Origin of the sequence: Pseudovibrio sp. Tun.PSC04-5.I4, from assembly GCF_900104145.1 — a bacterium.
Classification (GTDB): domain Bacteria; phylum Pseudomonadota; class Alphaproteobacteria; order Rhizobiales; family Stappiaceae; genus Pseudovibrio.
On record NZ_FNLB01000006.1, the window covers coordinates 3,126,576 to 3,238,469 of the forward strand.

Sequence of the window (111,894 nt, forward strand, 5' to 3'; positions counted from 1 at the left end):
ACGAGCGATAACCGCCTGGGTAGGCAGCATAGAATTTGTTGTTGAGCGCTTCCTGTGCCACTTCGACGGCCTTGTCACCAAATGCAAAAGCCTTGGCTGAGCCGCGAAAGATGTTGCGTGGGAACTGGTCCAGCAGCAACAACAATGCCAGCGCACCGTGTGGGGTTGCCGTCCATTTATCGTACTGGCCCCGGCCCGCAGCTTCAACGTCATCTTCAAACTTTTCGCGGATTTCGTTGTCGAACTCTGCGCCGCCGTTGAACCATTTGGCGCCGCCAGCATTCCACCAAAATTCCAGAATTTCCAGAGCTCTGTTTGTGTTGACTGTTTTGTCCAGTTCCATAAGCGCCAATGTCCTATCCCCCAATAATAGCTTTACTGTTGTGTCAAAATTCGGTAGCTCAGCATCAAAACACTCTGCCACATATTCTGCTTTGGGTGAAACACTTGGCCGAAGACACTATTTTTCTTGACCTGAGAGGTCTCAATTGCCCTTTACCAGTGATGAAGACGCGCAAGCATCTGAAACGCATGGAAAAGGGAGACCAGTTGCTCGTAGAGGCGACTGATCCTATGTCTGCGATCGATATTCCACATATGTGCCAAGAAGACGGGCATGTGTTGATCGACGTTAAGATGGTGGGTGACGTGCGTCAGTTCAAGATTGAATGCTGAGCTGATTTACCTGATTTGTGCAGCTGGCGGGATTTATGTCTCGTAGAGCCTGTCGAACTTCCGCGCTAGCTTAAAATCCATCTCTGTCACATCGCCTACATCGTGGGTGGTTAGTAACACCTCCACCTTGTTGTAGGTGTTGGTCCAGGTAGGATGGTGATCCAACTTATCTGCCTGTATGGCCGCACTGGTCATGAAACCGAATGCTCTCGCAAAAGATCTGAATGTGAAGGTGCGTTGGAGCGTCTTGCCATCTTCGGACAAGGTCCAATGCGGTAATTCTACAAGGTATTGATCTTTTGCAGTTGGGCCGAGTGGTTCTGGCATGGGGTCACCCTTCGTTTAATTGCGGGAGAGGTGTCAGATCTTCTAGGTTTTTCCTATTGTATTTCCTTAGCTCATAAAACCCATGGAAATTTGAGTGGAACTGGAAGAAAATCTGGAGCAATTATTTTGCTTGGGGTAGGTAATGATCGAACAATTGGGGAGAAAGCAGTGGTTTTGTTGCAGCGTCGCGTTCTGTTTGTTTGTCTTGGCAATATCTGTCGGTCGCCTTTGGCGGAAGGCGCATTTCGTCATCAGGTGAAGCAGGCTGGTCTAGAAGAGCAGATCTATGTGGACTCAGCTGGCACCGCAAACTGGCATCGCGGCAAAAACCCGGATATTCGCAGTATTCAGACAGCGAAGAAGCACGGTATCGACATTTCTCATCAGGAAGCGCGGCAGCTGGGTGAGGATGATTTTGAGAAGTTCCATTACATCATCGCGATGGATGCGACGAATTTTTCTAGTATTCAGGCCAAAGCGCCTTATCTGCACACGGCAACAGTGCGTTTGTTGCTTGAGGATGTGCAGAAGGATGTGCCTGATCCGTATTACGGTGGGAATGAAGGATTTGATGAGGTTTATGATTTGGTTCGCGATGGAACTTATAATCTGCTTCAGGAAATTCGTGAGGAAATGGAGCCTACCGAGATCTAGGTGTCTCCATATCTGCTTATAATGGGAAGCTCCGCAATGATGTGCGGAGCTTTTTTGTTTGTGTCACTAGTGGAATTTACGCAGGAAGCTCTTGGTGCTTTTTGCAGCCAGACATGCGGTGCTGCCAATTTTTGAATGCAGCCAGATTCCAGCCTTGGTGAAGGATGTATCCAAATTATCTGGCTGTGCCCAAACTGGCGTGCGTTTGTACAGGTACCAATGCACGCTTAGGATAACGAGCATGGTGATGCCCCAGGAGAGCAGGGTATCTGAGGTGAAGTGCCCCCCAAAAGCGACACGGTTGGTTGAAAAAATAGTACAGAGCACGGCAATGACTGAGGCGACTGGAATGCGCCAGTTTTTTGGTACGATAAACACCAGTGTAAACAGCCAGAATGCGGCAGACCCTTCTCCAGAAACAAATGAGCAGTTGGTATCGCAATAGTTTGTTGGTTCCCAGACGCCGACAAATGGCAGGTCCCCACCGAATATCTCCGTGCTGCGCGGGCGAGGGCGACCCCAGTTGTTTTTTAGGATCGCGTTGGTGACGATACCCGGCCCGATGATCAGCGTTGAGAGCATAAAGATAGGTGCGCGCAGATCCATGAGGGCTTTGAGTTTTGGGAATGCCAGCTTGAACAGCATCACGAACAGAGCCAGACCCGCGGCCCATTGAATGAGATGAACGCCCAGATATCGGACTTTATTCCATAACGGACTGCGTGCGGCTGGAAAGACATGATCCCCCGCGTAGAACAGGCGCGTGATCCAGATGTCTAACGCTGGAACTGTCAGGAACACGAATGTAACGGTGAGGATAAATATCAGCGTTGCAGAAAACGGGCGATTGGCGCAGAACTCTGAAATTGTTTTGATGAATGATGATTTCGAGCGGGTTTGGACCACGGTAATTCCTGAATTCTTTGTGAGGGCTGCTGGAGTCTGCCGCGTTCTCATGCGTTCGCTTTTGGCGGTATACTCGGTTTTACCGGTTGCGCCAATGTGGTGTATTGAGTTCCTATTAGTACCCAGCAGTATGTACCGATAATTAAATTGGTGATTTGCATAGGCTTATGCAAGCTGTGAGTTATTGAGTTTTGAAATGCCCGGTTTTTTTGCGGCTGATTGGATCAGAAAGAGATAAAATGCCCCGGCTTGCGTTTTACTATGAATTTGCCAGTCCATATTCCTATCTGACCGCCGCCCGCATTGAGCAGCTGGCGAAAGACAGGGGCGTTGATGTTGATTGGCGTCCGTTTTTGCTCGGGCCAATTTTTAAGCGTCAGGGGTTGGAGAGCTCTCCCTTTGTAGAGAACCGCAAAAAAGGGGCCTACATGTGGCGAGACGTTGCGCGATCCGCTGCAAACCTCGGGTTGCCTTGGGAAAAGCCAAGTATCTTTCCGCAGAACAGCCTTCTTGCTTCGCGCATTGCGTTCGCGGGACGTAAAGAGCCGTGGATCGGGGCCTTCTCGCGTGCAGTGTTTCACATGGCTTTTGCGTTGGATGAGGATATCTCCAAGCAGGAGCTTATGATTGCGCTGCTTCGAGAGCTGGATCTGGATGTGGACCACATTATGCGCCAAACTGAATCGACGGAAGTGAAGATTGGCTTGCGGGCCGCTGTTGCAGAAGCTGAAGCTATGGGTGTGTTTGGAGCGCCGAGTATGATCACCGAAAAAGGTGAGTTGTATTGGGGCAATGATCGCCTTGATGAAGCGCTGGACGCTTCGTTTTTGCGGATTGGCTAGGGTCTCAAAGCGCTTTCCAAGATGCTATACAGCGCTGGCGGATTGACGGGTTTCTCCAAAATCTGGGTGAAGCCATCCTGCAGTAACTGCGGGCGTTGTTCAGGCGGTACGCTTGCGGTGATTGCGAAATAGGCTTTGGGTTTCTTGTCGCCATTCTGCATCATTTGCTTGAGGGTTTCAGATCCATTCATCTCCGGCATGTTGAGATCCAGAAAAATCAGATCTGCCGGGGTTTCTTTCTGAATCCGTAGAGCTTCCATGCCATTGGCCGCTTCTTTCACATCCAGACCAAAAGACGAGAAAACAGCTTCCAGCAGGTGTCGGTTGGCTTTGTTGTCGTCCACCACAAGAACTGATCCTTTGAGGGGTGTTCTCAGGTTTCGGTTTTGGTCTGCCTGCGAAGCGCTCGTGCTTTGGCTCTTTGTGGTTTCATGGAGTGGCAGGAGAATCTCAAAACAAGCTCCATACTCCGAGTTTTTGATGAGACGCATATCGCCGCCAAGCTCGCGGGCGAGGCAGCGTGTGCTCCATAGGCCTATGCCATTGCCATTTTCACTGCTGGAGGGAGAAGGGGCATTCAATAGACCTGCCTGTTCTGTGGTGAGGCCGGAACCCGAATCCTTCAGATCCACCACAACATGTGGTTGGTGATCGGTGTATTTGATATGTGCGCTGAGGGTGATCGTTCCAGCATTTGTGTGTTGAATTGCATTATCGATCAAGACACCGAGAATGCGTTGCAACGCGTTGGCATTGGTTGCATAGGCGGACATGGCGTCTGTGGACCAACGATGGACGAAGTTCAATCCAGCGTGCTTTGCCTGAGGTGCGTACAGATCCACTATATGTCTCAGTTGCTCGTGAACAGACCTTGCTGGTCGCTCATGGCTGTGACTGATTGGTGCATCTTGCTCTGATGGTGTTGCCGTTTGCGCGTGCAGGATGATCGTTGCCAGCTCTTGGAGATTGCAGATCTCGTCTTTCAGCGTTGTGAGGTGATGTTGCTGAGTATGTGTCAAAGGATCGTTGCTGATCAGCTCCGCTGCGGTGTGCATAGCCGCCAATGGTGTTTTCAGATCGTGCACCAATCTCGCAATTTCTTGCTGAGGGATTAGTTTTGGCGCAGACATGAGATAACTCCTTGATGAACCCTTGGGAGTGAGCCTAAAACACTGCTGTTAAAAGTTCTCTCAGTTCTGGTCAAAATCCACCGAGATTTTGGTTTGCGACTTGCAGGCTCATGGTCTGTACAAGGGGGCGGGTCAATACTCCAACAGGTAAGCGATATTGGAATGCTGTTCAGTACTCTACAAGTGGTGTTTCCGATTTTTGCGACAGTGGGAGTTGGTTATGGGTTTGGCTTTGCCGGATTGCTGAATAAGCAGGTCGGCGACAACCTGAGCACCTTTTGTATAACTGTTCTCATTCCTGTTTTGATTTTCAGAACCTTGGCAACCTCTGATCTTGCTGGTCTCAGTCCGTGGTCATTGTGGGGAACTTACTACACCGCGCTTGCCATCTGTGCCGCTCTGGGTGGTTTCTTTGTTCGCAAAGTGTTTGGCAGAGAAGCCAGGGCAGCTTGTATTGGTGGATTCTCTGCAGCGTTCTCTAACATGTCCTTAGTGGGTATTCCGGTTATTACGTCCGCCTATGGGCCGGAGGCATTGGTCCCGATTTCACTGATTATCTCCATCCATGCGCCATCTGTGACATTGGTGTTTGTGCTGGCGATGGAGCGGGCTGTTGTGGTGGACGGTTATCAGGATGCGCGGCCTATGAATGAGGTGATGCGCTCGGTATTCAATACGCTGATCAAAAGCCCTTTGGTGATTGCTATTCTGCTGGGTGTGAGTTGGAACTTCTCTGGTTACGAGCTGCCTATGTTGGTGGATGGGGTGCTCAATCCATTGGCGAAAGCTGCAAGTCCTGTGGCCTTGTTTTCGGTTGGGATGAGCCTGCTGAACTATGGCGTGCGCGGGAATATTGCGATTGGCAGTGTGTTGAGCCTGTTGAAGGTTGTGCTGATGCCTGCATTGGTGTTGGGGTTGGGAGCCTCTATTTTTCAGCTTCCTCCGTATTGGGTTGCAGTCGCTACACTGGCAGCAGCATGCCCAACCGGGGTGGTGGCGTACCTATATGCTAGTCAGTTTGGAACCGGCCATGCTATGAGTGCGAACTCCATTAGCCTGACGACGATTTTCTCAATAATCACAATGAGTTTCTGGCTTTGGGTTTTGAACTATCTGGGGTACTAAAGAGATCACACCCTATCATTTGAGATCCCCATGATTGTTCAGGTTTTTTTCGTTGTCTTCCCCATTTTTGCGCTCGTTGGCATTGGTTATACCGTCGCTGCAATTGGCTATCTTGATAAAAGCCTCGGCGATATTCTGAGCAAGTTTTGTGTGAGCCTGCTTATTCCCATCCTTCTGTTCCGCAGTCTTGGTTCTGCGAACCTGAGCGGCATTTCTCCATGGGGTTACTGGTTAACCTATTACAGTTCCATGGCTGTTATGGCGTTTTTGGGTGGGTTGTTCGTACGCGTTGTCTTTAAGCGCGAAGCGCGGGCCGCTGTGATTGGCGGGCTGACTGCTTCCTTCTCCAATACCGTTTTGGTTGGCATTCCGCTGATTGACGCGGTTTATGGATCTGAAGGAACGGTTCTGATTTCGCTGCTGATTGTGTTCCATGCACCGTTGACGGCGTTGACTGCCTCCGTGCTGATGGAGCGGGCTGTGGTGATTGATGGACACAAAGCACCGCGCTCTAAACGTGAGCTTCTGAAATCAGTCGGCAGAGGGCTGGTGACCAATCCTATCCTCTATGGGGTGGTGAGTGGGTTGCTTTGGAACGTCTCCGGCTTTGAACTGCCGGGCGTTGTGGAGCAGGTGACAACACCGCTGGCCAAAGCAGCGTCTCCCGTTGCGCTGGTGGCTGTGGGCATGAGTATGGTGAGCTACGGTATTCGTGGAAACCTTGCCATTGGTGGAGTGCTGGCGGCCTTTAAATCCTTGGTGATGCCACTGGTCGTGTTTGTTATGGCTGCGTATGTTGTTGGTCTTCCACCCATGTGGGTTGGTGTTGCAACATTGATTGCAGCGTGCCCGACCGGTGTGTTTTCCTTCATCATGGCAAACCAGTTTGGAACAGGGCACGCCATGTCCACCAACGGGATTGCGATCACCACAGCGATCTCTGTGTTTTCAATCAGCTTCTGGCTGTGGTTTGTTCAGATGCAGGGTTACTGAGCATTTCTCTGATTTGAGCAGGCGTTACGCCGCTTGCACGTAGTTCGCGCAGGGAGGTGTCCTTGGCGGATTTGGCAAGCTTGCGGCCATCTGCTCCCATTATCAGGTGATGGTGCTCGTAGAGTGGTTCTGGCAGGTTCAGCAGTGTTTGCAGCAGGCGGTGTACGCTGGTTGCATGGTAGAGGTCTGTTCCGCGCAGTATATGCGTAATGCCTTGTAATGCATCATCCACCACGACCGAGAGGTGATAGCTGGTTGGCGTATCTTTGCGGGCCAGAACCACATCTCCCCAAGCGGCCGGGTCGGCTTGAATTTTGCCAGTGCGGGCTTCCTGCCAGCGGAGCGGCTGACCAACTGCTGCGATGGCTTTTTCCATATTCAGGCGTAGAGCATAAGGCGCATCAGAGTTCTGGCGCTCCTGCTGGTCCTGTGCGCTGAGAACTTTGTCATCACCGGGGTAAAGCGGTGCGCCATCTGGATCTCTTGGCCATGGGGTGCCTGTTGCATCTTGCTGAGCTACGAAACGTTTGATTTGGGCGCGGGTGAGATAGGCTTTGTAAACGAGGCTTCTCTCTTCCAGCTTGTGAAGAGTGCATTGATAGTCCTCGAAATGTTCTGACTGTTTGCGAACAGGTTCTTCCCACTGAATACCAAGCCAGTGCAGGTCTTCCAGCATGTCTGCCTGAAGCTGAGGCGTGCAGCGGATTGTGTCGATATCCTCGACGCGCAACAGGAGTTTACCGCCGTATTTTTGAGCGGCCCGCTGATTGAGGATAGCCGAATAGGCGTGGCCAAGGTGCAGGTGGCCATTGGGAGAGGGGGCAAAGCGATAGACAGGCAAGTTCATTTGCGAAATGGTTCTACTTGGAATAATGACTCACACGTTATTAGAGCATCTTTGTCAGCTTGAGGAGGGGGCGTTGAAACCTATCGATACGCTTGAGGATATTGAGCGGGAACTTTCTGCGCTCGTTTTGTTGGATGAGCGGCTGGTTCATGTCCGCGAGATTGCCGGTGATGTGCCCTTGCGGCGGCGGACTGCTGATTTTGCTGGCCTATGCAATATCGTTGTGGCGCAGTTGATCTCTGTGGCAGCGGCGGCAAGCATCTGGGCGCGGTTGGATGCCTTGGTGGTGCCGTTTGAGCCGGATGTGCTGCTTTCCAAGAGTGATGAAGATTTGCTGGGTGTGGGTCTTTCCAACGCCAAGCTGCGGACGCTGAAGGCGATTGCGGGAGAGCTGAAAGCTGGGTTGGTACTTGATGAAGCAGTGAACTGGCCGGGAACGGTGGCGCATAAACGGCTTTGCGAGATCAAAGGCATTGGCCCGTGGTCTGCGGATATCTTTCTCCTGTTTTGCGCCGGGCACCCGGATGTGTTTCCCATTGGGGATGTGGCGCTTCAGGCTGCTGTGCAACATGCCTACGGGTTGGAAGACCGCCCGAAAGGTAAGGTGCTGGAAAAGATTGCAAAAGCGTGGTCTCCTCACCGCGGAACAGCTGCCCGGTTGTTCTGGGCATATTATCGCGTGATGAAACAAGGCAGAGAGACACTGCCGGTTTAAGTTATTGCTAGTCAGATTATTTGAAGAGGAGCTTTTCCGATGGAAACCAAAGGTTTTGTGCAGGCCGTAGAGACTCAGATTGCCCTGCTTCGAGATGGGAAACCGCTGGAGGCGTTTGATACATTCTTTGGCTCCTCTGTGCAGATGTTTGCCAATGACGTTTTGTTTGCGAGTGGGGCTGTTGAAGGCCGCGCCAAGCAAGAGCCGTTCATTTCTGCGGCGCAATCCATCATGGGAAAGATCGAAGATGTGGTGATGGATGAGAAACGTGGATTGTGTGCGTTCCGTAATCTCAGCAGTTTTGTAGATGGCGCTGGTGTTGCTCGCCAGATTGATGGTTTGAGCTGGCAGCGCTGGGATACTGGTAAGATTGTTGAAGAGCGTTACTATGACGGTGAGGCCATGCAAGGCCTGTTGGATGGTGGCTTGCTCAACGACCTTGCCGGACACATGGCGATGAAAGAGGCGGAATGAGTGTGAGTGAACTGGACTGCATCCGTTTAGAGCCGGGCCATGCGCCTGTACGAAAGCTGCTGGTTCTGCTGCATGGTTATGGTGGTGATGCGGGGGACATGGAACCGACAGGCCGTGTTTTGCGGGATGGGTTGCCGGGAACGGCTGTCGTCTGCCTCAACGGGCCTGAACCCTGTGCGCATTGGGTGGAAGGGCGGCAGTGGTTTGCTGCTATGGACTTTGATGCACGTGAGGTTTGGGATGGTGTGCAGGTTGCTGCGCCGTTGATCAACCGTGCGCTGGATGCGGAACTAAAGCATTACGGCCTCAATAATCGTGACATGGTGATTGGTGGTTTCTCTCAAGGCGCAATGGTGGCGTTGCATGTGGGGCCGCGGCGGTATGTGGAACCTGCTGGTCTTCTCAGCTTCTCCGGTGTTCTCGGTGGTCCCTCTAACCTAATTGAGCAGATGCTGGTGCGTCCACCCGTAATGCTGTTGCAGGGCGCGGATGATGATGTTGTTGCTCCGATGTATATGGAAGCTGCGGAAGGTGTATTGAAATCCGCTGGGTTTGACGTGGAAGCGCATATGATTGAAGAGCTGGAGCATTCGATAGATGAGGAAGCTGAAGCATTTGCGCTCAAATTTCTTCGTCAGCGATTTGAAATGGATAAAAGCGCGGCCTAATTGAATATGGACGGGCTGCCGAGGAGGGGTTTTATGTTGCAGAGTAAGCGGGCCAAACAGTTTCAAAGCCTATTGGATGAGCGTGGCTTGGGACTGAAAGTGGTGGAACTGCCAGAATCCAGTCGGTCAGCCGAGGAAGCAGCGCACGCGCTGGGCTGTAATCAGGCGCAGATTGTGAAGTCTCTGGTGTTCAAAAATATGGAGACGGATGCGCCTCTTCTGGTTTTGGCCAGTGGCACCAATCGTGTGAACGAAGAGGCGATCTCGGGTTTTTTGGGCGCACCAATTGAACGGCCAGATGCAAAATATGTGCGCGCTGTGACGGGTTTTTCCATTGGAGGCATTCCGCCGCTGGGCCATAAGCAGGAAATTGAGATCTATGTGGATGAAGATCTGCTTGGGTTTGACGAAATCTGGGCCGCTGCTGGCACGCCGAGTGCGGTGTTTATGATGCCGGGAAACTTGCCGGATATCCTTGGGACTCACCGCATCATCAGCGTCAAGTGATGGGTTATAACCTGTCTTCCACTGGCCAGTGAGTGTAAGCGAGGACCCATAAAAAGATCAGATTGACGAGAGGGATAAAGGCTAGAATTGTCCAGAGCCGCGAAAAGCCCAAGCGGTTCAGAATACGAGCAACTGGAATAGCAAAAGCGAATATCCAAACAATCATGATGACGATCTGCCAAAGTGCAAACCCTTCCATCATCATATAATGATCCATGGGTGACCTCCCGTTCATCTTCGTCAGGATCGAATATCCTTAGGAAAACGGCGAAGGTCAAAGAGAATATTTATTGATCACAAATGCTTATATTGAAATCATGGACACAGATTTCAGGGTACTGCAGTTGCTTTTAAGCTGGCAGGAAATGCTTAGCTTTCGCGGTCTGCGATGTAACGCGCCAATGTCTTCATGGTGTTGGCCTTCTCGCCGTAGGGTTCGAGAAGTTCATCTGCTTCGTTGATCAGGCGAGACAGTTCCTGACGGGTTTGGTTTTCACCCAGCAAGCTGACGAGAGTTGCCTTGCCAGCTTCCGCATCTTTGCCTGTCGCTTTGCCAACAATCTCTGCATCGCCCGTTAAATCCAGAAGATCATCTGCCATCTGGAAGGCGAGGCCGATGATTTCACCAAAGCGGGTGAGGCGGGCAATATCATCTTCTGAAGCATTTGCCAGAATTGCACCTGCACGACACGCATAGCGAATGAGGGCGCCAGTCTTCATGGCTTGAAGTTGGCGGATCTCTGCTTCGGTGCGGTCACGGTGTTCGGAGGCAAGGTCCAGCATCTGGCCGCCTGCCATTCCGCCAATACCAGAAGCGCGTGCAAGTTCCTGCGATAAACGCAGGCGGATTGCGGCATCTGGATGAACACTTTCATCAGCGATGAAATCGAATGCGATTGTTAAAAGCGCGTCACCTGCAAGAATGGCTGTGGCTTCGTCAAAGGCTTTGTGTGTGGTTGGGCGACCTCTGCGCACGTCATCATCATCCATTGCGGGAAGATCATCATGAGCGAGAGAATAGCAGTGGATGCATTCCAGAGCAGAAGCTGCCACCAGCGTTCCATTGTCTGCATGTCCAAACATGCGAGCTGTTTCTACCAGCAGAACCGGGCGAAGACGTTTTCCGCCAGATAGAGCCGCATAGTTCATAGCTTCCAGCAAGCGTTCTGGACGAGCTACTTCTTCCTGAAGGACTGTTTTGCCTAGAAGAGCAGTGAGTGTTTCTTCAAGAGACTGAGCGGTTTCGGTGATAACCAAATTCAGAGCAACTGACACAGGATCACATCCTAAAAAGAAGAAGCTAAAGTACAGCAGAACAATAAAAGTGCATTCTAATGAAGCACTGAGCCTAGTGTTCGTGTGTCCTGAATTCTCGCGGAGGTCAAGCAAATTACTAAGGATCTGTGAGGGCCCTACGTATTTTCTACCTAGTGAAATGCAAGTGAGATTTCCCGTGGAGTTGCATTGTGACAGGTTTTTTCATTAGGTTAAATCGAAAGTTACCTAAGGTTATGTAATGATGACCTTGCAATAAGGCACCCTAGATAAGTCAGCTATAAGAGATGATGGGGGAATGGAATGCGTGCACTCTCCAAGATTTTGAGCAAGTTTGTCCGAATAGGCCAGCTAACAATTTTCGATGCCAAAGGGCGTGAACATGTCCATGGCGGCAAGGTAGATGGCCCCAATGCTGCCCTGCGTTTTCATAATAACAAACTTCCCTATACGCTTCTGTTAGACCCGGAGCTGAAAGCTGCTGAAGGCTACATGGATGGCGAGATCACCATGGAAGCGGGCTTTACGTTGAACGATCTGGTGGCTGTGTTTATGGCCAATGAAGGTGTGCTGACAGAACACCCGTTGCAACGCATTTTGACCTCCATGAAGGAAGGACATTCGCGACGCGGCCTTGGCTTAAACTTGAAAAAGAACAAGGCGAAGGTTCGCCATCACTACGATCTCTCCACCGATCTCTATCGACTGTTTTTGGATGAAGGGTTGAACTATAGCTGTGCCTATTATCGGAGCCCTGACGATACTCTTGAAGAGGCTCAACAGGCCAAGCTGGACCATATTGTTGCAAAGCTTGATTTGAAACAGGGAATGTCCGTGCTGGAAATCGGCGGCGGTTGGGGGTCTTTGGCGCTCCGCATGGCGCAGGCTGGTGCGCAGGTGACATCCCTCAATGTTTCGACTGAGCAGATTAAAATTGCGGAAGAGCGTGTAAAAGCGGCTGGCCTTGAAGATCGGGTTGAATTCGTTTGTCTGGATTACAACGAGTTCGAGGGCGAGTTTGATCGTGTTGTCTCGATTGGGATGATGGAACATGTGGGGCATGGCAATTTTGGTGCTTATTTCAACAAGATCCGTGATTGCCTGAAGCCAAATGGTTACGCCATGATCCACTCTATAGGGCGTAGTAGTCCTCCTGGTGTGACCGGTCCGTTCTTGAGCAAGTACATCTTTCCCGGTGGTTATTGCCCCTCCTTATCTGAGACCTTTGCGGATATTGAAAAGACGGGCTTATGGGTGTGTGATAACGAAATTCTGCGATTGCACTACTATTACACCATCCGGGACTGGCGTCTGAAATTTGAGGCCAACCGGGATAAGATCAAAGAGCTGTATGATGAGCGCTTCTGCAGAATGTGGGAGTTCTATCTGTCTGGATGTGAGATGAATTTTTTGCATGGGCGTCTCATGGTGTTTCAGCTTGTCCTTTCCAAAGAGCGGGATGCAGTGCCAATTATTCGTGACTTCATTGGAGACAATGAACAGGCGATGATGGCCCACCGTGATGACCGGCGGAAAACGGCTTAATCTGTTTGGTCCAATTATATTTACAAAGGCATGCTCGACGTCTGAAAGAATAGATTTTGAGTATGTCTCGGTTTGCCTTGTTTCGGAAGTGGCTGCTGTTTAACCAATTTGGTTGACTGGGGAAATTCTATTTTGTGCGACTGGTGTTCTTGACCAATGTATGCCGTCACCCTAACTTTTGCTGGTTTTCGGGCTAGTGAAAAGATCTGGTGATTGATGTTTGATGATATTCCGCTTCCAAGTCGGAAAATGCGAGATGGCGTATTTAATTTAACAGCGCCTGGCAAATCTACTGCCTACGCTATTTTATTCGCGCTCCTGTTTGGTGGGATTGCCGGACATCGGTTTTATCTGCGGAAATTGGGCACGGCAGTTGCTATAAACCTTCTTAACATTGTTGGTGTGCTGATCCTTATTCCTCTGTTTTTGGATGGAGGGGAGGAGGAGCTGCTAACAGCGCTGACAACGGGTCAGATGATCGGGTTGTTTCTTGCAATCGCAATGATGGCGATTGCTGGTTTCTGGGTGTTTGTTGATCTTATTGTGCTGTTTGTTGTGCTTATCCGTGAGAGTTTTTGAGGCGATCCCATCAGGATATTCACTATCTATAGAGCATAAAAAAAAGCCGAAGCTGGGGGGCTTCGGCTTTGCGCTCAAAAGAGCAAGTGGCGGCGCGCATACTTTGGGGGCGGTTACAGAACGAGGGAGAGTTATTCTGTACCGAAGCAGGGCCTGATGGGACGTGCGTGTTTTTATTCAGCTGCTTCGAGCTCCAGTTCCGAAGCTTCAAGGGCGATTGCTGCGGACTGGATTATTGATGCAAAACGAACAGCTGTTTGAACCATTTCTGCAGTGACACCGGCTTTGCGCAGGATAGCCTCATGGCTATCAATACACATGCCGCAGCCGTTGATTGCAGAAACCGCGAGCGACCATAATTCGAAATCAACCTTGTCTACACCTGGCCTTCCGATCACGTTCATACGTAATTTAGCTGGCATGGTGCCGTATTGCTCATTGGAGGAGAGGTGAACAAAACGGTAGTAGATGTTGTTCATGCCCATGATTGTTGCAGCAGCTTTGGCAGCGCTCATCGCCTCGGGAGACAGGTGAGGAGCAGCTTCTGCTACAAGTGCTTTCTTGACGTCTGCATTGCGAGTGGTGATCGCGCAGGCAACAATGAGGCCATATTTTTGCTGGGCAGTGAGAGATTCATCAGTGGCCATTGAGCCAAGGTTCAGGCGAACGTCTTTCGCGAATTCACCGAAACGGGATTTCAGAGAGTCAATGGACATGATGTTACTCCTAATGATGATTAGCGAGAGGCCGCGTGCAAAGTGTTTTTTATTTATTTAGCGAGGCCGGAGCACTGCGATTTTTCGCTTTAGATGCTCCGACCCTGAAAGGTGCCGAGATTAAGCTGCGATTACTTCGCCGCCAACTTCACGGTTACATGGGCAGAGTTCGTCGGTCTGCAAAGCATCGAGAACGCGGAGTGTATCCTTAGGGTTACGGCCAACGTTGAGGTTGGTTGCGTAAACGTGCTGGATGGTGTTTTCCTGATCCACAACGAAGGTGTAGCGGTATGCAACGCCGTCTGGTGAGCGAACGCCGAGGCCGTCTACGAGAGAGCCGTTGGTGTCAGCGAATGACCACATTGGCAGCTTGTCGAGATCAGCGTGATCACGGCGCCATGCGAGCTTACAGAATTCGTTGTCGGTGGAACCGCCGAGAACAACAGCATCACGGTCTTCAAACTCACCAGCGAGGCGAGCGAATTCAGCGATTTCAGTTGGGCAAACGAAGGTGAAATCTTTTGGGTAGAAGAAGATTACTTTCCACTTACCTTCAAAGCTTTTTTCGGTGATTGCTTCAAACGCGCTTTCGCCGTTTTCTTCATGGTTGTTGAAACCAGGCTTTACGCCAACTACTTCAAATTTTGGAAGCTTTTCGCCGATACCGAGCATGGAACTCTCCTAAATATGTGCGGCGCCAGAGCACCACTAATTAGTGATTTTAATGAAGATTTGAAAATTCGCGTCTTCGTTGGGGGCCTTATGCAGCCATTGGTGCCATCGGTCAAAACGATAATAACGAAGATATCTATCGATTAAATCGAATGATCTGCTAGATTATCTCAGGAATGGCCGAATTCAGCCAAACTTAGATAAATTCTAATCTGCGGACTTTGATCTGTGTCATCCGGGCGTAAAATGTTACCCACATTAAAACAGCTTCAGTACTTTAAGACCCTTGCCAAGCACCTCTCGTTTTCGAAAGCTGCAGAGGCCAGTTTCATCACCCAGTCTACGCTTTCCGCCGCAATTAAACAGCTGGAGGGCATTTTGGGATGTGAGCTACTGGACCGGTCCGGGCGCACGTTGGTGCTGACGGATGCCGGGGAGACGGTGCTTGAGAAGGCATCTTTGTTGCTGCGTGATGCTGAAGACCTTGTTCAGGGTGTGCGTGCGCAGAATAAGCCGCTCTGTGGGCGGTTCCGGCTTGGTGTGATCCCTTCCATTGCTCCTTTTTTGCTACCGCGGTTTTTGCCACGCTTGCGCAAGTTGTACCCGGAGCTGCAATTGTTTCTGAGGGAGGACCTTTCGCGCAATTTGATGGCTGCTTTGAAGGAGGGGCGTATTGATGCTGCTCTTATGGCGCTGCCCTATGACACTACGGGGTTTGAATCAAAAGTGATTGGGAGTGATGCTTTCTATCTGGCAGTGCCTTGCGGACACCCGCTTTGCGGTGCTGCGCAGGTGAAGATGGAAGATCTGGCAGATGAGGTGTTGTTGCTGTTGGAAGATGGGCACTGTTTACGCAATCACGTGCTCGCAGCAACGGGAGGACGTATGTTGACGGCTAATGAGGATATACAAGCCACATCTTTATCAACACTTGTACAAATGGTGGATAACGGAATTGGCGTCACTCTGGTGCCACGTATTGCTGTTGATGCGGACATCGATCGCGGGACCTCGTTGAAGCTCATAAAAATTGCCGACGAGAGTGCGCGCCGTGAGATTGGAATGGTCTGGAGACGGAAGTCTTCTTTTGAAGGAAATACGAAATTGCTTTGCGAGGCTCTGGAACGATTCATGATTGAAACTCACAGAGATGTCTCAGCACTTCAGAATGTATCGGAGAAAGGTGCTTGAAAAAAGCGCGTGTAAAGAGGACGCCGCAGCCGCTGAAACGCAGAATCAAGCGTTGGGCCCTTCGGGTGTTAGGTGCTCTGCTGGCTTTGCCTGTGGTGCTGACATTGCTGTATACGGTGGTTCCTCCTTATTCCAGTTTGATGCTTTATCGCACTGTTACGGGCCAACCCGTTTGGCGTAAATGGGTGCCTTTGAACGAAATATCCGTTAATTTACAACGCTCCGTTGTTGTTTCGGAGGATGCTACGTTCTGCCTGCACGGCGGGGTCGACTGGCCTGCTGTTCGAGGTCAGGTTGGAAAGTTGTTTGATGGCAAGCGGCCACGCGGGGCCAGCACCATTACAATGCAGCTCGCTAAGAACCTGTTTTTGTGGAACGGGCGGGATTATGTGCGCAAGGCGCTGGAAGTGCCTTTGGCTTTGTTACTGGATGGAGTTCTTTCCAAGCGACGGCTTTTGGAAATCTATCTGAACGTTGCTGAATGGGGTCCCGGCATCTATGGAGCCGAGGCTGCTTCGGAAACTTTTTTTGGGAAAACCGCTGCAAAACTATCGGCGAATCAAGCCTCGTTGTTGGCTACAGCGCTTCCTAATCCTATTGCGAGAAACCCCGCGAAACCTGCCTCTGGACATCGCAGGCTTGCCGGTATAAACCGTAGCCGAGCTCAAGTGGCCGGCGAAGTCCTTAACTGTATTTCGGCGTTGGAGAGGTAGTGCGAAATTAATTTCGTATAATGACTGGCAATACCTTTGGTTTGCCTGTATAACCCCCGCCATTCTGAGAGATTGTGTATTTCGCACGTTGACGCCGCGCTTGTAGTGGCGCGTGCGTTTGTGACGAGAGAGAGAGCTACAATGGCTGTTCCTAAGAAAAAAGTATCGCGTATGAAACGCGGCTTTCGCCGTTCTACCGACGCTCTGGCTCAACCAACTTATGTGGAAGACAAGGATTCCGGCGAACTGCGTCGCCCGCACCATGTTGACCTGAAGTCTGGTATGTACCGGGGTCGTCAGATTCTTCAGCCTAAAGACGACGTCTAAGACTGAAGCGATCACTGCGATTAATATTGAAATGGCCGTCCCTTGGGGCGGCTTTTTCTTTTTGTGGATTCGGTTTGGAATGAAAAAGGCCGCATCACGTAAAGAAGCGACCTTTTTTTGATTGCTGTTAGCGCTGGCTCTCAAACGCCAATCGTGCAGCTAATCCGGCAAACATCGTTCCCAGAATGTAGTTTGCCAGGTTTTTTAGTTTGCCACTGCCACTCAGATATCTTGTGAGATGGCTTGCTGCGATAATGACGGTTCCATTGATGAAAAATCCAACAGTGTTCAATACTGTTGCGAGAACCATAATTTGAGTTGCTATATTCCCAGCCTCTGGATTTACAAATTGCGGGAACAGCGCCAGCACAAAAATCGCCATTTTCGGATTGAGAAGATTTGTTAGGAAACCTTGCCGGAACATTTGATATGTTGAGTGTTTCCCAGCTTCCTTCGGTGTGCTGGAGTTCTCTGGCGTTGATGTGAAGGCCTTCCAAGCAAGAAACATCAGATACGCCGTACCAGCAAAGTGGACCGCATCATAGGCGATTGGAACCGCAAGGAAGAGTTGGGACAAGCCAAAAGCTGCTGCTAAGGCATGGAAGTAAGTTCCAACAGCTATGCCTGCAAATATTGCAAGTCCAGCACGCCGACCCTGAGCAGCGCTACGAGTGGCGATGAGCAACATATCTGGTCCGGGGGTGACTGTTAGAGCGAGGGAGGCAGCAGCGAATAAGAGAAGCGTTGAATAATCTGGCATTGCGATTCCACTCATGTTCCGTTTGCAAAACGGGTGCTTTTATAGGAAGCGCACATGCGCTGCAATTGCGTTTGAGTAAAATTGTAAAGCCAAACAAAATAAAACCGCCCCGGATGAGGCGGCTTCGTTTCTTATTGTTCTGTCGCTTGCGGGCGGCAGAGTAGGTGATTTACGCCTCTGACTCAGCCGTTGGCGACGTACTGTGCGCCGTTGATGGTCATGACTGAGCCTGTCACGAATGCTGCTGCCGTTGATGTGAGGTAGCAGACCATGCCAGCGATCTCTTCTGCCTTGCCGAGGCGTCCGACTGGGATCTGACCAATAATGCTCTCCAGCACCTTCTCAGGCACTGCAGCAACCATGTCTGTATCAATGTAACCCGGGCAGATGCAGTTCACCGTAATGCCTTTGCGCGCAGTTTCCTGAGCCAATGCTTTGGTGAAACCAATCACGCCAGCTTTTGCAGCTGAGTAGTTGGTTTGGCCGATCTGCCCCTTTTGTCCATTGATGGAAGAGATGTTGATGATACGGCCCAGGCCACGCTCGCGCATGCCATCCAAAACAGGACGGCTCATGGTGAACATGGAATCCAGGTTGGTTTTCATCACAGCGGTCCACTGTTCATAGTCCATCTTGTGGAACCAGCCATCACGGGTGATGCCAGCGTTGTTTACGAGAACTTCGATGTCGCCTAAATCGGAAGTGACTTGAGCAATCCCAACTTCGCAAGCCTTTGGGTCAGATACATCCCACTTGTAGGCTTTGATGCCAGTTTCAGCGCTGAATTTGTCAGCAGCTTCCGTGTTACCTGCATATGTTGCCGCAACTGTGTATCCCGCATCATTAAGACCCTTGGAAATTGCCGCGCCGATGCCGCGCGTTCCACCAGTTACAATTGCTACCCTGCTCATCGAAATACCCCCCGCCTTAGGAATGAAATATTAGAAACCACTTTTACAGGTAATAATAATGACGGAGCAAAGACAACTCCGTCATTAGTTAGGGAATTGACTTAAACCTTACGCAGGGAACATAAAGTTCAATTATTCCAAATACGTGACAGTAGTGCCAATGTTGAGGTTATTTTCTCTCAACACACAGTGCGATACCCATGCCGCCGCCAACACAAAGCGTAGCGAGACCTTTTTTCTTATCTTCGCGCTTCATCTCATGCAGGAGTGTTACAAGTACGCGTGCGCCAGATGCACCGATTGGATGACCCAGAGCGATTGCGCCACCGTTCACATTCAGCTTATCCGCGTCGAGGCCGAGTTCCTGACCAACAGCAAGAGCCTGCGCAGCAAATGCTTCATTGGCTTCTACAAGGTCAAGATCTTCAACGGACCAACCTGCCTTCTGAAGGGCTTTCTTGGAAGCTGGGATTGGACCAAGACCCATGTAAGCGGGGTCAACACCCGCCGTTGCCCATGACTTGATGGTTGCCAGTGGTGTCAGACCACGTTTTTCAGCGGCTTCTGCACTCATCAGGACGAGGGCTGCTGCGCCATCATTGATGCCAGATGCATTTGCTGCTGTGACTGTACCTTCTTTTTTGAAAGCTGGGCGCAGTTTTTGCATCGCGGAGATTTCTGCACCCATGCGGATGAATTCATCATCTTCCACCACGCGCTCGGATTTGCGCTCCTTGACGGTGATCGGTGTAATCTCGTCTTTGAACTTGCCAGCCTTCTGAGCTGCTTCTGCTTTGTTTTGAGAGGAAACCGCGAACTCGTCCTGTGCATCACGAGAGATCTGGTACTTTTCCGCGATGTTTTCTGCAGTGATACCCATATGATAGCCTTGGAACGCGTCAATGAGACCGTCCTTCAGCATGGTGTCAATCATCTTGTAATCGCCCATCTTCACACCAGCACGCAATGTCTGACAGTGAGGAGACAGGGTCATATTTTCCTGACCACCTGCAACGATAATATCAGCATCACCGGACTGAATCTGCTGCATGCCCATAGCAACGGCACGCAACCCTGAGCCACACACCTGATTGATGACGACAGCCGTCGAATCATCAGACATGCCAGCTGCGAGAGCGGCTTGGCGTGCTGTGTTCTGGCCCTGACCCGCGGAAAGAACGTGACCGAAGATGATTTCGTTCACATCACCGGCCGCGACTTTTGCTTGATCAAGAGCAGACTTGATAACTGCTGTTCCCAACTCACAAGCGGGTACACTTGCAAAAGCGCCGTTGAAAGAACCGATCGGGGTGCGCGTTGCGCTTACAATTACAACTTCATTAGGCGAGGTCATATGTAATTCTCCAATGTATCTGCCAAGCCGGGCTTGAAATTTAAAGGCGTTTGTAAGTTACGGAGCCGCCGCAAAATTACTCTTCGGCCTCAAAAGCCCTTTGAACTCGTAGAAAACCTAATGGGAACACTATTCAATTTGGTGGGGCCATGGCCAGCTGAATTCGATAATTCCTATTAAGACCATAGTTGACCTATGAAAGCGCTAGCGTGAAAGGTGACATTTAGCTTACTCTGCGGCTACTAGTTAATCCCATACCTAAAGAATGTGGGATAGGGGGAAGCTGGCCGGTACAGTTTTGGATAGTGTTCCAGACCTGCCGTTATAGTGCATTGAGGTACTCAAATCTGATGGCTAAGACAAACGAAGCCACTATCATCAAGAAGTACGCCAACAGGCGCCTTTATAATACTGGAACCAGCACATATGTGACCCTTGAGGACCTAGCAGTGATGGTGAAAGCTGAGGACGATTTTGTTGTCATTGACGCAAAATCCGGTTCAGACATTACCCGGTCCGTGTTGACTCAGATTATTTTTGAGCAAGAAAACAAGGGGCAAAACTTGCTCCCGGTTACATTTTTGCGCCAATTGATCCGTTTTTATGGCGATAGCATGCAAAGTATTGTGCCGAGCTATCTGGAATTCTCTATGTCCTCTCTTACGCGTGAGCAGGATAAGCTGCGCAGTCAAATGAACCAGTCTGTGGGAACTTCTCCATTTGAAGTGCTGGAAGATCAGGTGAAGCGCAATACAGACATGTTCAGTCGTGCGATGAAAATGTTCTTGCCGTTTGATGATACCGGTATGCCTCAGCAACCGGGTGAGACTCCTGCGACTGAAACAGAGGCACAAGTGAACCCTGCTGAAAAGCAGGCAAGCAGCGGCGACATTTCTGACCTGAAAGAGCAGCTTGCAGAAATGCAGAAGCAGATTGCAGCATTGGCTGAAGCGAAGAAAGAGGCTTAAAGCCTCCAGACAGCGCTAAGATTGAAAGCCGGAGGGATTGCCTTCGGCTTTTTTGTTTTGCTAGAGCATGTTGCGTTAATCGGGTTCCCATGCTGCTGCCTTGAAGACGTTGTAGCATTCCTCCTCGGTAACGAGATCACAGACATGGCCAGCCGCCTACCACAGCTCATCTTATGTGCGCGGCAGCTCTGCAGATCAGTGCCTTTAGTTTTCCAGTGTCCGAAGGGGCGGACTCAATCAGACGTGTCTCTTTGGGAGACGAGCCGGTGGTTTTGGCCATGTTGGTCTTCAACGCAATCGCATCGATAAATCCTATGCATGGCAACAGGTTACGCATAAAAATCGAGGATGCGTGATCCAAATATGACGAGTCTACCAGACGTCAGGTCGCTTCTGTTCTGCGGCTTGGGCGTCTTTTTTGACCAGCATAACTTAATACCAATAGCAGCATCTTTGCAGGGACTAAGCTGCCAATTAATTCATCCAAACACAAACATCACCACGAGGCATAACCTGTGGTGTTGAAGTTGGGAAACCCGGGAACGGGTGTGGCAAGGCGTGCAGGCGGTGCCTGCGCATTTGGTAGGTAGTGAGTCTTCGGCATCAGCTGACACGCCTTACCCAGACACTTTTTGTGAAGCACCAACTCTCCCTCTGAAGACGTCAATGACAGTTGACCACCAAGGCAGTCATACCTGCCACCGCTGAACGCCAGTTCGAGGCCGGTCCCATGTATCCCGAGCAACGCGGTCTTGCTCGAAGTGTACTTCACCGAACCACCGAGAAGATACGTTACCTCCACTCAACAGCCCCATCCGGCCCACGACTCCCTGACGGACGGCCCGTCAAAGGCCCGTGTTCGTGGGCACATCCACAAGAGTAAGGTAGCTTTTGAGGGCGGGGATAAGATTATGCGGCCTATTTGTTCCCGTGGCCTTGGGTAGATAGGGAGAGGCCTAAGCTCTTGGCTCTAGGTCCCAGCTCGAAGGCCGGGATGACAGCAGCGGTGTTGAGCAATGCAACTTGACCCGCTCAGATGTCATCCCGGGCGAAACAACGCGGAGACCCAGGAACCAGAGCCGCTCACTCCAACATCTCAACCAGCATACCGCATAGCAAACCAACGCAATTCCTCCGGCAACTGTCAAAATACAAAAGCCGACCTGTTTCCAGATCGGCTTCTCTTCACTCCAATGCAGACGAAGGCTTAATAGCCCAATGCGCAGCCATCTTTGCGGGGATCAGAACCGCCAACAAGACCACCATTTGTACGATCAAACAAGATCGCCTGAGATCCGCCAATTGGCTCGCTGGGTTGCTCAACCTCATGCCCCAGTGCTTTAAGGCCTTCAATCGTGCTTGCAGGAACAGATGTTTCTGCCTGAAGGGCCAAAGACTTCTCATCCATAAACACACGCGGACAATCAATCATCTGCTGCACATCCATACCGAAATCCAGATGGTTGGAGAGCACATGTGCATGGCCGCAAGGTTGGTATCCGCCGCCCATCACGCCAAAGGTCATGTACGGCTTGTTGTCCTTCATCGCCATAGCCGGAATAATCGTGTGCATAGGCCGCTTTCCGCCAGCAATTTGGTTTGGATGCCCAGCTTCCAGCGTAAAGCACGCCCCCCGGTTTTGCAGCAAAACGCCAGATTTTGGCGTGGCTATTCCGGACCCGAAACCATGATAGATTGAGTTGATGAGAGACACCGCCATGCCGCGATCATCGACCACCGTCAGATATGTGGTGTCAGACTTAGGTGACAAAATTCCCTCGGCTTGGCGAGGCAGCACAGCCTTAGGGCTGATCAATGCAGCCAACCGGTCGATATGATCACCAGCAAGCAGGTCAGTAGGAGAAAATTGCATGTGGTCAGGGTCAGCAAGGAAACGGTCACGACCAGAATAAGCCAGTTTCGCAATTTCCATCTCAAGGTGGAAACGCTCAGCACCAACCGGGTCCATACCTTTGAAATCAAATCGCTTCATCAGCTCAAGCATCACCAAGGCAACAATGCCCTGCCCATTCGGCGGCAATTCGGCAACAGTAACACCCTGATAGTCTGTGGTGATTGGGGCAAGATCGATAGCCTCATGAGCGGCCAGATCATCCGCTGAGAGATATCCGCCCTTTGCCTGCACAACAGCGGCGATTTCTTCCGCTATAGCGCCCTCGTAAAATGCTTTTGCGCCACCAGAAGCAACGGCTTCCAATGTCTCCGCCAAAGCAGGCAAGCGCATCACTTCACCTTGCAAAGGCGCGCGACCATTCTTGAGGTAGTACTGGCTAGCGCCTTCATCTCGCTTCAAAAAATCAACATGCCTCTGCCAATCAAACGCTGTACGCGGGGTAACGGCAAACCCATTCCGCGCATACCCAATGGCACGCTTCAACACATCTGCGAACGACATCCGCCCATGGTCACGCAGCAGCTTTTCCCAACCTCGGATCGCACCCGGAACGGTTACAGCATGAATGGAATCCGGCGTTACATCCTGCAAACCGTCTTCAATCAACTTTTCAGCACTGACCACTTTCGCAGCTCGGCCTGATGAGTTCATGCCGGAAAGCGACCCATCCGGCTGTGCAACAATGGTGAAGCAATCACCGCCAATGCCGGTCATATGCGGTTCAACAACACTATGCACGGCAATTGCAGCCACAGCAGCATCCGCAGCGGTTCCGCCATCGCGCAAAATTTCTAATGCAGCGTGCGTTGCTAATGGATGGGACGTAGCAGCCATAGCTGACGGTGCAAATACAGGCGAACGCCCTGGGCTTTGAAAATCTCTAAACACGGAAAATCCCTCTTTATTATTTGGCAAAGCATTCACGGTCCCCAAACGAAGAATACTCCTCATCATCAACCTCTGATAAGACAAGGCGATTCAGCAAAACTATCAGGAAATACTTATGACGCAATTCAATCTTGACCACGCCCGCAAGATCATTTCATCAGCCCAGACGAAAGGCGTAGAGCTGGGACTCAAGCCTTTAACCGTCGCTGTTCTGGATGCAGGTGGACATCTCGTTGCTCTCGAACGTCAAGATGGCTCTTCCATTCTCCGCCCACAAATTGCAATGGGCAAAGCTTTTGGCGCGGTCGCTGTTGGGGCAGGGTCCCGCTGGCTCAATGAAAATGCACAGACTCGCCCACACTTCATCCAAGCGCTGAATGGTGTTGCAGGTGGTGGCATCGTTCCGGTTCCAGGCGGAGTTCTGGTCCGCAATGCAACCGGGGATATTCTGGGTGCAGTTGGTATCACAGGCGACAGCTCCGAGAATGATGAAGCCGCAGCAATTGCTGGTATTGAAGCTGCTGGTTTCAAGCCAGACGCAGGATAATCGAAAAAACTACGGTAACTGCTGGAGTGAAGCTATTTCAGCAGTTATCGTGGAGGCCTTACTTCATTTCTGTATTTTAGGCCGCGCTCAATGATTATTCGTTTTGTTATTTTTGATATGGACAATGTCCTTTACGATTACGACCACCCCAAACGCCTCACTGCTCTTGCCAAAATGACAGGCCGGCCGGCAGGTGACATCGACAGGATTGTGTTCGCTGGTCCCGAAGAAGATGCTGCCGAAAAGGGTACACCCAACACTCCCGAAGAATATCTGGCCCAATACCAGCGTTTGTTGGAGCATCCTATTTCACGTGAAACGTGGGTCGATATCCGCCGGGATATGATGACTGAATGGCCAGACATGCTGGCACACGTGGAAGCAATCAAACAGGACCATGAGGTCGCGCTGCTCACTAACAACGGCATGATGTTGAAGGATGCTCTGTACGAGGTCGCTCCAGCGCTAGAGCCAATATTCGGGGATCGTGGTCATGCATCTGCTGAATTCGGCACACGCAAGCCAGATCCAAACATCTACCTCATTCTCTGTAAAAGATATGGTTTCAAGCCAGAAGAGACCCTCTTTATCGATGACCGACTTGATAATGTGGAGGGCGCACGCGAAGCGGGTTTAACGGCTTATCAATTCACATCCGAACCTGCTTTTGCCAGCTATGTCCGCACATTAGGGCTATTAAATTAAGCGACTGCAATAAATTGTAGGCGCAGCGCTAACAGACCATTCAGCAACTTGTTAGAGAGCTCAACACCTAAGCTCTTTATCTCCTTAATCTCTTCATCTCACCAAAGAAAAGATGGAGTGTCAGCTGTATCTGCGCCTTATCATCAGTTCAGCAATCCTCACAGCTTTCATGGCGTTAGCTGTCATTCCTCCTGTTGCCATAGCAGGGCATTCAGTGGATTGGCCACGCGGATGGTTTGCGATAACGCTTGTTTATATTGCACAAATCGGCATTGGGCTTTGGCTGGCCCGCGTAAACCCAAGATTGCTAAAAGAACGAACCACCTTCCCCAAAAAAGTTGATGAGCAAGACATTTGGGCAACCGTATTTTTGGTTATCTGCGTCTTTCTCTATTTTGCTGGGACGGCGCTGGATGCAAAAGCATGGCACATGACACCACATACAGGAGCATTCACGTCCGTACTCCGCGGTTTGTTTCTCTTCTTATGCGGTGTTGCTCTTGTTGTCTGGACCATCAGCGTAAACCCTTTTGCCACACCAACCGTTCAGGTGCAGGAAGACCAACATCAATACGTTGTCGATACCGGGCCATATGCCTTCATCAGGCATCCCATGTATCTTGGCTTGATGATGTGCTTCGCAGGGCTGTCGCTCATCCTCGGCTCCAACCTCTTCGCAATTCTGGCAATCCCATTGGTGCTCTTAGGGTTTTGGCCGCGCATGGTAGAGGAAGAGCAAACCCTCTCCACCAAGTTACCCGGTTACAAAGGCTACCGGAAACAGGTCCGCCACCGCATCTTTCCCTGGATCTACTAGAGCATGTTGCGTTAATCGGGTTCCCATGCTGCTGCCTTGAAGAAGTTGTAGCATCCTCCTCGTTAAAGAGATCGCAGACGTGGCCTACCGCCTGCCGCAGCTCACTGAGTGTGCGTCAGCTCTACGGATCAATTCATTAGTTTTGCAAGGGCCATCTCAATGGGATTCAAATCCAGGCTATGAGGTGGGAGGGGAAAACACGGCCCGGTAGCCTTCATTGTCACCGCTGGGGTAGGGCTCTTGTGTGATGACAGGTTATCGAAAAATGGGATCTGAAACAAAAGCACGAAGATTTTCTAGGTGACTTGAGGACGTCGCCATTTGGGGACGATTGGGAACCTATTGCGCGTACGTGAAGCTCGTATGACGTGGTTTCAAACATGATACTGGATGATGCGGCCTTCGCCGATTTGGCGGGGGGCGCGGGCGGTTGCGATGTAGCTGTTGATGCCGTCTTCTGGTTCTACCCGGCGATGGGTTCTCAGGTGGGCAGCGTTTTCTTTGACGGCAATGAGGTGCGCGACGAAGGCTGAGTTGCTGCGGAAGATGACGATTTTGCGCTGCGGATCCAGGTGCAGGTTTGCAGAGCTAGGTTGTGTAGTTGTCTGAATGTCATCTTGAGTAGCGAGTTGTTTGCCGGGCGCGCCATAGTTGTCTTTGTTTGAGACAGGGGCTTCTCTGTGATCGCGATTGTTGGCCCGGCGCGGATCAACACTATCGCGGTTGCGATTGTTGGCGCCTACATTGGTGTTTATCGTTTTTCCAGTGCGGGTGACACGCATAACTTTACTCCCCCGACTGTCTCAAAATGAGACGATTGCCAGTTTCCTGACATTCAAGTCGCAAGGCGCGTGCCAAACATTAAGTATTTATTAGGATTTTAAATATTTCGATATAGATATGAAATATTTAGTGATGGGAATGCTAGTTATTTCAATAGGTTACAGTTTGTCGATCTGATCTTCCGGGCCAGTGACAAGGAGGGTGACGCCATCCTCTGTGAAGGTGCGTTCTATGACTTCCAGCTGTAGCAGAATGATCTGGCGTTCCAGTTCGGCACTGCTGGAGAAGCTAGCCGAGACACTGCGGGTTTTTAGGCGTAGCCATGGCACAAGGTCTGCTTCTCGAATTACGAGATTAGCAGCGCCTGAATAAGCACGAGCTAGGCCGCCAGTACCGAGTTTTGTTCCGCCAAAGTAACGCACGATGATAACGCCGACATCCACTAGATTGGCGCCAATGAGTGTTTTGAGCGTTGGCATACCGGATGTGCCAGACGGTTCGCCATCATCTTTGCCGCCTTCATCTATGCGCCCCTCGGGAAGCATACGTCTGAAAGCGGTGACGTGGTGGTTTGCCTTTTTGTGTTCATCGCGAAGGTCTGCCAGTGTCGACGCGAAATCAACATGGGGCACCAGAAAGGCTAGAAAGCGGGATTTCTTTTCCTCTAGTGAGGCGAAGTATTCGCGTTCGACGGTGAACAAGGGCATGGGGTCATGCTCCCATTGGCTCAGTGGATTTGAAATGTTTGGACAGCTTGAGCGTCTGGCCCTGATAGTTGGAGCCGATCCCTTCGCCATAGAGCGTATCTGGAACTTCTTCCATGTGCTCATAAACAAGACGACCAACGGTCTGGCCGTGTTCAACGATGAACGGCACGTTGTGAGAGCGCACTTCCAGTACTGCTCGAGAGCCTGCTCCGCCTACGCTGGAATGACCAAAACCGGGATCAAAGAAGCCTGCGTAGTGCACGCGGAACTCACCAACCAAAGGGTCAAACGGAACCATTTCTGCTGCATATTGCGGAGGAACGTGAATAGCTTCCTGAGAGACAAGGATATAGAACTCGTTTGGATCTAAAATGAGCGTTGCATCACCGCGATTGTGGAGTGGTTCCCAGAAATCAGCAGGGTCGTGTGCGTCTTTGCGGTCAACGTCAATCATACCTGTGTGGCGCTTGGCGCGGTAACCGATGAGGCTGCCTTTCAGATCGATAGAAACCTGAACGCCGTTGTTGATGGCGTCTTCATCCATGCCGCCGGAGACCAGCGTGTGCTCCTCATGTATGGCTTTGAGGTCTTTGTCATTGATGATGACTTCACCATCGCGGAACCGGATTTGCGAAAGGCGAGAGCCTTCGCGCACCAACACTGGGAAGGTTTTTGGGGAGATTTCGGCATAAAGTGGCCCAGTATACCCAGCTTCTACACGGTCAAAGGCGCGGCCTTGATCGGTGATGACGCGGGTGAACACGTCAATCCGGCCCGTGGAGCTTTTTGGGTTTGCTGTTGCGGATAATTCGGCAGGAAGAGCTAGGGATTCCTGAAGGCGGACGATATAAACGCAGTTGGTTTCCAGCACAGCGCTCTTAGAAAGATCGATCTCGTGCAGGATAATTTTTTCCAGCTTATCTTCCAGCTTGGAATTTGGGCCGGGTAGGAAAGAAGCGCGTACACGCCATGCTTTTGCGCCTAAACGCAGGTCAAGGCTGGCAGGCTGGATCTGATCTTCATCAGGCGCATTGTCAGCGCGAATTACGCCTTGCGCAAACATGGCTTTAATCGCTTTTGCCGGAAGAATGCCCGTCATTGTTGGTCTTGTCCCACTCATACTCAGTTCGTCTTGCTACTGATTAACGTAAGTTTGATCGAACGCCAAGCCTGCAACCTATGCTGATTGATTGACCCTACTGTATTTTCGAGATAAAAATGCTGCATATTCCGTGGTGTTTTGGTCGACCGGCTTGCAGCCACGTAAAACAACTAGCTAAAGGGTCGGGTTCTTGTATAGACCTCGGCTCGCGCCGGGGTATTTTATTGAAGGGGCACACTGTAAGCCTCTTCTGGCAGGAATGAGCGATGACAGACGCAAAGAACTGGAAGCCTGCAACACGGCTTGTTCATGGGGGCACTACACGCTCCAGCTTTGGTGAAACATCCGAAGCTCTTTTCCTTACGCAAGGGTATGTTTACGACAGCTCAGAGGCTGCGGAAGCGCGCTTTTTGGGCGATAATCCGGGGTACATCTATTCCCGGTATGCAAACCCGACTGTAGGGATGTTTGAAGAGCGAATGTGCCTTCTTGAAGGGGCGGAAGCTGCACGCGGTACTGCTTCTGGTATGGCGGCTGTTAATTCTGCGATCATGGCCTGCGTCAAGGCTGGCGACCATGTGATTGCGCCGAAAGCGCTGTTCGGTTCCTGTCGATACATCATCGAAAAATTGCTGCCACGCTATGGTGTGGAATCCACGCTGATTGACGGTACTGATATTGAACAATGGAAAGCAGCTATTCGTCCAAACACGAGAGCGGCCTTCGTTGAAAGCCCGACCAACCCGACGCTTGAAGTGATCGATATTGCTGCTGTGGCAGATATTATTCACGAAGCTGGTGGACGCCTTATAGTAGACAACGTGTTTGCGACGCCAATCTGGCAGAGCCCACTGGCTTTGGGTGCGGATGTGGTGATCTATTCTGCGACTAAGCACATTGATGGGCAGGGACGTTGTCTGGGTGGTGTCGTGCTTTCTGACGAAAAGTGGATTGTGGAAGAGTTCCATGACCCGTTCAAGCACACAGGCCCGGCTATGAGCCCGTTTAATGCATGGGTTCTGCTCAAGGGTTTGGAAACGCTTTCTCTGCGTGTTGAACGTCAAACTTCAACAGCTGGCAAACTTGCAAATTTCCTTGCAGATCATTCTGCAGTGTCCCGTTTGGTTTATCCGGGCCGTGATGATCATCCGCAGGCTGATATTGTGAAGAAGCAGATGCAGGGTGGGTCTACTATGCTGGCGTTTGATCTTGCGGGCGGCAAAGAGGCTGCGTTCAAGTTCTCCAATGCGCTGGATATTGTTAGCCTTTCCAACAACCTTGGAGATGCGAAGAGTCTGATTACGCATCCGGCAACCACCACGCACCAGAGCGTGGCCGAAGATGCTCGCGTTGAGCTTGGCATCACAGACAAGACACTGCGTCTGTCTATCGGCCTGGAAGATCCTGAAGATCTGCTGGAAGACGTTTCACGAGCGCTGGATAGCTTAAAAGCTTAAAGCTGCCTGCTTGCATAATATGTGTTTAGGAAGGGCGCCTTGTATGGTGCCCTTTTTGTTGGGTGGCTTATTAGCCTGCGCCAACAGCCAGATCGCGGCGTGCGCCTGAGATGGTTACGATAAACCCGGCGATAACATCCAAAAACGTGATGGTCAGCAGAAGGAAGAAGAGCGGCGTCGCAGCTTCCTGCACCGATAGAAATTCGATGATGTAAGCAACAAGGATGATGAGGGATAAACTGTGATCGACCAGAGAGATTGCAGAGGTTCGTGTCGCTTTGATGATCTCAACAAATAGCAGCACCAATGATGCGCCAAGCAGGATTGTTGCTACATCCAGTGGAACGACCAGGCCGGATGGAAGAGGGATGCTGTAGATGACAGCAGCCCAAGGGGTGACATTGTATCCTTGATCCAAAACAGGTTCCAGCCCATCAAACCAGCGAAAGGCTACAGCATTGTAAACCAGAAGCGGAAAGAGCGTGAGCGGAATGGCCATCATTTTAGATTTGCCTCAGTTGCTAAGAAAATAAGGTTAAAAGATCAATGACGCTAAGTTAACATAGGTCAACCAGTAATTGCGATGCTTAGTTTTCTAGGCCTGAGGAGTGCAGTATTTGCAAATTTTCACATCCCGCAAGGAGGGTTGCACGCTCAAGTTCTGATGTGATGCGTTTAATGCGGCCTTTGCCCAACTGAATGCCCGGTTCTGGCCAAAAGCCTTTCACGACTAGTGCGTTGCTTGCTTTTTCGCGTTTCATATCAATACGCCCGATTAATTTGTCCCCTTCCATAACTGGGAAGACGTAATAGCCATATTGTCGCTTGGCTTCAGGCACGAAAATCTCGATGCGATAATTGAAATCAAACAGAAATTCAGCGCGTTTACGGTCGCGCAGGGCAGGATCAAACGGACTGAGCACGCGAACCCGCTGGATTGGATCGTCTAAAGCGGAGAGCTCATCTTCGATATGAGGGCGAGCAAAACAGAGTTTTGGTTTGGTGCCCTTGGCTGCTTCAATCTCAACCTTGATGATCTCATCACGCTTAAATGCCTGCTCACACCAACTCCGCGCATCTGCAAGGCTGATTTTATCCCAATAGGCTGCAATTTCATTAGGTGTTGCGAAGCCCAAGCGATCCAGTGCTGAATTGCAAGCCCAATCGATGGTTTCTTCTGGTGCTAGTTTCGTATCGCGATGCGGGTTGGGAATAACGCGCTCCGTGAGATCATAGAGTTTTTGGAAGTTCTGCCGATGTGAGACTGAGATTTTACCCGTCCGCCAGAGGTATTCCAGAGCGGTTTTTGATGGATTCCACTCCCACCATCCACCTTTACTGCGCTTTTCATCCTTACCTACGTCTGAGGTGCCTGCAGGGCCATTCTCTTCAATGTGCTTCAGAATATTGTTTAGCTTGGCTTGATAGTCAGGGCTGTGCCAAACTTTCCATCTGGTATGCAAGCTTTCCGAACTTTGTTTGAAGCGGTAATGCCAATGAGGGAAAAATTCCGTTGGGATTATGGACGCGTCGTGCGTCCAATGTTCAAACAAACTGCGATCATTCTCCAGCAGTTGAGCAAGATGTTTGGGGCGATAACTTTGACGGCGAGACCACAGGATCATGTGGTGCGCCCGTTCCACTGTGTTGATGCTATCCACCTGCACAAAGCCAATGCGCTTGATCAGGTTGAGGAGATCCTCGCCTTTTGAGGAACCCGTTGGTGCCTCCAAAAGGGCGTGCTTATGCAAGAATAAGCGGCGCGCAGAGCTGTTATCGAGTTTCAGGAATGTCTGCGCGTCCATAGATGCTAAACCTCAGGTGGATGTTCAAATTATGCCTAGAGGCTAGGAGAGGGGACGTCACTCCGCAAGCAATTATACCAAGAAAAGTGTGGGTTTGTTCTTTTTATGTTCTGTGCTCTAAGGTCGTGAGGGGAGAAGCTGCTTTACTTATGAACTTTGCCTCTGACGGGAATCTCCCTCGTCTGACTGCACAGGCGACCTGATGTAATTGCTATTTAGGAGAGGAGGTTTTCTGGAGTTCTTTTGGGAGAGAATTTAGCAGGTGGCACGATCTGAAGTATTTGATTTCTAAATGGTGCATTTTGTATGACTGACACAAGGGTTCAAAAAGAAGTCGCAAATTGGTTCACGGCTGAGTTTCTTCCTGTTGAATTGGGCGAGGCGTTTTTTGAAGCAAAGGGATGTTTATGCTGGGGCGGAGAATGAAAATTTTATGCACTAAATGTTTCTAGGGAAAGTAGAACCGTTGCTTCAAAAGAAGTAACGGCGGCTTAGGCAATCAAAACCCGCAGTGTTTCTACCGCGGGCTTGTTGAGAATGTCGGATAGTTCAGCTCCAACCGATGGCCATACTTGCTGTGTAAGTTGCTGATGGCTTGAGCGTAATTGCAGTATCCATTGCATCTACACGTTCAACGCAGACAAAATTAGCCTCTGCCCCTGCACCAATGTCAGCGACCTTTGCCGCGGCTTCTCCGGGATTCCAGACCATGCAGGATTTCTGGTCACCTGAGATTGAGATCTGTCCCATTGGGCTGTTGAGGAAGAGGTGCTCTGGAATGCCAGAAAAGAAACGAGTTGTGGCCCCTTCCAACTCAAGGGGGCCTTCTACATTTATCAAGCTGTCGTCGTTCATGCGGTCGATACCGTGGCAACCCTCTAAACCTTCAATGCTGACTTTGTTGGTATCGCCAATATTGAAGTAAGTATGGAATGCAAACTCTAGGCGCTGGGTGTTATTACTTTTATTCTGGAATGACAGTTTCATCGTCAGCTGTGTGCCAGCCGTGATTTCCAGTTGGCTCGCAAAGGCTACCGGCCAAACCTCGTGACTTTTTGGGCTATCGGCTAAGACCAGCACTATTTTTGTTGCGCCATCTTCGGTCTGCTTTACGCTTGCAACAGCCCAATCTACGACGCGCGCAAAACCATGCATCGGCTGGTTTTCAGCTATGCCGGGGCCAAACCATGGCAAACAAAGTGGTATACCGCCGCGGATAGGGGTACCTGCAGTAAGCTCGCTTTTGGGTGACATCCATAGCAAGTCTGGCTTGCCTTTTGGAATGAATGACATGACATGAGCACCGTTTAGAGCAATCATCGTCTTGGAGTGCGCGTTTTCGATGAGGATAGCTTCTCGAGTCTCTCCTGACTTGAGCTGGACAAAGGAGACGCCGTTAACGCTGGTGGTTTGTATGGTGGATGTGCTTGACATTATGCTGCCTATCCGTGGCCTTGTAAGGAGGACGCCGTCAACTTAACGCCCAGCTGAAGGGGTGTGAAGGTTGGTGACACACTCCTTGGTATGGCAGCGGTGGTGTAGCGCAGCAAGTATAGATGCGGGTATTAAGTAGTCGGCATTATGCACCATAACAAAACCCGCAGTGTTTCCACCGCGGGTTTGTGATTGTTAGCAAAGCTAAGAACTCTCCGGCCTTTAGGCGTTTGTGAGTTCGTTTGCTTTGATCATTTTGTTGCGCTTTGCTAGCGTCCGCAAGCGCAGGGCATTGAGGCGGATGAAGCCAGCAGCGTCTTTCTGGTCGTAGGCGCCGTGGTCATCTTCAAAGGTCACTAGCTCTTCTGAGTAGAGAGAGTAAGGAGACGCACGACCAACAACGATCACGTTGCCTTTGTAGAGCTTGAGTTTAACGGTACCTGCCACAAGTTCCTGAGACTTATCGATCATTGCCTGCAGCATCTCACGTTCTGGAGAGAACCAGAAACCGTTGTAGATGAGTTTTGCATAGCGAGGCATCAACTCGTCTTTGAGGTGCGCGGCGTCGCGGTCCAGAGTGATGGATTCCATCGTGCGGTGTGCTGTCAGGAGGATAGTTCCGCCTGGGGTCTCGTAAATACCGCGGGATTTCATGCCAACGAAGCGGTTTTCAACCAGATCGAGGCGACCAATGCCATTGTCGCGACCATAGTCGTTCAGCTTGGCAAACAGAGTTGCCGGAGACATGTGCACGCCGTTGATGGAGCATGCATCGCCTTTTTCAAAGCCAATTTCGATCTCAGTTGCTTCGTCAGGTGCATCCATCGGGCTGACGGTCCGCTGGAAGACGTATTCCGGAGCTTCCTCATTCGGATCTTCCAGGACTTTACCTTCGGAAGACGAATGCAGCATGTTTGCATCTACGGAGAACGGTGCTTCGCCGCGCTTGTCCTTTGGTACCGGAATCTGGTGCTGTTCAGCAAACTCGATCAGGTCGGTACGGGATTTTAGCGTCCAGTCGCGCCAAGGTGCGATCACCTTGATGTCTGGGTTCAGGGCGTAGCATGCCAGCTCGAAACGAACCTGATCGTTGCCTTTGCCGGTAGCCCCATGCGCAACAGCATCAGCTCCAGTTTCCTCTGCAATCTCGATGAGACGCTTGGAAATGAGCGGGCGTGCGATGGATGTGCCGAGAAGGTAAACGCCTTCGTAAACTGCGTTAGCCCGGAACATTGGGAACACGTAGTCCCGAATGAATTCCTCTCGGAGATCATCAATGTGGATTTCTCGAATGCCAAGCAGTTCAGCTTTTCGTCGGGCTGGTTCCAACTCTTCACCCTGACCTAAGTCAGCGGTAAAAGTTACAACTTCGCAGCCGTATTCGGTCTGCAACCACTTGAGAATAATCGAGGTGTCGAGCCCGCCAGAATAGGCTAGCACAACCTTTTTGATGTCGCCTTGGGCCATAGATTAATATCCAAATAGTGTGTCCTGGCGCGTATAGCGCCTACGGGGCGCAATTTACCGAGCGCAGCCAGCAACGCAAGTAGCTATTGGTCATTGAATGCGAATATTTTAAGCGTCGAAGTACTCAGTCTTTATACGTTGGTCATATTAGTCGGAGCGGGAAAATTTACACGGTGGTTTGTATTTCAGATAAGCATTTGAAATTATTGAGATATCAGTGGTTGAGTGGGTCGCTTGATGGGTTGTTGTACGAGTAAAGGGGCCGTTGAGCCTCAACAAAACTGTATGATCTCTCAATAATTTAAACGAGAGAACATAGATGTTATTGACCGAAATTGGCCGGTTTTTCTCAGGGTCTCTGCACCATCCACTGTATATACGAAGGTTTCCCTCAGGTGAGTGCGTGTATTTTTAATGGTGTCCGGTGTTTTGATTTTTGATCAAGGTTCTGGACGTTAACTGAGTCGAATCCAGTTAGTTTGATTTATGGTTCCCAGTTTTCAGGAGCTAACTCAAATCCTTCAAACAGAAAACCAGGAGCGACCGTGCAACCCACAAGTGTCCATTCGCCAAGGCTCTGAGCAGACTGCCAAGCTTGACGTGGGACGATTCCTTGCGGGCGTTCGCCCTTCATAATGTCCATGCCCAGAGTGAGGTCTGTTCGGCCTTCTGCTTCTGAACTGATGGAGAGGAGGAGAGGTGCGCCACCGTAATAGTGCCACGTCTCGATGGCATCAATTTTGTGCCAATGAGATTTCTGGCCTTTCTTCAAAAGATAGTAGATTGCAGTTGAATACCCACGTCCAACAGGACCTTCGGTATCTCGAAAAGTCTCGGCGTAATAACCCCCTTCGGGGTGCTCTATCATTTTAAGCGCAGTGATAATGTCTTCAGCTGAAGTCGTGGCGGTCAGTTGATCTGACTTCATCAGAAAATATCCTTGCGACGTCGGATTTCAGCAAAGATATCCGCTGGATCGGCGTCGACCATATTCAGGGTTTTCTGTATTTCAGCATCTCTAACGCGCAAAAATGGGTTGGTAGATAGCTCAGCTGCCATTGAAGTTGGCAGGGTTGGTCGTCCTACTTCTCTCAGAGCTTCAATGCGTTTTGTACGCTCCTGAAGAGCCTGATTGTTTGGATCGATAGTGAGTGCAAATTTGGCGTTAGCCAATGTGTACTCATGGCCGCAATAGATGGTGGTTTCTGGTGGCAAGGTGTTTGCCAGGTGGCTGAGGGATGCCCACATCATTTCGGCATCACCTTCAAACACTCGGCCACAGCCCAACGCGAAAAGCGTATCTCCGGTATGAGCTATACCTGCTTCCTGGAACCACCACGAGATATGATCCAATGTGTGACCGGGAGTGCCGATTGCCTTTACAGCGATTGGACCAACGAGGATGTCATCACCGTCTTCGACAAATTTGTTGAGGCCGGTAAGGTGCTGGCGGGCTCTTTCCGGGCCTGTCACCTTTGCGCCGGTTTTTTCGGAAAGCTCAGTAAGACCGCCGACGTGATCCCAATGATGATGGGTTATCAAAATGTCGGTGAGTTTCCAGCCAGTTTCCTTCAAGACTTCAAGGTAAGGCGCTGCTTCCGGTACATCTATTGCTACAGTGCTTCCGCTTTCAGGGTGGTGAATGAGAACGCCGAAATTATCTTTCAGACAACTAAACTGCCGTACTTCAACTTCAATCATCAGCGCGCTCCCAGACATGCAACAAAATCACAGGGGGATCATGGGTGGACACGCTGGTAAATTCAACAGCAAATTGACAAAACTCTGGGTGTGGTTGATTTATGATTGCAAATCATTTGGAAGAAGCGTTGCGTCGCAGCCTTAGGCACCCCATGATAATTAAAGGCAAGACGCGGAGAGCCAGTTGTATCTTGATGTTACTCATTTGAAAGAGTTCTACGATCTGCCGCTCGGGCGTATGCTCCGAGTGCTGGTTGGGAGCCGCGTAAAAATGCTCTGGCCGGAAATGCGTGGGCAGAGTTTGCTCGGCATTGGGTATGCTGCGCCGTATCTTCGGCCCTACTTAAAGAAGACCAATCGCGTATTTGCCGGTATGCCTGCTGCACAAGGGGTGGTGAAATGGCCTCGTGAGGTGGAAACCCCGAACAAAGCATTTCTCATGGAAGCCGGACAATTGCCGCTTCCAGATTCCTGCATTGACCGAATTTTGCTGGTGCATGCATTGGAAATGGCTGGTGAACCGGGTGCAATGTTGGAGGAAGTTTATCGGGTTTTGGCCCCCGGCGGGCGCGTTATGGTCATCGTACCGAACAGGCGCGGTGCATGGGCGCGGTCTGAGGTTTCGCCGTTTGGATACGGTCGGCCCTATTCACGACCGCAGCTGGATAACTTTCTGAACAATCACCATTTATCCGTGATCTCTCGCGAAGAGGCGCTGTTTGTCCCACCGACAAACTCAAAACTGGTGTTGAAGAATGCACGCAGTTTTGAGCGTCTTGGGGCTGTTGCCTGGTCTGCTTTTGCAGGGGTGCTTGTGACCGAAGCTGAGAAGCAGATTTACCGTGGCATTCCACAGCGTGCAAGCAAGGTGGCGCGTGTTTTACGTCCGGTTTTTTTGCCTGATGGAAAACCGGCTGGTGCTCAGGTGCGTACTAACCACGAATAATGCAGAGGGCTCTGCCCAAAAATGTACCTGAGGTTGCCCCAATAACTGACGCGAATGCAATCAGGAATACCGGATTCGTGTAAAGATCTGGGTTCACTGCATTTATCGCTTTACTCGCATAATTTATTACGAATTGGGTCATGAGAATGCAAAGAGTAAACCATTCGCCTGCAAGTGTGACCTGATCTCCATCTCGCGCCAACACCCAGCGTTTTTGCAAATGATAAGCTGCTCCAGCTAAGAGCGCGTATACCAAAAAGAATGCGGACCAGCTGAGAGACGGGTTTGGTAGGGTAATGATGCCGTTGATGGTTATGAGGCCTAAAAAGGGCAGGAAATAGGCGGTTTTAACTGAGGTTTGCCGTTGTTTTGAAGATTTTATGCCCAAAAAAATCAACAGGGCAAGCAAGGGCCATACCCACAAAGGGGCACCGGTAATGAGTTGTAGCATCTAAGGTTCCTAAAAATATATGTGTCGATAAATTAACTATTTGCGTTCCAGAAGGAATACGGCCTGATCGCCGATCAGGTTCCAAACCCACCATGGGGCTTTGAAACTGATACGTTGGCCTCTGGCGTCCAAAGCTTCTGCCTGAATGACTTTGGCGTCGACTTCTTTTGACAGTTCAACAAAGTCCCGAATGGTGCAGAAATGGATGTTTGGCGTGTCGTACCATTGGTAAGGTAGGTAATCTGTCACGGGCATTCTACCCTTGAACAGAAGCTGCATGCGGTTACGCCAGTGACCGAAGTTGGGGAAGGAAACCACAACTCGTTTGCCGATACGCAGCAACTGCTCCAGAACTTGCTTAGGGTCCATTGTGGCTTGCAGCGTATGGCTCAGGATGGCGTAGTCGAACGCATCATCCGGGTAAGCTTCAAGGTCTGTATCTGCATCACCTTGAACCACTGAGAGTCCGCGGGAAACGGCTTCGTTTACGCCCTGCTGAGCAGTGTCAAATCCACGCCCATCAACGCCTCGTGTTTCTATGAGGAGTTCCAGCAGTTTCCCAGTCCCGCAGCCAATATCAAGCACGCGAGCGCCCGGTGTTACAAAATCGCAGAGAATTCGATGATCGCCGCGTACATTTTTCAAATCAGACTTCGTCATAATAGGTCTACCTGTATTGAATGAACTTCATTGTTTCATGCGGGCGATGGTTATTCGCCATTGCCGGGGGCGGGGATGCCCCGTGCTTTTGCAGCTCCTGTTAGGAAGCCACGCATGGTTTTGAACAATTCAGGTTCATCAAGCAGGAATGCATCATGACCGCGTGAGCTTTCGATCTCAACAAATGAGACGTTTGCTGCTGCAGCGTTGAGTGCGCGGACAACATCTTTGCTTTCCGAAGTTGGGAAGAGCCAGTCGGTTGTAAAAGACATGACGCAGAAGCGCGTTGGAGTATGCAAAAAGGCATTGGCGAGCTTGCCGCCATGTGCTGCTGCAAGGTCGAAATAGTCCATCGCTCGGGTGACGTACAAATAAGAATTCGCATCAAAGCGATCTACGAATGTCATACCCTGATGGCGCAGGTAACTCTCGATCTGGAAGTCTGCATCAAAACCAAAGGTGATGGCTGAGCGATCTTGCAGATTACGTCCGAACTTGCTGTGCAGCGAAGCGTCCGACATATAAGTGATGTGTGCTGCCATCCGTGCAACAGAAAGGCCCTTGGTTGGGCGCTTGCCTTCCTTGGCATATTGGCCGTGGCACCAGTCAGGATCTGCCATGACTGCTTGCCGGCCAACTTCATGGAAAGCAATGTTCTGGCTGGAGTGCCTTGCTCCGGATGCGATTGGAACGGCGGCGAATACCTTTTCCGGATAGGCTGCGGCCCATTGCAGAACCTGCATGCCGCCCATGGACCCGCCAACCACTGCGAACAGTGTTTCAATGCCCAGAGCTTCAACCAGTTTGGCCTGCGAGCGAACCATGTCGCCGATTGTAACGACGGGTAGGTCAAGGCCGTAGGTCTCGCCAGTCTTTGGGTTGGCTGAGGCTGGGCCTGTTGTTCCAAGGCATCCGCCGAGGACGTTGGCACAGATGACAAAATATTTGTCAGTATCAACAGGTCTACCGGGACCAATCATCATAGACCACCAACCGGGCTTGCCAGTTACCGGGTTTTCTGAGGCCACATACTGATCGCCGGTTAGAGCGTGGCACGCCAAAATAGCGTTGGTTTTGTCTTCATTGAGCTCGCCGTAAGTCTCATAGGCAATCTGCCATGGGGCAAGTTCTGTACCTTCATCGAGGCGTAAAGGGTTTTCTGGTCCAAATCGCATGAGCTTGCTGGCAGGCGTATCCATCTGCTCCATTGCAACACTGGTTTGTGTTGAGGGCGAGGTAATCGGAGTCTTCTCCGGTGTAGCGCTGGCAGTCTCAGTCATGTTTTCTTCCGAGTGCTCGTTGAAGCGAATTGGGCGTTCCTCTAAGGGATTGCAAGTGCGTTTTTGCTATGTGCCTATTGGCAGTGTGTCAATGTTTTCTTTTGCTTTCATCCTCGGAGTTTTCTATGAATTCGCTAAGGGACTGTTCAATATTTTGAGTGAGTTAGTACAATGTCTGGGTCTGCATCTGCGGTGGGTGGAAAAAAGAGTTTGTCTCAAGTCCGAGATAAGCTGGATGAAGTTGATGATAAGTTGCACGCCTTGTTGATGGAACGAGCGGACTTGATTGAGCATATTGTTGCGGCAAAAGCTGAACAAGGTTCTATGCATGCTGTTTTTCGTCCCTCTCGTGAAGCAGAAATTATGCGGCGATTGGTTGAGAACCATAAGGGAGTTCTCCCTGTTCTGTCACTTGAGCACATCTGGCGGGAGGTAATATCTTCCCTCACGAATACCCAGACAACTTATCGTGTGCACCTTGACGGCAGCGCTGATCGAGTCGCGATGAGTGAGTTGGCACGGTTCTATTTTGGGTTTGCAATTGATTTTCTGCGTGAAATTGACCCCTCTGCCGTTCTTTCTGAAGTTGATAATTCACAGAGTGATCTTGGAATAGTCGCTTTAGAAGAGCGTGCTGACACGCCTTGGTGGCGTGGGCTGGGTGAAAGGGAAGATGGTTCCAAAGGGCCTTCTATTATTTCACGGCTTCCGTTTTTGGTAATGCAGGAGCGGCCTGCTGATTTGCCAGTGTTGGTTATTGCTGCGCAGACAGTGGAGACTGAAAAGCCGGATATTTGCATCTATGATGTGCGTTGGACGGGCACTATGCCGAACTCATTGATGCATAAAGGTATCGAAGTGTTGAGTTTTTATCGCAGCTTTGAAGGCGTAGATGCGCTATTGGCTGTACCCGGCGACATTTCTGAAAATGAGCTGACTGGAATTTTTGGTGAGGCTGAAGCCATGCCAGATAAACTTAGGTCAGTTGGTGGATACCCTGCACCGCTTGACCTAGATGATGAATTTGATAGTGAAGTAGACGCAAATATTTAAGCTATGCGGTTTTTGAATGAAGGAATGATTTGATGGAAGAGCAGGTAGTACGCCCTGTCCCTCGTGCTGGTGTGTTGGCAATTGACCCTTATGTGCCCGGTAAAACGAAGGCAAATGGCGGACATAAACTGCACAAACTCTCTTCTAACGAGTCTCCTATGGGGGCAAGCCCTAAAGCGTTGGATGCATATCGTTCACTGACCGAGCTTCAATTCTACCCGGATGGCAGCGCCTATGAGCTTCGCGAAGCGATTGGTGAGGTTTACGGACTGAACCCTGAGCGGGTTCTTTGTGGTTGTGGTTCTGATGAAGTTCTGAGCCTTCTCGCCTATGCTTATTTGAGTGAAGGCGATGAAGCGATTTACACAACGCATGGCTTCCTCGTTTACAAAATTGCTATCCTTGCTGCAGGTGCAAAACCTGTTATCGCGCCAGAAAAAGACCTGACAACGGACGTAGATGCGATTTTGGAGCGTGTGACCGAGAAGACCAAAATGGTTTTCATCGCGAACCCGAATAATCCAACTGGTACATATATTCCGTTTGATGAAGTGAAGCGTTTGCACGCTGGCCTGCCAAAGTCCTGTATTTTGGTATTGGACGCAGCCTATGCTGAATACGTGCGCCGCACTGACTATCAGGCGGGCATTGAGCAGGTTAATGATTTTGAGAATGTTGTGATGACACGCACCTTCTCAAAAGCTTATGGCTTGCCAGCCTTGCGTCTGGGTTGGGCATATGGCCCTGAGCATATTATTGATGCACTGAATCGTATTCGCGGCCCGTTCAATATGAATTCAGCAGCAATTGCTGCCGGGGCTGCAGCGGTTCGTGATCAGGCTTTCATTGAGCAGGCTATTAGCCACAATGATAAGTGGTTACCGTGGGTAGTTGGTGAACTTGTTAAACTTGGCCTTGACGTTACGCCAAGTGTAGGCAATTTCATACTGATCCATTTTCCTGAAGAGCAGGGAAAGCGCGCAGCTGATGCGGATGCTTATCTTCTTGAGAGAGGATGTGTCCTGCGGCAGGTGAAAGCTTATGGATTTGACAATGCATTGCGCATGTCAATCGGTAGTGAGGAAGCTAACAAAGATGTTGTTGCTGCTCTCACTGAATTTCTGAAGTAGTCCTAATAGAAGGTTTTCATGTCTGAACCCTTGTTTAGCCGGGTCGCACTGATTGGTATCGGTTTGATCGGCTCTTCTCTTTCGCATGTCATTCGCCGTGAAAAACTGGCGCATGAAATAGTTGTATCCACACGCTCAGAGGTAACTTTGAAGCGTGCGGAAGAGTTGAAACTTGGGGACCGATATTATCTGGACGCAGCAGAAGCGGTAAAAGGTGCAGACCTCGTAATTGTGTGTGTGCCTGTTGGGGCATGCGGCGCCGTTGCTAGGGCAATTGGCCCACACCTTGCCAAAGGTGCCATTGTTACCGACGTAGGCTCAGTGAAAGCAGCAGTCGTTGCTGCGATGAAGCCGCATATGCCGGGAGGTGTCCATTTCATCGCAGGGCACCCGATTGCTGGTACGGAGTATTCTGGGCCAGATGCCGGCTTTTCGTCTCTTTTTGAGAATCGTTGGTGCATTATTACACCAGATGACGAGACCGATCAGGTTGCCATTGATCGCCTGACAGCGTTTTGGGAAGGGTGTGGTTCTCACGTGGATACTATGGATGCTGAGCATCATGATTTGGTGTTGGCTGTTGTATCTCACCTTCCGCACATCATCGCTTACAACATTGTTGGCACCGCTGATGACCTAGAAACGGTGACCAAGTCGGAAGTCATCAAATACTCAGCTTCCGGTTTCCGCGATTTTACGCGTTTGGCTGCATCGGACCCGACCATGTGGCGGGATGTGTGCCTGAACAACAAAGAAGCCATTCTGGAGATGCTGTCACGGTTCTCTGAGGATCTTTCAGCCTTGCAGCGTGCGATACGCTGGGGGGATGGTGACGCGCTGTTCAAGATGTTTACCCGCACAAAGGATATTCGTCAGCAACTTGTCGCAGCTGGTCAGGAATCTGCAGCTCCGAACTTTGGTCGTGAGAACGAAAAGGGCGAACCTGCCGAATAGGCTGATTTTGGCAATACGCGAGATGAATTGGACCCGGGTGAGATGTGAAAATCTACTCGGGTTTTTTGCTGTGCCGATGTCCCGCAATCAATCCAGGGAGATTGCCTGTGTTTTGAAGTGGTGACTGAGACAACTCAATTTTTCGCAATGCTTATTGGCATTGGTTTACTGAGGTTTGAAGCGATGCTTTGTAGGTTGTCGTTGGCTGCATATCCTATGAGTGACTAACGGTCTCTCAGGAGTATCCCAGCAATGAAATTTAATGGATATGCTGCAGTAATTGCAGCAGGTTTTGCCGCTGCAAGTTTTGCCGCTTTAGCATCTAAAGAAGAGAAAGTTCCGGCAGGTCCTGCTGCCATGGCCATTATGAAAGATGTGAATGGCAAGCAAGTTGGCAAAGTTGTTCTGGTTGAGAGCCCAAGTCAGGTTCTGCATATTACTGCTGAGTTTGATGGCTTGCCTCCCGGCGTTCATGGGTTCCACGTCCATGAACAGGGGCTTTGCGAGCCTGATTTTGGCGCTGCAGGTGGTCATTTTGCACCTGATGGACATGAACATGGGATTGAAGTCCCTGATGGGCCGCATGCCGGAGATATGCCGAACCTGCATGTCCCTGAAAATGGCAAGCTTACGGTTGAGTATTTTACTGAGACTTTGGACCTTGCCCCTGATGACAGTGAGAGTGTGATTGGTGGACCGGGTCGTGCTTTCATCGTGCATGATAGCCCTGATGATTATCACAGCCAGCCTACCGGAGATGCTGGTGGGCGTATCGCTTGTGGCGTGATTGTGCCTCTGACCCAAAATGCTGATGGCTTCCTGAGTTATCCGGAAGGTGCGCAAACCCCTGTAAAGTGATTGTTTGGGATAGGATGTTTGGCACTTTCGTACCTGAGGTGAAAGAAGAACCACGGAAGTATGGAATTGGCAAAAACTGGGAGACCAACAGCTTGTTGGTCGTCGCGTTTCATGAATAGCTGGCGAAACTGATGGATGTCAGAGGTGCGCGGCCCTTGCAGGAGCTCATTGGATTTACGTAGTGAACTCCGGGCTGGTCTCCTGACGGATCACGGACGACAACCAAGAGGGCGAAGGCACACCGGAAACGACGGCAGGGGATGAAGTCTGCAGAGCCATAGGTCACTGAGAAAAAATGCGCGAGTGTGCTGCATAGCTGTAACCTATTGTAAAATATAGAAGCCGCTCTGTGACATTATGTGGAAGTCTTTTTGTTCACAGTGAGTTGAGGAGCCACAGCGTTGACCTTGCAGCAAATCCAAACATAAATAACGATAACGTTACTTATGTTTGGAGAAAACCATGGCTCTGGAATTGAGAGATTTGCCCCGTGTGGGTTCGGTTGGGTTTCTACGCGTTGCACTTCTCGGAAACGCTTTGTTTTCGGCGGGGTGTGGGATTTTGATGTTAGCGATGCCCAGTACAGTGTCTGAGGCAATTGGGTGGCAAGGCCCTCATCTTTGGTTCTTTATTGGGGCAGGGCTTTTAGTGTTTGCGGGTGCTTTGGTTTGGCAAGGAGTTCAATCCAACCCGCCAAAGGCTTGGAGCCTTCTTTTTAGCATAGGTGACTATCTCTGGGTTGTTGGCACTGCTCTCTCAGCCATGTTTGCTTGTTCTCTGATGGATAGTGGTGGGTGGATATTTACATGGGGCGTTGCAAGCACCGTAGCGCTGTTTGGTACGCTTCAACTCATGGGTATTGTGAGGCTTTATCGGCAGACAGCTGTAGATTATGCTTTGGTTATATCTGTCGACGTGAAAAGCAACGTGGAGCAGTTTTGGCCTGTCCTTTCTGATCTTGGTGGCATCAAGAAACATACGCAAAACCTAGCCTCTTCGGAGCTTGTTGGAGGGAGAGACCCGAGTTTAGGCGTGAGGCGTGAGTGTGCTTCTCTGGATGGTGCAAGATGGGCGGAGACAGTGACTGCGTGGGTGCCAAGAGATGGATTTGATGTGATTTTCAATGCAGATGAACCAGATTTCCCATTTCCATTCCAAAAAATGCTGGGTGGATGGCGGCTCGTAACACGGCAAAACCAGACCACTGTGAGTGTATACTGGATAGTCGAGCCGAAAGTGCAATTGAGTATTGTCTTTCTTATGCCTGTTATGGAGTTGCGTATGCGAAAGGACATGGCTTCTACTATTAAAAGCATGGACCGGGCTGCGTTGAAAAAGAAGAAGCAAATGGACGAAGTTGCTTAGAGGCTGACGATGGAAAAGATCAAACCAGTACGCACGACTAAGCGTGGCAATAGCCGAGCAGATATTCTGAAAGCGGCTATGCTTGAGTTTATTGAGCGTGGTGTTGATGGGGTGCGTATGGAGCATGTTGCAGATCGTGCTGGTTACAATAAAGCGCTGGTTTATAAACACTTCAAGTCTAAAGAGCTGCTGTTTGAGGCTGTATTGACGGCGCGATTTGAGGAGCGGGAAAAGACACGCTCAAGTGTTTCCGGGTCGCTCTCTGAAATGTTGCTTGTGTGGTCTCAGGCGAACCAAAAAGATGCTGATTTCTTCAAGCTGCTCATGAGAGAGGCTTTAGATTTTGAGGGTGAAAAACTCGTCCATGCTGACCAAAGGCAAGCTTATTACGCTCAGCAAATTGCGGTGTTGGAAAAATTGAAAGAGGACGGGAAATTACCTTCTTCTCTGGATACTCAATACCTATTTCTGGCACTGCTTGGGATGCTTTCGGTTCCTCATCTTTTGCCTCAAGTCACTGAACTGGTTACAGGCACAGCGCCGGGCACCGAGATTTTTGAGCAGGGACAGGCTGTCTTTTTGGACGAGTTGGGTGAGTTTCTTTCGCCCAAATAAAAAGGGAGAGCCGAGGCCCTCCCTTATACAACTCACCATAACTGATGAATTAAGTAGCTTTGTTTGATGCGCGACCAGCACGTTTACGGTCATGCGGGTCAAGCAGTGCTTTACGCAGACGAATGGAATCGGGAGTGACTTCCACGAGTTCATCTTCCGCGATGTAAGAAAGTGCGCCTTCAAGGCTCAGATTGATCGGAGTCGTCAGCTTGACTGCATCATCCTTACCGGAGGAACGCATGTTGGTGAGCTGCTTGCCCTTCAACACGTTAACTTCCAAGTCGTTTCCGCGTGTGTGTTCACCAATGATCATGCCCTGGTACACTTTAGTACCTGGAGAAATCATCATTGGACCACGATCTTCGAGGTTAAACAGTGCAAACGCAACTGCGTGACCATCGCCATTGGAGAGAAGAACGCCCGTGTTACGGCCTTGAATTGCGCCTTTGAACGGCGCGTATTCATAGAATACACGGTTGAAGATTGCGGAACCGCGCGTATCTGACATCAACTCAGCCTGGTAACCAATAAGGCCACGGGTCGGAGAGTGGAATACCAGACGCGTACGTCCGCCGCCGGATGGGCGCATTTCAAGCAATTCGGCTTTGCGTTCTGTAAGCTTTTGAACAACAGCACCGGTGTATTCTTCGTCGACGTCGATGATGACTTCTTCGATTGGCTCAAGGCGCTTGCCGTTTGCGTCTTCCTGATAAACAACGCGTGGGCGGCCGACACAAAGTTCGAAGCCTTCACGGCGCATGTTTTCAATAAGAATTGCCAGCAGCAATTCGCCACGACCTGATACGATGAAAGCATCTGCTTCTGCAGTTTCTGCGATCTTCAGGGCGACGTTACCTTCAGCTTCTTTCATCAGACGTTCGCGGATAACGCGGGACTGAACTTTAGAACCTTCGGTGCCTGCAAGAGGGCCATCGTTCACGCGGAACATCATGGACAGTGTTGGCGGATCGATTGGCTGTGCCAAAATTGGCACGGTGACCTGTGGCGCAACGATTGTATCTGCAACAGTGGTCTTTGTAAGACCAGCAATAGAGACGATGTCGCCTGCGACGCCTTCTTCAATTGCCTGACGCTCAAGACCACGGAATGCGAGGACCTTGGAGATACGACCAGTTTCGACAACTTCACCATCACGTGTCAGTGATTTAACCGACATGTTTGGTGTTGCAACACCGGAGGCGATGCGACCTGTGAGAATACGACCCAAGAACGGATCTGATTCAATGGTTGTTGCCAACAGGCGGAATTCGCCTTCTTCAGACTCTGGCTCTTTAACATGATCGAGGATCATGTCGAAAAGAGGTGCCATGGATTCCTGAGGACCAGTGGCTTCCAGAGCCATCCATTCCTGTTTTGCAGAACCGTAGACGACAGGGAAGTCGAGCTGCTCTTCGTTTGCGTCCAGCGCGCCGAAGAGATCGAACACTTCATCCAGAACTTCGTCAGCACGCTGTTCTGGCTTATCAATTTTGTTGATCGCAACGATTGGCTTCAGGCCAAGCTTAAGCGCTTTGCCGAGCACGAATTTCGTCTGAGGCATCGGACCTTCAGCAGCATCAACAAGAAGAACAACGCCATCCACCATGTGTAGAATACGTTCTACTTCACCACCGAAATCGGCATGACCTGGGGTGTCAACGATGTTGATACGTGTGTTGTTCCAAACCAGCGAGGTGTTCTTAGCAAGGATGGTGATGCCACGTTCACGCTCGATGTCGTTGGAGTCCATCATGCGGTCTTGGGTGCGTTGATTCTCGCGGAAGACGCCGGACTGTCTCAACAGGACGTCGATCAGGGTCGTTTTGCCGTGGTCAACGTGGGCGATGATCGCAATATTGCGAAGTTTCATGGTGGCTCCGTTTGGCCATGGGAAGTCGTGACGTGTGGGAGGATTATGGGAGGCCCAATCCACGCCATTCCTTCAATTTAGGTTTTCTATAGTGAAAGATGGGCTCTTCTATCCTATTTTTGTGTCAATTCAAACAGGCTTGCTAAATAACCGCTAAGTATTTAGTCGGGCATACCTTTTCAGAGGCTGCCTTGCTTGTCTCGGGGCTTCTTGCCCCAAAAATGACGCAATTTATTAGAAGAACATATCTATATCCTACTGCTTACACGATATGCGTATCAGCAGTTTTACAAGCGCATAGGCTTTGTAAATTTGAGTTTAGCTCGCTCGTGTTATCTCATTATTCTTCGCAGAGGAAGCTATAATCTTCGAAAGTCAAAAGGCCTGACTTACGCATTAATCTGGATTGGATACCAATTTCCGCAAGTTCATAGGCATGAATCCATTGGCATTCATCAGGACATCTACCAATGATGTCAAAGCGTTGGCCGGCTTGTATTAAAAACTCTTCAAAGGGTGCCAGATTAAAGAACTGATCCTTGATACCCAACGATATTCCTTCGGTCAACGCGACAAATATCTCCTCGGACTCGGCATAAAGATTCCGCCACATTCGTCCAGGCTTATCTATCTGGTGGTGAAACGCGTAACCACGCTCACGAAAACTCGCTTGCAACTCCTGCTTTTGTTCTTCAAGTTTAGATACCTCAGGAAATAGCAAGCAATGCTCCTTCAATTTAGACCTTTGGATAAAATAAATTGCTGGTATGCGCCGGTTCAAAGACAGCCGCTTGACTACAAAAAGGAATATGACAATCTAATACCATTCAATATCGCAATATTGGGTATTGCAATCCCTAATATTTACACCAACTTATCCGGGGTGGGTAATTATAAAATAATAGAATACCCCTGTGCACGTAATCCCAAAAGTTGTTGGAAAGCCAATGCAATTTGCAACCCAGCAGTGGTTAGAAGAGTGGTTTGCACCCCTTGCCCCAAGTGAGGGATTGAGTGCAACCGGACATGAATGCGTTGAAGTGATTCGCATGACAACTGGCACAAAGCCTCGTGCAGTTATGTATTCACCAAGCATTCGTATAGTTTTCCAAGGGCTGGTTAGAGGGCATCTGGGTAGCCAGAGTTTTCTCTATTCACAGCACAGCTATGTTGCGCTTGTTTCTCCAATCCCGTTAGAGATTGAGATTATAGAAGCGTCGCGTGAAAAGCCGCTTTACGCCGTCAATCTGGCTATAGATATCAATGTTCTAGCCGAGTTGATGTTGTTGATCGAACAGGAGCCGCTCGAGTTTGAATATGGCGAAGCGCTTGGTCGACCTGCCCATTTGTCTGATGAAGCGCTATTTTCTGTTTGCCGTTTGATACAGACGCTAAATAACGAAGAACAAACGAAAATTCTCGCCGACAACTATTATCGAGAGTTTTTGTACCACGTGCTGAAATCCGACTATGGAGCGAGCCTTCGGGTGCTTTTCCAGAATAGTGAGAAATCACAGGGAATGGCGAGAGTTCTTCAGGTTTTGCATGAGGATTTCTCAACAAATTTAAGCGTCGATCAGATGGCCAAGATGGCGTGCATGAGCATTTCAGCATTCCATGCCGGGTTCAAAGGCGCTACTGGGCTGTCTCCGCTGCAATATGTGAAGTCAATTCGCTTGCACAAAGCGCGTTCTATGATGTTGAGCCAAAACATGAGCGCCAGTCAGGCGGCTTATCGTGTTGGGTATGCGAGTCCATCCCAATTCAGCCGTGAGTTTAAACGGTTCTTTGGTAGCTCACCTACTCAGGAAGCCGCAAAGTTCAGAACTTTGCCTTAAACGAGGCGGTTTTGGCAGATACGAATATCAGCACGTACTCCGTAACAATCGGGGTACGTGTTTTTTATTGCATGACCTTTGTAATTTCCCTAGGGTTGCCGTCCAATAATATTATTTTTCATGAAAATTGGTGAAGTGCATATTGGTTAGCTGAATGCCTTGCCTTGGGAATATGAAATGACAAAGGCAAGTGTCACTCCGCCTGAGCCGGTGCTTTCTGCCGGAAAAACTGCGGTATTTGGTGCGCTATTGGTCACGATTGGCCCACTCTCCATGTCACTTTATACGCCAGCGTTACCGGAACTTGCTGCAGCATTTGGAACAAGTGCGGCTATCGCGAAATTGACGCTGACTGTTTATTTCGCCGGTTTCACCTTTGCTCAGCTAATTTGTGGACCTCTGTCAGATGCGTTTGGTCGCCGACCTGTTATTGTTGGATTCTTCAGCCTCTATTTAGTGGGTAGTTTGCTTGCCTGGCTTGCTCCCAATATTGACAGTTTGCTTGTTGGGCGTTTGATCCAGGGTATTGGCGCTTCGAGTGGCATTGCTGTGGCCCGTGCGATTGTTCGGGATCAGTTTTCCGGTGAGGCCGGGGCTCGAATTATGAATTTGCTGGCTGTAATGCTTGGGATTGGACCGGCGTTATCCCCTAGCATTGGAGCGCTCACCCTAGGTGTTTTTGGGTGGCAGGCCATTTTTATTCTAATGGTGCTCTACGCGATTTTCATTCTTGTGATGACTTTGACAGCACTGCCGGAAACCAATCTTCATCGGGACGTGAAGCGCATCCAACCTAAGCGAATGCTGGAGTCTTATAAGACCTTGCTGTGTTCCTTTGAGTTTATGCGCCCATCTTTGATGTTAGGGTTTTCAATCGGCGTTATCTACACGCTCTCGACAGTGCTGCCATTCGCACTTATTGAGCGACTCGGTTTGACACCTCTGCAGTTCGGGTTCGGCATGATTTTACAATCCGGTTCCTTTTTTGCTGGAGGATTGGTGACGCGGTTGCTGCTGAAGAGGTTTAGCTCTGAATCTCTTTTAGCCCCAGCCTTGCTGCTTAGTGCTAGTGGAGGACTCGGTTTATTTGCAATCACACAAATCGGATACCTTAGTTTCCTTAGTATTATGGTCCCGGTTGGCGTCTTTGCGTTCGGTGCATCGATGGCGCTTCCGGCTTTATCTATGCGGGGGATGGAGCCGTTTCCCGAAATCGCGGGTGCTGCATCTGCGCTCATGGGTTTTATGCAAATGGCGGGTGGTCTTTGCGGAAGCTTTGTAGCAGCGGTGCTTGTACCTGATCCGATCGAGGCGCTTGGTATTGTGGTGCCCGGAATGGCCCTTACGGCACTTGTTATCTATTTTCTCCCAGTGAAGAAGAGAGAGCATCTGGATGAGCACACAGCACACCTTTAGGAGCTTTCTTCCCCTTTTCGTTGGTACCGGGGTGTCCCGCGTTGGTTGAGTGATGACAGTTTTGTGTTGTGACTGCCGTTGGGCTGCTTGATTTTTGCTGGAAACACGGGCAGGGGGAGGCTATGAGGGGCCTGAGAGGGAGAGGTGAAGTCCTTATGGCAGAGTTCAATCATCAGATGCTGGATAATTCCAAGCGACCGCTTGTTATGGGCATTCTCAATGTAACGCCTGACAGCTTTTCTGACGGAGGGCAATTTGATGCTCCCGCAGCAGCACTGATACATGCAAAAGAGATGATTGCTGAAGGTGCTGACATCATTGATGTCGGTGGGGAAAGTACGCGCCCAGGAGCAACCTTTGTTGAGGAGCAGGCCGAATTGGATAGGGTCCTGCCGGTACTGGATCTTCTGAAAAACTTGCCCGTTTTGATCTCCATTGACACCTACAAAGCGCGTGTTGCAGCTGAGGCATGTAAAGCCGGTGCGCACATCATCAATGATGTTTGGGGCTTGCAAAAAGACCCGGATATGGCGCGTGTGGTTGCGGATGCTGGTGTCCCTGTCATCATGATGTATAATCGCGTTGAGGTGGACGATACCCTCGATGTCATGGCTGACATGGAGCAGTTTTTTGCCCACTCTTTGAAACTGGCCCGTGATGCCGGTATCCCAGCGGAACACCAGATCCTTGATCCCGGTTTTGGGTTTGGTAAATCACTCTCACAGAACTATGAGATTTTGAAACGCTTCTCCGAGCTAAAAAAATATGGATGTCCTGTGTTGGCCGGTGCATCTCGTAAACGAATGATCGGTTACATTCTGGAAAATGAAGCTTCAGATCGTATGTGTGGTTCGCTGGCGGTGCATACTTTGGCACTGGCTGGTGGCGCGCAAATCATCAGAGCTCATGATGTGAAAGCACATGCTGATGCGACACGCATCTATCAGGCGATGAAAGAATTAGGCAGCAGCCAAGAATGACAGAAGAAAAGATTGTTGCAGCTCTCGGTCTGGGCTCAAACCTAGGTGACACCAAAGCGAATATTGATGCTGCTATTGCGGCACTGGGCGCAGTTGACGGTATCAATGTTCTCAAGAAATCATCAGATTACCGTACCCCGCCCTGGGGTCCGGTTCTGCAAGATGATTATCGCAATTGCTGTATTACACTTGAGACGTCTCTTTCGCCTCGTGCACTTTTGGATGCGGGCCTTGCGGTTGAACTGCAGTTGGGGCGTGTTCGTGATGTTCGGTGGGGCCCTCGGACGATCGACATTGATCTCCTGATCTACGACCATGCAAGCGTGGAAGAAGAGGGACTACAGGTGCCGCATCCACGTATGGGTGAGCGTGCGTTTGTGTTGATCCCCCTTACCGAAATTTGGCCAGATGCCGAATTGCTGGATGGGCGTACAGCAGCTGATGCGTTGATGACTTGCGGCGATAAAGAAGGCATCTACATGCTCTAGATGCCTTCGCTCGTGTTGTTCTGTTAAATGGTTTTCATGCGGGCCATCAGATTATCCTTCATGATAAATTGATGGTACAGAGCGCCGGCAACATGCAACGCGAATGATGCCAAGAGAACTGGGGCTGCCAGACCGTGCAATTCGACTGGTAGTACGGTGATGTTGATTGGCCATGCCTGCCAGTCTCCAGCAATTGCGATGTTCATCAAACCTGCAAGCAGTGACATGCTCATTCCTGAGAGAACGAGGGCGAGAGGTGCTAGGTATAAAAGCAGGTGAACGAGCTTTGAAACTGCGCGCATTGCAATGTTCCACGATGGGTCTGGAGCAGGGCGTGCATGTTTGAACAGCAGGATGATCCGGTAAACCAGAAATAATCCTGTAAGCCCTCCCAATGCGGCATGGGTCATGAAGACATTTAGTTTCGTGGGCGAAATTTCTGTTCCGACCAAAACCTTGCCTAGGATGAAGACCGTGATAATTGTAACGGCAAACAGCCAATGCAAAATGATTGTAGGAGGACTGTATTTGTTTTGAGAGGCCATCTATTTTATCCTTGGCGAAGAACACAAAACAACTTTAGTTTACATGTAAATTAGATGTCAATAATATAATGCGTAAAAATCCTCAGGGATCAAATGACTGAAACTGTCTCCTATCTGCCTTCTATGGGGCGGTTGCTCTATTCTCTCTCCGATTCCGCGTGTGCTCTGGCTGAAGAATTCTTGCGTCCCCACGATATTTCTCTCGCACAATGGGTCGTGCTATCCGCCCTTTGGGGGCAAGACTGTCTGAGCGTATCTGCTCTTGCGGAGTATTCTGGTAAAAAGACTGCAGCTCTTTCCCGGTTATTGGACCGGATGGAGAGTCGAGGGCTGGTAACGCGCGTGTCTGTTGTTGGTGACAAGCGCTCTGTGAATATTCATCTTACCAAAGAGGGGCAGGAGCTTTCTCATCTCATTGGTATGTATAAGCATGTGAATGGAATTCTGCTCTCTGATTTTTCTGAGGAGGAGCAACAGCAGTTGTTTCCGATGCTGGAAAGAATGTTGAAAAATGCCAATGGGCTTGCCGCAAGCTCTTAATGTTTAGAGTTCGAATTTAGGGTGTCTTTCAAAACTTTTGGTATCTCTGACATATATATTCATAAAAATTATATTTTGCCCTTGAAGCTATAGCGACTAGAGGTCTTATCTTCTTTTGCAATGGCAATATTGCATGGAGCGAAACATGTCTAGCGCGGACGATAGAAACCAAGTTGATCCCGATGTGAGCTCCGGAGAGCTTGAATCAAAGTCCTGTTGTTCACATGACCATCAACAAGAGCAAAAGAACACCAACTCCAATTGTGGGGGCGAAAGCAAAGCTCCGGCTGAAGGTGGGTCTAACTGCTCTTCCTCCTCTGAAAAAAAAGGAGGCTGCTGTTCTGGTAAAGCGAATGACGACCACAACCACGATCATACCCACGCTCATGATCACGACCATAGTCATACACAAATGGAAACCCACGCTCATACTCATACCGGTTGCGGTTGTTCCAGTCACAGCGAAGCGGCTATTCCTGATGTGACCAACTGGAAGGGCTCACGTTCTTTCCGTATTGAGGGACTTTGTTGCGCAGAGGAAATGGGTATTCTTCGACGCGTTGTCGGGCCAGTGGTTGGTGATAGTGAATACCTTGCCTTTGATGTGCTCAATGGCAAAATGATTGTCTCACCTGTTGCTAAAGATGTGCGGGATGATTTGATCATCAAAGCCGTTAACGGCACTGGTATGAAGGCAGCATTGTTTGTCGAGGAAGAGGCTGCTGATGCGCGTGTAAAACAGCATCGCCGCCTTGGAACCCTTACGACTACGAGTGGTTTATTTTGGGCTGTGGCTTTAGTGCTGCAATCTGCCCTATACTTTGCGAGCACAACTTCGACGGATCTATTTAGCGTTTTTGGATCCGTTCCTTCCGGCCCTGTTGAGATAATGTACCTCCTCGCGATTGTTGCTGGTTTGAGATTGGTGGCACCTAAAGGCTGGTATGCTCTCAAAACGTTACGTCCGGATATGAACCTGCTTATGCTTGTGGCAGTCATTGGTGCTGTTGGTATTGGCGAATGGTTTGAAGGCGCAACAGTTGCATTCCTGTTTTCTCTTTCACTTTATCTGGAAAGTTGGAGTGTTGGCCGAGCTCGAAGAGCCGTTGCGGCCTTGATGGATATCGCACCAAGCACAGTTCTTTTACTCAACGCTGACGGCACGGAAAAAGAGGTATCAGCGACAATCGTTACGCCAGGGGCGATCTTTATTGTTCGTGGTGGTGACCGTATTCCGCTCGACGGTGTCGTCCGTAAGGGTATTGGTAGCGTTGATCAGGCGCCGATCACTGGCGAGAGTGTGCCGGTGTTGAAGGAAGTTGGCGATAATGTTTACGCCGGTACGATTAACGGTGAGGGTAGTTTTGAAGTAGAAGCCACCAAGCCCGCTGATGACACAATGCTTGCCCGCATTATTCGTATGGTGAGTGAAGCGCAAGCAAACCGTGCAGCCGCTGAACAGTGGGTAGAGAAATTTGCGCGCGTTTATACGCCTGCAGTGATGGTGCTTGCTGTTCTTATGGCAGTGGTCCCCCCACTGGTATTCGGCGCTGTATGGATGGATTGGTTCTACCGTGCGCTAGTTCTGCTGGTTATTGCCTGCCCTTGTGCTTTGGTTATCTCAACACCCGTTTCCATCGTTGCTGGCCTTACTTCCGCGGCGCGGAATGGCGTTTTGATCAAAGGTGGCGTGTTCCTTGAGTTGCCTGCGCGATTGAAAGCACTCGCTTTTGATAAGACTGGTACTATTACAAACGGCTTGCCTGTCGTAACTGATGTTTACCCTCTGTCAGGTCATAGCGTTGAAGAGCTGATTAGACGGGCTGCTTCTTTGGAAGCTCGCAGCACTCACCCTCTTGCGAATGCAATTCTGACGCGTGCGAAAGAAGACAGTGTTGAGTATAAAGCAGCTGAAAATGTTGAGCTGCTACCGGGTCGGGGTCTTTCTGGTCAACGGAATGGAAAGAGCTATTGGCTAGGATCCCGCCGCTTTCTGAATGAGAAGAACTTTGATATTGGCGATGCTGATGCCAAAGCACGTGAACTGGAAGCACAAGGTAAGACTGTTGTTGCTGTCGGTACCGATAGCCATGTCTGCGGTTTGATTGCCCTTGCTGATACTGTTCGCGATACTGCTGGTGAACTGGTTAAACAACTTCACGAGGCGGGTGTTGAGAAACTGGTTATGTTGACCGGCGATAATAAGGCAACCGCAGAGCGTGTTGCTGCGTCTGTTGGCATTGATGAAGTCCACGCTGAACTTCTGCCAGAAGACAAGGTCGCAGCAGTTGAGCGACTTGCGGAAGAATATGAAACCGTCGCGATGATTGGGGATGGCGTGAATGATGCCCCAGCGATGGCGCGTGCCAGTTTTGGTATCGCTATGGGTGCTATTGGCTCAGATGCCGCGATTGAGACAGCTGATATCGCACTGATGAAAGATGATCTTTCTCGGTTGCCTTGGCTGATACAGCATTCCAAGCGAACACTTCGGATTATTCATCAGAACATAGGGTTCGCGTTTGTTGTGAAGGGAGTTCTGGTGGTGCTGACTGCTATGGGCTTTGCAAGTCTTTGGGCCGCAATCCTAGGCGATGTCGGTGCAACGTTGATCGTTGTTTCCAACGCATTGAGGCTTCTGAAGGACAAATCTGAGTAGCTTCGTCCCTGAAAATCTGAACACAGAAAGCCGAGGTCTTTATGAGGTCTCGGCTTTTTGTTGCCTATTTTACATAGAGAGCAGCTTCGTTGGCGATCTCTATATTACGGTTGCGTGCTGCACCCATGATCAGGAACCAATCAATCAGCGTCCAAATGCCCAGAGCACCAAAGGTAATCAGTTTCAAAATACCAAGAACAATTTGACCAGTGTAGAAGCGGTCAATGCCAAAGCTACCTAGAAACAGCCCTAAGACAAGAGCGACAACAGGGTTTTTTCTCTACCAGCGAAGATCATATCAAAATCTTCTCGTTTGTCGGCAGGAATGCAATCGCGCAGCATTTTGAGCTGCATAAAGTAATTCATTTTGTTCATAATGTACCTTTTGACACGCCAGCGCGTGTCGAATTGCAAGCAGATTGGCTAGATATAAGAGTTATTCCGCCCTCTTAAAGATCGTTGGGATTCTTACGCTTGGCGATCCACCAGCTTCCGGATACCCGGCCTGCAACCAGCCAGTATATAAAACCTGCGATGAAGCCGGCTGATGCTGCAATTGAAGAGCCAGGGCGTAGACCTTCTGTCGGATCGAGTGATGTTGAGGAGCTGGAGTAGGCAATGACGCTGCCTGCCTCATTGGTCGCGTAAAACAGATCCGTAGGCAGAGCACCACCAATTCCCCACAGGACCAAAGCGATGATGCCGCCTGCTGCGACGTGGTAGATTACGCCTTTCCATTTCATGAGTTCGGCAAAGCCAATAGCAAATCCGCTTGGGATGAGGGAGAGCGCGCCTATAATGCTTGCAGAAACGGCGGTGCTCCACGTGATCGCTAACATCTGAATAATATCAGCTTCAGGGCCGCCTTGAATACTCAGGGTTTTAAAAAAGCCCCACGAGATGAAAAGACCTGCTGCAATGATTGCTAGTGAGAAACCAAGGGCGATACGGAGTAGCTGAATGAAAAGCTTGGTTCCATCGATCACTGCTCTTAATCCTTTATCGTTGTGGGGTTCGGCTTTTCCAGAAAACAACAGCTGCCACTATGCAAATGATGACTTCAAATGCAAATGTCCAGTGTAAGACAAAGCTCCAGATATAGTTTTCATAGACAGCCGGTATTGTGATGAGCTCAATTTTCATTTGAGAAAAGGGAGCCATCCATAAAACTGGCGCCGCTATACTGTCCAATACCATATGCAGCATACTGCCAAAGCCGAGACCAAGGAGTGCAATGCTTAACCTCCTATGAAAACGGATTAAGAGTAGAGAAGTGATAATTACGATGACCCAAGTCACAGGCCAATGGGTAATATAGGACCTATGATGGGTGCTCTGACTATCGATCAGATAGAAATAAAACATATCGATATCAGGTAGGACTCCACCAATCGAAGTCCACAACACGATTGCTGCTGCGTCAATTTTATTGAGCTTCGCGCCTGCTTTGCCAAGCAAATAGCTGGCCGGTAAATGAGCAATAAACACTTTAAAATCCATTGATATAACAATTGGATGGCAGCTTTAGCTAAAAGTGTGGCAAGAGTGAGTGGCTTTTGTGCAAAATAAAACCCGGGTACGTTTTCCCGCCCCGGGTTTCGTATTAGTAACATGAGATTTTGAAATTATTGGGCCTTGCCTTCAGCCTGTGCTTTTTCAAGTGCTTCACGTTCTGTTTTACGAAGGCGTTCAGATGTCGATTTCAGCTGACCACATGCTGCGAAAATGTCCCGACCACGCGGTGTGCGGATTGGAGAGGCATATCCAGCTGCATTGACGACATCTGCAAAGCGTTCAATTTGTTCCCAGTCGGAACACTCGTACGGAGAGCCCGGCCATGGGTTGAACGGCAGCAGGTTGATTTTTGCAGGAATCCCAGCCAGCAGCTTCACCAGCTTCTTTGCATCCTGAAGGCTGTCGTTGACGTCCTTCAGCATCACATACTCAAACGTGATGCGCTTTGCGTTGGATACGCCTGGGTAATTACGGCAGGCATCAAGAAGTGTTTCCAGATTGTACTTCTTGTTGATTGGTACAAGCGTATTGCGCAGCTCATCGGTCACTGCGTGCAATGAGATTGCCAGCATACAGCCGATTTCATCACCAGTTCGTGCAATCCCCGGTGTAACGCCAGAGGTCGACAAGGTAATACGGCGCTTGGAAAGGGAAAGCCCATCGCCATCAGATGCGATGAGGAGTGCCTTTTTGACGTTCTCGAAATTGTAGAGCGGCTCACCCATGCCCATCATCACGAGGTTCGTAATGCGGCGGCGGTTGGATGTGGACGCACCCAAACCACCTTCCGGTGCATCTGCATCCGGGAAGTCGTTGAGGAGATCTTTTGCCAGCATCAACTGAGCTAAGACTTCTTCTGCTGTGAGGTTGCGCACCAACATCTGAGTGCCGGTATGACAGAAGGTGCAGGTGAGGGTACAGCCAACCTGTGAAGAGATGCAGAGCGTGCCGCGATCCTCTTCAGGGATGTATACAGTTTCAACCTCAACTGGCTTGCCCGCACCGCGTGATGGGAACCGGAAGAGCCATTTACGCGTACCATCGACGGAGATCTGTTCTGTAACGATCTCAGGACGCCCAATGGTAAACGCAAACTCAAGCTTTGTCCGAAGGTCCTTCGAGACATTGCTCATTTTGCTGAAATCAGAAACGCCGCGCACGTAGAGCCAATGCCACATTTGGTTGACGCGCATACGGATTTGGCGTTCAGGCACACCAGCTGTGGCAAGAGCTTTGCCAAGCTCCTCACGATTGAGGCCGATAAGGGACGGCTTGTCCTCTACAATACGAGGTATTGCAGGAGTGGATTTTACTGCGCTGACTGCCGCGGGATCAGCGGAGTTGTGCGCGATGTCTAACGAAACCGCCATGGTCAATTCACCAGTTGTTCTTAGATAGCTTGGGCTTTAAGCAGTCTTTCTTACAGGCGTATGAGCACCTGTTGCACCGCTGCTTTAAAAATGCGAGAGGCGGTCGCCAGTAGCAACCGCCTACGTACTCGGCACGCTTATAGCCGAAATCGCGTAGTTTGAAAATCCCAGATCTGAAATTGCGCGGCGGCAAGCTGGCGCAGGCACAAAATCCTCTGAGATTTCAAACTTTTATGTAATCAACGCCCTATTTACAGGCGTTAGATGCGTCTCGAACAGCAGCAGTAATGCCGCTCAAAGAGAATTTGTAGGATGTTTGGGTGCCCCGTGTGGACTGTCCAAAAACAGACATGGCTCTGCCTGCTTTCATGGCGTCAACCAAACGCTTTTCTTCTGCAGCGTTTTGAACCCAAGCCCCATCACCTTTGGTGAACATGGTAAATTTCTGGCCGTCAATGTCGGCTGTTACCAAGGAGCCTGCTTTAAATGGGTAACCCACTATAAAGCTCGGTTCGCTGTTTACACCTTCACTTGGACGGGTAGAAACAAAGAAGAAGACCTCTCCATGATTTCTATCAGTCGGCAGTGATTGTGTTGGTGCAGAAATGGCGTAACACACCTTTCCACCCGCTTGGGTGTTAAAGGTGTAGGTTGCCCAATCCTTGTTTTCTTTCAATAGGGCAGGAGACTGCGCATTTGCAGTCGCGCCCGAAATACCAAGAGCCATAATGGCAGTCATCAGGATACGTGCTTGCATCTTCTCCAAACCGCGTTGCGTGCGACAAAATCTAAGATTCCGTGCAGAACCCATAAAACGTAATGTTAGGGTTACTTTAAAGATGGTTACAAAAGGGTTGATACCCCGTTTTAGCAGATGCAAAAAATATCTGCCAATGAACCTGTTAGCACATGCTGGCTACAGAAATCTGGCGGGAGTGTGGCACGATCCGCCATAATATCAAGCGTAGTGTTCCCAGGTGAACTTTGCTTTGTTCTGTAAACCTCAGTAGATATGTATGAACACTGAGAATTTGGCTTAAACTGCTAGTAACTAAGGTCTAATTGCAGTGAAAGGCATAGATTTTGGGTGTTTTCTCAAACTAAATACCGACAATTCACCCAGTAAAATATATGGGCATCTTTCCACATAGTGTGCACAGATTGAGAGAATATCTTATTTTTTATTCGCTCTTAGCGCATTTTTTTATGGGCGGAAAAATATTTACGAAAGAGCGAATAAAACTAAAAATTTAGCTAGGGTGGTTTCTATGAGGAGAAATAAAGGATGCCACCTTTGGCCTTAGTTATTGAGATGGCGCGCCCTTATTACGAATCACTCAGGATTTGCTTTCAAAGCCAGGGACTTTTCGCCCGGTTCTGAAAATTGGTGCACCATGAACATGTTCCAATAGTGGGTCTTTAGGAGCGCCCGCTGTGATGGAGCGTTCTGCATATTTACCGTGTGCTCTGTATCGATCGTACAAAACCAATGCTGCTGCGACACCTACATTCAAACAGAATTTAGTTGGGATCTTCACTATGAAGTCACAACGGCTTTGCATTTCCTGTGAAAGGGAGCCGCGTTCCGGGCCCAGCACATAAGCAGCCTGAAGGGGGTGGCCGAAGCTTGGCAAGTCTATAGCGTCATCGGTCAGCTCAACACCAACTAGTTTACAGCCGCGCGGAAATTGCATGTCGCTGATCGAATTCCAAGCGAAATACGGCAGGTGATCCGGGCTTTTGGAGGTGTCCGCCTTCATGGCCTTACCAAGGCCTTTGATCTGTGCGTCTACGGTGAAGAAGTAGCTCGCTCCAAATGCGTGACCTGTCCGCATTAGTGTGCCAACATTCATGGATTTGGATAGCCCCTCAGAGCCGATAGCAAAAAAACCGCGCATGCCTTGGAATTCTCATTGTTGATGTTTGAGGCTACATACTCTCAACAATGGGTTTTCTGCAAGCCCAGAGGCGTAGGGCTCCGTCTTAACGTTGTTAAACTGACACCAATGACGGTTTTGAGGTTTGTTTTTGGGGTGTGCTAGGTTTCGAAGAGGAAAAGGGAGCCATAGCTCATGAAAGCCGTTGTCTGCGAAAAACTTGGGTCGCCAAGTGATCTGGTTATTCGAGAATTGGAAGATCCTTCTGCGGGGCCGGGGAAAGTTCTCGTTCGCGTTGAAGCGGCGGCCTTGAATTATTTTGATACGCTCCTCATTCAAGGCAAATACCAGTTTAAACCGGAATTACCGTTTTCGCCTGCTGGTGAGATGGCTGGTGTGGTTGAAGGTGTTGGTGAGGGCGTTACATCGTTTAAGGTTGGTGATCGGGTTGCTTCTTATACGAAGTGGGGCGCTGCTAAGGAGCTGTATGTTGCTCCTGAACATGAGCTGGTCGCTGTGCCTGATGAAGTTTCCCTAGAACATGCAGCTGGTGTTTTGATCACTTATGGCACTGCAATTCATGGATTGCGTGGGCGTGCCAATTTGCAAAAAAGCGAGACTGTTGCCGTTCTTGGTGCGTCCGGTGGGGCAGGGCAGGCGGCTGTTGAGGTTGCGAAGCTGATGGGGGCGAGGGTCATTGCCTGCGCTTCATCACAGGATAAGCTCTTACATGCCAAAGCCTGTGGTGCTGATGAGTTGGTGAACTATTCTATAGGTGGGTTGAAGCAACGCCTAAAGGATCTCACCGGCGGTAAGGGGCTTGATGTTACCTATGACACCATTGGGGGTGATCATGCCGATGATGCATTGAGAGCTATGGGATGGCGTGGACGCTATCTCGTGGTTGGTTTTGCGGTCGGGTACAATTCAACAAATTCCGGCGAACCTAGCACTTCTTAAAGGCTGCGATATTCTCGGAGTGTTTTGGAGTGAGGCTGTTGTTCGGGAGCCGGAAGAGCATCGCAACGACTGCGCGCAACTGTTTGCATGGGTCGCGGAAGGCAAATTGAGGCCGCACATTTACGCAAAATACAGTTTGGAAGACATAGCCAAAGGATTGGAGGATATTTCCAGTCGCAGAGCTAAGGGCAAGGTTTTGTTGATACCATAAAGGACGTGGGAGATTGCTCTCCCACTATCGAAATTAGGCTTCCAGAATTGCAAGGACTGGTGCGTGGTCAGATGGTCTTTCCCAGCCGCGCGCGTCTCTTATAATCTGAACGTCTTTTGTGTGAGCAGCCGTTTCTGGTGTCATCCATACGTGATCCAGTCGACGACCTTTGTTAGAGGTTGACCAGTCTTTTGCGCGGTAGCTCCACCATGTGTAGATCTTCTGATCTAATGGCATGTGCTTGCGCATGGTATCAACGTAGTTGCCTGCTTCTCGAACATCTTCGAGACGTTGGCATTCTAACGGCGTGTGGGAAACAACTTTCATGAGCTGTTTGTGGGACCAGACGTCATTTTCATAAGGGGCGATGTTTAGATCGCCAACAACGACTGATTGGCCATCAAAGCTTTTAAAGTAGCTTTCCATTTCATCCAGAAACTGAAGTTTATGAGCGAACTTGTCGTTCTGTTCAGGGTCGGGAATGTCGCCACCAGCGGGCACATAGAAGTTATGGATGCGGACTTTGCCACCATTGAATGCAACATCCGCTGCGATGTGACGCGTATCGCCCATCTCACAGAACTCTTTACGTTCCACATTTTCGAGTGGCAGGCGTGAGAGAAACGCTACGCCGTGGTAGCCTTTCTGACCGTGCACTTCGACGTGACGATAACCCAGCTTGTTAATCGCAGCAGTTGGAAAGCTGCCATCTGGACATTTGGTTTCCTGCAGGCACAGAACGTCTGGTGCGTGGTCGAGTAACATTTTCTCTACAATAGGAAGGCGGAGGCGGACTGAGTTAATGTTCCACGTAACAATTTTGAGGCGGTTCGTCATTTGCGGATCTGTACCTGATTATGGGAATCACCCCTCGAACCTAAGGGTTAGGGGAGCTTCTGACCAGCAATAATCCGAGAGTTCCTCGGTTTTGTTCACGTTATATTCTTGAAGATGAGTGCTAAATTGCGACTAAAACCCAATGTTTCGTGCTGGTTGCTTGTTAGCGCGATGGTGGCACTCTTTTCCTAAATATGCTGGGTGCAATTGTTGGCTGGCATTACGGTTAGGAAGAGTGACGCATGAAACGCACTTTGATGATTGGGTGTTGTGTTGTAGCTGGCGTGTTGGCTCAAAGTGCAAGCAGCAACAGTCTCTCGACACGTTCTGGTTCAGTCGATTATCCCGGATTTCGTCATATACAGTTTAATGAACGTGGCGATATTATTCCGCCAATCAAGCCATTAGACCGACCTGTTGAACCGGGGGATAGCTTGAGGCCAGGACAGGCACAGCCTTATTTACCTACAACTCGGGATGCTGATCACCCGACCTTCAACCCGCCTCCTGGTGCTTATCCGCCGGGATCTGCACGGCCGGGGTCATTGCCTCCGCCGTTGCCAGGGCCTTCTGGTCCTCTTCGTTCTGCTCCTCCAATTGTTGGTTTGCCGGGACCTGCCGGACCAGCGTCAGGACCTTCCTATGGACGGTGATCGTTTGTACAGCGCCAGGAGAATAATGATGACGCGCTTGATGTGGGCACTTGTTGGCCTCGTTTTTCTAATGATGCTTATGTACGCGAATGATGCTTTTGCGCAGAGGGGGCATGCTGGGTATACGACGACCGGCGTGAATATGCGGACTGGTCCGGGAATAAGATACCCTGTGATCACGACAGTCCCTGCGGGCGGTGTTGTCTTCATCAGTTATTGCACTAAGAATGGAGCATGGTGCGATCTGACTTTTCGGGGTTCTCCAGGGTGGATTTCTGCGAAATACATTCGATATGGTGCTGAGGGGCCGTATTACTCGCGCGCGCTTCCTTATGTTGCGCCGTATATCGGTCTGCCCTTCGTGTATCGTCGTCATCAGGTTTATCCACGATACCCGCGCTGGAGACCTCAGCCCCGACGGCCTTACCCTCCACGGAGAATTCCGGCTTATCCGTTGCGGCCTGCTGATCCAATTGAAATACCCGCAATACCGCTGAGGCCTTCGCGGCCAGCCGCACCGCGGTCTATTCCGGCAACGCCACTGTCTCCTGCACGGTGAGAGAAAGCTCGCGGATGATCTCCGCGAGCCCGGATTGAGTTAGATTTTGTGCTGCCATGGGCTCTGGTGATAAGCGTAGGCATCTCCGATCCGGCGAACATGACCGAGACCCGGGAAAGCATGATGGATGCCGAGGACGGGTGTGCGATCTGATGAAACGCGATCCATTATCTTCCGGCGTGTTTGCCGTGCCATTTCCTGATCTGTATCGAAGGCAATTGTCCAATCAGGATTTCCAAACTGTAAGGCAGAAGAGTTGACTGTATCTCCCCAGATGAGGACCTCCTCATTGTTGGAATGAATGCGTATTCCCATATGGCCGGGTGTGTGACCGGGCAAATGCACAGCATCAAAACCTTTCAGGAATTCACCGTCCTTTTCTACCAGTGTTGTTCGGTTTTTGTATGGGGCACTGTATGTCCGCGCGAGATCGAAGAAACCCTGAAGAGATTTTGGAGATTGAGACCTATAGCCATCATCATGCCAAAAATCGTAGTCCAGTTTATGAGTGATAAATTCGGCATTCGGGAAAAGCTTTTCGCCTGATTTTGTTGCCAATCCGCCAATGTGGTCTACGTGTAGATGAGTTAATATGACGGTATCTACATCGGCAGCGTTGTAGCCTGCACGCTTCAAGTTTTGATGGAAGCGCCCAGCTGTGGGGCCAAGAAGGTCATCAGTTCCGGTATCTATTACAATCAGTTTGTCGCCTGTGTTTGCAATAAACCCATTGACGGATATGGTCATTTTCTCCGTATTTGGGTCCCGGAAATTATGCTCAAGAGTATCTGCTGCCGTTTGTTGGTCAAATCCGGTGACCAGTGCAGGGTCTAGCGCGAGATAGCCATCCAGAATAGCTGAGACTTCTATGTCTCCGACGTTGAAACGGTAGATGCCGGGCACTTGGCTACCAAGTTTTGGGGCCGCCGAATAAACGGAGGAAGAAAGAACCGGTGTTATTGCTGCTGCACCTGCAATTGCGGCGGTTCTGGAAAAAAATGAACGACGAGTAATTGGCATCTTGGGGTCCTTAATATTGGGTGATGAGTGCAATATTGTTGGTCTTGCACTGGAAGTGCAGAGGCCTGACCCTTATCTTGGACATAAGCAGTGCTTATGGGGTTGAGATGGACTTGTTGAATTTGCTGGATAGTTTTGTGCGCGTTGTTGATAGCGGCTCCTTGAGTGGAGGCGCTCGTCTTCGCAAAATTAGTCAGCCAGCAATGAGTCAGCAGTTGACGATGTTGGAGGCGCATTTTGAGCAAGAGCTTGTGTTTCGGACAAATAAAGGCACTCAGCCAACACCTGCAGGCAAGTTGATTTATGAGCATGCTCGCTTGCTGCTTTTGCAAACAACCAAAATGTATTCTGAGATTGAGGAGCTTTCTGGTGCGGAGCATGGCGCTCTTGTTTTGTCCGTCTCTCAGCCATTGGGGGCGGAGGTTGTTACGCCGTTGATGTTTGAGTTGCGCAAAACTTACCCGGATTTGGCGATTTCTCTGCGGATGGAAGACGGCCTTGTTGATGTTATTCGAGATGGTGTGGATCTGGCCATTCGAACAGGAGATATTGGTTTTACCTCCGGCATTTCGCGACGCATAGCGACGATTGATACTTGTTTGGTGGCCAGCCCTGAATACCTCGCGAAGGTGCAAATCCCTGAAGACCCATTTGACCTGACACCTCTCAACTACATCCAGTACCAAGATGGTAATCGTGTTGACTCCCTTGAGCTTCGCCGGGATGGGAAGGTTCATAGTGTTCCTGTGCAGGTGGGTTTTATTGCTGGGCACCCACAAGTGATGGTGCAAGCTCTTCTCAACGGAGTTGGATATACCCGAATGCCGGTCTTTATGGCGCAGAAGTTTCTAGACACTGGCGAGTTTGTGCAGCTGTTGACAGATTGCCTGTGCGAGGAAAAACCAGCCTATCTGGTCTATCCATCTCGGGACACATTGAGCCGGCGCACCGAAGTATTTATTGAAGCTTTGATCGAGCGAATGCGTGCCGTGAAAGGTATTCGGCTTGCTGGGCAACGCACATTGGCTGCTGCGCAACAAGCCTGATGATTGACTCTATACTGGTTAGATTAACTCGTCTGCACGTTCATCAACGATGCGGACAATATCTGACATGATATCGGTTAGGTGGAAATCTTTCGGGGTGTAGACCGCAGCAACTCCAGCTTTTTTGAGTGCTTGGGCGTCCTCAATCGGGATAATCCCTCCAAGGATTAATGGTATATCCTCAACGCCGCATTCTCTCATTTTCGCCAGTACATCGTGCACCAGCGCCAGATGAGAGCCGGATAGGATGGAAAGACCTATGACATGTACGCCTTCTTCCAGTGCAGCGTTGACGATCTGCGCTGGTGTTAGGCGGATGCCCTCGTAAACGACTTCCATACCGCAATCACGGGCACGAACTGCAATTTGCTCTGCACCGTTTGAATGTCCGTCTAGGCCTGGCTTGCCAACGAGGAACTTGAGGCGACGACCCAGTCGATTCGAGAGTTTGGTGACGCTTTCCTGAACTTCAGAAAGATTGCCGTTATCATCCTGAGTAGCTTTGCCAACACCGGTTGGCGCGCGATATTCGCCAAAAACTTCTCTGAGGGCTGTTCCCCATTCGCCTGTGGTTGCGCCTGCTTTTGCTGCAGTGATGGAAGCTTCCATAACGTTGGTGTTTGAAGATGCGGCGGCGCGAAGTTCTTGCAGTGCGGCTTGGACCGCGTTTTCGTCTCGCTGGGCGCGCCATGCCTGAATGCGTTGGATTGCTTCTTCTTCCACATGCTCGGGCACTGTGAGGATGCCGCCATCTTCATCAGATGCGAGTGGGGATGGTTCTGTTTCCGTCCATTTATTGACGCCAACAACGATTTGCTCGCCATCTTCAATAGCAGAGAGGCGCTTGGAATTGGATTCCACGAGTTTTTGCTTCATGTAGCTGGATTCAACGGCAGCAACTGCGCCGCCCATTTCTTCTACGCGAGCAAGTTCTTCTCGTGCTTGTGCTTTGAGGCTTTCGACCTTGGCTTCAATTTCCTTGGAGCCATCGAAGATATCGGCATATTCCAACAAGTCAGTTTCATAGGCCATGATTTGCTGCATACGGAGGGACCATTGCTGGTCAAATGGGCGCGGTAGGCCTAATGCTTCGTTCCATGCTGGCAACTGCACAGCGCGGGCGCGGGCATTTTTGGAAAGAACCACTGCCAGCATCTCTGTCAGAATCCGATAAACGTTATTTTCCGGCTGCTGTTCAGTCAACCCTAAAGAGTTGACCTGAACGCCATAGCGGAATCGCCGGAACCGTTCCTCTTCCACGCCGTATCGCTCGCGGCAAATTTCATCCCAAAGTTCTGTAAACGCGCGCATTTTGCACATCTCAGTGATGAAACGCATTCCAGCGTTCACAAAGAAAGAAATGCGGCCAACGAGGCGTGGGAAGTCGCTTTCGGAAATAACACCGGAGGCCTTTACGTTGTCCAAAATTGCAATCGCAGTTGCCAGAGCGAACGAGAGTTCCTGCACCGGTGTCGCCCCGGCCTCTTGTAAATGATAGGAGCACACGTTCATTGGATTCCACTTGGGCATGTTCGTGTAGGTCCACGCAATCACGTCTGTTGTTAGCCGCATAGATGGTGCTGGCGGGAAAACGTAGGTGCCTCGGGAGAGGTATTCTTTGATTAAGTCATTCTGGGTGGTTCCAGCAAGCAATGTGCGGTCTGCGCCTTGCTCGTCTGCTGCGGCAATATAAAGAGCCAGCAACCATGGAGCGGTCGCATTGATCGTCATGGAGGTGTTCATGCGCTCAAGCGGGATTTCCTCAAACAAGGCGCGCATGTCTCCCAAATGAGAAACCGGTACGCCTACTTTGCCGACCTCGCCGCGAGACAACTGATGATCTGGATCGTAGCCTGTTTGGGTGGGTAGATCGAAGGCAACGGAAAGGCCTGTCTGACCTTTTGCAAGGTTCGTACGGTAGAGCCGGTTGCTGTCAGTTGCGTTAGAGTGACCTGCATAGGTCCGGAACATCCAGGGACGATCCTTAATTGCTCCTTTAGGTGAGCCGGTACTCATAGTCTATTGCCTCCCTGATCCCGTCTGCATTTTATAAAAGATAGGATCATATTTCTTCCTACACCTTTGCATAGGTTTATTTAGGTGCTGCAATGCAACATTAAAAGTAACATCCTTCGCAAGTTAAGCAATAGTTGTATATATTTTACTTACTTCTTGTAATGATAATTCAGAAATAGTCGATATTGACGGGTTGTATTATATTGCGTTGCAGCAAATACTGAGTGTAGAGCGTTTATCGAAGAGATGCTTTTACTCTCTGAGGGAAGGGCGTAGTGCAAGCTTGGAGGAGAATGCCATGAGTTCTGTAGCACGGGTTGTCGAAGCTGGGTCAGAGGGAGAGCCAGAGTTGAAGGACCTTTACGAGATCGGAGAAATTCCGCCACTCGGTCATGTTCCAAAAAATATGTACGCATGGGCTATTCGGCAAGATCGCCATGGTTCTCCAGACACGGCTATGGTCAAAGAGGTTGTGCCGACTTGGAAACTCGACAGTCATGAAGTTCTTATTTTGGTGATGGCTGCTGGCGTGAACTATAACGGCGTTTGGGCCGCTCTTGGTGAGCCTATTTCTGTTATCGACGTTCACAAACACCCATTCCACATTGCTGGGTCTGATGCTGCGGGTATCGTTTGGGCTGTTGGCTCCAAAGTTACACGCTGGAAAGTTGGCGATGAAGTTGTCGTTCACTGTAATCAAGATGATGGCGACGATGAAGAATGTAATGGCGGCGATCCGATGTTCTCAAGTTCCCAGCGAATTTGGGGGTATGAGACGCCAGATGGATCTTTTGCTCAGTTTGCCCGTGTGCAATCGCAGCAGTTGATGCCACGCCCTAAACACCTGACATGGGAAGAGAGCGCTTGTTACACGCTTACACTGGCAACAGCTTATCGTATGCTGTTTGGTCATGCGCCGCATGATCTTAAGCCGGGTCAGAATGTTCTTGTCTGGGGCGCTTCTGGTGGTCTTGGTGTGTTTGGTGTTCAATTGATTGCCGCAGCTGGAGCAAATGCGATTGGCGTAATATCCGATGAAAGCAAACGAGAATACGTGATGTCGCTTGGTGCGAAGGCTGTCATCAATCGAAAGGAATTTGATTGCTGGGGGCAATTGCCGAAGGTGAACTCCCCTGAATACGACAAGTGGACCAAGGAAGCGCGAAAGTTCGGTAAAGCGATCTGGAACGTTACTGGCAAGGGGAACGACGTAGATATGGTGTTTGAGCATCCGGGTGAAGCAACGTTCCCTGTATCGACGTTGGTGGCGAAGCGTGGTGGCATGGTCGTGTTCTGTGCAGGTACGTCTGGCTTTAACCTGACTATGGATGCTCGTTATGTCTGGATGCGCCAGAAACGTATCCAGGGTTCGCACTTTGCGCATTTGAAGCAAGCGAGTGAAGCGAACAAGTTTGTGATCGACCGTCGGATTGATCCGTGCATGAGTGAGGTCTTTTCATGGGACCAGATCCCACAGGCACATGTGAAAATGTGGAAGAACCAACATGCACCCGGTAATATGGCCGTTCTTGTATGCTCTCCCAAGACTGGCTTACGGTCTTTAGATGATGTGATTGAAGCCGCGGAAAAATAAGCGGGCTAACATAAGGAAGTTGGTGCTCTGGTGCTACCAACTTCCTTATTATCTTAAGCTTTCCATATCTATTCCTACAGAGCATGACGTTTCGTTATTTAAAGTTGAGCGTAGATCATCTCTCTGCTTTTCCATTTGCATCATTTGAGTTTTATGGCCGTTATTGGCTATTGTTTTTCTATTTGAGGTTACTACAAAATTACATCATATTTCTATGGGGTTTTTCTGTAAAAGAAAGCTTAAAATAGTTGTTTTGCTTAGTTGAATTTTTTTTCTTTTATTTTATGTTTAAATTGATGAGAAGATGGAGTTGTAGAAGATTTATAACTTTATACTCAATGTATCTCTCAAGTATATCTTTTCATATTTATTGCTCTGAAATATATTGAGCTGATAGCTAAGTTGACAGAAACTCGAATATAACTATTTTTAACCGCAGCAGTTGATGCGCTCATCACGGTGTGTCCTGCATTGCTGAGTTTTTGACTTAGTATTTCGGCCAGAACGATAAGCTGTCTTTGGCGGCTTTTCTCTCTGACCGAACAAAATTTGTTTTGGTTGTTTGGAGGCATTACGTGCTGAATTTTAAATTTGCTCTTGCTGCATGCGCTATTGCTCTACCTTTTGCTGTTTCCGCAGCAGAAGCTGCGGATCCTGTTTGTGAAGTTGATCGTCCTATCGTGTTCGCTGGCTTGGACTGGGATTCCAACGCATTTCATACGTCAGTGGCTCAGTTCATCGCTGAAAAAGGCTATGGTTGTGAGACTGATGTAATTCCAGGCTCCACTATTCCGCTTATGAACGGCATGGGACGTGGTGATATTGATGTGACCATGGAAATCTGGCCAGACAACGTTACTGAAGCTCTTGCTGAAGGCTTGGCTAAGAAGCAGTATGTTGACCTTGGTGTGAACTTTCCAGATGCGACGCAAGCCTGGTTCATTCCAAAGTATTTGGTTGAAGGTGATGACGCACCTGCGAAAGGTTTGAAGTCTGTTTCTGACTTACCGAAGTACAAAGACGTGTTTTCTGATCCGGAAGAGCCAGAGAAGGGCCGCTTCTACAACTGTATCGCTGGTTGGGGCTGTGAAGTTGTCAATTCCAAAAAACTTCATGCTTACGGGCTGCTTGATACGTACGTGAACTTCCGTCCAGGTACTGGCTCTGCGCTTGCTGCTGTGATTGAATCCAATATTCGTCGTAAGAAGCCGATTGTATTTTACTACTGGGGCCCAACTTGGGTGATGGGTAAAATTGCGGATGATCTGATTCAGCTGGAAGAGCCTGCTTACAACAAAGAAATCTGGGACAAGATGGCGGCTGAAGATGATCCATCTAAGGTGACTGAAGCTGTTGCATATCCGCTTTCTGCAGCATATGTCTATGCCAGCACAGAGTTCTACAACGCAGCGCCGATGTTTGTTGAGTTCCTGAAGTCTTATGAGACCACCGCCAAGGACGTCTCCAATGCTCTTGCATTTATGCAGGACACTGACGGAACCACAGATGATGCAGCTGTTGAGTTTTTGAAAACAAACGAAGAAATCTGGACCAACTGGGTTCCTGCTGATGTTGCTGAACGTGTGAAAGCCGCTCTGTAATATCGAAGGCAGCAAGCTGTTTTTGTGAATTTAAAAATAAGAAAGTGATCACGGGACTGGTTTCCGTGATCCTTGCTAAGAAGAATAAGAGGATCACATGGCTTTCGACGTGTTTCCCGACTTTGGGAAACCTATCCGAACATCTACGAATGAGCTGGTTGATTTTCTCGTCGTGAACTACGGCGATGGATTTGAAGCCTTTTCCAATTCAATACTGTTTTTACTGGTGCGGCTAGAACGAGTTCTCCGAGGCGCTGACCCTATCGTTATTCTGATCTGCATTGGTCTGATTACCTATGCTGCAAGCCGCCGTTGGGGGCTTAGCTTGGTGATGATGGGCGCAATGTGGTTTATCGGCGCATTGGGTCTTTGGGAAAAATCGATGCAAACCGTGGCGATTTTGCTGGTTGCTGTGTTGATCTCAGTTGTTATTGGTGTACCGCTAGGGGTTGTTTCTGCGCGTTCTAATCGGGTTAGAGCTTTGCTCAATCCGGTATTGGATTTGATGCAGACCATTCCGAGCTTTGTTTACCTCATCCCTGCAGCGATGCTGTTTGGGTTGGGCAAGGTTCCGGCAATCCTGGCGACTGTTATTTACGCTGCACCACCTCTTATTCGTCTGACGGATCTTGGCATTCGGTATGTCGATGAAGAGGTTGTTGAAGCGAGCCGGGCATTTGGCGCGACGCGTTGGCAGATCCTGAAGAGTGTTCAGATTCCGCTTGCGCTCCCTTCCATCATGCAGGGCCTTAACCAGACTATGATGATGGCCTTGGCTATGGTCGTGATTGCGTCCATGATTGGTGCGCGCGGCGTGGGTGAAACTGTTTTGCTTGGATTGCAACGCAATGATGCAGGACAAGGTTTGCTCGGCGGATTGGCGATTGTTGCTCTTGCTGTGGTGTTTGACCGTATCACGCAGTCAGCTGGACAACGGATGCAAGCGCATCGCAAGGTAACAGGGTGAGGCGCTGATATGGCACTGATCGAAGTAAAAAACATAACCAAAATTTTTGGTCGCGCGCCCCATAAAGAGCTGGCTAAAGTCAAAAATGGTATGGGTAAAGATCAGCTGCTTGCTGAGACCAACCATACTCTTGGTCTACACGATGTTTCGCTTTCTATCGAGAAGGGCGAGATCTTCGTGATCATGGGGCTTTCCGGCTCTGGTAAGTCCACGCTCATTCGCCACTTTAACCGGCTTATTGACCCGACTGATGGGCAAATTCTGGTTGATGGCGAAGATGTTATAGGCCTTTCCGAAAAGGAACTGGAAACCTTCCGCCGTAACCGTATGTCTATGGTGTTCCAGCGCTTTGGCCTGATGCCGCATCGTACTGTTGTACAAAATGTAGCATATGGTCTTGAAGTTCAGGGCATTGTGAAAGCGGACCGTGAAAAGACGGCTCGTGAGTGGATTGATACTGTGGGACTTTCTGGTTTTGAAAACCAGTACCCTAGCCAGCTTTCCGGCGGTATGCAGCAACGTGTTGGTCTTGCTCGCGCGCTTGCAACAGATGCTGATATTCTGCTGATGGATGAAGCTTTCTCCGCGCTTGACCCGTTGATCCGGTCTCAGATGCAGGATCAGTTGGTTGAGCTGCAAGAGAAGCTGCACAAAACGATCGTGTTCATTACGCATGATTTGGATGAAGCTTTGCGCATTGGCGACAAAATCGCGATCCTCAAGGATGGTGTGCTGTCGCAGGTGGGTACGCCTTCTGAGATCCTGCTTGAACCAGCTGATGATTATGTGCGGGCGTTTGTACGCGATGTGAACCGTGCACGTGTTTTGACCGTTGATACTGTTATGCAACCACCTGCCTTGCGTATTACCCATGACAATATGGAGAAAGCGCTGGCCGATATGCGTCGCCATGATGAAGATTTTGGCTATGTGGTTGAGAATAAAGAGTACCGCGGTGTTGTTTCGCAGGAATCTCTTGCTGAGGAAGTTGCTAAACCTGGTGATAGTCCTTCGCTTTACGCATTCGCTGATGACAGCAGTGCTGTAGAGCTGGAATGCACACTGGAAGCAGCTCTGCCAACGACACTCGAGGCGGACTATCCTGTTGCTGTGGTAGATGAAGACGGGCATTTTAAAGGGATCTTGAACCCTGAAGAGATGGGTAGTGTTCTGACACCTCCAGAGGAAAACTTCGACATGGGTTCCAAGGAGACTGTTGAGGATGATGAAAAGGTTGAACGGCCTTTTTTGAAGGAAGCCTCTTAAGCGGTTTCGATGTTTAGTTTGGAAGGTCGGGTTAGCCCGGCCTTTTCTTTGTTCACTTGTGTGTGTGAGTTTCGCTTCGCACTTGGTTCTCCTCATTTTCTTCGTAAGTTAGATGCATTGATTCTTTCTTTGATGAAAAGTGATTGCGCATGAGTGTTTCAAGCCGGGTGCGAGCAACGCCCCTTGTTGTTCTTGGATTTGCCCTTTTCGGGTGTGTTTCCTCACCTGAAACTCCCAGCTACTATCAGAACTTAGAGAGTTCCTCTGCGCAGGTTAATGCTGGTGTGGCTGCTGCCATGATCTCCAGCTATCGTGCGCAAAAGGGCCTGTCAACTGTTCAGGTTGATCCTGCCTTGACGCGTATTGCACAGCTTCAGGCTGACGGAATGGCACAGGCTGAGGATGTTAATGCAGCTCGAAAGGGTGGCTTGAGGTTGTCCGTGTTGACGAAAGATGCAGGGCAGGGTGACATTCATGCCGTCAATAATGTAAGCGCGGGCTATCGCAGATGGGCGGAAGCCTTTTCTGGCTGGCGCGATTCCAAAAAGCATAATGTGGTGATGTTGGATCCGAAAGCGACCCGTATAGGGATTGCGACTGCGTATGCGCCGAAGTCAAAATATAAGGTTTTCTGGAGCCTTGTGGTGGCTGAGCCTAAATAAACGCATAGCCAATGTTGTAAAATGCAGACGAATGGCCAGTTTTTCATTGTGCATTGCAACGGTACACTCTCCTAAGCGTAAAGGTTAGGCTTAGGAGAAATGGGCGTGCTGCCATCACTGAATTCATATGAGGAATTGCGAACAGCATTCCGCTGGAATCTCCCTGAGACCTACAATATTGCATTAGACGCTTGCGATAATTGGGCGATGATTGAGCCTGAGCGCACAGCGTTGCTTCATGTCCTTCCGAGCGGCACGGTGGAAGAATGGAGTTATAGTCAGCTGAAGAGTGGGTCAAACCGTTTGGCGAATGCCTTGCGTGCTCTTGGAATTGCTGTGCGAAATCGAGTGGCTCTGCTGCTTCCTCAAGCTCCAGAGACTGCAATTTCTCACTTGGCCGTTTATAAACTGGGCGCGATTGCTGTTCCTTTGGCAGCTTTGTTCGGGCCAGAAGCGCTGCGATATCGTTTGACAAATGCCGGCGCAAAGGTGGTGATCACCAATCAGGCTGGATTGGAAAAGCTTTGCTGTATTCGTGACGACCTGCCGTTTCTGGAGCACATCATTTGTGTGGATGGGGAAGGGGCAGATGCGCTCAGCTATCAAAAGCTGCTGCAACAAGGTTCAGATCAGTTTGAGCCTGTTCGCACGTCTCCTGATGATCCTGCCTTGATGATTTACACCTCTGGAACCACGGGACAACCCAAAGGGGCTTTGTTGGGGCACCGTGTTCTGCTTGGGCATTTGCCTGGGATTCAGATGGCGCATGAATTTTTGCCTCAAGCGGGGGACTTATTCTGGACGCCTGCTGATTGGGCGTGGGCGGGGGGCTTGCTGAATGCTTTGTTGCCGTCGCTCAAGTTCGGTGTTCCCGTTGTGACGGCTCGCATTGATAAGTTTGACCCTGAAGGCGCTTTTGAGCTGATGGCGCGGCATGGGGTGCGGAACGCGTTTATTCCGCCGACAGCCTTAAAGATGATGCGCAGTGTTGATCATCGACCATATTTGGAGAAGCTTAAGCTGCGCTCGATCTGTTCTGCTGGGGAAGCACTGGGACGAGAGGCATTTGCGTGGTGTTCTGAAGCGCTTGGTGTTGTTCCCAATGAGATGTACGGCCAGACAGAATGCAATCTGGTGCTTGGCTCAGGTAAGGGGATTGGCGTTTCCAGAGCGGGTGCCATTGGTAAGCCTGTGCCGGGGCACGATGTTGCGGTGATCCGCCCCGATGGTTCTATTTGTGAGCGGGAAGAGCAGGGGGAGATTGCTGTTCGCCGTGGGACGCCGGTTATGTTCCTTGGTTATTGGGAACGGCCAGATGCGGATACGGGCAAGTTCCTTGGTGACTGGATGTTGACGGGGGATCAGGGTGTTGTTGATGCTGACGGCTATTTTCACTTCGGCGGTCGCAATGATGATGTGATCACCTCCGCAGGATATCGTATCGGCCCTACTGAAATTGAGGATTGCCTGATTACCCATGAGGCGGTTGGCCTTGCTGCTGTTGTGGGCAAACCAGACCTTATTCGCACCGAGATTGTGAAGGCCTATGTGGTTTTGAACGATGGGTATGAGCCGAGTGAGGAGCTGGTGAACGATATCCGCCAGTATGTGCGCACGAGCTTGTCTGCGCACGAATATCCGAAGGAGATTGAGTTTATCTCCGAGATGCCTCTAACAACCAGCGGGAAAGTTATTCGACGAATTTTGCGTAGCAAAGCGCAGGAAGAAGTCGCGTTGGTTGAAGGTTGATAGGTTATTTGCGGCCCAATAGCTTTTTGACTTTGCTCTTCAAACCCAGCTTCGCGTGAGAGACGGTTTCTGCTTCCCATATTGCGAGGCGTGCCATTGGCCCTTTACCGATGAGCAGGGTGGTATATGGGAACCGCGACGTCCAGGTTCTATTTGCCATCTGGTTGTCTGGTGTTGAAAGCGAATCTGCGCCTGTGAATTCAGGATCTTCAAGTAGCTCTTGGGTGGTGTAGTAGATCAAAAGCTGGCCGGGAGAAAACTTAGCGAGGCTTTCGTCAAATGTTGTTTTCCAGCCAAAGATGCGACCTTGTTCACGGAGAAGCACATTGGTTGCGATGAGTTTACTATCCAGCTTTAGCTGACCAATGCGAATGTTGCCCGCTTGTCCCTGTTTTAGAACCAATTCCCGGGTGAAGGCTGCATCCGGCTCTCTGGAAAGAAGTGCCGAGCTCTGTTTGCCTTTCCAGCCTGCCGCTTCCAATTGCAAAAATGCTTCCAGTCCTTTTGCGATATCCGCGGGATCTTCCAGCATCGAAAAGGTGAAGGCGCCTTGTTTTTCCAACCTGCGTTGGTTCTTAAAAGCGCCTTTCCACGAGGAGCGTTTTTTTAAAGTGTCAAACTCTGCTTGTCCCTCTGTGCCTGCCTGTTGGAACGCACGGTCTTCTGTGGATGCAATCTGCTGTATCCAGCTATGAGTTGTTAAGGCGTTTTGTAGGCGTTGATACACTGGGCCGTCTGTTCCGTGGAAAGGTAACAGCAGTGTTTTGGCAAAGCTCAGGTTACAAGCAGCTTCCAGCAAAGTGTTGAGCGTGGTCGGATTTGCGTCCTCTGACACCAACAACGTGCCAAGTGGACCGTAGTCTCCTGCCAGTGCACTTGGTAGTTTGAAGAGCAGGCCGCGGCGAACCATCATGATAGGTAAGGCGGCGAGGGCTTTGGTGCTGGATGGATCCAGAGCCAGAAGAACGCGCAGGGAGCCGCCTGCTTTGTGGGTGTTGAAGGCGGTTACGAAGCTGCGGGAAAAGAAGGGGTTGGGCTCAAGCGCTTGCTGAGATAGCTGCTGCCATAAATGGTCTCCAGTTTCGTCTTTGCCGGGCGTAAACAGCTTGATTGTGGTGCTATCCTGCTTCATTTCCTGCGATTTCTCGTCTCTTCTTAGGTAAAATAAATGTGTGCAGGCCAAGATGTTTATAGGCGCTGCGATAAAGAATAAATGCTTCGAAAAAGATAGCCAGTGTTGTTGCCAAAGCCGCGCCATAAAGGCCGAATGTCGGGATCAGCGCTGTGTTGAGCAGTAGATTGACGACAAATACGCTGGCGTAGATTTTGGCGCAGGAATTCTGGTGCCCTGAGAGCGTGAGCAATGCATCCACCGGGCCAACTGCTGCGCGGGCTAAAACACCCATGACGAGGATGTAAAGGATGGGTGTTCCTTCAGTGAAGCCTTCTCCAAACAATGCGAGAAGGAAAGGCCCAACCACCATAACAAACACCCCCATGAATAAGGTTGGCCAGAAGGTCATTTTAGCCGCACTGCCAACGAAATCTCTCAGGCCATCCATATCGCCCGCATGGTAGAGGCGGGCCATGCGAGGGGCGCTGGCTGCGCGCACTGCGTAATAGACGAAGTGCATCAGTGCAAGCGTGCGGGACGCTGCGAAATAGATGCCGACCTGATCAGGTGGAAGCCAAAGGCCGATGAGAATAACGTCGGAACTGGTGATGAGCTGAAAGAACCCGTCGACTGCCAGCATGGGAATGGAGACCAGCAGCCAGGATTTTATTTCCAGCTTACGCGGGGCAGGGTGGCGCACTTTATGCAGGGAAACTTCCGTCATAATGACTTGGAAGAAGGTGACAGTCCAAACGGCTGCAATGGTGACGATGCATGCTGTGACAGCTGTTGGTGGAAAACCTAGCAGCAATGCGATCAACATGAAGACAAGCACGAGCAGTGGGCGACCGATGAAATCTGGCGCCATGGCTTTAAGCTGCCAATCGTTTGCTCTGGCTATGCCTTCCAGCATGCCTGTGTAGGTGTGCATGGGCAGGCAAATGGCAATCAGGTAGATCGGCAGAATATAGATGTTTGATATGAAGTCGGAAAAAAGCCATGCAATACTGACGCCGAATGCCGCGATTGTTGTTGAGCTGATTAGAACGAGAAAACGAACGCTGAAAAGCAGGCCGTTTAACAGACCATACTGTTTCTTTTCGATGTACTCGGGAATAAAGCGCAATAGGGAGACTGAAAAACCGAGTCCTGAAAAGACGCTGAGGATGATGACCAGTGTCCAGACAACAATGAAGACACCGTATTCTGATGCTCCCATCCACCGCGCCAGAATAACCTGCATGATGTAAGCGAGAGCGGCACTGAGAATGCGCATTGTAAATACAATCAGAGCTGAGCGCTGCGCCCCTCCGGCTTCGCCTTTGCTGAGGATAGCACTGAGCACCTTGTCCAGAATCGGGAGTACCTTTTTGTGGGTACTCTGGGGCAAAAGTACTGCTGCCCATTTGTTCAGGAACTCGTGCACGGGGTCTGCCTCAATTACTTCAGGTTAATTATTACTAGTATTAAAATTAATATTTTCAGAACGTCTTATGTGTTTTGTCTAATTGGTGAGTGTCTGTGATTTAAGAATAGTAACTTATTTATTTTAGGCGGTTATCCCAAAATTTAGTAGTTATATTTTCATGGGTTTTTGCGGCTTGACTCTTGAGCTTTTTAGCGGAATTAATAAGAGAACATATCAGGAACAAAACGAGAGATAAATGAACGCGAAAACACCGCAAATTGCAGAGTTGCGCCAACGCCTAGCGGTACTCGAGGGTTGCCTCCCTTCGACGGTGCAGCTTGCGCCGATCCCTGTATCCGCCCAAACAGTACAGGGACCGGCTCCTCTTGGAGCGGAGCGGAATACCGGTGTTTTTCATAGTGCTACAGGCCCTCAGCGTTTCTTGTTTGGAGTGCCAAAACTGGACGATCTCTTTGAAAGAAAAGGGCTTTATTGCTCGTCTCTGCATGAGTTCTATGCGGAGGAGATGCGGCTTTCAGGGGCCTTATCTGGCTTTATCTGTGCGGTTTTGTGTGTGCTGGGAACGCAGCGCAAAGGTGCCATATTGTGGGTAACCGATCCGGCTGTGCAAAGAGAAATAGGTATACCTCACGCCCCAGGTCTTGTGCAGTTTGGGATGGACCCTGCCCAGATTGTGTTTGTCCGACCCCAAAAAACGGAGGAGGTTTTATGGGCGATGGAAGAGGGCGCACAATGTTCAACACTCTGTGCTGTTGTTGGTGAAGTCGCCGGGTCGTTCAAAAACTTTGATTTGACGGTGACGCGTAGACTGGCGCTGCGAGCAGGACAATCAGGTGTTCCGGTGTTTCTTGTGCGTCATGGGGCTGAAGCCGACCCAAGTGCTGCTTTAAGCCGCTGGCATATTGCGCCGCAACAGTCGCGTTTTTCAGGGGCAACTCGAGCGCGGAGGTTCATGCCTTCCCGTGCATTTGTCGGTAATCCAAGTTGGCGGGTGACTTTGGAGAAAAACAGAGATGGCCGTCCTGGCTTCTGTGACTTGGAGTGGAACCATGCAAACCGTAGTTTCAACGAAGCGCCAGCGCATTCTGTGCCTGTGGTTCGCCGAACTGGCAACCGACCGGATTTGCCGGCGGGATCTGGGCGGGTCGTGGCTTTGCGACCACACGGCTAAGCCGCTTGTTGTTTATAGTAAAATCCGGAATGCTTATCGTTTGAGTTGTGTGAATAAAGCGGCTGTTGAGGTGGGGCTCTCTTTTGGGGATGCCTTGAGTGACGCGCGTGCTCGCGTGCCAGAGGTGAAGGCGGAAGAGGGGATTCCTGAGGCAGATGAAGCCTTACTCGCTGCGTTGGCGGATTGGTGTGATCGCTATACGCCACTCGTTGCGACGTCTGGTGAGGATACCCTGCTGTTGGATGTTTCCGGCTGTGCCCATCTTTTCGGCGGCGAGGATGCTTTGCTAGAGGACTGCCTCTCTCGTTTGAAATTGCAAGGTTTTACAGCATCCGGCGCGGTTGCAGATAGTGTTGGTGCTGCGTGGGCCGTTGCGCGCAGTGATGGCGGAGTGGTTGCCCCTAAAGAGCAGCGCGAGACCCTTGAAAATCTAAGCATAAGCTTGCTGAGGGTTGAAGAAAAAGTGGTTGCTTCTCTATCGCGCGTTGGTCTGAAGGTGATTGGTGATCTGCTGGACCGGCCTCGGGCTCCCTTGGCAAATCGCTTTGGTGAAGCGCTTGTTCAGCGGCTGGACCAGGCGTTGGGCATGGAAGGAGAACCGATCTCTCCGCGGCTTTATACGCCTGCTCTGGTGGTTGAGCGGCGGTTTTTTGAGCCGATTGCTCGTGAAGATGATGTGCTTGCTGTTATTCAATCTCTTGCTGAGAACCTGCAAAAGGCTTTGGAGCGACGTCAGGAAGATGGGCGTGCTTTTGAGCTGGTGCTGTTCCGAGTTGATGGGGTGGTGAGCCGCCTTGCAGTTGGGACAAGCGGCCCGGTGCGCTCTCCTGCTTTGGTTCTTCGGTTGTTCAGGGAAAAACTGAAGACAGTTGGTGATGAGCTGGATGCTGGATTTGGCTATGATCTCATTCGCTTAGGTGCGCTTAAAACTCAAGATTGCACGGCTGCGCAGTTGGATCTTGGAGGTGGTAGTTGTCATGAAGATGATCTGGCGGAGCTTGTGGACCGGTTGGGCGCGCGATTGGGACTTGCTCAGGTCAGTCGGTTTTTACCTCAAAATGAGCACCTGCCGGAAGCGCAGAGTTTGTTGGTGCCTGCGGCCACTGTGCGAGAAACTGCGCTTTACTGGACCGGGGTGGAGGATGAGAGAGACAATGAGGCGCTGTTGGAGCACCCATTGCGATTGCTACCTCATGGTGAGCAGATTGAAACTGTGGCGATGGTGCCGGACGGGCGGCCTTTGCGGTTTCGTTGGCGTAAAGCTTCCTATGAGATCTCAGGCAGTGAAGGGCCGCAGAGGATCGCGCCACCGTGGTGGCAAAATGATGCTGGAACGCGTGATTACTACCGTGTTGAAGATCAGGAAGGTCGGCGGTTCTGGTTATATCGGGAGGGTATGTATGGCGAACAAAGCAAAACACCTCGCTGGTTCCTTCAAGGGCTATATGCCTGAGCCTGTTGTTTAAATGGAGTCATCATGAGATCGCCTTTAATGCGCGGCTCCGGGTATGCGGAGCTGTGCTGCGCAACCAATTTCTCATTTTTGAGAGGCGCTTCGCAACCGGAAGAGCTGGTTTTTACCTCTAAAAACATAGGCTTGAAAGGGCTTGGTGTATGTGACCGTAATTCACTTGCCGGTGTGGTGCGGGCGCATGTGACGGCTGAAACAGCTAAGCTGCGCATGGTGACTGGTGCGCGCCTTTGCTTCATTGATGGTTCGTCAGAGATTTTATGCTGGCCGGTTGATCGCAAAGCTTATGGACGGTTGACTCAACTGCTGACCATAGGCAATCGCCGTGCGCCTAAAGGGGAGTGCCATCTGCGGCTTGAGGATTTGCTGGAGCAAGGGGCTGGATTTATTATCGCTCCGGTTGTGAATAGGCTCGCGAATGAAACAAGCCTTTCAAAACTCAAGGAAACTCTGGAGGCGCTGAAGTCTGTTTTCGGTGCGCAAGTCCGATTGGCTGTAGCCCTGACCTATGGAGCTAATGACCGCCGGTTTTTGCTGCAGATGATGGAATTGGCGGATTTTTGCGGTTTACGAGTTCTGGCGGTGAATGATGTGCTTTATCACGAACCGGCGCGGCGCCCCTTACATGACATCATGAGCTGCATTCGACTTCATGAAACGTTGGAGAGTGCGGGCCGAAAACTGGAAGCAAATGCAGAGCGTTACCTCAAAACCTATGAGGAGATGGCGCATTTGTTTCAAGATTGTCCTGAGGCTTTGTCAGAGTCCCTGCGGATTCTGGATGAGATTGATTTCAAGTTATCTGAATTGAAATATGATTACCCGAAAGAGGAAATTGCTTCTGGCCTGTCTCCTCAAGAGGAGTTGGCGCGGTTGGCGGAGGAGGGGGCTCATAAGAGGTATCCTGCTGGGGTTCCGGAAAGCGTAAACAAATCAATTTGTTATGAGTTGAGTCTGATTGAAGAGTTAAAATATGCACCGTATTTTTTGACGGTCTATGACATTGTTCGGTTTGCGCGCTCTAAAGGCATTTTGTGTCAGGGGCGCGGGTCTGCGGCCAACTCGGTGGTTTGTTTTTGTATCGGAATTACAGAGGTTGATCCTAAGCGGGCGGGCCTGTTGTTTGAACGGTTTATTTCCGTCGAGCGTAAGGAACCCCCTGATATTGATGTGGATTTTGAGCATGAACGGCGTGAAGAGGTCATTCAGTATATCTACCAGAAGTACGGGAGAGAGCGGGCGGGGTTAGCTGCAACCGTTATCACGTATCGATCTCGTTCGGCCTTGCGGGAAGTGGCGAAAGTTTTTGGCCTTTCGGAGGATGCGGCGGGTGCATTGTCAGGTACGGTTTGGGGCCGTTCGTCTCGCGGTGGGAATGAGGATCAGATTCGTGAAGCGGGACTGGATCCGGAAGAAGTTGTTGTTTCTCAAGTGCTTAAATATGCGAGGGAATTGATCGGGTTTCCTCGGCATTTGTCTCAGCATGTAGGTGGTTTTGTCATCACGCAAGGGCGGTTGGACGAGGTTGTTCCGGTGATGAATGCGGCTATGGAAGGCCGGACAACCATTGAATGGGACAAGGATGACCTTGAGGCACTGGGACTTTTGAAGATTGATGTCCTCGCCCTTGGAATGCTTACAGCTATTCGTAAGGCATTAGATTTATTAAGAGATAACTATGACCAAGATCTAACGATTGGGAGTATTCCTCCTGAGGATGGCGATGTCTATGACATGATCTGCCGAGCGGATACGCTGGGTGTGTTCCAGATTGAGAGCAGGGCGCAGATGAGCATGTTGCCGCGTTTGAGGCCGCGTGAGTTTTATGATCTGGTGATTGAGGTTGCGATTGTGCGGCCTGGGCCTATTCAGGGCGATATGGTGCATCCGTATTTGCGGCGGCGGCAGAAGAAGGAAGCGGTGCATTATCCGAAGGAAGAGCTGCGGGATGTGCTGGGTAAAACCCTTGGGGTGCCGCTGTTTCAAGAGCAGGCGATGAAGATTGCTATCGTGGCGGCAGATTTTACTCCCGGTGAGGCGGACCGTTTGCGGCGGGCAATGGCGACGTTCCGCCGTGTGGGAACCATCCAGACGTTTCAGGATAAGATGGTCAACGGCATGGTGGCGCGTGGATACGAAAAAGACTTTGCAGAACGGTGCTTTAAGCAGATTGAGGGCTTTGGGGAATACGGCTTTCCCGAAAGCCACGCAGCCAGTTTTGCCTTGCTGGTTTATGCCTCCTGTTGGCTGAAGGCGCGATACCCTGATGTGTTTTGTGCTGCGATGCTTAATTCCCAACCGATGGGATTTTATGCCCCTGCACAGTTGGTACGAGATGCACGGGAACATGGCGTGGATGTGCGCGAGGTGGATATTAACCTTTCACGCTGGGATGCCACGCTGGAGCCGGATGGAGATGCATGGCGGCGGCTTCATCCGTGTCATAAAGAGATGCAAGGGACCATTAAGTCAGAGCATGCAGTACGATTAGGTCTTCGTAGTATCAAGGGCTTAGCGCAAGCCGATATCGAAAAACTGGTAGCTGCACGTGGGCGGGGCTATGATTCTGTGCGGGATCTCTGGCTGCGCACCGGTTTGTCGCGATCGGTTATTGCCAAGCTTGCAGAAGCGGATGCGTTTCGCTCTCTTGGGTTGGATCGGCGGGGTGCATTGTGGGCTGCGCAAGGGCTGGAAGCGGGCGGAGCGGCTGAAAGACTGCCATTATTTGACCGTGCGGACCTTCATGAACTGCGTCCTGAACCGGATGTGAACCTGCCTCCGATGCTTCCCGGAGAGCATATTATGGCTGATTATCAGAGTCTTACGTTGTCCTTGAAGGGGCACCCAGTCTCGTTTGTGCGGAACACGCTTGCACGCGCTCGCGTTGTTATGTGCGCGGATTTGCAAGGTTTCGGTTCTGGACGAAAGATTTCGGTGGCTGGGCTCGTTCTTGTGCGGCAAAGACCCGGTTCTGCTAAGGGTGTCATCTTCATGACGGTGGAAGATGAAGGCGGCATTGCGAATGTGATTGTCTGGCCCAAATGTTTCGAAAAATATCGCGCTTTGGTTTTGGGGACGCGGTTCATCAAAGTGACGGGGCGTTTGCAAAACGCGGAGGGCGTTATTCACGTGATTGCGGAGCATCTGGAAGATATGACGGATTTGCTTGGTCAGCTTTCGGTGGCGAAATTTGCAGGTGCGGCCCTTGCTCATGCTGATGAGGTGCGCCGACCTGTTATTGAGCTAGCTGCCAAGATCCAGCCGGGTCGTGGGTTGGCGAAACTGGTGCAGGAGGTACCCGAGGTGGCGAAGGACTTTGCCGACCTTGCGCAAAAGGCGCGTCAGGTGTTGCCGGGTGGTCGGAATTTTCATTAATCCAGTTTGTCTCCGTCAATGGTAAAGGGGCTTATACTTCTTCTTGTGGTTGCTAAAAGCTTGGATCGTTTTTTGGGAGAGCCTGCAAGGTGTTTGGAGCAAAGAGGAACAGATCATGGCTTATGATGAGGAGCTCAGCGATCAGCTGCGTGTGGGATTGGAAGGCATAATGGGCATTTCAGAAAAGCGGATGATGGGTGGTCTGTGCTTTTTTCTGGATGGCAACATGTTGGCTGGAGCGCACCGCATTAAAAGCAGTGAGGCTCGCTTCATGTTTCGGGTTGGCAAAGCCAATGAAGCTGAAGCTCTAACTCGGGATGGTGCCGAGATTGTTGAACTTGGTGGCCGGCGTATGGGCGGGCTGGTGTTTGTGCCCGGCGATGTGTGTGATGGAGCCGCGCTCAGAGAGTGGATTTCTCTGAGCATGAGTTTTGTAACGACCTTGCCGGCAAAAGAGCTGAAAGGGATGCGCTAGAGTACCCTGCCATTAACATGGTCGTTTACGGCGTTTGAGTATATGGCGAGAACTTTGAGAAAAGGCAAGCAAATGCAAGGAGCAATTACCTAACGCTGCATAGGTGCTGGTGAGTCGGAGTGCAAAATGCCCTTTCTACAAACTGAAATCCGATGAACGTTGCTTTTCGCGCCAAGCAGCTAAAAGAATTTGGACATTAGCATCTACATCATCTTCCGAGTTTAGGTCGATATCATAGCGTCTGCCTACATGAACCGTCTCGAAATCCTGTTTAGCGCTACCCTTTGGCCGATCTCCTCGGGCACTTTCACGTTGGATCAACAATGGAAGTGGGCAATGCACGGCGACGAAAAACACGTCATGTGGGGCGAAAAGGCGTTGCAATGCTTCCAACCAGCCTTCTGTGTCCAAGATGTGCTCTAATATTAGATTATTTCCAGCATTAGCATAGGCTGCGAGTGATGTGTGGAACCCCTCAAAAAAGGCAGCGCGTGCATCCGCCCAAACGAAGTCCCCTTTGCGGAAACGATCCATAGGAAGAACGCCAGCGTCACGCAGGTGGTCAATCGAAATGTTCCAAAACGGCTTCTCAATTTCTGCTTGCAAACCTCTGGCAATCGTAGATTTACCGCAACTTGATGCTCCATGAAGAAAAATTATTTGTGCCAATTTCAATACCCTCTACCCGAACCATTGGGTTTTATGAGGCGTTGTTGCAAACAGGAGGTGTTGTTGGCAAGCGTTCTTTTGGAGAGGCGTTCTGCGATGTATCGCAAATTCCGCAGCTTTGGTTCAAGCTTGAGTTGCGTGCAGCGAACGGCGGAAAATGGCCCAGTTTTCATGACCGTTTGTTGCTCTGTGACCCAGTGAAGGCTATGCGCAGGATGCGAGCTATATAAAATCAACGAAGCACCTACAGGGGCTTCCTCTTTTAACCACCTCGTCTGTGCCTCAATTTTCAAAGGTCTGGAAGCAAACATGTCTGTAACTGGAGCGTAGCTTCTCTTGCAAAGTCAGTTTGTAATTGAGACACAGGCTTGAGATTTTGAGGACGTTTTCACTGGGGCAGTTATGTCGGCACAAAAGAGAAAAGCACTTTCTGATCAAATTATGGAAGAATATCTTTATCTAGAGGGCTTCTTGCGTGACTCGCACACCGACTTAACTTCTGGTTCGTGGGATCTAGTCTCGTACAGCTTTCAAATCGGATTTGAAAAGATGTGGGACGTCGTGAAGGCCGATCAATCGGATTTCTTGATACGACCGTTGCTCAGTCTATGGCGGCAAAGCATTGAACTCACGGGCAAGTCTTCAATTCTCGAGATAAAAGGTGAATTCAAACGCAATCCCGGCCACAACCTCCTGGTTCTATTCGAGGAGCTCAAGGAAACGGCCACTGACAAAGGCCTAAATATGGACGACGAAATCACTAGGAAGGTGTCCGTCCTGTTTAAAGATGCTCAGTCGGTTGATCCTTGGTCTGATAGATTTCGATATCCAACCGACAGCAAGGGCAATAAGCATGTTGGCATCGTGGTCGATCTAGATGAGCTTGTTCCAAGCCCATTGGATGATGGTCACTTGGTGTGAAGGGGTGGTTGTAGAGCTGCGGGAAGAATTTGGAATCGGCTCCCCTTAAAAATTTTTCGAAGTGAGAGCGGTCGACAACTGTGCATAGTAAACCGATGCATAGCTTTGGCTACCTATGGGACCGTTTGTTGTGAGGTTAATAGGCCCGCTTCGGGCTGAAAGTTGTAGTTGGACGCCAGCAACTCTGACTGCTGGTATGGACTGGTTAGGTAGTTACCAAGCACCTATTAAAGCTACAGCAAAAGGCACTAGACCAAACTGGTTCAAACCTCTCCAGCATCCACAGTGTGCCCTATGTTGTGGTTTCTGTGAGAAGCCATGGGTTTTTAAGTGAAACACTCGTATTTCTAAAATCTGCGGTGTTCCGCGTTACAAGGGGCATTCCATGTACTAATGCTGTTGCAGCTATCAATGCGTCCCTCTCACTCTTTGGGTCCGGTACATGGAGTTGAGCACACCGCTGTGCAACCTGAGTATCCACTGCCAATACTCTATTTGAAAATTCGGGAAGGACCAATTGATCGAACCACAAGCGCAAGATCGTCCCTTGCGTTTTATCTTTACGTTCCAATCTCAAGATTCCCATCTCCAATTCCATAACTGTGATGGCAGAGATGTAAAGGTCGTCAGCATCGACAGTCTCACACCATGTTGCAAAGTTTCCCTGCTTGAACCTTGCGAAGCTCTGAGACAACATTTGTATCAAGTAGTAACATCAAATTAGGTCTACCGGCTTACTCGTTATGCTGGATTTTTGTAGGTCAAACTTGATGTCTGCTGCACTCGGCATTGCAAGCGCCTTCGCAATACTGCGCCGTTGACTGGTCAGGCGTTTGTACTCTTCAAAAGACAACAGAACTTGAGAAGGCTTACCCCGGTCAGTAATGATAACCGGTCCTTTGCTGCTGGCGCGTTTCGCTTTTCCGATGTCCTGGTTAAATTCTCGGCTTGATAGCGTTGTAACTGGCATAGCACCCTCTCCAATGAATGTAGTAACGATACTACATATTGCGCGAAACGCAAATACTGAAGTTGCTTCAACCCTTGGTGGCGCTGATGGAACCTCCGTCTTTTCGGGAGGGCGCACTGCTGCATGTCACAGTGTCCTTATCAGAAAACGGGGCTACAGGAGGCTGGGGGCCCCCTGTTGTTTGGTTTCCTAGGAACTTATTTCCTGCTTAGGAGTTATTTGAACTCTGCGACACGCAAAGTCAGTTCCTGTGTGTTGGCGGAGTGTTTGGCGAGCTTGGAAAGCAGGTCTGTGCAGGTTTGGCAATGCGCGTGCAGAGCATTGTCTTCCTCTGTCATCTCGTAGCCGTCGAGTTTCTCATTTGCCTTCAGCGAGGAAATCGCGTGGTCTGTGCGCGCAATGGCCTGGGCTAGGGCTTTGTCCAGCAATACCAGTGCGCGGCCTTCAAACTCATCCTGGCTTGTCAGGTTGGCAAGATGTGGGCACATGAACAGCACGTCCGCAGCAATTGCAGCTTTCATGGCAAAGGACACGCCCTTGAGTGCCTTGGACACCACTGGAGGCATGCGGCCAACCGAAATGTCATAGCCAGCCATCAGCAGTGAGTTGGGCAGGTTTTCTGAATACTGCATCAGTGCGAGATAGAAAAAGCCGGAACACTGGAACAGGTCAATCGCAGCGCCTTGCACCTCGTCGCTTTTCTCGCTTTCGTGATTGATCAGCACAGCCAGCTCAGAGAGTGCGTTGAAGCGCTCTTCGATGCGGTTTTGTGCGTCTTCCAACCCATTGGCAAATGCCTTTGGAGAGCCGCTTGCCGTCGTAAAGAGCGGTCCAGACGTTTCAAAAAGATCGGCCAGTTTTCTGGCGGCGGCTTCTATTTGTTCAGACAAGGTTCGTCCTTTGGTCGTTGGAACTGAGCATGGTGCTTCCTACCGACTCCGTAGCCCCTATGCAATGGCAGTGTGGCAAAGCGGACTTAGACCCACCTAAAAACAGACAGGCTTTTTGAGGAGGAGCTCTAGAGGCGCGCGCCTTCTTCTAGCGGTTCAACATAATACCAGCGGCCACCGCGTTTTTTGAACAGGCTGAGCTCGCGTTGTTCGCCGAACTTACCGTGGGCAAGGTATTTGGCGCAGAAGAGCACGCTGCCTTTTGCATCGCCTGCCTGACCTTTTTGCGTTGCCAGAATTTCCAGTCCAAGCCATTGGGTTTGCTCTGCATACTCGGCGATCTCAATGGGGCTAAATGATTTCTGGTAGCGCGGCCACAGGGTTTCCTTCAGGTATCCGATGGTCTTTGTTGCATAGGCGCTGTAGCGGGAGCGCATGAGCTGTTCTGCTGTTTCCGGCAGAGCTTTGCCCTCCAAAAATGGCTGGCAGCAGGCTTCAAAGTCTTTTCCTGATTGGCAAGGGCAGGGCGTGGGCATGAGATACCTTCGTGAGTGGGCTGGAAGGCGAAGCTAAACGACAAATCGCGTTCAAGGTCAAGCAGGGCGAACAAGACCCTGCAAGAGTGATTAAAGTTCGTGGGGCTGGTTCAACGCTCCTACAGCCTCTTTTGCATAAGTTGAGTTTAGCAGATCTGTGAACGGCAGGAAGGTAATGAAAAGAGGACGCATTCTGATCGTCGGAGCAGGACCAAGCGGGTTAGCTGCTGCCATTGAGCTGAAGCGGCGCGGGTTTACGCCGCGCATAATCGATAAGAATTCACGTCCTCCTGCCCAATCCCGTGCGCTTGCCATCAATCCCAGAACACTCCAAATCCTGAAACCGTCAGGCGTGACTGATAAGCTTTTGCAAAAAGGCTGGCGGATGAAGCACGTCCATTTTCGTGGGCCATCGGATGAGTTGTTGGAGATTGACCTAACAAAAATGGATGGGCCTTACAAATTCATCCTCTCCTTGCCGCAATATGAGACTGAATCTGTAATGGAGCGGCATCTGGCAGAGCAAGGGGTACGGGTTGAGCGAGAATGTGAGCTTGTTAAGCTGACCCAAGAAGGGGATATGCCGATAGCGACGCTTCAAACTGCTGTGGGTCGTGAGGAGGTCTTTGATCCTGCCATGGTGATTGGTGCGGATGGTGTGTATTCCGTTGTGCGGGCACAGATGGGCTTGACCTTTACTGGCAGTACGTATGTGCAGGATTGGGGACTGGCGGATATTGAACTGGAGCCGGCCTTTTCTATGGATGGACCAACTCTTTTTGATCGGTCGCCCAATCTGTTTGCAGTTATCCCTTTTTCCAGCACCCGGGCGCGGCTCGTTGCGGATCATTTGCTGCCGCTAGAACATTTGCCGCCTCTGTTGAAGGTCACAAAAGTCTATTGGAAATCGTCATTCCGCATTTCGCATCGATTGGTGAATCTCTTCCAGAAGGGTCGGGTCTTTCTGGTGGGCGATGCGGCGCATGTTCATTCTCCCTTTGGGGGGAGAGGCATGAATTTAGGTATTGAGGATGGGGCCTGGCTGGCCTGGCAGGTTTCTATTGGTGAGACGCATCGTTATATGCTGGATCGTCGACCTGTTGCGGAAGATGTGCTGAAGGCCGTTGATTCAGGGACGCGTTTTCTGGCTTCTAACAACAGTGCAATGATGCTGCTTCGTCAAAAATTTATGCCAGTGATTGGCCGGACTAGATATTTTACAAATCGGTTTTTAAACATCATGTCTGCGGATAACACACCCTTCCCACCTTGGCTTGAAGACGAATAAATCTCTGCTTTGGGAATTTAGACACAAAAAAACCGCCCGAAGGCGGTTCTTTTTGATTTTTTGGAGCGGGCGAAGAGATTCGAACTCTCGACCCTAACCTTGGCAAGGTTATGCTCTACCCCTGAGCTACGCCCGCATATCCAAAAAAATCCCACATCACGAAAACTCAGCTTCTTAGAGAAACTGGAGCGGGCGAAGAGATTCGAACTCTCGACCCTAACCTTGGCAAGGTTATGCTCTACCCCTGAGCTACGCCCGCATCTGTTTCGCTAGGACCGTTTGTGGCGGCCCCGTCGGTGAGGTGGGAGCTATATGGCAAAAGCTCGGGGTGAATGCAACAAGGAATTTGAAAATGATTGTGGGATATCCAGCAACTTGTGGGTTCTAATGAAACTCTTATGTTGAAAAAATACTATTAAAAACAATATGTTATGCCTATATTCGAAGAGATTTCGGCGCTGTGGATATAATTGTAGATGAGCGCATTTAGCGGATTGGATCTGAGATAATTCTGCTGAAGTTTTTGAAATTAAAGCGCAGCAAACTCATATATCTCAATAGGATCGGGAAAATAAATGTTGTGAGACATGTTTTGCAGAAAGTTTGGCGGCGCATATTTGATGGAAGACGTTCTGACTTTGATGAGTAAACCGATGAGCGGCGTGAGGGAGCTCAAAAAATCGAGAGACTAGCCTTAGCCATGACGGCTCATTAAAGCGGCTTGATCTGCTTGTCTTTTTTTGTGGCTGCCTTAAAACGGTTTGGCGTTTGTGTATCAAGCACTTGGTTTTTCTACCAAGTCTTTGGGGGAGGTCCATTTAATGCCAGTTAGCCGTTCACAGCTCATGTCGTTTTTCGACGAGTTGAATATTCCGGTCTCTACCATAGACCATGAGCCTGTCTTTACTGTTGCTGAGTCTGCTGGGTTGCACGAGCGTATTCCCGGTGGGCATACCAAGAACCTTTTTTTGAAGGACAAGAAGGGCAACCTCTTTCTTGTTGTGGCGCTGCATGACGCGACCATTGATCTGAAGAGGATTTCTCCTGTCATTGGTGCGTCTGGCCGCGTTTCCTTTGGCAAAGCAGACTTGCTTGAAGAGGTGCTGGGCGTTACGCCGGGGTCTGTGACGCCATTTTCAATACTCAATGATAAAGAGGCGCAGCGCGTGTCTGTTGTTTTTGATGCTAAGATGATGAAGCAGGATGTTTTGAACTTCCATCCGTTGCTCAATGACGCGTCTACAGCCATCTCTGCGGATGGTCTGATGGCTTTTGCAAAGGGCTGCGGACATGAAGCAAGAGTGCTTGCTGTTTCTGAAGAAGCGCAGAAAGTCACTGAAGATCTATAAAAACTGAGAATTCGCCGATTGTAATTGTTCGCCACTAAGACCATTTTAGGCAGCAGTTAGAGAATTTTATATGAGGAGCGCTGAAATAAGCAGCTCCCAAGCAGTTAAAGGGTCAAGATTATGAGTGGATCCGGTTATTCCGTAGGTGGTAGCTTTGGTGGCTCTCTGGGCGGTGGTTACGGTGGTGGATACCAGACGAACGCCCCTCAGCCAGCAGCGCCTGCGCCAACTCCTGCTCCAGCAGCAAAAGTTCCTGCAGCAGAGCTGATTAAAGACACCACTACTCAGACCTTCATGACGGATGTGATTGAAGGTTCCCGGGATCATGTGATTCTCGTGGATTTCTGGGCACCTTGGTGTGGTCCGTGTAAACAGTTGACCCCAACCCTTGAGAAAGTTGTCAAGGAAGCTGGTGGTACTATTCAGCTGGTTAAGATGAACATTGAAGAGTACCCGGAAGTTGCGGGTCAGATGGGTGTTCAGTCTATTCCTGCTGTGTTCGCGTTTAAAGGCGGTCAGCCTGTAGACGGGTTCATGGGTGCGCAGACTGAGGGCGAGATTAAGAAGTTCCTTGAGCGCATTGGCGTTCAGATTGGCCCGAGCGACCTTGACGTTATGCTGGAGAAGGCTGACGAGCTGCGTGATGCTGAGGGCTATCCTGAAGCTGCACAGCTTTACGGCGGTGCGTTGTCTCTGGATGCTGGCAATGTTCAGGCTCTGGGTGGTTTGGCCATGTGTTATCTGGCGCTTGGCGAGAAAGAACACGCACAGCAGATGCTGGGCATGGTGGCCGAAGATAAACAGACCTCCCAGCATTATATTGCTGCAAAAACAGCACTTGAGCTGGCTGAGCAGGCTGAGAATCTTGATGATCTTGGGGATCTGCGGGCACGTGTAGAAGCGAATGCTGATGATCATCAGGCTCGTTTTGATCTGGCGCTTGGTCTCAATAGTAACGGTGATAAAACCGGTGCTGTTGATGAATTGATCGAGCTTATTCGTCGCGATCGTGAGTGGAATGAGGATGGCGCCCGCACGCAGCTTCTGCAGTTCTTTGAGGCCTGGGGCTTTAAAGATGCGGGATCTGCTTATGGTCGTCGTAAACTCTCCTCAATTTTATTCTCGTAATATAGGCCAAAAGATAAAAGTGGAGAGCACTTAAGTGGCCTCGATGACTATTGGAAACGCAACCTACGCAGGTCTTGATGATCTGCCGCAGGTTGTGCCGTTGTTTGTGTTGCCGGGGGCTATCCTGCTCCCGCGCTCCCACATGCCTCTCAATGTATTTGAACCGCGCTATACCGCCATGATCGACAGTGCTTTACGTACTGATCGGATGATTGGCGTGATACAGCCGCAGTTTGGAACTGGTGAGGACGAGCTTGCAGGCCGCCCGAAGCTTTGCACGGTGGGTGGTATGGGGCGTATTACAGGCTTTCAGGAAAGCGGTGATGGACGTTACCTGATCACACTGTCTGGTGTGTCCCGGTTTGTGTTGCGCGGTGAGTTGGAAGAACGTGCTCCGTTCCGCCGTGGGCATGTTGATGCGAACCGCTTTGCCAGTGACCTGAAGTTGGGCGTTGGTGAAGATGAGGTCGATCGTGAGCAGCTTCTGTCCACTCTCAAAGAATACCTGAGTGTGAACGAGCTGGAAGCTGATTGGGAAAGCGTCAATTCTGCGACAACCGAGATTTTGGTCAATGCGCTGTGCATGATGAGCCCGTATGGACCGAAAGAAAAACAGGTACTTTTGGAAACTGAGAGCCTGAAGATTCGTGCAGATACACTGGTTGCATTGGCTGAGATTGAGCTTGCTCGCGGTACCGGTGCACCGGGCTCCAGCCTGCAATAGGCTCAAGCCGTTAGATACAAAAAGAAATGAATGGGGACTCTATGAGCGATTTTGATGCACCACAGCTGGACCGTCGGCTTTTGGAGCTGCTTGTTTGTCCGGTGAGCAAAACAACGCTTGAGTACAATCCAGAAACGCAGGAACTGGTTTCCCGCGCTGCGAAACTGGCTTACCCAATTCGCAATGGCATTCCGATTATGTTGGAAGAAGAAGCGCGTAAGCTCGAAGACTAGAGTTCCGCTTTAAGGCTTCGTGGCATCTAGGGTTAGGAGAGCAGCAGTTCTTCTAGCCTGCCTGCCAACTCCTGCGGTTCACCCAGAACACGCAGAGTTTTGATGCGGGCGGTGGAACCGGCAATAACTTCAGCAGATGATTTTGGAACGGTCAGTGCTTTGGCAAATAAAACGGCCACGGCTTTGTTTGCTGCGCCTTTTTCCGGCACAGCGCGCACCCGTGCCAATACCAGCGAGCGCCCGTCTGACTGTTCGCCGATCTTTTCTATCTGGTCCTTGGAGGATTTGGGGGTGAGGCGGACGGTGATAACAATACCGTCTGCCTGCAATTTCCAAGGGCGCTCTGTAATCGCCACTCAGTTAGAACACGTAGGGATAGATGTAACGTGCAATAACACTTTTCAAGAAGAACAAGCCAATCAACAGAATGATTGGGGACAGATCCAGTCCACCCATGCTTGGGAGGAAGCGTCGGATCGGGCGTAAGAGCGGTTCAGTGAGGTTGTGAAGTGTCTGACCAATGGTTGCGATGAACTGATTGCTCGTGTTCACAATGTTGAACGCATAAAGCCAAGAGAAGATCACATTACCAATGATGACCCACTGATAAAGATCCAGAATAATAAAAACGACATCAAGAACAGAACGCATGGACCGATTTAACTCCAAGTTTGCGGAGATGAAATTTAAAGGTTGCTTCCTGTTGATGTTGTTTCAGGAAGCAGAGTTGTTCCTCATGTAACTTTGAACTGAGGCACCTGCAAGGGACAGCGTGCCTCATTTTTCTATATTTTGAGCTAATTTCTCGAATCAAGCCGTGAAAACGGGTCAATCCCTTAGCCAAAATGGAATGCAGGCTTAAAGCTATCTGGTAAATAAACGTGTTTTTCCATCTCCGGGAACATCTCCTGCATCAAGCAAGCTGCAATGCGGTGGGAGATGGCATAGGAGATTTTGAAGCCGCCAGTTGCCACCCAGGTTTTGTTTTTTCCCGGAAGCAGGCCAACCAGCGGGTCGCGTTTTTTGCATTTTGGACGAATGCCAGCCCAACTGCCAATAACCGGAGCATCTTTGAGGGACGGGCAGAAAGCGATGGCCTTAGTTAGCATGGCCTGAATATCAGCTTCTACGGGCTCCTTGGTGGTCCACTCCTGCTCTGAGGTTGACCCAATAGCGACAGTGCCGTTTGCGTGGGCAACAACATAGATGCCTTCGTCATAGATGACTGGCAATGGTTTTTCGGTTGTATACTCCAGCAGAACAGACTGGCCTTTAACGCCGATGCCAATGGTTTTGCCGCCGATCTTGTTTATTTCCTCAAAGCCCTCATAGCCGGCTGAAAGAACGAGGCGGTCTGTACTCATCGTTTCGCCATTGCCAAGCGATACCTGACCAGAGGCCTCATCAAAGCCGAGGAACTCTGTGTGTTCCATGATGTCCACGCGGGTTTTAAGGAAAGTATGCAGTCCAGCTGAGACAAGGCGAGGATTAGCTCGGGCTGCCAGTGTATCCCAAATGAAGCCAAGTGGAGCTGCTTCTGGCGTTAGCCAGTCGCTAAAAGGTGTCTCTTTGAGAACGTTAAAGGTGAAGCCGGTTTCATCGCTTCTCCAGCGGAACAGGCTTTCACCCACGCGGGAAAGGGCATGTTCCAGCTTTGCTTCGGTATAAAGCGGGATGAGGCGACCTGTGCGGCTGTAGCCAACTGATAAGCCTGTTGCTTCCTCCAGCGCGTTAACTATCACGGAGAGTTCAATCAATGCTTCGAGCTGGAATTGCTTTTTTTCATTCCATTGGCTCGGAACATGTGGCATGAGAGCGCCGACCAAGCCTGCACTGGCACCGGAAGCAATGGTATTTTTTTCCAGCAGGGCAACTTTCAAGCCCAGGTCATGAGCAGCTTTTGCTACGCTCAGACCGAAGATTCCTCCGCCAACTACAACAATATCGTAGGCTGTCATTTTTTATATTCCCAGGTTGGGGTAAAAAGCCGTAAAGGGCCTGCCTCAAACCGTTTTACGTTAGAGATTTGGCTTAGACATATGACAGAGCGCCCTAAATTGGAATGGGATGATGAGAATGTGCCCTTTGCGCCGCAGTTCGAGGACACTTATTATTCCAAAGCGGGCGGATTAGGCGAAACGCGCTACGTGTTTTTGCAGGGTAATAAGCTCCCTGACCGGTGGAGTAGCGGGAAACCTTTTACGATTGCAGAGCTGGGATTTGGGACTGGGCTTAATTTTCTCACGACTGTGCAGCTTTTTCTGAGTCTTCCTGTACGTGAGCGGCCCAAGCTGACTTATGTCTCCTTTGAGCTTTACCCTATAGGGGCAGCTGATATTACCAAGGCACTTTCCCAATGGCCTGAGCTTACCCAGCTGAAGGATAAACTGCTGGATGCCTGGCAGCTCAAGAGCGGTTGGAATGAGATCGTCATTGGAGGTGTCACGCTGAAGCTTGGTATTGGCGATGCGCGCGAAATGCTGGGGGCTCTCTCAACGCAGATCGACGCCTGGTACCTTGATGGGTTTAATCCGGCTCGGAATCCTGAGTTGTGGGGCAAAGACCTGATGTACGCGGTGAGCGGTAAGACTGCTGCAGGCGGTACATTTGGGACCTATACAGCTGCGGGTTGGGTGCGAAGAAACCTGCAAGGAGCAGGTTTTGAAGTGTCTCGGATCAAGGGCTACGGAACCAAGCGTCAGATGATGGTGGGACAGAAGCCCACCATCTAAAGCAATTCATAATCAGCACTCTGGCAGGTTGACTGCCAGACCGCCCTTACTGGTTTCTTTGTACTTCTCGCTCATTTCAGCACCGGTTTGACGCATCGCTTCCACGCAATTGTCCAATGGCATGTAATGAGAGCCGTCACCACGCAAAGCCAATGAGGCTGCAGAAACAGCTTTAATCGCACCAAGGCCGTTGCGTTCAATACATGGCACCTGCACGAGGCCTCCAACTGGATCGCACGTCATTCCGAGATGATGTTCCAGTGCGATTTCAGCGGCGTTTTCAATCTGCTCGTTCGAGCCGCCAAGAGCTGCGCAGAAGCCTGCTGCGGCCATTGCTGCTGCTGAGCCAACTTCGCCCTGACACCCGACTTCCGCGCCAGAGATGGAAGCGTTGTGCTTGATGATGCCGCCGATGGCAGCTGCGGTCAGCAGGAAGGTTGTGATGCCTTCGTCATTACTGCCCGGGCAATGCTCGCGGTAATATTTGATGGTGGCGGGAATAACGCCTGCTGCACCATTGGTTGGTGCCGTGACGACCTTGCCGCCTGCTGCATTTTCCTCGTTCACGGCCATGGCGTACACGGAGAGCCAGTCATTGGCGACGTGCGGCATTTTCATGTTGTCGCCGCGCTCATCTTCCAACTGCTGTTTGATTGCAGCCGCACGGCGTTTGACGGTGAGGCCACCGGGTAGCTCGCCTTCTGTGTTGAGGCCGCGCTCCATGCAACTGTCCATGACACCCCAGATTTTCCAGATTTTTTTATCCAGCTCCTCTGCGCTCATGGCAACTTGCTCGTTGGCGCGCTTCATCTGGACAATGGTTTTTCCAGACTTCCGGCCCATTTCCAGCATCTCTTTTGCGGAAGAAAAAGGGAACGGTGCTCCAGAGGTGTCTGTTTGTTCTTGCGTACCAGAGGCTGCCGCGGTTTTAGCGCGTTCCAGCTCTTCTGCTGTCAGAATGAAGCCACCGCCGATTGAATAGAAGGTTTCCTGCATATGCAGGCGGTTCTCTGCATCATAGGTTTCAATGATCATGCCATTGGCATGTCCGGGCAGGTTCTTTTCAAAGTCGAAGATAACATCGGTATCTGGATCAAATTTGAGAGTTGGTAAGCCCGGAAGCTTTATTTGCTTCTCGGTGCGAACTTTCTTCTCCAGTTCTTCTGCTTCATCCGGGTCCAGTGTTTCTGGTGTGCAGCCAGCGAGACCAAGCACAACGGCTCTATCTGTTGCATGGCCTTTGCCAGTCCATGCCAGAGAGCCATGCAAAGAGCAGCGCACTCTGACTGGAGCACCTGCGCCGGGCCATATGCGACGTCCATCCCTCAATTCATCCAGAAAACGTGCGGCGGCTGTCATCGGGCCCATTGTATGGGAGGATGAGGGACCTATACCGATTTTGAAGATATCGAAGACGCTGAGGAACATTTTCTGGAACCTTTCAGAAGGCTGCGGTGTTGTTTTTGTTTAATTTGGGATAGAGAAATTACTCTCTATGCCCGAGTTTTAACTACCAATACTGCCCCAAGCTTCTGAAACCAAGTCTATTATTTTTCAATAAACCTTTGGATGACGCGGCGTTGAGCGGTTCACGTACCCGAGAGTTAACTGCAATTGGATTTGTTTGTAGAGTTTTAGCGGGTGCTTTGTCCGGATGGAACTGAACGGGAAGGCTTTTTCAGCCTCCTATATTTGCAGGATGTTGTTTCATTTTCATCTTACTGGGAACCGGTTTTGCTGAGGTAGTCGTGAAAGCACATTGGTTTCACCTAGTTTAGATGAATTACTTCGCTTGAGTTCTGTGAATTTCGATGAAAAATATGCGACTGTGACCAAAATTTGATGCGAATTGGCAACAGTGCTTTGGAAACCCGTGAAACCATAGGTCTTCAAATGAGAGCAAAGCGTATATCATAAGTGGTAATTATTTTTCATGTAGGGCTGCACCCATGACCGCCGCATTTCGTTTTCTTGCAGGCTTAGCGCTTGCTTCAGTTTCCAGCCATGCTTTGGCTGAGGACAGCTTTACTCCAGATGATTTGACTGAAGAGCAAGCCAGCAAGAGATACGTTGTTGATATTGGTGTCGCTGGTTTTGTGAATCCAAAATATGATGGCTCGGATGAGTACATCATTTATCCATTGCCTTTGATCGCTTTCAGTCGCTTTTATCTGCCAGGCTTTGGGCAAGTCAAAGAAGGTGAGGATCAAGGACTGTTTATCTACCCGTCTTTTGGGTTTGTGGGTGAGCGTAATCCTTCTGATTCTGCGGATCTTGCCGGGACAACACGCGTGCCATGGGCGGGTGAAATTGGTTTGGGCGGTGGATTCAGTAAGGATTGGTTCCGTGCGTTTATTGAAGTGCGTCATGGCTTCAATGGGCACCGCGGCTTTGTTGGCCGTGCAGGTATTGATGTCATCACTGAAGTGACTGACAAACTGACCTTTGTGTTTGGTCCTCGCATTGATGCAGCTGATGGCTCTTACATGGATACATATTTTAGCGTTGGAGCTGGAACACCGTCTGGTCCTTATCAGGCTGAAGGTGGGTTCAAGAGCTTTGGCGCAGTTGTTCGCGCCAGTTATGCACTGAACCCCAAAGTGGGCCTTCACCTGCAGGGCGGATATGATCGCCTGATTGGTGATGCTGCAAACAGCCCGATCACACAAAGCGACAACATGTGGTCTGTTGGTTTGGGGGCGACCTACCGATTTGCATGGGACATGTTCTAGGAGGCAATTGCTTCCTAAGAGATTGAATTTGTTTGTTTATGCCCGGAGCGCTGCATGTGCTTCGGGCTTTTTTGTGCACTCAAGATGTGATTGAAGATCGCTCTACATGTATTTATGTGAAGCTCAATGTTTGTTTAAAGTGGAGTTTATTATACCTGAAATAGGCGAATACTATGCATGTAGTATTGATATTGTTAAATGTATTAACTTAAATTTAACTTATAGAGTATTTTCAAATCGTTATTAATACCCTTAGAATAACTCACTGAAAGACTCTAGGTAAAACACATGGTACTTCACAGTGTGTATTGCGTTGAGTGAGGGGGCTTTAGTATGCGTAGTTTGATTACTATATCTGGATTACTATTTATTGCGTTGTTGTTGGTTTTGCCAGCCAAAGCAGCAGGGAAAAAAGTGCTGGCAAAGATCGATATCTCTGAGCAAACCATGCGAATTTTCGTAAATGGTAAGGTGCGCCATTCATGGCCAGTCTCTACAGCTCGTCGCGGCTATAGAACTCCAATTGGTACGTTCAAACCAACGCGGATGCATAAGCGGTATTTTTCTCGCAAATATAACGGTGCTCCAATGCCGTACTCTGTCTTTTTCTACAAAGGCTACGCCATTCACGGAACGAACGTGATCAAGCGTCTGGGCGTCCCTGCGTCTCATGGATGCGTGCGATTGCACCCGAGTAACGCGAAGCGGCTGTTTAGTTTGATAAAGGCCAGTGGAGCGGCAAATGCGAAGATTGTTATTGTGAAGTAGCGAACGTCTTGGTGGTCGCGGTTTCATTTTGCGGGCTGCGACTTCACTTCTTTGAGAACACGTCATACGTGCAAAATTTTAAATGATATGATATTTGTGAATATGGCCCTTTGCCTTTGCTGAAACGGAAGGGCTTCCTAAATCAGGGCTTTGAAATGTGCTGTTGAAGCTTATGAGCGGAAGAAGCATGTCGGGTCGCAAAACGCCTGCTCCTTCCGCTGTCGCGCTGAAGACGCATAACTCAACAATCAGCGTGTCTTTCCTAACGCCAAAATATTGCCAAAAGGTTGGCACGCTGATTTTTTTGAAAGAATTTGTTAGGGATAAAACGAATTTTTCTGCGTGCTCTCTGCAAGGAGTGCATTAACCAAAGAAAAAGAGGGCTTTGAATACACGCTCAAAAACCCTCTTTATATTCTCACAAGCTGATTACGCAGTACTCTGATATCAGCTGCCAATTTAATTGCAAAACCTGTGCCAGTTTGAAAAAGAAAATTTGGCACCACATCTAGGATTTTGCAGTGGTCTGCACCCAAATGCAGGTTAATTTAACAGCTTGATTACTTCTGTTGCATTGCAATTTGCAATGCAGGTCGCGAGCGTTAACCTTTCCGTTTAGGTCTAGTTAAACTCATGGCTAATGTTCAGCGTGCTGCGTTTGCCGATGCTGTCGTAATTTTCGTGTGCCCATTTTTTTGCAGCTTGGCGACCAATGTTGTGCAGAAGTTCTACAAACTCCCACTGCGCATTCACTTTGGATGAGGCTCCAAACGGGGCGAGGTCTTTTGTTGCTTCGATTCGGTGCATGTACACGCGGGTGTATTCGTTGGAATCCAGCCTGCCTTCGTCAATCAGCCGCGTCACAAAATCAATGGCTCGCAACTCGCGAAGCAGAGTGGAGTTGAAAGTGATCTCATTCATGCGTTCGGTAATTTCCTGCGCGGTGTGTGGAAGCTCAACCCTTTCTACCGGATTGACCTGAATGAGGAGTACATCTGTTGAGATACCGTGTTTGAACAAAGGAAACAGAGGAGGGTTGCCCATGAAGCCGCCATCCCAATACGCTTCATCGCCAATTTCCACGGCTTGATACATATGTGGCAGACAAGAGGAAGCCATTACGGAATCCAACGTCAGCTCGTCTTTTGAAAAGACCCTGATTTTGCCCGTACGCACGTTGGTGGCAGCAACAAAGACCTCCATCAGATTACAGCTGCGAACCCGTTCGAAATTGATTTGCTTGGCAACGAGATCCCGGAGTGGATTGTAGTTCATTGGGTTCATTTGGTAGGGAGACATGACGCGGGAGAGAAGGTCCCACGCCATAAACACAGGAGAGTTGTCCATGCTCCAGTTGCCGCAATAGACGTCCATCGGGCTACGTTGGAATGGGCTTGTTTCTGCAGCTGCGCTGACAGCTTTCCAGAAGCGAGCGAGGGCTTCTCTTGCCCCTTGTTGACCCCCTTCTACGAGCCCATCGGCCATGACGGCTGCATTCATAGCGCCGGCGCTGGTGCCGGATATGCCGGTGATTTCCCAATCCTCGTTTTCAAGAAGCCAATCCAGAACGCCCCATGTAAAGGCGCCGTGTGCGCCTCCACCCTGCAGGGCAAGATTGATCTTCTTTCGTTCTTTCGTCGCTGTCTTCCTAGTCGTTGCCATGTGGACCTCCATAGGTCGCTTGGAAAAGAAAACTCTGGGAAATTGTCAGGCTGTTATTGAGCTGTCCAGCCGCCATCCATTGGCAAAAGCGTTCCTGTAATGGAGGCTGCAGCATCGGAACATAGGAATATGGCCAAACCGGCAACCTGTTCTACAGTCACGAATTCTTTGGTTGGCTGCGCTGCAAGGAGAACCTCTTTTTTGACCTGCTCTTCGGTCATATTACGCGCCTTCATTGTATCTGGGATCTGCTTTTGAACGAGCGGAGTCCAGACATAGCCTGGGCAAATTGCATTGGCAGTGATGTTGTTTTCAGCAACTTCCAGCGCAACGGTTTTTGTGAGGCCTGCAATTCCGTGTTTTGCAGCGACGTAGGCTGATTTGAACGGAGAGGCCACAAGTGCGTGCGCGGAGGCTGTGTTGATGATGCGGCCCCAACCGGCCTGACGCATGTAAGGCACAGCGGTGCGAATGGTGTGGAAGGCGGAGGACAGGTTGATCGCGATGATCGCATCCCATTTGTCTACCGGGAAATGCTCAATTGCTTCCACGTGCTGAATGCCAGCATTGTTGACCAGAACATCCACTGAGCCGAATGTTTTTTCGGCTTCATGGATCATGGCATGGATTTCGTCAGGTTTGGTCATGTCTGCAGAGGAATAAACGCACTTCACGCCAAAATCAGTTTCAATGCCTGCGCGTTCTTTTTCAATTGCGTCCGCATCACCAAAGCCGTTTATCATGATGTTTGCGCCTTTTTCCGCCATGGCGCGGGCATAAGCGAGGCCGATGCCTGATGTGGACCCCGTGATAACGGCAGTTTTTTTCGAAAGCATTTCCAGTCTCCTGACCAAATATTATTGAAGTATGCGCTGGTGTGAGCTTGCGTTACTTTTTAAAATGGTTGCATTAGCAAAAAGCATAGTTGTCATGCGTGCAGTGCAAAAACAGTGGAAGCAAGCGGTAAACTGCATTTTGTCCTTAATCTAAGGTTAGAGTTTGGTGCATTGCATCAATTGTTGAAGGCCGTTGTCTGTCTTCATGCTGTTGAGGACCTAGCATCATTTCTAGTGCAGGTTTATTGTGAAATCTTGGGGTGTGTGAGTGTGTTCTCAGATGACATCAAACTGCGTTGTGCATGCGCTATAAAGTTGACAGAGAGTGCTGCATGCTGCACTTGCTTGCCTACAGTTTTATGCCAGTGGAATGATCATGACTGACAAGAGCCAAAGCTATTTTTCTACTCCGTTTCCGCGCCTTCGTTCTGTACCTGTTGATGTCGGTGGGGTTATTGTTGGCGGTGAAGCGCCTGTTGTTGTTCAGTCCATGACAAACACTGATACAGCGGATGCTGATTCCACTGTTGCGCAGGTGGCAGAGTTGGCTCGGGCCGGATCCGAACTGGTTCGCATTACCGTTGATCGGGATGAGGCCGCTGCAGCCGTTCCGTATATTAAAGAGCGCCTTCAACGCATTGGTGTTGATGTGCCGCTGGTGGGTGACTTCCACTATATCGGGCACAAGTTGCTGGCAGATCACCCTGCCTGTGCTGAGGCGCTGGACAAGTACCGCATCAATCCGGGCAATGTTGGCTTCAAATCCAAAAAAGATAAGCAGTTCTCTCAGATCATCGAAATGGCGATGAAGCACAATAAGCCTGTGCGTATTGGGGTGAACTGGGGGTCTTTGGATCAGGAACTTCTGACGCATCTGATGGATGAGAACCAAAACAACGGTTCTCCATTGACCGCGCAGCAAGTGATGCGTGAAGCGATTTGTCAGTCTGGTTTGCTTTCTGCACAACGCGCTGAGGAACTTGGACTTGGCCGGGATAAGATTATTCTTTCCGCGAAAGTCTCTCAGGTTCAGGATCTGATTGCTGTTTATACGGATCTGGCTCAGCGTTGTGATTACGCGTTGCATCTTGGTTTGACCGAGGCGGGCATGGGCACAAAAGGTGTTGTGGCTTCTTCTGCATCCATGGGCATTTTGCTTCAGCAGGGTATCGGCGATACAATCCGTATTTCTCTGACGCCTAAGCCGGGTGGAGATCGCACGCGGGAAGTGCAAGTTTCTCAAGAGCTTCTGCAAACGATGGGGTTCCGCAGTTTCACTCCTATCGTGGCGGCGTGTCCGGGGTGTGGACGTACGACCTCAACCGTGTTCCAGGAGTTGGCGCAGGATATTCAGAGCCATCTTCGCGAGAGTATGCCTGCATGGCGTGAGCAATATCCCGGCGTTGAAGAGCTGAACGTGGCTGTTATGGGCTGTATTGTGAACGGTCCGGGCGAATCCAAGCATGCCGATATTGGCATTTCCCTTCCCGGTACTGGGGAAACACCAGCTGCACCTGTTTTTGTCGACGGTGAAAAGACTGTTACGTTGCGTGGGCCGGACATCGCGGATCAGTTTAAGGCGATGGTTCTGAATTACATTGAAAAGCGCTACGGTACAGGCGCTGTTGTTGAACATGAGATTTCCTAGATGTCACTTGAGCGTTTTGTCAAAAAAGTAGAACATAAAATCAGAGAAAACGCTCCGAAGCCCAAACCCTCGGTTCTGGTGGTTTCTTCTCAGGTTGTAAGTGGTTGCGTGGGAACGCGCGGTGCTGTGTTTGCCTTGGAGCGCATGGGCTTCAACGTTTGGATGCTTCCGACAATTTTATTGCCGTGGCATCCGGGGCAGGGTGCTGGCGTCCGCATTTCACCGAGTGAAGTTGAGTTTCGAAGCCTCGTTGAGCAAATTTGCGCTAATGAAGACCTGAGTGACGTGAAGGCTGTCATCTCTGGTTATATGGCGAATCCCGCGCAGGTTTCCGAAGTTGCGAAGCTCGTGAAAGAAGTGAAGTCTCGCAACAGTGATGCCGTTTATCTCTGCGATCCGGTGATTGGCGACAAAGGCGATCTTTATGTTCGCGAGCCTATTGCCGAGGCGATCCGTGATGAGTTGTTGCCACTGGCAGATATTATTACACCTAACCGCTTTGAGCTGGCTTGGCTAAGTGGGTTTGGCACCGAGATGGAAAATGAAGCTGTTGCAGCAGCTCGTACATTGGGTGTTGAACGAACAATCGTGACGTCGTCTCCGGCGATGCGGCGCAATTCCATTTGCAACTTGCTGGTGGGGCCAAATGGCAGTCTGGCGATTGAGCATGCAGAAGTGCAGGGCGCTCCCAATGGTACGGGCGATTTGATAGCCGCGCTTTATCTGGCTCGCAGCCTGAGCGGGCAGAGTGATGAGGAAGCGCTGAAGAAGGCGACTGCTTCAACCTTTGAGCTAGTTGCGCGCTCTGTCAAAGTTGGATCGGACAACCTGCTATATTCTGAGCATCAGGATCCGTTGATACACCCAATGGCATTGGTGAACAGTCGCCACGTGGTTGAAGCGCCAGAACGTGCCTGATCCAGCGCCTTCTCTGCACTGCGTTGCTGGAGTAGATGGTTGTAAAGCCGGATGGATTGCCGTCTTCCGTTGGATTGGCTGTGATAAAGCGCCCGAGGTGCGTGTGTTCAGCAGTTTTGCTGAGCTGATTACCTGTGAGTTTGCTCCCCGAAAAATCGCCGTTGATATGCCTATCGGACTGCCTGACTATATTGGGCAAACGGGCCGCGGGCCTGAAAAAGCTGTGCGCCCCTTGCTGGGTATGCGTCAGTCTACGGTGTTTTCTATACCCGCACGCGCTGCGATTTATTGTGAGGACTACCGCGAGGCGTGCGCTGCTGCGCTGGCCCATTCTGCCCCACCTCGAAAAATTTCCAAGCAGGCGTTTTATCTATTCCCCAAGATCCGGCAGATTGATGCATTGATGACGCCTGAGTTGGAAGACAGGGTGTATGAAGTGCATCCAGAGGTCGCTTTTTGGCGATTGAATGGGCAGGACCCTATTGCGATCCCGAAGAAGGTCAATGGCTCCAGCTATGGACCGGGCCAAGACGCACGGCGTGACCTGCTTGTGCAGTTTGGGTATACTGCAAGTTTCCTGGATCAGAAGCCGCCCAAAGGCGCTGCACGCGATGATCTGACGGATGCAGCCGTAAACGCGGTGATTGCCGAACGGTTGCTGACAGGGCAGGCAGAGCCATTCCCCACTGATTACCGGCGAGGCGAACGCGGCCTGCGCATGGCGATCTGGGCTTAATGTAGCCTCAAGCCGAAGTTATTGAGGTTTGATGCGCGGGGCTGGAGCTCCTGGAAGTAGGGCATCCACTTCTGCGACAACCTTTTTCTCTTCAGATACACGACTGGTTGAGAACAGCGATGTGAAATAGCTGAAGGCCCGTTCGTTCTCTGATGCTTTCTTTGCAGCAGGAGGAGATTGTTCTGGAGTCAGGGCCAGCACTTTTGCCGCCTCAACATTTACAGGTGTTGCATTTGGCTCCTGTTGAGCAGCTGCATCTGTTGTTGAAGCGCCACCAAAGAATGTAGCAATCTTTTGTTTGCGACGCTTTGTGGTTTCCATCGCAATGAGGGTTGCTGCAGTTTCCCGGGCATCCTTGTTTTGTTTTTCGGCAACAGCTACGGCAATATTCTCAGGAACTGTATAGGCAGGGCATGCGCCTGTGGCGTCAAACTTATCGCCACGTCTGTCAGCTTTTGCATCAAAGACATATTGCTTGTTGCATACTTCAATTGCAGGTGGGCGTTTGGTGATTGAAAAATGATCAGAGCCACGCTTCAGCATTTTCCAGAATTCGTAATGTTCGGAGCCTGCGTTTTTCGCCATATTGACTGCTGTCATGCGAAATGGGAACGCCTGAACCTGAAATTTGCGCTGACCCCCTAGGAAGCTGTCGCGTCCCATGGCGTAGATGTCTGCAATCTGCTCGTCAGTCATGGCGTAACAGCCAGCGGAGGAACAGGCACCATGCACCATCAGGTTGGAGCCTGTGCGGTTGTGCGCGCGGTCAAACTTGTTTGGGAAGCCAAGGTTGAAGGAGAGGTAGTATGAGGAAAACGGATTCATGCGGCCGGGAGAGATATTATAAAATCCCTCTGGCGCTTGACGGTCACCCTCTTTGATTTTGGGGCCGAGTTTGCCGGACCATTTACAGATCTCGAACGTTTCCAAAAGGGCATACTGGCCAGATTTGGTTTGCTTCCAAACTTCCAGCTCTGATTCCTGCTTGAAAAGACGTACCATGATAGGAGATTTGAGCCCCATATCCTTGGAGTTCATCTTTTTAGAGAGACTTCGGCTAACGGGCTGCTGATGCTTTTCGGAGCCAAATTCTGATCCCTGACAAGCTGCTAGCGTTAAAGCCAGTGCAAGCGCAGCTGCGCGCTTTACGCTTTTGCCAGTTTTTCTCTGAAACACTGTCATCATGTGTTTGACCCACCATGCTGGGGCTATTCTGCCCGAACCCCAATCTCAACTCTACACTTAGACTATCTGGGTTAAGGTTGACGTATTCTTACCGCAGATAAGACATTAGGAGATTGAGGGGTACTCCCTGTTGATGCCCTTGCTCCCTTGCTTGATTTGATCAAACAAAAAAGGCACCAGACTTAATCTGATGCCTTTTATACAAAATTTAAGGGGGGCCTGCAATAAATCGTAGGTTCGAATCAGCTCAGTTCACGACCTATACGTAAGAACTTCTCCCGACGCTGCTTTTTCAGAGCTTCCGGGGACATGCCTGCGAACTTGCCAAGAGCTGCCTCAATGGCTGCACCAGCACGATCAATCACGATTTCTTTTGCGCGATGAGCACCGCCGATTGGCTCTTTGATGATCTCATCAATAACGCGGAAGGAAGAGAGATCTTCTGCAGTGATCTTCATATTGGTCGCAGCATCCTGTGCGCGTGTGCTGTCACGCCAAAGAATGGAAGCGCCTGCTTCTGGGGAGATCACTGAGTAGATGGAGTGCTCAAGCATCGCAACGTGGTTGGTGGTTGCAATCGCGATTGCGCCGCCGGAGCCGCCTTCACCAATAATAATGGTCACGTTTGGAACGCCAAGGCCGAGACATGCATCTGTTGAGCGTGCAATGGCTTCTGCCTGGCCGCGCTCTTCAGCGCCGATGCCAGGGTAGGCGCCTGCTGTGTCAACAAGAGAGATCACCGGAATGTTGAAGCGGTTGGCCATTTCCATGATGCGTACCGCTTTACGGTAGCCTTCTGGACGCGCCATGCCGAAATTGTGCTTCAAGCGGGTCTCGGTGTTGTGGCCCTTTTCCTGACCCAGGATAGCAACAGACTGACCGCGAAAACGACCAAACCCGGCGATGATGGCGCAATCCTCGGAGAATTTGCGATCACCTGCAAGCGGTGTGAAGTCAGAAATAAGGGTGCTGATGTAATCAAGGGAATGTGGGCGGTCTGGGTGGCGAGCCACCAAAGTTTTTTGCCAAGGCGTCAAACGCGAGTAGATGTCGGTGAGCGCTTGATCAGCTTTTTCCTGAAGACGAGTAATCTCATCTTCCACGTCAACTGCTTCACCACCTTCAGCGAGGATCTTCAGTTCCTGAACTTTGCCTTCAAGGTCGGCGACTGGTTTTTCGAATTCGAGGTAACTGCGCATATTGGATATTCACTCGTAACAATCAGCAGGCAGGACCCGCCGACGAAAAGGCGTTGGACCGCGCTATAATTTTGGCGCGACACTGGCGATAGAGGGGACGTCTGTCAAGGCTTTGCATCACAGATGTGGGTGTTTGAACCCTCTCAAACAAGAAGAACTACGAATAAAAACATGTTTCCTATCGTGAAGCTGTTTTTTTGCGCGGCTTTGCGGAGTGCGGCATGTCGAGTTCCGCAGCTTCTAAAACCAGAGTTCCGGTCGATGTAGGAATAGATACTTTGTATGGAAAAAGGATGCGTGTGTTTCCAATTGGGGCAAGCCAAGTCTCAATCTCAGCATTGTTTGCCAGGTATTGAACGGACTTGCGTTCTGGGCGATGCCCGGCAATTGGCTTCCAGCGTGCTGTACAAACAACGACTGGTCCGTTGTACCCGTTTCCAGAAACCTCGCGCACTTCCTTGAATTTCATCTTAATATCAAAGCGCGCCCAACCATCATAAATCGGCAATTCGCGGTCGCATACTGAAGGATCAAGCACTTTGGAAATGGATGGGGCACGCACAATTGCAGCGCTGAGCGGGTCCATCGCATTGAGCTTGTGTTTGCCGGTGACCTTAACGCGGGTCTTGGACGGCTTGTATTTTGGTGTGACCTGAGTGGTGCGAACATGCCCAGAGCCCTGACCCAGATTTACATAGAAATCCCGGTTGGAGGCACGGGATGCCATGGTGTAGGTGCTTGGCAGGATTTTCGCGCCCTTCATCCACCCGGTTGCCTGCGCTCCTCCTTTACCTGTGGAGAACAAGGTTCCGATACCGGCAGGCTCCATGCCGACTTTGGCAGAATAGGCGTTATCTCGCAGGATGAGCGAGAACGAGCCTTTGCCCACAGTGAAGCCTGCATAAGAAATTCTGTAGACACCACCAAGTCGCTCGGTTTTCCCCAATGCGGCTGTGGATAGTGTGCTAAATGAAAGTGCTGCGATGGCTATTACGCTCGATTTGCTAACAAAATTGCAAACCTTAGAAACTGTTACTCGCACGATACTGTACCTCCGCAGCCGCAGACATTGGTGCCTGTCAGCTTGAGAACTCAGGAAACTAAACAAAAAATTCAAAGTCATTTAAAGATGAAACTACGCAAACATGGTAACATGGTGGTTAAGAGATGTGAGTTTGTTCCAGTTTTGATTGAAAAACACGGTTCACGTCTGCAAAAGAGCTGCTAAGCCTTGACGAAATCCGCTGTACTCATTATAGCAAGCCAACTTTTCCGTACAGGGCCGGAAGTGGTACCGCCGGACATTCGTGTTCGCGACCTGCCGGTTTTAACAGAATGCGCCCATCAATGAGGGCGTCTACAAATTAAAAGGGTGACCCTCATGGCACGCCGCTGCGAACTTACCGGTAAAGACGTGATGACCGGCAATAACGTGTCTCACGCAAAAAACAGGAGCCGTCGTCGGTTCTTGCCAAACCTTTGCAATGTTTCCCTGATGAGCGATACGCTCGGTGAAACTTACAAGCTACGCATCTCTGCACACGCTCTGCGTTCTGTTGAGCACCGTGGTGGTTTGGACGCGTTCTTGGCGAAAGCAGTAGAAGCTGAACTTTCTCCTAAGGCACGTTTGCTGAAGACCGAAATCAAGCGCCGTCAGGTTGCTGCTTAATCACATCATTCTTGAGAAGGGATTGAACGTGACTAAGTCGACTAATGCTAGGCCTTTGGCTATTGCTATTATGGCAATGACTGTGGTCGTAGTTGCATCGAACTACCTCGTTCAATTCCCTGTTCAGGGAATGATCGGGGCTGTTAATCTGGCAGACCTGCTTACTTGGGGCGCATTTACCTATCCGGTAGCGTTCCTTGTGACTGATTTGATTAACCGACAGTTTGGTCCTGCTGCTGCTCGTAAAGTCGTTTATGCTGGCTTTGCTGTTGCTGTTGTTCTTTCTGTTGTTCTAGCTACACCGCGCATTGCAATCGCTTCAGGAAGTGCATTCCTGGTGGCTCAATTGCTCGATGTGACGGTGTTTAATCGCTTTCGTGAAGGCCGCTGGTGGAAAGCACCGGTGATCTCTTCCACGCTTGGGACTATGCTAGATACAGCGCTGTTCTTTAGCCTTGCGTTTGCAACTCAGTTTGCATTCTTGGGTTATTACGATGCATTCGCGGTAGAAGTTGCTCCACTATTTGGTGTTTTTGCACTGGAGGTCCCTCGTTGGGTTTCTTGGGCATTGGGTGATTTCAGCGTAAAGATCATTGTTGCGATGAGCATGTTGATCCCCTACCGCATTGCACTTGGTGTTATTGGCGCTTTGCCAACACCGCAGCGCGGATAAGCTTTCAACTATAAGAATTTCAAAAGGCATCGGATTATCTCCGGTGCCTTTTTTGTTGTGTCATTAAGATGGCTTGGACTTGGGAGGTGGCACGATCTTCACTTCTGCCGGAGCAGGGGAGAATGGCTCTCTGTGAGGCTCCAGATCAGTCAGCACGAACCGCAGCAGCAATGTGCGCTGCAGGAATGATCTGTTGTCGTCTGACATCAAAGAGATCACCGTTTCACCATAGGCATTTATGTGGACGCTGAGTGCTTCCATATTATCAATCTGATAACTGAAATCCGCAGTGAGAAGCGTTTTGCCGGTGTGGAGATGGTTGGGCCTGAGGTTGTTGCCATCCAGCTGCCTGATGCGCATTCCGAGCCCTTCAGACAGGTTGAAGAGGCGTTCCAGAATGAGCATGTCGCCGTTTGGCAGGAACGCTGCATCGGTGATGTCGAAGTTGCCTTGCTTTTCAATCCAGAACTTGCCCGGTTGCGGGCCGCCTATGATCCAGGCTGGTCTGTTGTGCTTAAGGCTCTTGCCGCGTTCTGCAATGGTGATGATGGATCCGAAAACCGGCGAGTTGGCAGGAGCAACAGCAACGGCTTCCAGGCTTTTGTTCTTGGCTAGGGCTCTGATTTCTTTGGGAACAAGCAGGTGCTTGGCGCGCTCTTCTCCAGTTGGCAGGCGGAGCGGGTAGCTCAGGATGCCACCTTTGCCTTCATGACTGACAAAGATGCGTGGATCATTGGTTGAGCCGCCTACGCTCAAGCCTTCTGTATCGGCCTTGTACGTGCGCTTTAGCTTCTGGCCCTTGCTATCTAACAGAGTGGCGGTTTCCGCGTTCCGGAGCTTTAGAGGCTTTCCTCTGGCAGATTGTGAGAGCTCTGCTCGCAACCAGTGTCCGCGATCGGATACGGCGAGAATACCGCTGCCATTGTTGAGGGTTACAAGACCGGAATATCCCCCAAAACGATCGTTGGAACTTGTGAGTTCCAGCCCGCCAAGAAACGTCAGCGACCCAAATTGTTGGGATAGACCGCCTGAAAACTTGAACCTGTCGATGGTGCGGGAGTGGATTTTCATGGGTTGGAAGCCACTCTCCTGAGCAAGCGCTTCCCGAAGTGGCAGGGTCGTAGCGGCGGCACATGTGGCGGCTGCCGCTACTCCAGACAGAAATTTCCGCCTTGTTATTTTCATCGGCGACCGCGTGACTTGCCGCGATCTTTACCACATTTTTCGTCAAACAAATCAGCAAGTTGATCGGTCATGGCGCCGGCTAATTCCTCTGCATCCACAATGGTAACAGCGCGGTTGTAGTAGCGTGTCACATCGTGGCCGATGCCGATTGCAATGAGTTCAACCGGGGATCTGTTCTCGATCTCATCGATAACACGACGCAGATGCTTTTCCAGATAGTTGCCCGGGTTCACCGAGAGCGTGCAATCATCCACTGGCGCACCGTCGGAAATCATCATGAGGATGCGGCGACGTTCCGGGCGTGCAAGCAGGCGCTTGTGTGCCCAGTCCAGAGCTTCTCCGTCGATGTTTTCTTTCAGGAGGCCTTCGCGCATCATTAAGCCGAGATTGCGCTTGGCGCGGCGCCAAGGTGTATCTGCCGACTTGTAGATGATGTGGCGCAGATCATTGAGGCG

General features: G+C 50.2%; 116 protein-coding genes, 2 tRNA genes, 2 pseudogenes and 1 riboswitch (2 of these 121 running past the window's edge). Of the genes and pseudogenes, 62 read left to right on the forward strand and 58 right to left on the reverse strand.

The features are described 5' to 3' along the window. Positions 1-343, reverse strand: partial view of a DUF924 family protein gene (locus tag BLS62_RS19780; RefSeq protein WP_093189273.1) — the 5' portion only. Its footprint begins 221 nt before the window's first position; 343 of the gene's 564 nt are visible here — the first part of the coding sequence; its start codon is at positions 341-343; its stop codon lies off the left edge, out of view. 104 nt (positions 344-447) lie between these two features. On the opposite strand from BLS62_RS19780, the gene BLS62_RS32265 reads away from it, so the two are divergent. Further along, the gene (locus BLS62_RS32265) at positions 448-675 is read left to right on the forward strand and encodes a sulfurtransferase TusA family protein (protein WP_280141857.1); all 228 of its coding nucleotides are present in this window, start codon (positions 448-450) and stop codon (positions 673-675) included. A 33-nt stretch (positions 676-708) separates the two neighbouring features. Here the strand turns inward: BLS62_RS32265 and BLS62_RS19790 are convergent, their stop codons facing one another. Further along, on the reverse strand, positions 709-1,002 hold the full coding sequence (locus BLS62_RS19790) for a 4a-hydroxytetrahydrobiopterin dehydratase (RefSeq protein WP_093184459.1): 294 nt from the start codon (positions 1,000-1,002) through the stop codon (positions 709-711). Positions 1,003-1,170: 168 nt separating this feature from the next. Here BLS62_RS19790 and BLS62_RS19795 point away from each other — a divergent pair, with 168 nt between their 5' ends. Further along, positions 1,171-1,656, forward strand: coding sequence for a low molecular weight protein-tyrosine-phosphatase (locus tag BLS62_RS19795; protein WP_093189276.1), 486 nt, complete (start codon positions 1,171-1,173; stop codon positions 1,654-1,656). A 66-nt stretch (positions 1,657-1,722) separates the two neighbouring features. Here BLS62_RS19795 and BLS62_RS19800 read toward each other — a convergent pair whose 3' ends face one another. After that, a complete protein-coding gene (locus BLS62_RS19800; protein ID WP_208990977.1) occupies positions 1,723-2,613 on the reverse strand; it encodes a phosphatase PAP2 family protein in 891 nt (296 codons plus the stop codon). A gap of 188 nt (positions 2,614-2,801) precedes the next feature. Between BLS62_RS19800 and BLS62_RS19805 the strand changes: the two genes are divergently transcribed. Then, complete coding sequence (locus tag BLS62_RS19805) at positions 2,802-3,404, forward strand: 2-hydroxychromene-2-carboxylate isomerase (protein ID WP_093184468.1); 603 nt, start codon at positions 2,802-2,804, stop codon at positions 3,402-3,404. Here the strand turns inward: BLS62_RS19805 and BLS62_RS19810 are convergent. After that, positions 3,401-4,534: an ATP-binding response regulator gene (locus BLS62_RS19810; RefSeq protein WP_093184472.1), complete on the reverse strand. Its 1,134-nt coding sequence runs from the start codon at positions 4,532-4,534 to the stop codon at positions 3,401-3,403. The genes BLS62_RS19805 and BLS62_RS19810 overlap by 4 nt on opposite strands. A gap of 162 nt (positions 4,535-4,696) precedes the next feature. On the opposite strand from BLS62_RS19810, the gene BLS62_RS19815 reads away from it, so the two are divergent. Together BLS62_RS19815 and BLS62_RS19820 are read left to right on the forward strand one after the other, a co-directional pair. Further along, a complete protein-coding gene (locus tag BLS62_RS19815; RefSeq protein ID WP_093184477.1) occupies positions 4,697-5,659 on the forward strand; it encodes an AEC family transporter in 963 nt (320 codons plus the stop codon). A 30-nt stretch (positions 5,660-5,689) separates the two neighbouring features. Next, entirely contained in the window at positions 5,690-6,652 is a 963-nt protein-coding gene (locus BLS62_RS19820; protein WP_093184481.1) for an AEC family transporter, read from the forward strand. Here the strand turns inward: BLS62_RS19820 and gluQRS are convergent. Next, complete coding sequence (gene gluQRS / locus BLS62_RS19825; protein ID WP_093184486.1) at positions 6,612-7,499, reverse strand: tRNA glutamyl-Q(34) synthetase GluQRS; 888 nt, start codon at positions 7,497-7,499, stop codon at positions 6,612-6,614. The two genes, BLS62_RS19820 and gluQRS, sit on opposite strands and share 41 nt — an antisense overlap. A 73-nt stretch (positions 7,500-7,572) precedes the next feature. Between gluQRS and BLS62_RS19830 the strand changes: the two genes are divergently transcribed. From BLS62_RS19830 to BLS62_RS19845, 4 genes are read left to right on the forward strand one after another with little or no spacing between them, the layout of a single operon-like run. Then, positions 7,573-8,214 (forward strand): DNA-3-methyladenine glycosylase family protein, encoded by a 642-nt coding sequence (locus tag BLS62_RS19830; protein WP_093184490.1) that lies wholly within the window; start codon positions 7,573-7,575, stop codon positions 8,212-8,214. Positions 8,215-8,253: 39 nt separating this feature from the next. Beyond that, positions 8,254-8,688 carry a hypothetical protein gene (locus BLS62_RS19835; protein WP_093184495.1) on the forward strand — a complete coding sequence of 145 codons (435 nt, stop codon included), beginning with the start codon at positions 8,254-8,256 and terminating at the stop codon, positions 8,686-8,688. After that, a complete protein-coding gene (locus BLS62_RS19840; protein ID WP_093184499.1) occupies positions 8,685-9,356 on the forward strand; it encodes an alpha/beta hydrolase in 672 nt (223 codons plus the stop codon). The genes BLS62_RS19835 and BLS62_RS19840 overlap by 4 nt, the downstream gene beginning before the upstream one ends. Before the next feature lie 33 nt (positions 9,357-9,389). Beyond that, a complete protein-coding gene (locus tag BLS62_RS19845; protein ID WP_093184502.1) occupies positions 9,390-9,863 on the forward strand; it encodes a YbaK/EbsC family protein in 474 nt (157 codons plus the stop codon). A gap of 4 nt (positions 9,864-9,867) precedes the next feature. On the opposite strand, the gene BLS62_RS19850 is transcribed toward BLS62_RS19845, so the two are convergent. Next, entirely contained in the window at positions 9,868-10,080 is a 213-nt protein-coding gene (locus tag BLS62_RS19850; RefSeq protein ID WP_093184506.1) for a hypothetical protein, read from the reverse strand. Between the two features lie 152 nt (positions 10,081-10,232). After that, positions 10,233-11,138, reverse strand: a complete 906-nt coding sequence (locus BLS62_RS19855) for a polyprenyl synthetase family protein (protein ID WP_093184510.1) — start codon at positions 11,136-11,138, stop codon at positions 10,233-10,235. Between the two features lie 303 nt (positions 11,139-11,441). On the opposite strand from BLS62_RS19855, the gene BLS62_RS19860 reads away from it, so the two are divergent. Together BLS62_RS19860 and BLS62_RS19865 are read left to right on the forward strand one after the other, a co-directional pair. Next, positions 11,442-12,683: an SAM-dependent methyltransferase gene (locus tag BLS62_RS19860; protein WP_093184513.1), complete on the forward strand. Its 1,242-nt coding sequence runs from the start codon at positions 11,442-11,444 to the stop codon at positions 12,681-12,683. Positions 12,684-12,899: 216 nt separating this feature from the next. Beyond that, entirely contained in the window at positions 12,900-13,262 is a 363-nt protein-coding gene (locus tag BLS62_RS19865; protein ID WP_093184517.1) for an NINE protein, read from the forward strand. 173 nt (positions 13,263-13,435) lie between these two features. Here the strand turns inward: BLS62_RS19865 and BLS62_RS19870 are convergent, their stop codons facing one another. Further along, the gene (locus BLS62_RS19870; RefSeq protein WP_093184520.1) at positions 13,436-13,978 is read right to left on the reverse strand and encodes a carboxymuconolactone decarboxylase family protein; all 543 of its coding nucleotides are present in this window, start codon (positions 13,976-13,978) and stop codon (positions 13,436-13,438) included. A 120-nt stretch (positions 13,979-14,098) separates the two neighbouring features. After that, positions 14,099-14,650 carry a peroxiredoxin gene (locus BLS62_RS19875; RefSeq protein WP_093184524.1) on the reverse strand — a complete coding sequence of 184 codons (552 nt, stop codon included), beginning with the start codon at positions 14,648-14,650 and terminating at the stop codon, positions 14,099-14,101. A 246-nt stretch (positions 14,651-14,896) separates the two neighbouring features. Between BLS62_RS19875 and BLS62_RS19880 the strand changes: the two genes are divergently transcribed. The 3 genes from BLS62_RS19880 to rpmF all read left to right on the forward strand — a co-directional run bounded on the left by BLS62_RS19880 (position 14,897) and on the right by rpmF (position 16,881). Then, positions 14,897-15,841 carry a hydrogen peroxide-inducible genes activator gene (locus BLS62_RS19880; protein ID WP_093184529.1) on the forward strand — a complete coding sequence of 315 codons (945 nt, stop codon included), beginning with the start codon at positions 14,897-14,899 and terminating at the stop codon, positions 15,839-15,841. Beyond that, a complete protein-coding gene (gene mtgA, locus BLS62_RS19885) occupies positions 15,838-16,554 on the forward strand; it encodes a monofunctional biosynthetic peptidoglycan transglycosylase (RefSeq protein WP_093184534.1) in 717 nt (238 codons plus the stop codon). Before BLS62_RS19880 ends, mtgA begins: the two co-directional genes overlap by 4 nt. A 141-nt stretch (positions 16,555-16,695) precedes the next feature. Further along, entirely contained in the window at positions 16,696-16,881 is a 186-nt protein-coding gene (gene rpmF, locus BLS62_RS19890) for a 50S ribosomal protein L32 (RefSeq protein WP_093184540.1), read from the forward strand. A 127-nt stretch (positions 16,882-17,008) separates the two neighbouring features. Here rpmF and BLS62_RS19895 read toward each other — a convergent pair whose 3' ends face one another. From BLS62_RS19895 to BLS62_RS19905, 3 genes are all read right to left on the reverse strand, one after another. Next, positions 17,009-17,641 carry a LysE family translocator gene (locus BLS62_RS19895; RefSeq protein WP_093189279.1) on the reverse strand — a complete coding sequence of 211 codons (633 nt, stop codon included), beginning with the start codon at positions 17,639-17,641 and terminating at the stop codon, positions 17,009-17,011. Between the two features lie 182 nt (positions 17,642-17,823). Then, positions 17,824-18,552, reverse strand: a complete 729-nt coding sequence (phbB, locus tag BLS62_RS19900; RefSeq protein ID WP_093184544.1) for an acetoacetyl-CoA reductase — start codon at positions 18,550-18,552, stop codon at positions 17,824-17,826. Between the two features lie 169 nt (positions 18,553-18,721). Further along, positions 18,722-19,906 carry an acetyl-CoA C-acetyltransferase gene (locus BLS62_RS19905; protein WP_093184548.1) on the reverse strand — a complete coding sequence of 395 codons (1,185 nt, stop codon included), beginning with the start codon at positions 19,904-19,906 and terminating at the stop codon, positions 18,722-18,724. Positions 19,907-20,256: 350 nt separating this feature from the next. On the opposite strand from BLS62_RS19905, the gene phaR reads away from it, so the two are divergent. Next, positions 20,257-20,874, forward strand: a complete 618-nt coding sequence (gene phaR / locus BLS62_RS19910; RefSeq protein ID WP_093184552.1) for a polyhydroxyalkanoate synthesis repressor PhaR — start codon at positions 20,257-20,259, stop codon at positions 20,872-20,874. 496 nt (positions 20,875-21,370) lie between these two features. Here phaR and BLS62_RS19915 read toward each other — a convergent pair whose 3' ends face one another. Continuing rightward, positions 21,371-21,646, reverse strand: a complete 276-nt coding sequence (locus BLS62_RS19915; RefSeq protein ID WP_143521583.1) for a hypothetical protein — start codon at positions 21,644-21,646, stop codon at positions 21,371-21,373. A gap of 435 nt (positions 21,647-22,081) precedes the next feature. After that, positions 22,082-23,623 (reverse strand): gamma-glutamyltransferase, encoded by a 1,542-nt coding sequence (gene ggt, locus BLS62_RS19925; RefSeq protein ID WP_208991214.1) that lies wholly within the window; start codon positions 23,621-23,623, stop codon positions 22,082-22,084. A gap of 169 nt (positions 23,624-23,792) precedes the next feature. Here ggt and BLS62_RS19930 point away from each other — a divergent pair, with 169 nt between their 5' ends. The 3 genes from BLS62_RS19930 (at position 23,793) to BLS62_RS19940 (ending at position 25,746) form a co-directional block, all read left to right on the forward strand. After that, positions 23,793-24,224, forward strand: coding sequence for a GlcG/HbpS family heme-binding protein (locus BLS62_RS19930; RefSeq protein WP_093184568.1), 432 nt, complete (start codon positions 23,793-23,795; stop codon positions 24,222-24,224). A 90-nt stretch (positions 24,225-24,314) separates the two neighbouring features. Continuing rightward, a complete protein-coding gene (locus BLS62_RS19935; protein WP_093184572.1) occupies positions 24,315-24,929 on the forward strand; it encodes an HAD family hydrolase in 615 nt (204 codons plus the stop codon). Between the two features lie 112 nt (positions 24,930-25,041). Beyond that, positions 25,042-25,746, forward strand: a complete 705-nt coding sequence (locus tag BLS62_RS19940; protein WP_208990978.1) for a methyltransferase family protein — start codon at positions 25,042-25,044, stop codon at positions 25,744-25,746. A 374-nt stretch (positions 25,747-26,120) separates the two neighbouring features. Here the strand turns inward: BLS62_RS19940 and BLS62_RS19945 are convergent, their stop codons facing one another. The 3 genes from BLS62_RS19945 to BLS62_RS19955 form a co-directional block, all read right to left on the reverse strand. After that, complete coding sequence (locus BLS62_RS19945; protein ID WP_093184576.1) at positions 26,121-26,528, reverse strand: hypothetical protein; 408 nt, start codon at positions 26,526-26,528, stop codon at positions 26,121-26,123. A gap of 159 nt (positions 26,529-26,687) precedes the next feature. After that, the gene (locus BLS62_RS19950) at positions 26,688-27,236 is read right to left on the reverse strand and encodes a YigZ family protein (protein WP_093184581.1); all 549 of its coding nucleotides are present in this window, start codon (positions 27,234-27,236) and stop codon (positions 26,688-26,690) included. A gap of 4 nt (positions 27,237-27,240) precedes the next feature. Then, positions 27,241-28,356 (reverse strand): 2'-deoxycytidine 5'-triphosphate deaminase, encoded by a 1,116-nt coding sequence (locus BLS62_RS19955; RefSeq protein ID WP_208990979.1) that lies wholly within the window; start codon positions 28,354-28,356, stop codon positions 27,241-27,243. A 102-nt stretch (positions 28,357-28,458) separates the two neighbouring features. After that, positions 28,459-28,536: riboswitch (SAM riboswitch) on the forward strand. Positions 28,537-28,604: 68 nt separating this feature from the next. Between BLS62_RS19955 and BLS62_RS19960 the strand changes: the two genes are divergently transcribed. Beyond that, positions 28,605-29,795, forward strand: coding sequence for an O-succinylhomoserine sulfhydrylase (locus BLS62_RS19960; protein WP_093184590.1), 1,191 nt, complete (start codon positions 28,605-28,607; stop codon positions 29,793-29,795). A gap of 70 nt (positions 29,796-29,865) precedes the next feature. On the opposite strand, the gene BLS62_RS19965 is transcribed toward BLS62_RS19960, so the two are convergent. The 6 genes from BLS62_RS19965 to gloB form a co-directional block, all read right to left on the reverse strand. Then, entirely contained in the window at positions 29,866-30,297 is a 432-nt protein-coding gene (locus BLS62_RS19965) for a hypothetical protein (RefSeq protein WP_093184593.1), read from the reverse strand. Positions 30,298-30,382: 85 nt separating this feature from the next. After that, positions 30,383-31,600 carry a winged helix-turn-helix domain-containing protein gene (locus tag BLS62_RS19970; RefSeq protein ID WP_093184597.1) on the reverse strand — a complete coding sequence of 406 codons (1,218 nt, stop codon included), beginning with the start codon at positions 31,598-31,600 and terminating at the stop codon, positions 30,383-30,385. 549 nt (positions 31,601-32,149) lie between these two features. Next, complete coding sequence (locus BLS62_RS19980) at positions 32,150-33,034, reverse strand: D-hexose-6-phosphate mutarotase (protein WP_093184605.1); 885 nt, start codon at positions 33,032-33,034, stop codon at positions 32,150-32,152. A 222-nt stretch (positions 33,035-33,256) separates the two neighbouring features. Then, positions 33,257-34,501 carry an argininosuccinate synthase gene (locus BLS62_RS19985; RefSeq protein WP_093184610.1) on the reverse strand — a complete coding sequence of 415 codons (1,245 nt, stop codon included), beginning with the start codon at positions 34,499-34,501 and terminating at the stop codon, positions 33,257-33,259. 484 nt (positions 34,502-34,985) lie between these two features. Next, on the reverse strand, positions 34,986-35,429 hold the full coding sequence (locus tag BLS62_RS19990) for a cupin domain-containing protein (RefSeq protein ID WP_093184613.1): 444 nt from the start codon (positions 35,427-35,429) through the stop codon (positions 34,986-34,988). Continuing rightward, on the reverse strand, positions 35,429-36,202 hold the full coding sequence (gene gloB / locus BLS62_RS19995; protein WP_093184618.1) for a hydroxyacylglutathione hydrolase: 774 nt from the start codon (positions 36,200-36,202) through the stop codon (positions 35,429-35,431). Before gloB ends, BLS62_RS19990 begins: the two co-directional genes overlap by 1 nt. 184 nt (positions 36,203-36,386) lie before the next feature. Here gloB and BLS62_RS20000 point away from each other — a divergent pair, with 184 nt between their 5' ends. After that, positions 36,387-37,148 carry a class I SAM-dependent methyltransferase gene (locus BLS62_RS20000; RefSeq protein ID WP_093184624.1) on the forward strand — a complete coding sequence of 254 codons (762 nt, stop codon included), beginning with the start codon at positions 36,387-36,389 and terminating at the stop codon, positions 37,146-37,148. Here BLS62_RS20000 and BLS62_RS20005 read toward each other — a convergent pair. From BLS62_RS20005 to BLS62_RS20015, 3 genes are read right to left on the reverse strand one after another with little or no spacing between them, the layout of a single operon-like run. Continuing rightward, positions 37,135-37,599 (reverse strand): hypothetical protein, encoded by a 465-nt coding sequence (locus BLS62_RS20005; RefSeq protein ID WP_093184629.1) that lies wholly within the window; start codon positions 37,597-37,599, stop codon positions 37,135-37,137. The two genes, BLS62_RS20000 and BLS62_RS20005, sit on opposite strands and share 14 nt — an antisense overlap. A 36-nt stretch (positions 37,600-37,635) precedes the next feature. Further along, positions 37,636-38,259, reverse strand: a complete 624-nt coding sequence (metW, locus tag BLS62_RS20010) for a methionine biosynthesis protein MetW (RefSeq protein WP_093184634.1) — start codon at positions 38,257-38,259, stop codon at positions 37,636-37,638. A 50-nt stretch (positions 38,260-38,309) separates the two neighbouring features. After that, positions 38,310-39,467, reverse strand: coding sequence for a homoserine O-acetyltransferase MetX (locus tag BLS62_RS20015; protein ID WP_244283653.1), 1,158 nt, complete (start codon positions 39,465-39,467; stop codon positions 38,310-38,312). Between the two features lie 243 nt (positions 39,468-39,710). Here BLS62_RS20015 and BLS62_RS20020 point away from each other — a divergent pair, with 243 nt between their 5' ends. The 6 genes from BLS62_RS20020 to BLS62_RS20045 all read left to right on the forward strand — a co-directional run bounded on the left by BLS62_RS20020 (position 39,711) and on the right by BLS62_RS20045 (position 45,514). Beyond that, positions 39,711-40,592, forward strand: coding sequence for a chorismate mutase (locus BLS62_RS20020; protein WP_093184642.1), 882 nt, complete (start codon positions 39,711-39,713; stop codon positions 40,590-40,592). A gap of 32 nt (positions 40,593-40,624) precedes the next feature. After that, positions 40,625-41,722, forward strand: a complete 1,098-nt coding sequence (gene hisC / locus BLS62_RS20025; RefSeq protein ID WP_093184646.1) for a histidinol-phosphate transaminase — start codon at positions 40,625-40,627, stop codon at positions 41,720-41,722. An 18-nt stretch (positions 41,723-41,740) separates the two neighbouring features. Next, positions 41,741-42,676, forward strand: coding sequence for a prephenate/arogenate dehydrogenase family protein (locus BLS62_RS20030; RefSeq protein ID WP_093184650.1), 936 nt, complete (start codon positions 41,741-41,743; stop codon positions 42,674-42,676). 252 nt (positions 42,677-42,928) lie between these two features. After that, positions 42,929-43,534: a superoxide dismutase family protein gene (locus BLS62_RS20035; RefSeq protein ID WP_093184655.1), complete on the forward strand. Its 606-nt coding sequence runs from the start codon at positions 42,929-42,931 to the stop codon at positions 43,532-43,534. Between the two features lie 462 nt (positions 43,535-43,996). Next, a complete protein-coding gene (locus BLS62_RS20040) occupies positions 43,997-44,899 on the forward strand; it encodes an SRPBCC family protein (protein ID WP_093184659.1) in 903 nt (300 codons plus the stop codon). A 9-nt stretch (positions 44,900-44,908) separates the two neighbouring features. Next, complete coding sequence (locus BLS62_RS20045) at positions 44,909-45,514, forward strand: TetR/AcrR family transcriptional regulator (protein ID WP_093184664.1); 606 nt, start codon at positions 44,909-44,911, stop codon at positions 45,512-45,514. A gap of 49 nt (positions 45,515-45,563) precedes the next feature. On the opposite strand, the gene typA is transcribed toward BLS62_RS20045, so the two are convergent. Further along, entirely contained in the window at positions 45,564-47,384 is a 1,821-nt protein-coding gene (typA, locus tag BLS62_RS20050; RefSeq protein WP_093184668.1) for a translational GTPase TypA, read from the reverse strand. A 340-nt stretch (positions 47,385-47,724) separates the two neighbouring features. Further along, positions 47,725-48,105 (reverse strand): hypothetical protein, encoded by a 381-nt coding sequence (locus BLS62_RS20055; protein WP_093184672.1) that lies wholly within the window; start codon positions 48,103-48,105, stop codon positions 47,725-47,727. A 226-nt stretch (positions 48,106-48,331) separates the two neighbouring features. Between BLS62_RS20055 and BLS62_RS20060 the strand changes: the two genes are divergently transcribed. The 4 genes from BLS62_RS20060 (at position 48,332) to folK (ending at position 52,106) form a co-directional block, all read left to right on the forward strand. Further along, a complete protein-coding gene (locus BLS62_RS20060; RefSeq protein ID WP_208990980.1) occupies positions 48,332-49,222 on the forward strand; it encodes an AraC family transcriptional regulator in 891 nt (296 codons plus the stop codon). A gap of 177 nt (positions 49,223-49,399) precedes the next feature. Then, complete coding sequence (locus tag BLS62_RS20065) at positions 49,400-50,638, forward strand: multidrug effflux MFS transporter (RefSeq protein WP_093184678.1); 1,239 nt, start codon at positions 49,400-49,402, stop codon at positions 50,636-50,638. Positions 50,639-50,793: 155 nt separating this feature from the next. Continuing rightward, positions 50,794-51,618, forward strand: a complete 825-nt coding sequence (gene folP / locus BLS62_RS20070) for a dihydropteroate synthase (protein WP_093184682.1) — start codon at positions 50,794-50,796, stop codon at positions 51,616-51,618. Next, positions 51,615-52,106, forward strand: coding sequence for a 2-amino-4-hydroxy-6-hydroxymethyldihydropteridine diphosphokinase (folK, locus tag BLS62_RS20075; RefSeq protein ID WP_093184686.1), 492 nt, complete (start codon positions 51,615-51,617; stop codon positions 52,104-52,106). Before folP ends, folK begins: the two co-directional genes overlap by 4 nt. A gap of 23 nt (positions 52,107-52,129) precedes the next feature. On the opposite strand, the gene BLS62_RS20080 is transcribed toward folK, so the two are convergent. Next, complete coding sequence (locus tag BLS62_RS20080; RefSeq protein ID WP_093184691.1) at positions 52,130-52,651, reverse strand: cytochrome b; 522 nt, start codon at positions 52,649-52,651, stop codon at positions 52,130-52,132. 93 nt (positions 52,652-52,744) lie between these two features. On the opposite strand from BLS62_RS20080, the gene BLS62_RS20085 reads away from it, so the two are divergent. Together BLS62_RS20085 and BLS62_RS20090 are read left to right on the forward strand one after the other, a co-directional pair. Continuing rightward, a complete protein-coding gene (locus BLS62_RS20085; RefSeq protein WP_093184695.1) occupies positions 52,745-53,191 on the forward strand; it encodes a MarR family winged helix-turn-helix transcriptional regulator in 447 nt (148 codons plus the stop codon). A 145-nt stretch (positions 53,192-53,336) separates the two neighbouring features. Continuing rightward, positions 53,337-55,850 carry a heavy metal translocating P-type ATPase gene (locus BLS62_RS20090; RefSeq protein ID WP_208990981.1) on the forward strand — a complete coding sequence of 838 codons (2,514 nt, stop codon included), beginning with the start codon at positions 53,337-53,339 and terminating at the stop codon, positions 55,848-55,850. Between the two features lie 64 nt (positions 55,851-55,914). Here the strand turns inward: BLS62_RS20090 and BLS62_RS20095 are convergent. The 6 genes and pseudogenes from BLS62_RS20095 to BLS62_RS20120 form a co-directional block, all read right to left on the reverse strand. After that, positions 55,915-56,118, reverse strand: a pseudogene (locus BLS62_RS20095) (TM2 domain-containing protein); the annotation flags it as partial. 181 nt (positions 56,119-56,299) lie between these two features. Further along, positions 56,300-56,836, reverse strand: coding sequence for a translation initiation factor 3 (locus BLS62_RS20100; RefSeq protein ID WP_093184710.1), 537 nt, complete (start codon positions 56,834-56,836; stop codon positions 56,300-56,302). Between the two features lie 13 nt (positions 56,837-56,849). Further along, positions 56,850-57,350 (reverse strand): metal-dependent hydrolase, encoded by a 501-nt coding sequence (locus BLS62_RS20105; protein WP_093184716.1) that lies wholly within the window; start codon positions 57,348-57,350, stop codon positions 56,850-56,852. Between the two features lie 125 nt (positions 57,351-57,475). Then, positions 57,476-58,735, reverse strand: a complete 1,260-nt coding sequence (rlmN, locus tag BLS62_RS20110) for a dual-specificity RNA methyltransferase RlmN (RefSeq protein ID WP_093184721.1) — start codon at positions 58,733-58,735, stop codon at positions 57,476-57,478. A gap of 247 nt (positions 58,736-58,982) precedes the next feature. Further along, positions 58,983-59,492 carry an invasion associated locus B family protein gene (locus BLS62_RS20115; protein WP_244283601.1) on the reverse strand — a complete coding sequence of 170 codons (510 nt, stop codon included), beginning with the start codon at positions 59,490-59,492 and terminating at the stop codon, positions 58,983-58,985. 580 nt (positions 59,493-60,072) lie between these two features. Beyond that, on the reverse strand, positions 60,073-60,633 hold the full coding sequence (locus tag BLS62_RS20120; protein WP_093184726.1) for an RNA methyltransferase: 561 nt from the start codon (positions 60,631-60,633) through the stop codon (positions 60,073-60,075). Positions 60,634-60,807: 174 nt separating this feature from the next. On the opposite strand from BLS62_RS20120, the pseudogene BLS62_RS20125 reads away from it, so the two are divergent. Beyond that, positions 60,808-61,783: pseudogene (locus BLS62_RS20125) on the forward strand (NADPH:quinone oxidoreductase family protein). 33 nt (positions 61,784-61,816) lie between these two features. Here BLS62_RS20125 and xth read toward each other — a convergent pair. Beyond that, a complete protein-coding gene (xth, locus tag BLS62_RS20130; RefSeq protein ID WP_200798547.1) occupies positions 61,817-62,620 on the reverse strand; it encodes an exodeoxyribonuclease III in 804 nt (267 codons plus the stop codon). Positions 62,621-62,862: 242 nt separating this feature from the next. Here xth and BLS62_RS30825 point away from each other — a divergent pair, with 242 nt between their 5' ends. Together BLS62_RS30825 and BLS62_RS20135 are read left to right on the forward strand one after the other, a co-directional pair. Next, positions 62,863-63,273, forward strand: a complete 411-nt coding sequence (locus tag BLS62_RS30825; protein ID WP_143521584.1) for a hypothetical protein — start codon at positions 62,863-62,865, stop codon at positions 63,271-63,273. Between the two features lie 25 nt (positions 63,274-63,298). Further along, complete coding sequence (locus BLS62_RS20135; RefSeq protein WP_208990982.1) at positions 63,299-63,832, forward strand: SH3 domain-containing protein; 534 nt, start codon at positions 63,299-63,301, stop codon at positions 63,830-63,832. Between the two features lie 39 nt (positions 63,833-63,871). Here the strand turns inward: BLS62_RS20135 and BLS62_RS20140 are convergent, their stop codons facing one another. Continuing rightward, positions 63,872-64,852, reverse strand: coding sequence for an MBL fold metallo-hydrolase (locus tag BLS62_RS20140; protein WP_093184734.1), 981 nt, complete (start codon positions 64,850-64,852; stop codon positions 63,872-63,874). 107 nt (positions 64,853-64,959) lie between these two features. On the opposite strand from BLS62_RS20140, the gene BLS62_RS20145 reads away from it, so the two are divergent. Beyond that, entirely contained in the window at positions 64,960-65,898 is a 939-nt protein-coding gene (locus BLS62_RS20145; protein WP_093184742.1) for a LysR family transcriptional regulator, read from the forward strand. A gap of 18 nt (positions 65,899-65,916) precedes the next feature. On the opposite strand, the gene BLS62_RS20150 is transcribed toward BLS62_RS20145, so the two are convergent. After that, positions 65,917-67,914, reverse strand: coding sequence for a protein meaA (locus tag BLS62_RS20150; protein ID WP_093184746.1), 1,998 nt, complete (start codon positions 67,912-67,914; stop codon positions 65,917-65,919). Between the two features lie 298 nt (positions 67,915-68,212). On the opposite strand from BLS62_RS20150, the gene ccrA reads away from it, so the two are divergent. The 6 genes from ccrA (at position 68,213) to BLS62_RS20180 (ending at position 75,753) form a co-directional block, all read left to right on the forward strand. Further along, positions 68,213-69,508, forward strand: a complete 1,296-nt coding sequence (ccrA, locus tag BLS62_RS20155; RefSeq protein WP_093184751.1) for a crotonyl-CoA carboxylase/reductase — start codon at positions 68,213-68,215, stop codon at positions 69,506-69,508. A gap of 575 nt (positions 69,509-70,083) precedes the next feature. Then, positions 70,084-71,109 (forward strand): ABC transporter substrate-binding protein, encoded by a 1,026-nt coding sequence (locus tag BLS62_RS20160; protein ID WP_093184755.1) that lies wholly within the window; start codon positions 70,084-70,086, stop codon positions 71,107-71,109. 97 nt (positions 71,110-71,206) lie between these two features. Continuing rightward, positions 71,207-72,076 (forward strand): ABC transporter permease, encoded by an 870-nt coding sequence (locus tag BLS62_RS20165; protein WP_093184759.1) that lies wholly within the window; start codon positions 71,207-71,209, stop codon positions 72,074-72,076. A gap of 9 nt (positions 72,077-72,085) precedes the next feature. Further along, complete coding sequence (locus BLS62_RS20170; protein ID WP_093184765.1) at positions 72,086-73,342, forward strand: quaternary amine ABC transporter ATP-binding protein; 1,257 nt, start codon at positions 72,086-72,088, stop codon at positions 73,340-73,342. A 149-nt stretch (positions 73,343-73,491) separates the two neighbouring features. Continuing rightward, the gene (locus BLS62_RS20175; protein ID WP_093184771.1) at positions 73,492-74,004 is read left to right on the forward strand and encodes a CAP domain-containing protein; all 513 of its coding nucleotides are present in this window, start codon (positions 73,492-73,494) and stop codon (positions 74,002-74,004) included. A 105-nt stretch (positions 74,005-74,109) separates the two neighbouring features. After that, positions 74,110-75,753 carry an AMP-binding protein gene (locus BLS62_RS20180; protein ID WP_093189290.1) on the forward strand — a complete coding sequence of 548 codons (1,644 nt, stop codon included), beginning with the start codon at positions 74,110-74,112 and terminating at the stop codon, positions 75,751-75,753. Between the two features lie 4 nt (positions 75,754-75,757). Here the strand turns inward: BLS62_RS20180 and BLS62_RS20185 are convergent, their stop codons facing one another. After that, a complete protein-coding gene (locus tag BLS62_RS20185; RefSeq protein ID WP_093184775.1) occupies positions 75,758-76,885 on the reverse strand; it encodes a GNAT family N-acetyltransferase in 1,128 nt (375 codons plus the stop codon). Next, positions 76,872-78,257, reverse strand: coding sequence for a lipopolysaccharide biosynthesis protein (locus BLS62_RS20190; protein WP_208990985.1), 1,386 nt, complete (start codon positions 78,255-78,257; stop codon positions 76,872-76,874). The genes BLS62_RS20185 and BLS62_RS20190 overlap by 14 nt, the downstream gene beginning before the upstream one ends. 274 nt (positions 78,258-78,531) lie before the next feature. Here BLS62_RS20190 and BLS62_RS32270 point away from each other — a divergent pair, with 274 nt between their 5' ends. The 4 genes from BLS62_RS32270 (at position 78,532) to BLS62_RS20210 (ending at position 84,788) form a co-directional block, all read left to right on the forward strand. Continuing rightward, positions 78,532-79,467: an ImuA family protein gene (locus BLS62_RS32270; RefSeq protein WP_244283602.1), complete on the forward strand. Its 936-nt coding sequence runs from the start codon at positions 78,532-78,534 to the stop codon at positions 79,465-79,467. Between the two features lie 49 nt (positions 79,468-79,516). Further along, positions 79,517-80,920 (forward strand): DNA polymerase Y family protein, encoded by a 1,404-nt coding sequence (locus BLS62_RS20200; protein WP_244283655.1) that lies wholly within the window; start codon positions 79,517-79,519, stop codon positions 80,918-80,920. Positions 80,921-80,959: 39 nt separating this feature from the next. Continuing rightward, on the forward strand, positions 80,960-84,313 hold the full coding sequence (locus BLS62_RS20205) for an error-prone DNA polymerase (RefSeq protein WP_093184783.1): 3,354 nt from the start codon (positions 80,960-80,962) through the stop codon (positions 84,311-84,313). A 115-nt stretch (positions 84,314-84,428) separates the two neighbouring features. Continuing rightward, positions 84,429-84,788 carry a TfoX/Sxy family protein gene (locus BLS62_RS20210; protein WP_093189295.1) on the forward strand — a complete coding sequence of 120 codons (360 nt, stop codon included), beginning with the start codon at positions 84,429-84,431 and terminating at the stop codon, positions 84,786-84,788. Positions 84,789-84,923: 135 nt separating this feature from the next. Here the strand turns inward: BLS62_RS20210 and BLS62_RS20215 are convergent, their stop codons facing one another. Further along, positions 84,924-85,457, reverse strand: a complete 534-nt coding sequence (locus BLS62_RS20215; RefSeq protein ID WP_093184787.1) for a chloramphenicol phosphotransferase CPT family protein — start codon at positions 85,455-85,457, stop codon at positions 84,924-84,926. Between BLS62_RS20215 and BLS62_RS20220 the strand changes: the two genes are divergently transcribed. Continuing rightward, entirely contained in the window at positions 85,451-85,687 is a 237-nt protein-coding gene (locus tag BLS62_RS20220; protein ID WP_093184792.1) for a hypothetical protein, read from the forward strand. The two genes, BLS62_RS20215 and BLS62_RS20220, sit on opposite strands and share 7 nt — an antisense overlap. Before the next feature lie 172 nt (positions 85,688-85,859). After that, a complete protein-coding gene (locus BLS62_RS20225) occupies positions 85,860-86,378 on the forward strand; it encodes a HEPN domain-containing protein (protein WP_093184796.1) in 519 nt (172 codons plus the stop codon). Between the two features lie 292 nt (positions 86,379-86,670). Here the strand turns inward: BLS62_RS20225 and BLS62_RS20230 are convergent, their stop codons facing one another. The 4 genes from BLS62_RS20230 to BLS62_RS20245 form a co-directional block, all read right to left on the reverse strand. Then, positions 86,671-87,075, reverse strand: a complete 405-nt coding sequence (locus BLS62_RS20230; RefSeq protein WP_200798548.1) for a type II toxin-antitoxin system VapC family toxin — start codon at positions 87,073-87,075, stop codon at positions 86,671-86,673. Between the two features lie 18 nt (positions 87,076-87,093). Beyond that, on the reverse strand, positions 87,094-87,348 hold the full coding sequence (locus tag BLS62_RS20235) for a type II toxin-antitoxin system Phd/YefM family antitoxin (protein ID WP_093184802.1): 255 nt from the start codon (positions 87,346-87,348) through the stop codon (positions 87,094-87,096). Between the two features lie 215 nt (positions 87,349-87,563). Beyond that, positions 87,564-88,238, reverse strand: coding sequence for a hypothetical protein (locus BLS62_RS20240; RefSeq protein WP_093184809.1), 675 nt, complete (start codon positions 88,236-88,238; stop codon positions 87,564-87,566). Between the two features lie 128 nt (positions 88,239-88,366). Next, complete coding sequence (locus tag BLS62_RS20245; protein ID WP_093184813.1) at positions 88,367-88,774, reverse strand: YchJ family protein; 408 nt, start codon at positions 88,772-88,774, stop codon at positions 88,367-88,369. An 11-nt stretch (positions 88,775-88,785) separates the two neighbouring features. Here BLS62_RS20245 and BLS62_RS31085 point away from each other — a divergent pair, with 11 nt between their 5' ends. Together BLS62_RS31085 and BLS62_RS20250 are read left to right on the forward strand one after the other, a co-directional pair. Continuing rightward, positions 88,786-88,935, forward strand: coding sequence for a hypothetical protein (locus tag BLS62_RS31085; RefSeq protein WP_159436556.1), 150 nt, complete (start codon positions 88,786-88,788; stop codon positions 88,933-88,935). A 14-nt stretch (positions 88,936-88,949) separates the two neighbouring features. Then, positions 88,950-90,062, forward strand: a complete 1,113-nt coding sequence (locus BLS62_RS20250; protein ID WP_093184818.1) for an FAD-dependent oxidoreductase — start codon at positions 88,950-88,952, stop codon at positions 90,060-90,062. A gap of 61 nt (positions 90,063-90,123) precedes the next feature. Here the strand turns inward: BLS62_RS20250 and BLS62_RS20255 are convergent. Together BLS62_RS20255 and BLS62_RS20260 are read right to left on the reverse strand one after the other, a co-directional pair. Next, positions 90,124-90,198, reverse strand: a tRNA-Gly gene (locus BLS62_RS20255). A 48-nt stretch (positions 90,199-90,246) separates the two neighbouring features. Further along, a tRNA-Gly gene (locus BLS62_RS20260) sits at positions 90,247-90,321 on the reverse strand. A gap of 562 nt (positions 90,322-90,883) precedes the next feature. Between BLS62_RS20260 and BLS62_RS20265 the strand changes: the two genes are divergently transcribed. The 4 genes from BLS62_RS20265 (at position 90,884) to BLS62_RS20280 (ending at position 93,496) form a co-directional block, all read left to right on the forward strand. Then, positions 90,884-91,411 (forward strand): prolyl-tRNA synthetase associated domain-containing protein, encoded by a 528-nt coding sequence (locus BLS62_RS20265; RefSeq protein ID WP_093184822.1) that lies wholly within the window; start codon positions 90,884-90,886, stop codon positions 91,409-91,411. 120 nt (positions 91,412-91,531) lie between these two features. Then, positions 91,532-92,539 carry a thioredoxin gene (trxA, locus tag BLS62_RS20270; RefSeq protein WP_093184827.1) on the forward strand — a complete coding sequence of 336 codons (1,008 nt, stop codon included), beginning with the start codon at positions 91,532-91,534 and terminating at the stop codon, positions 92,537-92,539. Positions 92,540-92,582: 43 nt separating this feature from the next. Then, positions 92,583-93,263: an LON peptidase substrate-binding domain-containing protein gene (locus BLS62_RS20275; RefSeq protein ID WP_093184831.1), complete on the forward strand. Its 681-nt coding sequence runs from the start codon at positions 92,583-92,585 to the stop codon at positions 93,261-93,263. Between the two features lie 41 nt (positions 93,264-93,304). Continuing rightward, positions 93,305-93,496, forward strand: coding sequence for a Trm112 family protein (locus tag BLS62_RS20280; RefSeq protein WP_093184836.1), 192 nt, complete (start codon positions 93,305-93,307; stop codon positions 93,494-93,496). 32 nt (positions 93,497-93,528) lie between these two features. On the opposite strand, the gene BLS62_RS20285 is transcribed toward BLS62_RS20280, so the two are convergent. From BLS62_RS20285 to BLS62_RS20295, 3 genes are all read right to left on the reverse strand, one after another. After that, positions 93,529-93,852 carry a DUF167 family protein gene (locus tag BLS62_RS20285; protein WP_200798549.1) on the reverse strand — a complete coding sequence of 108 codons (324 nt, stop codon included), beginning with the start codon at positions 93,850-93,852 and terminating at the stop codon, positions 93,529-93,531. Between the two features lie 4 nt (positions 93,853-93,856). Beyond that, positions 93,857-94,147, reverse strand: coding sequence for a YggT family protein (locus BLS62_RS20290; RefSeq protein WP_093184847.1), 291 nt, complete (start codon positions 94,145-94,147; stop codon positions 93,857-93,859). Positions 94,148-94,332: 185 nt separating this feature from the next. Further along, positions 94,333-95,454: an NAD(P)/FAD-dependent oxidoreductase gene (locus BLS62_RS20295; RefSeq protein ID WP_093184852.1), complete on the reverse strand. Its 1,122-nt coding sequence runs from the start codon at positions 95,452-95,454 to the stop codon at positions 94,333-94,335. A gap of 81 nt (positions 95,455-95,535) precedes the next feature. Between BLS62_RS20295 and mnmD the strand changes: the two genes are divergently transcribed. Beyond that, entirely contained in the window at positions 95,536-96,228 is a 693-nt protein-coding gene (gene mnmD / locus BLS62_RS20300; protein WP_093184856.1) for a tRNA (5-methylaminomethyl-2-thiouridine)(34)-methyltransferase MnmC2, read from the forward strand. 12 nt (positions 96,229-96,240) lie between these two features. Here the strand turns inward: mnmD and BLS62_RS20305 are convergent, their stop codons facing one another. Continuing rightward, complete coding sequence (locus tag BLS62_RS20305; RefSeq protein WP_093184859.1) at positions 96,241-97,656, reverse strand: L-serine ammonia-lyase; 1,416 nt, start codon at positions 97,654-97,656, stop codon at positions 96,241-96,243. A gap of 521 nt (positions 97,657-98,177) precedes the next feature. On the opposite strand from BLS62_RS20305, the gene BLS62_RS20310 reads away from it, so the two are divergent. Beyond that, a complete protein-coding gene (locus BLS62_RS20310; protein WP_093184863.1) occupies positions 98,178-98,960 on the forward strand; it encodes a MipA/OmpV family protein in 783 nt (260 codons plus the stop codon). Between the two features lie 333 nt (positions 98,961-99,293). Continuing rightward, on the forward strand, positions 99,294-99,728 hold the full coding sequence (locus BLS62_RS20315) for a L,D-transpeptidase (RefSeq protein ID WP_093184867.1): 435 nt from the start codon (positions 99,294-99,296) through the stop codon (positions 99,726-99,728). 621 nt (positions 99,729-100,349) lie between these two features. Here the strand turns inward: BLS62_RS20315 and BLS62_RS20325 are convergent. Together BLS62_RS20325 and BLS62_RS20330 are read right to left on the reverse strand one after the other, a co-directional pair. Beyond that, positions 100,350-101,390, reverse strand: a complete 1,041-nt coding sequence (locus tag BLS62_RS20325; RefSeq protein WP_093184876.1) for a patatin-like phospholipase family protein — start codon at positions 101,388-101,390, stop codon at positions 100,350-100,352. A gap of 53 nt (positions 101,391-101,443) precedes the next feature. Next, positions 101,444-102,226, reverse strand: a complete 783-nt coding sequence (locus BLS62_RS20330; RefSeq protein ID WP_093184880.1) for a 3-hydroxybutyrate dehydrogenase — start codon at positions 102,224-102,226, stop codon at positions 101,444-101,446. A 376-nt stretch (positions 102,227-102,602) separates the two neighbouring features. On the opposite strand from BLS62_RS20330, the gene ispG reads away from it, so the two are divergent. From ispG to BLS62_RS20345, 3 genes are read left to right on the forward strand one after another with little or no spacing between them, the layout of a single operon-like run. Next, positions 102,603-103,874: a flavodoxin-dependent (E)-4-hydroxy-3-methylbut-2-enyl-diphosphate synthase gene (gene ispG / locus BLS62_RS20335; protein ID WP_208990988.1), complete on the forward strand. Its 1,272-nt coding sequence runs from the start codon at positions 102,603-102,605 to the stop codon at positions 103,872-103,874. After that, on the forward strand, positions 103,875-104,792 hold the full coding sequence (pdxY, locus tag BLS62_RS20340) for a pyridoxal kinase (RefSeq protein WP_093184885.1): 918 nt from the start codon (positions 103,875-103,877) through the stop codon (positions 104,790-104,792). It abuts the gene before it with no gap. Beyond that, positions 104,785-105,528, forward strand: a complete 744-nt coding sequence (locus BLS62_RS20345) for a DUF429 domain-containing protein (RefSeq protein ID WP_093184889.1) — start codon at positions 104,785-104,787, stop codon at positions 105,526-105,528. The genes pdxY and BLS62_RS20345 overlap by 8 nt, the downstream gene beginning before the upstream one ends. 18 nt (positions 105,529-105,546) lie before the next feature. Here the strand turns inward: BLS62_RS20345 and BLS62_RS20350 are convergent, their stop codons facing one another. The 3 genes from BLS62_RS20350 to BLS62_RS20360 form a co-directional block, all read right to left on the reverse strand. Further along, a complete protein-coding gene (locus BLS62_RS20350; RefSeq protein WP_093184894.1) occupies positions 105,547-106,713 on the reverse strand; it encodes a L,D-transpeptidase family protein in 1,167 nt (388 codons plus the stop codon). A gap of 242 nt (positions 106,714-106,955) precedes the next feature. Then, a complete protein-coding gene (locus BLS62_RS20355; RefSeq protein WP_093184899.1) occupies positions 106,956-107,912 on the reverse strand; it encodes an acetyl-CoA carboxylase carboxyltransferase subunit alpha in 957 nt (318 codons plus the stop codon). A 178-nt stretch (positions 107,913-108,090) separates the two neighbouring features. Continuing rightward, on the reverse strand, positions 108,091-108,954 hold the full coding sequence (locus tag BLS62_RS20360) for a DUF3108 domain-containing protein (RefSeq protein WP_208990989.1): 864 nt from the start codon (positions 108,952-108,954) through the stop codon (positions 108,091-108,093). Positions 108,955-109,293: 339 nt separating this feature from the next. Between BLS62_RS20360 and rpmB the strand changes: the two genes are divergently transcribed. Further along, a complete protein-coding gene (gene rpmB / locus BLS62_RS20365) occupies positions 109,294-109,581 on the forward strand; it encodes a 50S ribosomal protein L28 (protein WP_093184902.1) in 288 nt (95 codons plus the stop codon). Positions 109,582-109,651: 70 nt separating this feature from the next. Beyond that, complete coding sequence (locus BLS62_RS20370; protein WP_093189305.1) at positions 109,652-110,254, forward strand: queuosine precursor transporter; 603 nt, start codon at positions 109,652-109,654, stop codon at positions 110,252-110,254. Between the two features lie 63 nt (positions 110,255-110,317). On the opposite strand, the gene BLS62_RS20375 is transcribed toward BLS62_RS20370, so the two are convergent. Together BLS62_RS20375 and cobT are read right to left on the reverse strand one after the other, a co-directional pair. After that, complete coding sequence (locus BLS62_RS20375) at positions 110,318-111,439, reverse strand: esterase-like activity of phytase family protein (RefSeq protein ID WP_093184907.1); 1,122 nt, start codon at positions 111,437-111,439, stop codon at positions 110,318-110,320. After that, positions 111,436-111,894, reverse strand: partial view of a cobaltochelatase subunit CobT gene (gene cobT / locus BLS62_RS20380; protein ID WP_093184910.1) — the 3' portion only. The gene runs 1,425 nt beyond the window's last position; 459 of the gene's 1,884 nt are visible here — the last part of the coding sequence; its start codon lies off the right edge, out of view — the gene reads right to left on this strand; its stop codon occupies positions 111,436-111,438. Before cobT ends, BLS62_RS20375 begins: the two co-directional genes overlap by 4 nt.

What these genes read in the sequence shown, in the direction of transcription:
- BLS62_RS20305 (WP_093184859.1), bottom strand. Translation starts at nt 97,656, where the DNA reads ATGTTCCTCAGCGTCTTCGATATCTTCAAAATCGGTATAGGTCCCTCA.
- BLS62_RS20370 (WP_093189305.1), top strand. Translation starts at nt 109,652, where the DNA reads ATGGCAATGACTGTGGTCGTAGTTGCATCGAACTACCTCGTTCAATTC.
- BLS62_RS19905 (WP_093184548.1), bottom strand. Translation starts at nt 19,906, where the DNA reads ATGACCTCGCCTAATGAAGTTGTAATTGTAAGCGCAACGCGCACCCCG.
- BLS62_RS19845 (WP_093184502.1), top strand. Translation starts at nt 9,390, where the DNA reads ATGTTGCAGAGTAAGCGGGCCAAACAGTTTCAAAGCCTATTGGATGAG.
- BLS62_RS19930 (WP_093184568.1), top strand. Translation starts at nt 23,793, where the DNA reads ATGACGCAATTCAATCTTGACCACGCCCGCAAGATCATTTCATCAGCC.
- BLS62_RS19880 (WP_093184529.1), top strand. Translation starts at nt 14,897, where the DNA reads ATGTTACCCACATTAAAACAGCTTCAGTACTTTAAGACCCTTGCCAAG.
- BLS62_RS20165 (WP_093184759.1), top strand. Translation starts at nt 71,207, where the DNA reads ATGGCTTTCGACGTGTTTCCCGACTTTGGGAAACCTATCCGAACATCT.
- BLS62_RS19850 (WP_093184506.1), bottom strand. Translation starts at nt 10,080, where the DNA reads ATGGATCATTATATGATGATGGAAGGGTTTGCACTTTGGCAGATCGTC.
- BLS62_RS20280 (WP_093184836.1), top strand. Translation starts at nt 93,305, where the DNA reads ATGAGCGATTTTGATGCACCACAGCTGGACCGTCGGCTTTTGGAGCTG.
- rpmB (WP_093184902.1), top strand. Translation starts at nt 109,294, where the DNA reads ATGGCACGCCGCTGCGAACTTACCGGTAAAGACGTGATGACCGGCAAT.
- rlmN (WP_093184721.1), bottom strand. Translation starts at nt 58,735, where the DNA reads ATGGCGGTTTCGTTAGACATCGCGCACAACTCCGCTGATCCCGCGGCA.
- BLS62_RS20175 (WP_093184771.1), top strand. Translation starts at nt 73,492, where the DNA reads ATGAGTGTTTCAAGCCGGGTGCGAGCAACGCCCCTTGTTGTTCTTGGA.
- BLS62_RS20290 (WP_093184847.1), bottom strand. Translation starts at nt 94,147, where the DNA reads ATGCGTTCTGTTCTTGATGTCGTTTTTATTATTCTGGATCTTTATCAG.
- BLS62_RS19895 (WP_093189279.1), bottom strand. Translation starts at nt 17,641, where the DNA reads ATGCCAGATTATTCAACGCTTCTCTTATTCGCTGCTGCCTCCCTCGCT.
- BLS62_RS20375 (WP_093184907.1), bottom strand. Translation starts at nt 111,439, where the DNA reads ATGAAAATAACAAGGCGGAAATTTCTGTCTGGAGTAGCGGCAGCCGCC.
- BLS62_RS20210 (WP_093189295.1), top strand. Translation starts at nt 84,429, where the DNA reads ATGGCTTATGATGAGGAGCTCAGCGATCAGCTGCGTGTGGGATTGGAA.
- BLS62_RS32270 (WP_244283602.1), top strand. Translation starts at nt 78,532, where the DNA reads ATGAACGCGAAAACACCGCAAATTGCAGAGTTGCGCCAACGCCTAGCG.
- BLS62_RS20140 (WP_093184734.1), bottom strand. Translation starts at nt 64,852, where the DNA reads ATGCCAATTACTCGTCGTTCATTTTTTTCCAGAACCGCCGCAATTGCA.
- BLS62_RS19800 (WP_208990977.1), bottom strand. Translation starts at nt 2,613, where the DNA reads ATGAGAACGCGGCAGACTCCAGCAGCCCTCACAAAGAATTCAGGAATT.
- BLS62_RS19955 (WP_208990979.1), bottom strand. Translation starts at nt 28,356, where the DNA reads ATGAGTGGGACAAGACCAACAATGACGGGCATTCTTCCGGCAAAAGCG.
- BLS62_RS19860 (WP_093184513.1), top strand. Translation starts at nt 11,442, where the DNA reads ATGCGTGCACTCTCCAAGATTTTGAGCAAGTTTGTCCGAATAGGCCAG.
- BLS62_RS20135 (WP_208990982.1), top strand. Translation starts at nt 63,299, where the DNA reads ATGATGACGCGCTTGATGTGGGCACTTGTTGGCCTCGTTTTTCTAATG.
- folK (WP_093184686.1), top strand. Translation starts at nt 51,615, where the DNA reads ATGACAGAAGAAAAGATTGTTGCAGCTCTCGGTCTGGGCTCAAACCTA.
- BLS62_RS19790 (WP_093184459.1), bottom strand. Translation starts at nt 1,002, where the DNA reads ATGCCAGAACCACTCGGCCCAACTGCAAAAGATCAATACCTTGTAGAA.
- BLS62_RS19870 (WP_093184520.1), bottom strand. Translation starts at nt 13,978, where the DNA reads ATGTCCATTGACTCTCTGAAATCCCGTTTCGGTGAATTCGCGAAAGAC.
- pdxY (WP_093184885.1), top strand. Translation starts at nt 103,875, where the DNA reads ATGTCACTTGAGCGTTTTGTCAAAAAAGTAGAACATAAAATCAGAGAA.
- BLS62_RS20295 (WP_093184852.1), bottom strand. Translation starts at nt 95,454, where the DNA reads ATGACAGCCTACGATATTGTTGTAGTTGGCGGAGGAATCTTCGGTCTG.
- BLS62_RS20235 (WP_093184802.1), bottom strand. Translation starts at nt 87,348, where the DNA reads ATGCCAGTTACAACGCTATCAAGCCGAGAATTTAACCAGGACATCGGA.
- BLS62_RS19940 (WP_208990978.1), top strand. Translation starts at nt 25,042, where the DNA reads ATGGAGTGTCAGCTGTATCTGCGCCTTATCATCAGTTCAGCAATCCTC.
- BLS62_RS19875 (WP_093184524.1), bottom strand. Translation starts at nt 14,650, where the DNA reads ATGCTCGGTATCGGCGAAAAGCTTCCAAAATTTGAAGTAGTTGGCGTA.
- BLS62_RS20085 (WP_093184695.1), top strand. Translation starts at nt 52,745, where the DNA reads ATGACTGAAACTGTCTCCTATCTGCCTTCTATGGGGCGGTTGCTCTAT.
- BLS62_RS20150 (WP_093184746.1), bottom strand. Translation starts at nt 67,914, where the DNA reads ATGAGTACCGGCTCACCTAAAGGAGCAATTAAGGATCGTCCCTGGATG.
- BLS62_RS20145 (WP_093184742.1), top strand. Translation starts at nt 64,960, where the DNA reads ATGGACTTGTTGAATTTGCTGGATAGTTTTGTGCGCGTTGTTGATAGC.
- gloB (WP_093184618.1), bottom strand. Translation starts at nt 36,202, where the DNA reads ATGATTGAAGTTGAAGTACGGCAGTTTAGTTGTCTGAAAGATAATTTC.
- BLS62_RS19835 (WP_093184495.1), top strand. Translation starts at nt 8,254, where the DNA reads ATGGAAACCAAAGGTTTTGTGCAGGCCGTAGAGACTCAGATTGCCCTG.
- BLS62_RS30825 (WP_143521584.1), top strand. Translation starts at nt 62,863, where the DNA reads ATGAAACGCACTTTGATGATTGGGTGTTGTGTTGTAGCTGGCGTGTTG.
- BLS62_RS20120 (WP_093184726.1), bottom strand. Translation starts at nt 60,633, where the DNA reads ATGCGCGGTTTTTTTGCTATCGGCTCTGAGGGGCTATCCAAATCCATG.
- BLS62_RS19815 (WP_093184477.1), top strand. Translation starts at nt 4,697, where the DNA reads ATGCTGTTCAGTACTCTACAAGTGGTGTTTCCGATTTTTGCGACAGTG.
- BLS62_RS20250 (WP_093184818.1), top strand. Translation starts at nt 88,950, where the DNA reads ATGAAAAGAGGACGCATTCTGATCGTCGGAGCAGGACCAAGCGGGTTA.
- BLS62_RS20315 (WP_093184867.1), top strand. Translation starts at nt 99,294, where the DNA reads ATGCGTAGTTTGATTACTATATCTGGATTACTATTTATTGCGTTGTTG.
- BLS62_RS20105 (WP_093184716.1), bottom strand. Translation starts at nt 57,350, where the DNA reads ATGGATTTTAAAGTGTTTATTGCTCATTTACCGGCCAGCTATTTGCTT.
- BLS62_RS20005 (WP_093184629.1), bottom strand. Translation starts at nt 37,599, where the DNA reads ATGCTACAACTCATTACCGGTGCCCCTTTGTGGGTATGGCCCTTGCTT.
- phaR (WP_093184552.1), top strand. Translation starts at nt 20,257, where the DNA reads ATGGCTAAGACAAACGAAGCCACTATCATCAAGAAGTACGCCAACAGG.
- BLS62_RS19810 (WP_093184472.1), bottom strand. Translation starts at nt 4,534, where the DNA reads ATGTCTGCGCCAAAACTAATCCCTCAGCAAGAAATTGCGAGATTGGTG.
- BLS62_RS20060 (WP_208990980.1), top strand. Translation starts at nt 48,332, where the DNA reads ATGCAATTTGCAACCCAGCAGTGGTTAGAAGAGTGGTTTGCACCCCTT.
- BLS62_RS20275 (WP_093184831.1), top strand. Translation starts at nt 92,583, where the DNA reads ATGACTATTGGAAACGCAACCTACGCAGGTCTTGATGATCTGCCGCAG.
- gluQRS (WP_093184486.1), bottom strand. Translation starts at nt 7,499, where the DNA reads ATGAACTTGCCTGTCTATCGCTTTGCCCCCTCTCCCAATGGCCACCTG.
- BLS62_RS20325 (WP_093184876.1), bottom strand. Translation starts at nt 101,390, where the DNA reads ATGGCAACGACTAGGAAGACAGCGACGAAAGAACGAAAGAAGATCAAT.
- BLS62_RS19970 (WP_093184597.1), bottom strand. Translation starts at nt 31,600, where the DNA reads ATGGACGCGCAGACATTCCTGAAACTCGATAACAGCTCTGCGCGCCGC.
- BLS62_RS20020 (WP_093184642.1), top strand. Translation starts at nt 39,711, where the DNA reads ATGTCTGGGTCTGCATCTGCGGTGGGTGGAAAAAAGAGTTTGTCTCAA.
- metW (WP_093184634.1), bottom strand. Translation starts at nt 38,259, where the DNA reads ATGACGAAGTCTGATTTGAAAAATGTACGCGGCGATCATCGAATTCTC.
- mnmD (WP_093184856.1), top strand. Translation starts at nt 95,536, where the DNA reads ATGACAGAGCGCCCTAAATTGGAATGGGATGATGAGAATGTGCCCTTT.
- BLS62_RS19980 (WP_093184605.1), bottom strand. Translation starts at nt 33,034, where the DNA reads ATGTCAAGCACATCCACCATACAAACCACCAGCGTTAACGGCGTCTCC.
- BLS62_RS19945 (WP_093184576.1), bottom strand. Translation starts at nt 26,528, where the DNA reads ATGCGTGTCACCCGCACTGGAAAAACGATAAACACCAATGTAGGCGCC.
- BLS62_RS20355 (WP_093184899.1), bottom strand. Translation starts at nt 107,912, where the DNA reads ATGCGCAGTTACCTCGAATTCGAAAAACCAGTCGCCGACCTTGAAGGC.
- typA (WP_093184668.1), bottom strand. Translation starts at nt 47,384, where the DNA reads ATGAAACTTCGCAATATTGCGATCATCGCCCACGTTGACCACGGCAAA.
- trxA (WP_093184827.1), top strand. Translation starts at nt 91,532, where the DNA reads ATGAGTGGATCCGGTTATTCCGTAGGTGGTAGCTTTGGTGGCTCTCTG.
- BLS62_RS20040 (WP_093184659.1), top strand. Translation starts at nt 43,997, where the DNA reads ATGGCTCTGGAATTGAGAGATTTGCCCCGTGTGGGTTCGGTTGGGTTT.
- BLS62_RS20045 (WP_093184664.1), top strand. Translation starts at nt 44,909, where the DNA reads ATGGAAAAGATCAAACCAGTACGCACGACTAAGCGTGGCAATAGCCGA.
- BLS62_RS20185 (WP_093184775.1), bottom strand. Translation starts at nt 76,885, where the DNA reads ATGAAGCAGGATAGCACCACAATCAAGCTGTTTACGCCCGGCAAAGAC.
- BLS62_RS19805 (WP_093184468.1), top strand. Translation starts at nt 2,802, where the DNA reads ATGCCCCGGCTTGCGTTTTACTATGAATTTGCCAGTCCATATTCCTAT.
- BLS62_RS20015 (WP_244283653.1), bottom strand. Translation starts at nt 39,467, where the DNA reads ATGGAGCAGATGGATACGCCTGCCAGCAAGCTCATGCGATTTGGACCA.
- BLS62_RS20080 (WP_093184691.1), bottom strand. Translation starts at nt 52,651, where the DNA reads ATGGCCTCTCAAAACAAATACAGTCCTCCTACAATCATTTTGCATTGG.
- BLS62_RS20330 (WP_093184880.1), bottom strand. Translation starts at nt 102,226, where the DNA reads ATGCTTTCGAAAAAAACTGCCGTTATCACGGGGTCCACATCAGGCATC.
- BLS62_RS20035 (WP_093184655.1), top strand. Translation starts at nt 42,929, where the DNA reads ATGAAATTTAATGGATATGCTGCAGTAATTGCAGCAGGTTTTGCCGCT.
- BLS62_RS20225 (WP_093184796.1), top strand. Translation starts at nt 85,860, where the DNA reads ATGTCGGCACAAAAGAGAAAAGCACTTTCTGATCAAATTATGGAAGAA.
- xth (WP_200798547.1), bottom strand. Translation starts at nt 62,620, where the DNA reads ATGACGAACCGCCTCAAAATTGTTACGTGGAACATTAACTCAGTCCGC.
- BLS62_RS20030 (WP_093184650.1), top strand. Translation starts at nt 41,741, where the DNA reads ATGTCTGAACCCTTGTTTAGCCGGGTCGCACTGATTGGTATCGGTTTG.
- BLS62_RS20205 (WP_093184783.1), top strand. Translation starts at nt 80,960, where the DNA reads ATGCGCGGCTCCGGGTATGCGGAGCTGTGCTGCGCAACCAATTTCTCA.
- BLS62_RS20310 (WP_093184863.1), top strand. Translation starts at nt 98,178, where the DNA reads ATGACCGCCGCATTTCGTTTTCTTGCAGGCTTAGCGCTTGCTTCAGTT.
- BLS62_RS19960 (WP_093184590.1), top strand. Translation starts at nt 28,605, where the DNA reads ATGACAGACGCAAAGAACTGGAAGCCTGCAACACGGCTTGTTCATGGG.
- BLS62_RS19865 (WP_093184517.1), top strand. Translation starts at nt 12,900, where the DNA reads ATGTTTGATGATATTCCGCTTCCAAGTCGGAAAATGCGAGATGGCGTA.
- ispG (WP_208990988.1), top strand. Translation starts at nt 102,603, where the DNA reads ATGACTGACAAGAGCCAAAGCTATTTTTCTACTCCGTTTCCGCGCCTT.
- BLS62_RS19935 (WP_093184572.1), top strand. Translation starts at nt 24,315, where the DNA reads ATGATTATTCGTTTTGTTATTTTTGATATGGACAATGTCCTTTACGAT.
- BLS62_RS19840 (WP_093184499.1), top strand. Translation starts at nt 8,685, where the DNA reads ATGAGTGTGAGTGAACTGGACTGCATCCGTTTAGAGCCGGGCCATGCG.
- ccrA (WP_093184751.1), top strand. Translation starts at nt 68,213, where the DNA reads ATGAGTTCTGTAGCACGGGTTGTCGAAGCTGGGTCAGAGGGAGAGCCA.
- hisC (WP_093184646.1), top strand. Translation starts at nt 40,625, where the DNA reads ATGGAAGAGCAGGTAGTACGCCCTGTCCCTCGTGCTGGTGTGTTGGCA.
- BLS62_RS20350 (WP_093184894.1), bottom strand. Translation starts at nt 106,713, where the DNA reads ATGATGACAGTGTTTCAGAGAAAAACTGGCAAAAGCGTAAAGCGCGCA.
- ggt (WP_208991214.1), bottom strand. Translation starts at nt 23,623, where the DNA reads ATGGCTGCTACGTCCCATCCATTAGCAACGCACGCTGCATTAGAAATT.
- BLS62_RS19985 (WP_093184610.1), bottom strand. Translation starts at nt 34,501, where the DNA reads ATGGCCCAAGGCGACATCAAAAAGGTTGTGCTAGCCTATTCTGGCGGG.
- BLS62_RS19990 (WP_093184613.1), bottom strand. Translation starts at nt 35,429, where the DNA reads ATGAAGTCAGATCAACTGACCGCCACGACTTCAGCTGAAGACATTATC.
- BLS62_RS20115 (WP_244283601.1), bottom strand. Translation starts at nt 59,492, where the DNA reads ATGCAAGCACGTATCCTGATGACTGCCATTATGGCTCTTGGTATTTCG.
- BLS62_RS19950 (WP_093184581.1), bottom strand. Translation starts at nt 27,236, where the DNA reads ATGCCCTTGTTCACCGTCGAACGCGAATACTTCGCCTCACTAGAGGAA.
- phbB (WP_093184544.1), bottom strand. Translation starts at nt 18,552, where the DNA reads ATGAGCAGGGTAGCAATTGTAACTGGTGGAACGCGCGGCATCGGCGCG.
- BLS62_RS19965 (WP_093184593.1), bottom strand. Translation starts at nt 30,297, where the DNA reads ATGATGGCCATTCCGCTCACGCTCTTTCCGCTTCTGGTTTACAATGCT.
- BLS62_RS20170 (WP_093184765.1), top strand. Translation starts at nt 72,086, where the DNA reads ATGGCACTGATCGAAGTAAAAAACATAACCAAAATTTTTGGTCGCGCG.
- BLS62_RS20090 (WP_208990981.1), top strand. Translation starts at nt 53,337, where the DNA reads ATGTCTAGCGCGGACGATAGAAACCAAGTTGATCCCGATGTGAGCTCC.
- folP (WP_093184682.1), top strand. Translation starts at nt 50,794, where the DNA reads ATGGCAGAGTTCAATCATCAGATGCTGGATAATTCCAAGCGACCGCTT.
- BLS62_RS19820 (WP_093184481.1), top strand. Translation starts at nt 5,690, where the DNA reads ATGATTGTTCAGGTTTTTTTCGTTGTCTTCCCCATTTTTGCGCTCGTT.
- BLS62_RS20065 (WP_093184678.1), top strand. Translation starts at nt 49,400, where the DNA reads ATGACAAAGGCAAGTGTCACTCCGCCTGAGCCGGTGCTTTCTGCCGGA.
- rpmF (WP_093184540.1), top strand. Translation starts at nt 16,696, where the DNA reads ATGGCTGTTCCTAAGAAAAAAGTATCGCGTATGAAACGCGGCTTTCGC.
- BLS62_RS20265 (WP_093184822.1), top strand. Translation starts at nt 90,884, where the DNA reads ATGCCAGTTAGCCGTTCACAGCTCATGTCGTTTTTCGACGAGTTGAAT.
- BLS62_RS20230 (WP_200798548.1), bottom strand. Translation starts at nt 87,075, where the DNA reads ATGTTGTCTCAGAGCTTCGCAAGGTTCAAGCAGGGAAACTTTGCAACA.
- BLS62_RS20245 (WP_093184813.1), bottom strand. Translation starts at nt 88,774, where the DNA reads ATGCCCACGCCCTGCCCTTGCCAATCAGGAAAAGACTTTGAAGCCTGC.